The organism is Streptomyces pinistramenti (assembly GCF_020564935.1).
Classification (GTDB): domain Bacteria; phylum Actinomycetota; class Actinomycetes; order Streptomycetales; family Streptomycetaceae; genus Streptomyces; species Streptomyces pinistramenti.
In genome coordinates this window covers 172,220-287,562 of sequence record NZ_JAJCXB010000003.1, presented here as the reverse complement: position 1 = coordinate 287,562, position 115,343 = coordinate 172,220, and the positions used below count along the sequence as shown (strand labels likewise).

The window sequence follows — 115,343 nt, the reverse complement described above, 5'->3', positions numbered from 1 at the left end:
GCCTCCTTCACCCGCGCCGGGGAGCCCTGCGAGGCGTCGGCGGATTCGTTGCCCGCCGCGACGGCGAAGGTCACGCCGGAGGCGATGGCCTTCTTCACGGCCGCGTCGAGCGCCTCGTCGGCGCCGCCGCCGAGCGACATGTTGGCCACCGAGGGGCCCTTGTGGTTCTTGGTCACCCAGTCGATTCCGGCAACGACCTGCTCGGTGGTGCCGGAGCCCTGGTCGTCCAGTACGCGGACGGCCACGATCTTGGCCTTCTTGGCGACGCCGTACTTGGCACCGGCGATGGTCCCGGCGACGTGCGTGCCGTGGCCGTTGCCGTCGTTGGCATCGTTGTCGCCGTCCACGGCGTCGAAGCCGGAGGACGCACGGCCCCCGAAGTCCTTGTGCGAGATGCGCACGCCGGTGTCGATGACGTAGGCGGTGGCGCCCTCACCCGCGCTGTCCGGGTAGGTGTACTTCTTGTCGCCCTGGGTGTCCGTCTGGTCGATGCGGTCCAGGCCCCACGACGGGGGGTTGTCCTGGGTGGCGTCGATGTGGAACTTCTTGTTCTGCACGACCTTGTCGACGGCCGGGTCGGCGGCGAGGCGCTTGGCCTCGTCGGCGCTCAGGCCGGTGGCCGAGAAGCCGTCGAGGGCCGCGGTGTAGTTCCGCCTGACCTTGCCGCCGTACTTGGAGGCGAGGTCCTTGTGCTCGGCGGCGCCGACCGAGGCGCTGCTGACCGACTTCTTGAGCATGACGATGTAGCTGCCGTTCACGGCACCCTTGGCCTCGGCGCCGTAGATCTTGCCTTCGGCGGCGGGCGAGGCACCGGCGGTGACCGCGGTGACGGCGGCGATACCAGTGGCGGCGACCGCGGCGGTTATCGCCGTGACGAGCCGCTTCTTGCTGGAACGCTTGTGAGCCATTGCGAGGGTTCTCCTCGTTCGTGGTGTGGGGGGAAAGCGTTGCGCAACAGCCCGGTTCGACAGGAGCATCTGCACCGGACTGGTTCGAAACCATGTCGGATTGACGAGTTCAATTCAAGGTCAGCCGGGCCGTGTGAGATAAGCAACAACCCTGCATAAAGCCGAAATCGACCCTAAGCGGTCAATAAGGCCCGGGTAGTTGAATATTCAGGACTCAACTCCGTTTACATTGCGGCAATACACGGCAACAGAACGGGAATCCCCTCCCCCGACACCCTGTTGATGTGACAGGATCGCGCGCCGAAAGATGCGTGCCGTTCGTATGGAAAGCATTCCCCGGGCCGTCGACCCGTCACACCTGCCGCCTCCAGGGACCGTTCGTCCACCGGGCCCCGCATTCAGCGCTGATAGCGCGCCAGCACCAGATTCCCGTCATCGACGAGGCGCCCCCGCAGGGTCTTCTCGTCGATCCCGCCGCTGAAGTACTCCTGGAGGCCCGGCGTCGCGAGCTTGTCCTTCCATTCCGGATAGCCGCGGACGGACTGCGCGGGAGCGGGGCGCAGCGAGCCGGCGAGTGCCGTGCCGGTCGCCCGGTCGTGACGGGCGACCCGCAGCGCCGGGTCCGCGAGAGCCTTCTGACCCGTCGGCAGCAGCCAGTCCCCCAGGGCGAGCCGCACCATGTTGGGCGGGCTGAGGAGGAAGTCGATGAAGGCCATCGCCTCCTCCTTGTGCGGGCAGCGCTCGGCCACCGACAGAGTCTGCGGGCTGACCCCCTGGTCCGACGTGGTGCCCTTGGGCGCGGGCAGCACCGTCCAATCGAAGCCCCTGGGCGCCTGCTGGACGATCTGCTGACGGTACGAGAAGCCGAGCGGCACCATCGCGTACCGGCCCGCGAAGAAGCCGGGCAGGGTGTCCGAGCCGCCCATGCCGAGGGTGGAACGGGCCGCGCTGCGGTCGACGTTCACCTGGTCGTGGATGAGGCGCGGCACCACCTGGTCCGCGGCGTCGAAACGGATCTCCGTCCTGCCGTCGGGGCGGCGGTGGAAGACCCGGCCCCCGGTGGACAGCGCGAGGTCGAGGGTGACGGAGACCGGTTCCTTCAGCGGCCAGGCCACCCCGTACGTGCTGCCGCGGGTCAGCCGCCGGGCCGTCGCCGCGAACTCGTCCCACGTCCAGGGGTGTTCGGGTTCGGGAAGGCGCACTTTGGAGCGCCGCAGCAGGGCACGGTTGGCGATCAGCACCCGTGGCTCCTGGAGGAACGGGATGCCGTGGATCCGCCCGTCGAAGGTGCCGGCGGCCCAGCTCTGTCGCGGAATGTCGCGCCGGAGGCGGTCCGGCAGCAGCGGCGTGAGGTCGGCGAGGTCGCCGCCGTAGGCGAATTCCGCGAGGTCGTCGGACGCGTCATGGATGATGTCCGGCGCCTCCCCGCCCTCGAAGGAGGTCAGCAACTGGTCGTGGACGGTCGGCCAGGCGCCCTGGACGTACGCCACCTGGACGTCGGGGTGCCGGGCGTTCCACTCGGCGACCAGCCTCTTGTTCGTCCTGACCGAGTCCCGCTGCCAGGCGAGCGATTGGAAGCGCAGGGTGATCCGGCCGCCGCGCGCGGGCGGCGGCCCGCCGGAGCAGCCGGCCGACAGGGCCGCTGCGGGCAGCGCGGCGGCGGCCGCGAGCAGCCCTCTGCGGCCGATGCCGGGCCGGGACGCGGGCAGTTGCCTGCGCATCAGCCCTTCACCGCCCCGGCGAGCATCCCGCCCGTGATCCGCCGCTGGACGGCGGCGAAGAGGACCAGGCCGGGGAGGGTGGCGAGGAGCGCGGCGGCGGCGAGCGGGCCGAGGTCGGCGACGCCCTCCGACCCGAGGAAGTGGGTGAGCACCACGGGGAGGGTCTGTTTCCCGGGGGATTTGAGCAGGACCAGCGCGAAGAAGAACTCGTTCCACGCGGTGATGAAGGCGAACAGCGCCGTGGCGACGATGCCGGGGACGAGCAGCGGCGCGGTCACCGACACCAGCGTACGGAGCCGGCCCGCGCCGTCCACGGCCGCCGCCTCCTCCAGTTCGGGCGGCACCGCCCGGACGTATCCGGTGAGCATCCACAGGGCGAACGGCAGCGACCACACGACGTAGACCAGGATCAGGCCGCCCCGGGAGTCCACGAGTTGGAGGTTCTTGAGGATCAGGAACAACGGGATGATCACCAGCACCAGCGGGAACGCCTGGCTGATCACCACCCATCCCGTGGCGGCATGGGAGAAGCGGCTGCGGTGGCGCGCCAAGACGTACGCCGTCGGGGTCGCGAGCACCATCGCGAGCACTGCGGAAACCGCGGCGGCGAACAGGCTGTTGGCAGCGGCGGGCAGCAGCGGTTGCTCGTCGAAGGCGCTCCGGAAGTTCTCCAGGGTGGGCGCGTCCGGGATCCAGGTGGGATGGACCCGGGCCAGCTCGCGCGGTGGCTTGAAGGCGGTGGAGAGCAGCCACAGGAACGGGAAGGCGAGGAAGAGGAGGTAGGCCAGGAGCGCGGCATACTGCGCGACGCGGCCCGCTGTGCGCTGCGGGCGCCCCCGGGCCGCGGCACGGTGTCCGGTCGGCCGGCTCATGCGTCGTCCGCCCCCTTGAGCCGGCCCGCCAGATAGACGGCCAGCAGGACCGAGATCACCGCGACCATCGCAAGGCCCATCGCCGCGGCGTACCCGAACTGGCCGTAGCGGAACGCCTCTTCGTAGGCGAACAGCATCGGCAGCCGGGTGCGGCCGCCGGGGCCGCCGTCGGTCAGGACGTAGACCAGCGCGAACGAGTTGACGTTCCAGATGAAGTTGAGGGCGGTGACGGCGAGTGCGATGGGGCGGAGGACGGGCCAGGTGACCGTGCGGAAACGGCGCCAGGCGCCCGCGCCGTCCATCGCGACGGCCTCGTGCAGCTCCTGGGGGACGTTCTGCAGCCCGGCCAGCAGGGAGACCGTGGTCTGCGGCATCCCGGCCCAGACGCCGACGACGATGACCGCGGGCAGCGCGGTGGCCAGCCCGCTCAGCCAGTCCCGGCCGCCGGTGGCACCGGACAGCCCGAGGCCGCGCAGCGCTTCGTTGAGGAACCCTGCGTCCGGGTGGTACACCAGCCGCCACATGATGCCCACGACCACCTCGGGCATCGCCCACGGGATGATCGCCAGCGCGCGGGCCGGCCAGCGCATCCGCAGGTCGAGGTTGAGCAGCAGCGCGAGGCCGAGCGCCAGGAAGAACTGCGGGACGGTGACACCGACGGCCCACAGCAGCCCGATCCGGAACGAGTCCCAGAACAGCGTGTCGTGGAGGAGGTCGGAGAAATTGAGCAGCCCGGTCCACCGGGTGGAGCGGGTACGGCCCGACTGTGCGTCGGTGAACGCCAGCCCGATGCCGTAGAGCAGCGGGCCGACGCTCAGCACCAGGATGGGGAGCAGGGCGGGCAGCACGAGGAACCATGCGCCGTGATCCCTGCGGAGACCGGCGGTGCGGCCGGAGCCCGCTGCGGTGGACCGCCGTTGCGCGGTCGCGAGGGTCACAGCGGGGGCTCCTCGGTACGTGCCGCGGCCCGGCGGCCCCGGCGCCTCGGCCGCCGCCCCGGATCCGTCATCGGGCATGCCGCGCCGGATTCTCGGGCCGTCAGCACTGCTGCCGTCACGACTCCCCCTCCCGTTCCCCCGGGTGCCGCCGCCTGCCCGATCCCCCTCCGTGAGGACGGTGCGACCGCGCTCCTGCCGGCGTCCTGTCCGTTCACGTCCTGCTCGCTCGTGTTCTGCCCGTTCATGTGCTGCTCGCTCGTGTGCCGGGAGTCCCGGTGCGGGCCGGCGCAGCGCGTCTCCCTTCGGCGGGCGCGGTCGTCCGGAGGGGTTTCGGGGCAGGCGGCCGCCGTCATCGTCGTGAGGGGCGCACCCGCGGTCAAGCATCCGACCGGATTCCGTGAAGGATCTCCCCGCCTGGGCGGATTCCCGGACCTGCGAGACTGGTCGCGATCACGCACCGCAGGAGGCAGCACGATGACCCAACCGAGCCCCGGCGCCTTCACCGAGGCACGCGCCCGTGCCGTCCTGGCCGCCGCCGGACGACCGGAAGCCGCGGCGGACGCCCGGCTGCTCTCGCTGGGCGAGAACGCCGTCTTCGCGCTCGGCGACAGCGGCCCGGTCATCCGGGTGGGCCGCAGCGCCGAACTCCTGGAACGCGCCGAGCGTGAACTCGCCGTGGCCCGCTGGCTCGAAGACTCCGGGGTGCCCGCCGTCCGGGCCGCCGAGCCGGCGGCGCAGCTGGCCGACGGACATCCCGTGACGTACTGGCGGCGGCTGCCGGAGGCCGTCAGGCCCGCGGCCCCCGGCGACCTGGCCGCCCTGCTGCGGTCGGTGCACGCCCTGCCGGAACCGCCGTTCCGGCTGCCGCGCCGCGAACTGCTCGGCGGCGTCGAACGCGGGCTCCGGCTGGCGGGCGACGCGGTTTCCCCGCAGGACGCGGAGTATCTGCGCGGCCGCAGGGACGCGTTCGCCCTGGCCGCCGGCGCGCTGGAGCCGCACCTGGCCCGCGGCCCCATCCACGGCGACGCGCTCACCCGCAACGTCCATGTCGGCCCCGAAGGACCGGTCCTGGTCGACCTGGAGACCTTCTCCTCCGATCTGCGGGAGCACGACCTCGTCGTGATGGCGCTGAGCCGCGACCGCTACGGTCTGGCGGCCGAGGCGTACGACACCTTCGTCTCGGTCTACGGCTGGGACGTACGGGACTGGGAGGGCTGCGCGGTGCTGCGCGGCTCCCGGGAGACGGCGAGCTGCGCCTGGGTCTCCCAGCACGCGCCGGGCAACCCGGCCGCCCGCAAGGAGTTCACCCGCCGCATCGCCTCCCTGCGGGAGAAGGACGCGGCCGTGCGGTGGTATCCCTTCTGACCGGCGCTCGGTGGCGACGGCGCCGCCGGACCGCCCGGCCGAGAGGGATCCGGCTCGGCGCCCACGGCCCTGCCGCCGCTCCCCGGGCCGGATCAGCCGTGCGTCCTCTGGTACGGAATCAGCGGCCAGGCCGCCTCGACTATCGCCTCGGGATTGCCGGAGCGCCGCAGGTACGCCTGGAAGTCGGCGGCCTGTTCGGCGGCCGCGGTCTCCTGGAGGGAGTGCAGGGCGCGCGGTGAAGGCCCCGCGACGGCGGGGTACTTCTCGCCGATCCGGCGCGCGACTCCGGCCGCCGCCGCGGCGTCCGCGCCCGCTTCGTGTGCGGCGTTCAGCGGTACGCCGTAGTGCACGCAGAGCGCCTGGAGGGCGCGCTTGCCCTTGCGGAAGCGGTCGACGTGCTTGTCGAGGATCAGCGGGTCGATCACCGGCGCGGGGACGTGCCCAAGGCGTTCGGTCAGGGTGCGCAGGCCGTGCCGGCGGCATTCGCGGTCCAGCAGCGAGAGGTCGTACCGGGCGTTCATCACCACCAGCGGGATGTCGGCGCGCAGCGCGTCCGCGAGGGCTTCGGTGATCTCCTCTATCGCGGTCATCGGCGGCGCACCGTGTTCCTGGACGTACGCGGTCGACATGCCGTGAATGGCCGCCGCCTCGTCCGGTACCGGCACGCCGGGGTCGAGCAGCCAGGTCTGCCGGGCCGCCGCCCGGCCGCCGCCCTCAAGACGGATGAGCGCCGCCGTGACGATGCGGTCCCGCTCGACGTCGGTGCCTGTGGTCTCCAGGTCGAATCCGACCAATAGGTCCTGATGCCAGCTCATGGCGGCCTCCTTCGGTGATGCGTCCCCCGTTGCTCGCACACTCTCGCATGCAGCACTGACAACCGGTCCGGCGCCCGCCGCCCGCAGGCGGCCGCGACCAGGTCAGGAAACCGGCCGGGAGTCCGCCCACTCGCTCTCGAATTCCTCGCGGTAGGTCTCGAAAAGACCGGCCTCGCCGTCGCTGCCCTCCCGGCCCGCGGTCTGGCGGACCACCTCGCGCCCGCCGCCGCGCAGCACGAGGACCGGGGACTCCATGCCGCGGCTCCTGCGGAGGTAGGTCTGGACGACGGCCAGGCCGTCGGGCCCGTCGCCGTCGACGAGGTACGCGGTGAAGCGCGGGGTCTCGTCGAAGACCTGGATCTCGAAGGCGCCCGGGTCGCGCAGGCGGGCCCGCACGCGCCGCATGTGCAGGATGTTCATCTCGATGGAGCGGCTCATCTCGCCCTTCTTCAGCCCTATTTCGCGCTCGCGGCGGCGGACGGCGCTGCTGGCGGGGTTGAGGAAGAGCAGGCGGATGCGGCAGCCGGACTCGGCGAGCCTGACCAGGCGCCGCCCTGAGTAGTTCTGGACGAGGAGGTTCAGCCCTATCCCCACCGCGTCGAGCCGGCGTGCGCCCCCGAAGAGGTCCTCCGCGGGCAGCTGGCGCTGGAGCCGCACCCGGTCGGCGTGCACCCCGACGACGTCGGCGTAGCGGTCGCCCACCAGGTCTTCGACGGCGTCGATGGGCAGCCGGCCCGAACTGCGGGTGCCGATTCCGGAGCCGAGTATGTCCAGCAGCCGGGCGGACGCGCGCTCGGCCTGGGCGAGGACGGTCTCGGAGAGCGCACGGTTGCGGGAGACGATGTTGCGGGCGACCTCCAGCTCGTCGAGGGCCAGTTCGACCTCACGGCGGTCGTCGAAGTACGGCTCGAAGCAGGGCCAGTGCTGCACCATCAGCTCGCGCAGCTGCGGGAGGGTCAGGAAGCTGACGATGTTGTCGTCGGCCGGGTCGAGGAGGTAGCCCTTGCGGCGGCTGACCTCACGGACCGCCACCGCGCGCTGGACCCATTCCTGACCGGCGGGCCCGGCCGCGGCGATCACCCATTCGTCGCCGTGCACCGGCTCGTAGACGGGGCGCAGCACCGCGGCGACGACGGCCCGCAGCCGCTGCTCGACGAGATTCAGCCAGATGTAGGCGCGACCGGCCCGCCGGGCACGGGTGCGCACCTCGGTCCAGGCGTCGGCGCCCCAGTCCAGTTCCGCGCCGATCTCCAGGGGACGCGCCAGGGACACCGCGCCGGGCGGTGCGTCGACGGAGCCGCCCTCATGGCCCTCGTGACCCTCGTCACCAGGGGGCAACTCCAGCCCGCCGCTCACCTGCCACCGCCTTCCGAACCTCCGTGCCAACGATCAAGGCAGACTACTGCGGCACGGGAGGCGGTGCAGCAGGATGGGTCGAGTCGTCCACCAACTCCCCTTATTCTGACTGCCTCTTGTACCGGGCGGACACGGCGGGCGTGAGCGGATTCATATCGGTTTCACCCCGATGGCACCCCGATGGCACCGCGGTGCCGTCCCGGCCGGGCCGCGGGACGCCGGACCGGGAGCCGCGCCGCCGGCCGGTACCGCCGCTGGTCCGCGCGGTCGGCGGGCCGTCCCGGAGTCCGTGGACGTGCCACGCGATGGAGTGGTTTCGCGGTGCCGTCGTTGACCCGGCGCGGGGCACGGCGGTCGCGCGGCGGTCTGCGATTGGCCGGAGTAGTACTGGTGCCGTAGCCCTGTGTGCGGTAGGCGGTACCGCGCCTGTCACAGGAGGTGTACCCGCCTGCGGCGGGACGGCCGGTACGTCGGGAGCGACGGCCCCATATGACGCCTCATTTGCCCACCTTCCGGCGAAGATTGCGCGATATGCCGCCTTCGGGCAGCACGGTGGGGAAGGATTCCGATGCGGTCCGCGGACGCGTGTCGTGGAGTCACCGAAGCCCCCGACGAGAAGGTGGAAGAGTCTCGCATGCAGGTCTGGCCGGGACAGACGTATCCGCTGGGTGCCACGTATGACGGTGCCGGCACCAACTTCGCGGTGTTCTCCGAAGCCGCGAAGCGCATCGAACTGTGCCTGCTGCACGACGACGGTTCGGAGACCGCCGTCGAGCTGCGGGAGGCCGACGCCTTCGTGCGGCACGCCTACCTTCCCGGGGTGATGCCGGGGCAGCGCTACGGCTTCCGGGTGCACGGCCCGTACGAGCCGGCCCGCGGACACCGCTGCAACTCCGCGAAGCTGCTCCTGGACCCGTACGCGCGGGCGATGAGCGGCCGCACCGACTGGGACGAGGCGGTCTACGGCTACCACTTCGGGCAGCCCGAGACACGCAACGACCTGGACTCGGCGCCGCACACCATGGCCTCGGTGGTCGTCAACCCGTACTTCGACTGGGGCGACGACCGGCCGCCGCGCACCGCGTACCACGAGACGGTGCTGTACGAGGCACACGTGAAGGGCCTGACGATGCGCCACCCGGACCTCCCGGAGGAGCTGCGCGGCAGCTACGCGGCGCTGGCGCACCCTGCGGTCATCGGCCATCTGACGAAGCTGGGGATCACGGCGCTGGAGCTGATGCCGGTGCACCAGTTCGTCCAGGATCACCGGCTGGTGGACGCCGGGCTCACCAACTACTGGGGCTACAACACCATCGGGTTCTTCGCCCCGCACAACACCTACGCCTCCTGGGGCGACCGCGGGCAGCAGGTGCTGGAGTTCAAGACGGCGGTGCGGGCGCTGCACCGTGCCGGGATCGAGGTGATCCTCGACGTCGTCTACAACCACACGGCCGAGGGCAATCACCTGGGCCCGACGCTGTCCTTCCGGGGGCTGGACAACGCCTCGTACTACCGCCTTTCGGACGACCGGCGTCACTACACGGACACCACGGGCACCGGGAACTCCCTGCTGATGCGCAGCCCGCACGTCCTCCAGCTGGTGATGGACTCGCTGCGCTACTGGGTGCAGGAGATGCACGTCGACGGCTTCCGGTTCGACCTGGCGGCGACGCTGGCCCGGCAGTTCCACGAGGTGGACCGGCTGTCGTCGTTCTTCGACCTGGTGCACCAGGATCCGGTCGTCAGCCAGGTGAAGCTGATCGCGGAGCCGTGGGATGTCGGCGAGGGCGGCTATCAGGTGGGCAACTTCCCTCCGTTGTGGACGGAGTGGAACGGCAAGTACCGGGACACCGTGCGGGACCTGTGGCGGGGCGAGCCGCGCACGCTGGCCGAGTTCGCCTCCCGGCTGACCGGGTCGTCCGACCTCTACCAGGGCGACGGCCGGCGCCCGATCGCCTCGGTGAACTTCGTGACCTGCCACGACGGGTTCACGCTGCACGACCTGGTGGCGTACAACGACAAGCACAACGAGGACAACGGCGAGGACAACCGGGACGGCGAGCAGTTCAACAGGTCCTGGAACTGCGGCGCCGAGGGCCCGACCGACGATCCGGGCATCCGCGCGCTGCGGGCCCGCCAGACGCGGAACTTCATCGCGACGCTGATGCTGTCGCAGGGCGTGCCGATGCTCAGCCACGGCGACGAGTTCGGACGCACCCAGCGCGGCAACAACAACGCGTACTGCCAGGACAACGAGCTGTCGTGGGTGCAGTGGCCGTCGGAGGGCGACGGTGCTTCTGGGGCTGAGGGGAGTGAGGAGGACGACGGGAAGCGGGAGTTGGCGGCTTTTGTGCGGCAACTGGTGTGGCTGCGGCGCGACCATCCCGTCTTCCGGCGCCGGCGATTCCTCCAGGGGCGTCCGGTGGAGGGAACCCACGACGCGCTGTCCGACATCGCCTGGTTCACCGCGAGCGGCGAGGAGATGGGGCCGCGCGACTGGCAGTCGGTGCACGCCAAGTCCCTGATGGTGTTCCTCAACGGCAGCTCGATCTCGGAGCCTGGCCCCCGGGGCGAGCCGATCGCCGACGACTCGTTCCTGCTGCTGTTCAACGCCCATGCGCACGAGAAGGAGTTCACGGTCCCGGCGCACCACGGACGGCAGTGGCGGATCGTGGTCGACACCGCCAGGCCGCGGGCGACCGCCGACGGGGCGTGCGCCCGGGTCAAGGCCGGCGATCAGCTGGCGCTCAGCGGCCGGAGCCTGCTGGTGCTGCAGCGGCCTACCTGACACGCGGCGGACCGAACGCCTGGCCGGGGGCGGCCCCGTCGGCGCCGGTGCGGAGGGCGAGGACGAGGACCAGGACGGCCGCGCCGACCGCGACGGCGAAGGCGGCGGCCGGGCCGCAGCAGCCGGCCGATCAGCGGCCCCGCCGCGGTCTGCCCGGCCGCGAGCGCGCCGCCCACCAGGCCCGCCGTGGTCAGGCTGCCGCTCGTCCGGGACACCAGCAGCAGGCTGCCCGGCCGGCACATGGCGGTGGGCAGCCTGCCGAGGAAGGACACGGCGGGCAGCAGCGGCCCGCCCAGCGCGATCACCCGGCGGTAGGAGGCGGTGACGGCGGTCATCTCCCGACGCCATCCACGGGGCGCCGCCGGGCCCAGCGGCGGGACGGACGAAGGCGGGCGGCCGGGCGGCGCCTCGCGTCGGAGGAAGCAACAAGCCGTCAACGGGGTACGGGTGTTCCCATGACACGCCCACCGAGTCCGCCGCCGACCGCCACCTACCGGCTCCAGCTCCAGCCGGACGTCCCGTTCGCCGCCGCCGACCAGGCCGTCCCGCATCTCGCCGCGCTGGGCGTCTCCCACCTCCCTCTGTCGCCGGTCCTGGAAGCGGTGCCCGGCTCCGCGCACGGCTACGACGTGGTCGACCACGCAGCGGTACGGGCGGAGCTGGGCGGCGAGGAAGGGCTGCGGGCGCTGGCCGCCACCGCCGCTTCGCACGGCCTCGGGCTGATCGTCGACATCGTGCCCAACCACATGGCCGTCCCGGCTCCGCTGTCGCTCAACGGGCCGCTGTGGCAGGTACTGCGGGACGGCCCCACAGCGCCCGCCGCGCGCTGGTTCGACATCGACTGGGAGGCGCACGGCGGCCGGCTGCTGCTGCCGGTGCTCGGCGGGCGGCTCGCCGACGAACGGGCGCACCTCCGCGTCGACGACGGGCTGCTGCGCTACCGGGAGCACGCCTTTCCGCTGCGCCCGGGGACCGAACACCTCCCGCAGGACCGCCTCCTGGACGCCCAGTGGTACCGCCTCGCCTGGTGGCGGCTGGCCCGCAGTGAACTCAACTACCGCCGCTTCTTCACCATTTCGGAGCTGATCGGGCTGCGCGTCGAGGACCCGGAGGTGTTCCACGCGACGCACGGCACGGTCCTGCGGCTGCTGCGTGAGGGCGTCATCGACGGGCTGCGCGTCGACCACCCCGACGGTCTGGCCGATCCCGCCGCCTATCTGGCGCGGCTGCACACCGCCTCCGGCGGGCGCCGGACGGTGGTGGAGAAGATCCTCACCGGCGGCGAACGGCTGCCGGACGGCTGGGCCTGCGCCGGAACCACCGGCTACGACGCGCTGCGCCACCTCGACGGCCTCTTCGTCTGCCCCCAGGGCGCGGGCCGGCTGTTCGCGCACTACCGCGACCACGCCACCCCCCTGGCCGACGAGGGCGGCGACTGGGAGGAAACGGTACGCCGGGCCGCGTACGAGGTGGTCACGCACGAACTGGCCGCCGAGGTCGAACGGCTGGTGCGGACCGCCTCGCGCCTCGCCGCCGGCGGCGGCGACCACGCGCCGTGGGCGCTGCGCCAGGCCGTCCGCGAACTCCTGGTGCGGCTGCCCGTCTACCGCCCCTACCCGGCCGACGGGGCGGCCGCCGGGCGGAACGCCGCGCTGCTCGACGCGGCGGCACAGGGCGCGCGGGCCACGTTCCGGGTGGCCGACGAGGCGCGGTCGGTGGACCTGATCCGCGATCTGGCACTGGGCCTCGGCGAACCGCAACCGGACGGCACGGCGCACCTCGGGGGCGGGCCGGACGGCGCCTCGCCCGCCGGCTTCGCCGCCCGGTTCGCGCAGACCGCGTCGGCGCTGCACGCCAAGTCCGTGGAGGACACCGCGTTCTACCGCTATCCGGTGCTGCTGTCCGCCTGCGAGGTGGGCGGCGACCCCGGCGAACCGGCGCTCGGCCCCGACGCGTTCCACGCGTACTGCGCCCGGGTGCAGCGGGACTGGCCGGCGACCTCGACGGTGCTCTCCACCCACGACACCAAACGCAGCGCCGACGTCCGGGCCCGGATCGCGGTGCTGTCCGAGTGCCCCGACCGGTGGCGGGACCTGCTGTCCGAGGTCGGCGCGCAGCCCACCGACGGGCCCGGATCGCCGCCCGCCGACGGGCCGGACGCCAGGGTGTCGTGGCTCGCCTGGCAGACCGCCTTCGGTCTCGGCTCGCCGTCAGCGGACGGCCCGTCGGCCGGCACCGGGGGCGGGGACGCCGGGCGGCTGACCACGGCGCTCCTCAAGTCGGTGCGGGAAGCGGGACTGCGCACCTCCTGGACCGCACCGGATCCGGCCTACGAGGATGCCGTCGCCGAGTTCGTCCGCACCGGCCCGTGCGGGCCCACAGCCGTCCCGCTGCGGGCGCTGGACGACGAGCTGGCGCCGTTCACCCGCGCCAATGTGCTGGGTGCCGCGCTGCTGCACCTGACGATGCCCGGCGTTCCCGACCTCTACCAGGGCACCGAGCGGGAGTACGCCGCCCTCGTCGACCCGGACAACCGGGCTCCCGCACGCTTCGCGCCCGAGCTGCTCGACGCGCTGGACGACGGCGCGGCGCCGATCGGCCTCTCCGCCGAGAAGCTGCGGCTGACGTCGATGGCGCTGCGGCTGCGGCGCGCGCATCCGGAGTGGTTCGGCGCCGCCGGTGCGTACGAGCCGCTGCCCGCGCAGGGGCCCGCGGCCGCGCACTGTGTGGCGTTCTGCCGCGCCGGGCGGGTGGTGCCGGTCGCGACCCGGCTGTCGCTGCGCCTGGTGGAGACCGGCGGCTGGTGGGACACCTCTCTGGAGCTGCCGGGCGGCGGGCCGTGGCGGGAGCTGCTGACCGGCCGCGTGGTGGCGGGCGGCGACGCGGTGCGGCTGAGCGCCCTGTTGGGGGTGTGGCCGGTGGCCCTGTTCGTACCGGAGGGGGACGAGCCGGTTCCGGAGACGGGCGGGTGAGGCGCCGGGCGGCGGAAATCCGGTTGCGCCGCCCGCCGCCGCCCGGCGAGCATCGCCGGGTACCTGCCGTCACACCTCGGGAGCATCGTCATGCGCGAATTCCTCGGAGCTTCTCAGTGCCCTGACCTGACGACAGTTTTCGAGGACCCGACCACTCATGCACTCCAGGAAGACCACACCGTGCTGCGGTGACACTCCGGCCGCAGGATCCGCCGACCCCGTCCGCCACACCCTGAACATCGGGATTCTGGCGCACGTCGACGCGGGCAAGACCAGCCTCACCGAGCGGCTGCTCTTCGACACCGGCGTCCTCGCGCGCCTCGGCAGCGTCGACGCGGGCGACACCCGTACCGACACCGGCGAGCTGGAGCGGCGGCGCGGCATCACCATCCGTGCGGCCGTCGCCTCCTTCACCGTCGGCGACGTGCGGATCAACCTCATCGACACACCGGGCCACTCCGACTTCATCGCCGAGGTCGAACGCGCCCTGGGCGTGCTCGACGGCGCCGTCCTGGTGCTGTCCGCCGTCGAGGGTGTCCAGGCCGGCACCCGCGTCCTGATGCGGACCCTGCGGCGGCTGCAGCTGCCGACCCTGCTCTTCGTCAACAAGATCGACCGGGCGGGCGCGCGCGACGCGGAGCTGCTCGCCGACATCCGCCGCGCCCTCGTCCCGGTGCCGGTCCCGATGGCCGCCGTCGCCGGGGCCGGCACGGCGCAGGCCCGGGTGACGGCGTACACCCTGGACGATCCGGCGGCCCGCGACCGGCTCGCCGAGACCGTCGCGGAGGCCGACGACGCGCTGCTCGCCCGGCTCGTCGACGGGCCGCCGCCCGGCATCCGTGAGGTGCGGGCGGCGCTGGCCGCCAGGACCGCCGACGGCGGGGTGCACCCGGTGTACTTCGGTTCGGCGCTCGGCGGCCAGGGCGTCGGCGCGCTCATCGACGGCATGGCCCGGCTGATCCCGCCGGCCCCGGCGGGCGGCACGGGCCTGCCACGCGGCACGGTGTTCGCCGTCACGCAGCCGCCGCACGGCGAGCGGACCGCCCATGTGCGGCTCTACGACGGCGAGTTGCGGCCCCGCCAGCGGAGCGCCCTGCACCGCACGGGCCCGGACGGCACAAGCACCACTCTGACCGGCCGGATCACCGCCCTCGACGTCATCGGCGCACCGCCCGGCGCACGCGGCCCGCTCACACCGGGCAACATCGCGGTACTGCGCGGCCTGCCCGGGATCCGTACCGGCGACGTGCTGGGCCCCGCGGACACTCCCGATGCGGGCGGTCAACGGGTCGTACCGGGGCGGCTGTTCCCCGCACCGACGCTGGAAACCCTGGTCAGGGCCCGCCGTCCGGCCGACGCGGCGGCGCTGCGCGGCGCGCTGCTGGCGCTGGCCGACCAGAACCCGCTGCTCCAGGTCCGTGCCGCCGACGGCGGTGCGACCTCGCTGCTGCTGCACGGCGAGGTGCAGAAGGAGATCATCGCGGCCACGCTCCACGACGAGCACGGCATCGCCGCCGACTTCGCGCCGAGCCGGGTGGTGTGCACCGAACGGCCCGCCGGGAGCGGCGAGTCCTGCCACGAGATCGCCCGGCGCGAGCACGACGGCCCGTGGGCCACGGTCGGCCTGCGGGTCGAACCCGGCGCCCCGGGCTCAGGCCCCGTCTTCGCGTACGAGACGGAGCTGGGCGCGCTGCCGCACGCGTTCCACCAGGCCGTCGAGGAGAGCGCCCTGACGGGCCTGCGCCGCGGGCCGCACGGCTGGGCGGTGACCGACTGCCGGGTGGTGCTGACCCGTTCGGGATTCGTCGGCCCGCTGAGCTGCGCGGGCGACTTCCGTACGGCCACGGCGCAGGTGCTGCGCAGCGCGCTGCGCCGGGCGGGCACCCGGGTCCACGAGCCGTATCACGCGTTCGACGCGGAGGTGCCGGCCGATGCGCTCGCGGCGGTCTGCGCGCGGCTGGCGGCGCAGGGCGCGGACATCCGCGAGACGTCCGGCGGCCGGGACCGCTGGCTGGTGTCCGGGGTCCTGCCGGCCCGCCGGGTCCGGGTCTGTGAGGAGTTGCTGCCGGGGCTGACCCGGGGCGAGGGGCGGTGGAATTCGCACCCGTCGGGGGACCGGCCGCTGCCGACCGGGGTGTCCCTGCCGGGCGGGTTCGCCGGCGGCTGAGCGGGGGCCGCCGGGGGCGTCAGGGGCCGTTTCCGCGCTCCGTCAAGACGTAATCCACATGTCCGAAAGTGATGTGATCGCCGGGCCCCACCGGCACCTCGCCCACCACCCGGCGGCCGTTGACGCAGGTGCCGTTGGTGGAGCCGAGGTCGCGCAGCATCCAGCCCTTGCCCTCGCTGCGCAGTGCGGCGTGGGAGCGCGACACCGTCTCGTGGTTCAGCCGGAGGCCGACACCCGGCGCCCGGCCGATCGTCAGCGGGATGGGCCCCGGCGACGGGAGCATCAGCTTGGGCAGCCGCTCCGTGCGCCAGGCCCGGCGGATCCTGATGTGGAAGGCCGACATCCGGCCCACCATCCGCAGCACCGCACCCTGGGCCTTGCCGCGGCTCTCCAAGTCGGCCGTGGCCAGGGAGAGTTCGGAGCACGCCTGGGCGGTGAGGACCAGTTCGAGCCGCCGCAGAAAGGTGTCCTGGGACAGTCGTCCCTCCGCCGCGCCCTCGCGCAGCACGTGCAGCGCACGTTCCCGGTCCGCGTCCGACGGGCGCGCCGGCCGCGCGGGGAAATCGAGCGAAGTCATGACGGTGATTCTCCGGCGCGCACGAGCCGCTGTCCAGGCGAGGTACCCGTCCCGCGCGGACGCCGCACCCGGGGCACGCACCGGCACGACGCGAACGGGCGCGGGCCGACCGGCGCGTTGTCGGCCGCTCCCGCCACGTCGGCCCGGCGGGCGGCGCGTCGGCGTGTTTCCTTCGGGGCACCCGCGTCGCGCCGTACCTGTCGTCCGGCGCACCGGGCGCGGGCGACGACGAAGGAGTCAGCCGTGCTGTTCGAGGTGTGGGCGCCGGACGCCGCGCAGGTCACGCTCCGGTGGGCGGGCGCGCGCGCCGGGGAACGGGCACTGTCCCTGGCCCGCGACACCGCCCGCGAGGGCTGGTGGCACATCGAGGCGGCGGCCCGGCACGGCGACCGCTACGCCTACCGGATCGACGGCGGCCCGCCGCTCCCCGACCCGCGCGCGGCCCGGCTGCCGGAAGGACCCGGCGGCCCCGGCGCCGTCGTCGACCACACCCGCTTCGACTGGCAACAGCCCTGGCAGGGCCGCCCGCTCCCCGGCGCCGTCCTCTACGAACTGCACGTCGGCACGTGCACGCAGCAGGGCACCTTCGACGCCGCGGCCGCGCACCTGGCGCACCTCGCGGCCCTGGGCATCACCCACGTCTCCCTGATGCCGGTCTGCCCCTTCCCCGGCACCCACGGCTGGGGCTACGACGGGATCGCCCCCTGGGCGGTGCACGAACCGTACGGCGGTCCCGACGGGCTCAAGCGGTTCGTGGACGCGGCGCACGGCCACGGGCTCGGCGTCGTCCTCGACGTGGTGCACAACCACCTCGGCCCGTCGGGCAACTGCCTCCCGTCCTTCGGCCCGTACTTCACCGCGACGCATCACACACCGTGGGGCGCCGCGGTCAACCTCGACGCTCCCGGCTCCGACGAGGTGCGCCGGTACCTCGTCGGCAGTGCACTCGGCTGGCTGCGCGACTACCGCATCGACGGGCTCCGTCTGGACGCCGTGCACGCGCTGCGCGACACCCGCGCCCGGCACTTCCTCGCGGAGCTGTCCGCCGCGGTGGACGCGCTCGCCGGACACCTGCGGCGGCCGCTGTTCCTGATCGCCGAGTCCGATCTCAACGACCCGCGGACCTGCACGCCGCGCGCGGCCGGCGGCCACGGGCTGCACGCGCAGTGGAACGACGATGTCCACCACGCCCTGCACACCGCGCTGACCGACGAATCCCAGGGCTACTACGCCGACTTCGCGCGCGCCCCGCTCGCCGCCCTCGCCAAGACCCTGACCGGCGGCTTCTTCCACGACGGCAGCTATTCCCGCTTCCGGGGCCGGTCGCACGGCGCACCGCTGGACCGGCACCGCACCCCCGCGCACCGCCTGCTCGCCTACGCGCAGAGCCACGACCAGATCGGCAACCGGGCACACGGCGACCGGCTCGCCGCCACCGTGTCCCCCGGCCTGCTGGCCTGCGCGGCCGCGCTGGTGCTGTGCGGTCCTTTCACCCCGATGCTGTTCATGGGCGAGGAGTGGGGCGCGCGGACCCCGTGGCAGTACTTCACCGACCACACCGACCCGGAACTGGCCGAGGCCGTACGGGCCGGGCGGCGCCGGGAGTTCGCCGCCCACGGCCGGGGCGGGCACGGCGCTTCGGCGGACGGCCGGCCCGACCCGCAGGACCCGGCCACCCGCGAGCGCTGCGTCCTGGACCGGACCGAGGCCACCACCGCGCCGCACGACGCGCTGCTGTCCTGGCACCGCACGCTGATCGCGCTGCGGCACGAACTGCCCGCGCTGACCGACCCCGACCTGACCGCCACCCACGTCACGTACGACGAGCGGGCACGGTGGCTGCTGCTGCGCCGCGGCCCGGTCCTGGTGGCGGTGAACCTGTCCGGGGAGACCGCGGCGGTGCCGCTGGGCACACCGGATCCGCGCCCGCTGGCCGGCTGGCCCGCGCCCGGACACCCCGGCCCCGACGGCGTGCTGCGACTGCCCCCGGAGTCGGCCGTGATCCTGGCCTGAACCGGCCTCCACCGGCCGGAAGAGCCCCGCTCGCCCGACCGTCCACCCGGCTCCCCCGTGGTGGACACTACGTCCATGCCCCTGCGTATCTCCGACCTGCTGGCCCGGCCCGGCCTCGCCCTGTCCGCCGCCTACGACATCCCGGAGCCGCTGCGCGCGCGGACCATCGAGGCGGCGACCGTCTCGGATCTGCGGCAACCGGGCAAGTGGCTACAGGGCGGCGAACTGCTGATGTCCGTCGGCCTGTTGCTGCCGATGGAGCCCGCCGCCTGCCGGGCGTACGTCCAGGACGTCGCCGACGGCGGCGCGGCCTGCCTGGCGCTGGGGCTCGGCCAGGGGCTGCCGTTCCAGGAGGCGCCGCGCCCGCTGGTGGACGCCGCGCGTGCGGCCGGGCTGCCGCTGCTGACCGTGCCGGACGAGGTGCCGTTCATCGCGGTCACCAAGGCGGTCTTCGACGCGCGGGCCCACGAGCAGCGCGAGATGCTGGCGCGGGCGTTCGCCACCCAGCGCCGGCTGACCGCGGCGGCCGCAGGCGACGGGCTGCGGCCGATGCTCCAGGAGTGGACGGCGGCGACCGGTGTGGGGGCCGCGGTGCTCGACCCGCTGGGCCGGCTGCTCGCCTCGGGCGGCGGCCCCGGCACCGGGACGGACGGAGCGGCGCCGGACGAGGCCCGCGACCTGATCGAACGGGTCGCCGCCCGCGGGCTCCGCGGCAGCGCCGCCAGCACGGTCGCCGGCCGGCAGCTGGAGGTCCAGCCGCTCGGTGCCCGCACGCTGCGCGGCCTGCTGCTGCTCACCGGCCGCCCGGACGGCGCGGCCCGTTCGGTGGTGCCCGGCCTGGTCTCGCTGCTCTCGCTGGAGCTTGAGCGCCGTCATCTGCGCGACGAGCCGGAACGGCGCCGCAGGTCGGCGCTGCTGTCCGAGCTGCTGGCCGGCGAAGGGCCCGGCGCCGAGCGGGCCCGCGGCCTGCTGGCGTCGGTGGGCCTCGCCGCCGACCGGGTGCGCGGCATCGTGGTCGAGGCGCCGGGCGGTCCTGACGACGGGGCGCGGGAGGCGGCGGCGCAGGAGTTGGCCGCCGCGCTGGCGCTCGCGCTGCCCGGCGGTCTGGTCCGGGTGGCGGGCGGGGCGGTCGAGGCGGTGGCGGGCGAGGACCTGGGCATCCGCGAGGTGCTCGGCAGGTTCGCGCCGCACCGCCCGGCCGGTATCGGTCCTGCCACGGCGCCCGAGTCGGTCCGGGTGTCGCTGCGCCAGGCGGCGGGGCTGCTCGGCGTGAGCCGGGCGGCGGGCGAGCCGGCCGAGGCCCGGCAGAGCGAGACCAGCCGGCTGCTGCTCGGCCTGGGCGACCGGCACACCCTGCTCGGCTACACGGACAGCGTGCTGGGCCCGCTCGATCTCGCGGACAGCGGCGGGGAGTTGCTGGCGACCCTGGCGGCCTGGCTGGAGACCGGCGGCGCCTGGGACGCCACCAGCCGGCGGCTCGGCGTCCACCGGCACACCGTCCGCAACCGCCTGGACAAGGTCATGGCCCTCACCGGGCGGCGGCTCGACGACGCCGACGACCGCTTCGACCTGTGGCTCGCCCTCCGCATCCGCCGCGGCGGCACCCCGCCCGCGCGCGGCCCCGGCCAGGAACGTCCATGAGGCCGGGCCCCACTCCGCCGCCCCGCCACCCCGTCCACCTCTTTCGTCACCCCTCCCCCACCGTCTTTACTGCGAACGTGACTTACGAGATCCGCGCGACCGGCCCGCTGCCCACCATCGACCGGCCCCGGCCCGACCGGGCCGCCCGGGGCGGCAAACTGGTCGCCGTCAGCGACCTGCACGTCAGGTACACCGAGAACCGCGACATCGTCGAACAGCTGGCCCCGGAGTCGGACGAGGACTGGCTGCTGGTCGCCGGGGACGTCGGCGAGCACATCGACGACATCCGCTGGGCACTGACCCGGCTCAGCGAACGCTTCGCCAAGGTCGTCTGGGTTCCGGGCAACCACGAACTGTGGACGCCGAACAGCGACCCGGTACAGCTGCGCGGCGTCGCCCGCTACGAGCATCTGGTGGAGATCTGCCGCGAGTTGGGGGTGGTGAGCCCCGAAGACCCGTACCCGGTGTGGGAGGGCGAGGGCGGGCCCGCGGTCATCGCGCCGCTCTTCCTCCTCTACGACTACTCGTTCCGGCCGGCGGGCACGGACACCAAGGAAGCGGCGCTCGCCGTCGCCCACGACGCCGGAGTGGTATGCAGCGACGAGTACTTCCTGCACCCCGACCCGTACCCCACCCGCGACGCGTGGTGCCGGGCCCGGCTGGCGGCCACCGAAGCCCGGCTCGCCGGGATCCCCGAAGAGCTGCCCACCATCCTCGTCAACCACTTCCCGCTGGTACGCGAGCCGCTCCGGCCGCTGCGCTACCCGGAATTCTCCCTGTGGTGCGGCAGCGAGGCGACCGCCGACTGGCCCCGCCGCTTCCGTGCCGCGACCGTCGTCTACGGGCATCTGCACATCCCGCGGCTGCTGACCTGCGACGGCGTCCCGCACCAGGAAGTGTCGCTGGGCTACCCGCGGGAGTGGCGCGGGCGGGCGAAGGAGCCGGGCCGCCCGGTGCAGATCCTGCCGCCGGTGACCACCGGGGCGACGGCATGATCGACAAGCTGCTGCCCCCGCCGATCGCGGTGTCCGAGGCGTTCAACGACCGTCCGCTGTCCGACATGTTCCCCGAGGAACGGGCGGCGGTGGCCCGCGCGGTCCCCGTCCGCCAGCACGAGTTCGGCACCGTACGCGCCTGCGCCCGCGCCGCCCTGGCCGAGTTCGGCATCGCGCCCGCGCCCCTGCTGCCGGGCCCCGACCGGGCACCGCGCTGGCCCGACGGGCTGGTCGGCGCGATGACCCATTGCACCGGCTACCGCGCGGCCGCGGTCGCCCGCGCCACGGACTTCGCCTCCGTCGGACTGGACGCGGAACCCCACCAGCCGGTCAAGGACGCCGGAGTCGTCGACCTCGTCACGCTCCCCGAGGAACGCGAGCAGCTCTCCCGGCTGCGCGCCGCACAGCCCGACGTCCACTGGGACCGGCTGATCTTCAGCGCCAAGGAAAGCGTCTACAAGGCGTGGTACCCGCTCACCGGCCGCTGGCTGGACTTCGAACAGGCCCACCTCACCCTCGACCCGACGAACGCCACCTTCGCCGCCCGCCTCCTGGTGGAAGGCCCCCGGGTCGACGGCGCCCGGATCACCACCTTCCACGGCCGCTGGCTGGTCGCGTCGGGGCTCGTGGTCACGGCGATCACGGTGCCGCGCTGACGGGCCGGACGGGGACGCGGCGGGGCGCCGGCGGAGCGGTCCGCCGGCGCCCCGTACGCTCCCGCGCGGGCCGCGGCCCTCAGCCCCCGTCCGCCGCCAGCCGCAGCGAGATCGAGTTGATGCAGTACCGCTGGTCGGTGGGGGTCGGGTAGCCCTCGCCCTCGAAGACGTGGCCGAGGTGGGAGCCGCAGCGGGCGCAGCGGACCTCGGTGCGCAGCATGCCGTGTGAGCGGTCCTCGATGAGTTCCACGGCGTCGGTGTCCTTCGGGTCGTAGAAGGACGGCCAGCCGCAGTGGCTCGCGAACTTGGTGTCGGAGCGGAACAGTTCGGCGCCGCAGCCGCGGCAGGAGTAGACACCCGTGGTCTCGGTGTCGGTGTACTCACCGACGAAGGCGGGCTCGGTGCCGGCCCGGCGGAGCACCTGGTACTCCGCGGGGCTCAGCTCCGCGCGCCACTGTTCGTCGGGCTTGTCGATCTCGTACGGCATCTGGGGCCTCCTCAGCTCAGCTGCCCAGGCGGGACAGGATGGCGGGGCCGAGGTCGGTCACATCGCCCGCGCCCATGGTGAGAACAAGGTCACCGGGCTCGGCCATTCCTGCGATCACGTCCGGGATCGCGGCGCGGTCGCTCTCGGCGGTGACCTCGGCGCCCGCCGCACGGGCCGCGTCGATGATCAGGGCGCTGGTGACGCCGGGGACCGGGTCCTCGCGTGCCGGGTAGATGTCCAGGACCACGGAGGCGTCGGCGAGGGCGAGTGCCTGGCCCATTTCCGTGCCCAGCTCCTGGGTGCGGGAGAAGAGGTGGGGCTGGAAGACGACCAGGACGCGGGTGTCGGCAGCGGCGCCGCGGATGGCCTCCAGGTCGGCGGTCATCTCGGTGGGGTGGTGCGCGTAGGAGTCGATGACCTGGACGCCGGCCGCCTCGCCCTTGAGCTGGAGGCGGCGCTTGACTCCGGTGTAGGTGCCGAGCGCGGAGGCGAGGTTGTGCGGCGGCAGGCCCAGGGCGATGCCGGCGGCGAGCGCGGCGACGGCGTTGAGCGCGTAGTGCCTGCCGGGGACGGAGACGGTGAAGGTGAGGATCCGGCCGGTGACGAGGGAGACGCTGACGTCGCTGGTCAGGCCGCGCGGGTTGATCTTGAGGATGCGGACGTCGGCGTCCTGCGACTCGCCGTAGGTGACGACCTCGATGTCGTACCGGCCGGAGACCTTCTCGGTCAGCTCGCGGGCGCCGGGCTGGTCGGCGCAGACGACGAGGGTGCCGCCGGGCCGCACCCGGCCGATGAACGTCTCGAAGGACTCGTAGATCTCGTCCATCGAGGCGTAGTTGGCGTGGTGGTCCAGCTCGACGTTGAGGACGATGGCGACCTCGGGGGCGTACTTGTGGAAGCTGCGGTCGCTCTCGTCGGCCTCGGCCACGAAGATCTCGCCGCTGCCGTGTTCGGCGTTGGAGCCGGGGGTGTCGAGGTCGCCGCCGATGGCGTACGACGGCTTGAGGCCGAGCGAGGTCAGCGAGACGGCGAGCATGGACGTGGTCGTCGTCTTGCCGTGGGTGCCCGCGACAGCGATCGGGCGGCGGCCGTCCATCAGGGAGGCGAGCGCGTCGGAGCGGTGCACCACCGGGATGCCGCGTTCGCGGGCGGCGGCCAGCTCGGGGTTGTCGTCGCGGATCGCGGAGGAGACGACGACGCCGGTGGCGTCCTCGGCCAGATGCTCTGCGGCGTGGCCGATGTGGACCGTGGCGCCCAGCTCACGCAGGGCCTGGGCGGTCGCGGACTCCTTGGCGTCGCTGCCCGCCACCTTGGCGCCGCGCTGCGCGAGGATCTTGGCGATGCCCGACATGCCGGCTCCGCCGATGCCGATGAAGTGCGGCCGGTCCATCGAGGCTGGGATGGCGGATGCCATGGGTGGGTCTCCCTGATCGTCGCGAGCGGTCGTGCTGACGTTGATTCTCGCACCCCGCACCGTCAGCGCCGGATCAGACCTTGCGCGGTGCCCGCGGCGACCGCCGAGGTACGGGAGTCGACACCGAGCTTGGCGTAGATGTGCACGAGGTGGGACTTGACGGTGGCCTGGCTGAGGAAGAGCTTTTTGCTGATCTGCGCGTTGGACAGGCCGTCGGCGACGAGTTGCAGGACCTCGGTCTCGCGGCGGGTCAGGGCGGTGGCGGGCGCCCGCATCCGGTCCATCAGCCGCAGCGCGATGGTCGGCGCCAGCGCCGACTTGCCGGCCGCCGCGGTGCGGACGGCGGCCGCCAGTTCCTCGGGCGGTGCGTCCTTGAGGAGGTAGCCGGTCGCTCCGGCCTCGATCGCCGCGAGGATGTCCGCGTCGCTGTCGTACGTGGTCAGGACCAGGACGCGGGGCGCGCCTTCACGGGCGGTGATGGCGGCGGTGGCCTGGGAGCCGCGCATCTCGCCGCCGAACCGGAGGTCCATCAGGACCACGTCGATGCCGGGCCGCTCCGCGAGGGTGACGGCCGCTTCGGCGGTGGGGACGTCGGCGACGACCTCGAAGCCCGGTTCGGTCTCCAGCACGGCGCGCAGTCCGGCCCGTACGACGGGGTGGTCGTCGGCGAGCAGCAGCCGGATCGGGGCGGCGGCCGTCACGGGGCGGCCCCGCCCTGTGGCACCGCCGGGTCCGCCGGTGCGCAGGTCCGCTCCGGCACCGGCAGGGTGACGGCGACCGCGGTGCCCTCGCCGGGGGCGGACTCGACGGCGAGGGTGCCGTGCAGCGCGCGGGCGCGGGCGCGCATCGCGGCGAGGCCGAATCCGGCGCCGGTGGCCGCGGCGGAGCCGGCCGGCGGGACGTCGGACGGGGCGAATCCGGCGCCGTCGTCGACGACGTCCAGGGCGACCTCCGTGTCCATGTAGCTGAGCGTCAGCTCGGCGCGGCCGGCTCCGGCGTGCCGGACGGTGTTGGCGAGCGCCGACTGCGCGATGCGCAGCAGGGCGACCTCGTGCGGGGTCGGCAGTTCGGTGGGCATGCCGGAGACCTGGCAGTGCACGGCGAGGCCGGTGGAGCGCGCGGTGGTGGCGCACAGCCGTTCCAGCGCGGCCGGCAGCGATCCCGCCTCCAGGTCGGGCGGGCTCAGCTCGCGGACGAACCTGCGCGCCTCGGCGAGGTTGTCGACGGCGGTCGTACGGGCGTGCCGTACGTGCCCCAGGGCGGTGTCGGCCCGCTGTGGCAGGGCACGTTCGGCGGCCCGCAGCAGCAGCTGGATGCTGGACAGGCCCTGCGCGAGGGTGTCGTGGATCTCCCGGGCCAGCCGCTCGCGTTCGGCGAGCACTCCGGCGGCGTGTTCGGCGGCCGCCAGGTCGCTGCGGGCCGCGGTCAGCTCCTCGATGAGCCGGCGGCGCTGCTCGCTCTCCCGGTAGAGGGCCTGGTAGCCGAGGACGACGGCGACCGCGACCGCCGCGCCGAGCACAGGGCCGATGACCGTACCGACATTGAGGGTGTGGGTGTGCCGGGCGAATCCGGCGATGGCGACGGCGGTGGTCACGGCGACGGCCGGCAGCGCCCAGCGCGGCGGCAGCAGGTGCAGCTGCACGAAGAAGAGCGGGAAGGCCAGCCAGATGCCGTCCTGGGTGAGGGCCAGCAGCACCATCCACACGACGGCCACGACACCCAGCCAGAGGGCGGCGGCACCGGATGACGGACGGACGCGGGGCAGCGCGGGCCCGGCGGCGTAGCAGGCGAACAGCACGACGGCCGCGGCGGTGACGGCGACGGCGTGCGGGCCGTGCTCCGCCACCGCGCGGGCCGCGGCGAGCGCCAGCAGCGCGGCCACCATCAGATGGAGGCAGCCGCGCAGCACGCGCAGTACGGGGGTGAGGGAAAGGTCGGTCACGGCCTTTCCAGATTAAGTGCCGCCTCCGGGGGCGGCATCAATCGAAAGGTGGAGCGCGGGCGCCCCCTTTCGATTCCGGTGAAGCCCTCCCCGGCGCGATGCCCGCACCCCCTGCCGGGCGCGACGGTGGGGACCAGTCGCCGGGCGGTGGGTCCGGCAGCCGGAGGGAAGGAAGGCCGGACCTGTGTTCGTCGCCTGGAAAGACCTGAGATTCGCCAGGGGCCGGTTCGCCCTGATGGGCACCGTCATCGTGCTGATCACGGTGCTGGTCGGCCTGCTGTCGGGACTGACGGCCGGCCTGGGCCGGGAGAACACCTCGGCGATCACCTCGCTGCCCGCCGATCACCTGGTGTTCTCCGCGCCGGCCGACGGCGGCACGGTGTCCTTCGCCGACTCCCGGCTGTCCGGCAGGAGTGTGCGGGGCTGGTCGCAGGTGCCGGGAGTGGAGCGCGCCGAGCCGCTGGGCATCGCCACCGCCAAGGCGGAGGCGGGCAGCAGGACGGCTGCGGTGTCGGCGTTCGCCGTCGGGCCCGGCTCGCGGCTGGCGCCGGAGGCGGGCAGGATCGCCGACGGCCGGGCCGTGCTGTCGCAGCAGGCCGCCGACGACCTGGGGGTGCGGGCCGGGGATTCGGTCGGCGTGGGAGGCCGGACGGTGCGGGTGGCAGCGGTGTCCGGTGCCGCGATGTACAGCCATACGCCGGTGATCTGGACGTCGCTCGGTGACCGGCAGAAGCTACCCGGCGGCTCGGGCGGCGCGACCGTGCTCGCCCTGACCACCTCCGGGTCGCCCGACCTGGCTGCCGCCGACAAGCGGCTCGGCACCCGTACCGTCACCGCCGCCGCCTCGCTGGAGGGCATCGGTTCCTACAGCGCGGAGAACGGCTCGCTCCAGTTGATGCGCGGCTTCCTGTTCGCGATCTCGGCGCTGGTCATCGGGGCGTTCTTCACCGTCTGGACGATTCAGCGCAGCGGCGATGTGGCGGTGCTCAAGGCGCTGGGCGCCTCGACCGGCTATCTCCTGAAGGACGCGCTCGGCCAGGCCGTCGTCCTGCTGGTGCTCGGCACCGGCGTCGGCACCGCGCTCGCGGCCGGGTTCGGTGCCGCGGTCGGCGGGGCCGTGCCGTTCGTCCTGGATCCGTCGACCGTGCTGGTTCCCGCGCTGGTCATGATCGCGCTCGGTGCCGTGGGCGCCGCGCTCTCCATCCGCCGCATCACCTCCGTCGACCCGCTGACCGCCCTGGGAAGTGTCCGATGAGCCTCGAACTGACCGATGTCACCCTTACCTACCCCGACGGCGGGGCCCGCCTGACCGCCCTGGACAAGGTGTCGCTCACGGTGCCGGCCGGCACGCTGACCGCCGTGATCGGCCCGTCGGGCTCCGGCAAGTCCAGCCTGCTGGCCGTGGCGGCAACGCTGATCACGCCGGACAGCGGCCGGGTGGTGATCGCGGGCCGGGACACCGCGGGCCTCGACCGCGGCACCCTGACGGCGCTGCGCCGCACCACCATCGGGACCGTTTTCCAGCAGCCGAACCTGCTGCCGTCGCTGACCGCGGCCGAGCAGCTCCAGGTGATGGCACATCTGGACGGGCGCTCACCCCGAAAGGCCAGGGCGCGGGCGCTGGAGCTGCTGGCCTCCGTCGGCCTGGCCGATCAGGCGGGCAAGCGGCCGCACCAGCTGTCCGGCGGCCAGCGGCAGCGGATCAACATCGCGCGGGCGCTGATGAACGACCCGGCGGTGCTGCTGGTGGACGAGCCGACCAGCGCCCTGGACCACGAGCGCGGCGCCGCGGTGCTCGACCTGCTGACCACGCTCACCCACCGGCGCGCCACGGCGACGGTGCTGGTCACCCACGACCGCTCGCACCTGGACGCGGTGGACGCGGTCGCGGAGGTGACCGACGGGCGGCTCACGGGTGCGTAACGACAGGCCCCGGCTCAGCCTCCCGCGGTCTGGGCCGGGTCGTCGGGTGCGTGGGAGAACAGCTTGAGGACCGGTACGCCCACCTTGTGCCGGGCCCGCGAGGCCCAGTCGCGGTGGAAGAACTCCTCCACGAAGTGCGGGGTGGTCAGCACGATCACCTCGTCCGCACCCGTCTCCTCGACGGTGGACCGCAGCAGATCCAGCGGGTGGTGCTCGACGACCTGGCCGACGGCCTCGGCCCCGGTGTCCCGCAGCGCGGCCAGGGTATGGGCCAGCGCCTGCTCGGCCGGCACCTCCGCCCGGCTGCCGCCCGGCTCCTCCCCCTCGCGTACGGCGTCGTCGAACTCGCCGAGTGCGACGTCGTCGATCGCCCGCAGCAGGATGTCCTGCGCACCGCGCGGCTGCATGAGGACGACGAAGGAGACCTGATCGTCGCCGTGCAGGGTGGTCACGAAGTCCACATCGGCGGGCGTCAGAGGCTTCTCGATCATCAATACGCTCGTGATCACGACGGGCGCCCTTCTTCTCTTCTTCCGGGTCACCGCATGGCACGGCACCCCACAGAAACCATCCTGCCCCGTCGCCACCGGGGCCTGTGACATCCAGTTTGCCCAAAGGAAGCGAAGCGGAACGGGTAATTCCGCTGATTGTCAGCTTCGACGGTAATGGGTGAACAGGAACCCGGCCTCTTCCAGTACGGACACCAGACCGAATCGCTCGGGCACCGGGACGGCGGGACCGCTCATGATCCGCGGCGCGTCCCCCACCGCAACGACCGGCGCCAGTGAAAGGCACATCTCGTCCAGCGCACCGGCCGCGGCGAACTGCCCCAGCAGCGCGGGGCCGCCCTCGGTGAGCAGCCGACGGTACCCCCTCCCGGCCAGCACCCCGGCCACCCGGGCGGGATCGACGCCGAGCCCCTCGCCGGCGAACAGCACCCCGGCCCCGGCCTCCCGCGCCGCCGCCACCCTGCCTGCGGGCGCACCGGCCCCGGTCAGCACGAGCGTCGGCACCAACGGCCCGGTGAACAGCGGCAGCGTGAAGTCCAGGCCGAGCCCGGCGGTCACGATCACGATGGCGGGGGCCGGAGCCTGCCCCGCGGCCGCCCGCCGCGCGGCGAACGCCTCCCGGGCGCGGGCCGGTCTGTACCCCTCCTGACGAACCGTTTCCGCGCCCACCACGACCGCATCCGCCAACCCCCGCAGCACACCGAAGATCCGCATGTCGGCGGCCCCGGACAGCGGCTGCGAGCGGCCGTCGTGATGAGCCGCGCCGTCCAGCGACGCCACCATGTTCGCGCGCAGCCACCCGGTACGCCCGGCCCGCACCGGATCGTCGGCCGCCGGATACGCGTAGGAGTCCGCGAGTTCGTCGAGCGTCCACTCACGGTCGGTGTTCGCGGCGTCCCCGGGCGGGACGGCCGGGTCGGGAAGCGGGTACAGGCGTCGCATAGGCGGCAGTGTGACATGTCTCGCCCTGCACACCAGGCCATACCGCCCAGCGACTAGGCTGGAGCGTTGTGTCGTCACCCCAGCCCTCGTCGTCCTCTTCCGCCCCGTCCGCTCCGATAGCCGAGCCGCCGGACGGCGGGAGCACGGCCGCGCCCGTCGCGCTGAGTTCCCGCGCCCCGCAGGTCCCGGCGGACCGGCTCGTCGCCGAGATGGTGCCGCCGCCGCGCTTCCAGGGCGCCCGCTTCGACACCTACATCCCCGACACCAAACAGCCCAGCCAGTCCGAGGCCGTCCAGGTGCTCAGCACGTTCGCGGCGGGCATCGGCGGCTCCGCGGACGCGGGCAGCGCCAAGCGCCGCTGGTTCGCCAAGAAGCCGGCCACGCCGAAGGGCCCGCGCGGCGTCTACCTCGACGGCGGCTACGGCGTCGGCAAGACCCACCTGCTGGCCTCCCTGTGGCACGCCACCGACGCACCGCCCGAGCGCAAGGCGTTCGGCACCTTCGTCGAGCTGACCAACCTCGTCGGCGCGCTCGGCTTCCAGCAGACCGTCCGCACCCTCGGCGAGCACCGCCTGCTGTGCATCGACGAGTTCGAGCTGGACGACCCGGGCGACACGGTGCTGGTCTCCAGCCTGCTGTCCCGGCTGGTGGAAGCCGGTGTGGCGCTCGCCGCCACCTCCAACACGCTGCCCGGCAAGCTCGGCGAGGGCCGGTTCGCCGCCGCCGACTTCCTGCGCGAGATCCAGGGCCTGAGCGCGCACTTCCGGCCGCTGCGCATCGACGGCGACGACTACCGCCACCGCGGCCTGCCCCAGGCCCCCGCCCCGTACGACGACGAGACCGTCACGCGTACCGCCCACCGCACCCCGGGCGCCTCGCTCGACGACTTCCCCTCCCTCCTGGAACACCTGTCCCAGGTGCACCCCAGCCGCTACGGCGCGATGTGCGACGGCATCCGGGCGGTCTGCCTCACCGATGTCCAGGCCGTGCCCGACCAGTCCACCGCGCTGCGCCTGGTGGTACTCGCCGACCGGCTCTACGACCGCGAGGTGCCGGTCCTGACCTCGGGCAAGGCGTTCGACGAGCTGTTCAGCGACGAGATGCTGCGCGGCGGCTACCGCAAGAAGTACTTCCGCGCGATCTCCCGGCTGACGGCGCTGGCGCGCGACGCGGGCCCGTTGGTCGCGCCGTAGCGGACGGCCGTCCGCCGCTTCGGGCACCCGGATGAGGCGCCCGGCCCGCCTGGTTCCCGGCGGCCGGGGCACGTGGTACACACATGCGCATCACGTCACCTGTCCGCCAGCAGGGAGTTGCCCATGTCCGCGACACGACGTCAGATCCTCACCAGAACCGGCGCGCTGGGCGTCGGCATCGCCTTCACCGGAAGCTTCTCGGAGCTCTTCGCCGGGACCGCGACCGCCCGCGGCATGGGCCGGCACGGCTACGGACCGCTGGTGCCCGACCCCGACGGCCTGCTCGACCTGCCCGCGGGCTTCCGCTACACCGTGCTCTCGCGCGAGGGCGACCCGCTGGTCTCCGGTGGGGGCAAGGTGCCCAGCAACTGCGACGGCATGGCCGCATTTCCCGGCCCGCCCTCCGCCCGCGGCCGCACCCACCTGGTACGCAACCACGAGAACCGCACCGGCTCCCGCTCCCCGGTGCCGGCCGTCCCCGGCCTGACCTACGACCCGGGCGCCGAGGGCGGCTGTACGGCACTGGAGCTGGACGCGGACAACTCCGTACGCTCCGAACGGGTCGCCATCGCCGGTACGTCCACCAACTGTGCGGGCGGCCACACCCCGTGGAACACCTGGCTGACCTGCGAAGAGACCGAACACCTGGCCGGCGAGGAGAACTACACCAAGGACCACGGCTTCATCTTCGAGGTCGATCCCTACGATCCGCGCCGGACCGGCGCCGTGCCGCTCACCGCGATGGGCCGCTTCCAGCACGAAGCAATCGCGGTGGACCCGGGCACCGGCGCGGTCTACGAGACCGAGGACGCCTTCGAGAAGCCGTTCGGGCTCTTCTACCGCTTCCTGCCCGACAGGCCGCGCGGCGGCCGCGGTTCGCTGCGGGCCGGCGGCCGCCTCCAGGCCCTGCGGGTGCCCGGCGTCCCCGACCTCTCCACGATCCAGCAGCCCGGCACCGTCCTCGACCACCTGACCTGGGTGGACGTCCCCGACCCACTGGCCCGCCGAACCCCCGTCCGTTTCCAGGACTTCGGGCCGCGTGGCATCACCCACGCCCAGAAGCTGGAGGGCTGCTACTGGGGCGGCAGCTGCGTCTACTTCGTCTCCAGCTTCGCGCACAGCGAGGAGGGCTCGGCCGCCGACCACTACGGCCAGGTGTGGAAGTACGAGCCGAAGCAGCGCCGGCTCACGCTGGTCGTCGTCTTCGGCCCGGACAGCGACCTCCAGCTCCCCGGCGAGTCCCCCGACAACATCTGCCTCGCGCCCGGCGGCGGCCTGATGGTGTGTGAGGACGGCGGCGGTGCCCAGCACGTCTTCGGGCTGACCCGGCGCGGCCGGGTCTACGCGATGGCCCGCGGCCGACAGAACATCGGCACCCCGGAGAAACCGGCATGGGGCGAGTTCGCCGGCGTCACCTTCTCCCCCGACTACCGCAGCATGTACGTCAATTGCTACACACCGGGCACCACGTTCGCGGTCACCGGGCCCTGGTCACACTGAACCGGTTCCTGGCTGCCGGGACGGACGGAACCGGGCCGGGGCAGGAGGCTAGCCGGAGCAGGCCGAGCGCGCGGCCTCCTGCCATGCGCAGACCGGGCAGAACACGATGCCGGGGCAGGTCTCGGGGTACTCGGTGGGCTCGCCGCACCGGACGCAGTCGGCGAGCGGCACCGTGGCGGGCGCGCCCTGCTCGGGGTGCGAGGTACCGGCCGTCCCCATCCCGCCGGTCCGTCCCCTGCCGGCGCCCGCGCCCGTTTCCGTGCTCATCGGTGCCGCACCGTCCGTCCGCCGCTCGCGCTCGCACATACGCCCGAGCCTACGCCCGTGGCCCGGCGGGGCACCGGCACGGGCCTCGGCGCAGCGTCAGCCGCGGCGGGCGCTGAGGGCACAGGCCGCCGCGACGGCGGCGGCCGCTATCAGGAGGGTGGCGGCCAGGGGCAGCCACGGGACGGTGACCGTGCCGTGCGCGGAGCCGGTGACCAGGCCGCTCACGGCGGCGTTGGCCGGGGAGGCGCCCAGGACGAGCAGCAGCAGGGCTGCGGCCAGCCCGGCCGGGACCGCGGATGCGGTGCCGCGCAGCACCGGCCGGTTGCACAGGGCACCGACGGCCGTGCCCAGCAGCACGCAGGCCAGGGCCGTCAGCAGCCCGGCGAGGGTCGCGGGCAGGACGGGCACGGCGACCCGGTGGTCGGAGGAGTGCGGATCGGAGAGCAGCGCGACGAACGCCGCACCGGCGAGGGCGAGCAGCCCGGCTGCGAGGGTGGCGGTCAGTACGGCGGCGAGGTGCACCCGGCCGGGCCCGGCCGCGGCCGCGGCACAGTGCCGGGCGGCCGACGGCTCGTTGGTGAGACAGATCCGGGTCAGCCAGACCGTGAGGGGCAGCAGCGGAGCCGCGGCCCAGCCGTAGGCGTCGAGGATCGGGCCGCCGGTCTGCACGCCGATGGCCAGGAACGCGAGGTAGCAGATGGTCGGCGGCAGCCAGCGGTGCGAACCGGCCAGCAGGGCCGCCTGATAGCGCAGGAGTGCGGTCATGACAGCGGCACTTCCTCGGAGTGACCGCTCCCGGCACTGCCCGGCGGGCCGCTCCGGAGGCCGTCGGCAGGCGGTGGGAAGCCTTCCGGGTGGGCGGCAGGCGGGGCGCCTACGGAGTGGGCTGCGGACGTGACCGAGCGGATGTGCCAGGGCGGGCGCGCGGTGAGCAGCGCCCGCAGCAGGGCGTCGGAGTGGGCGGCGGCGACGGTCAGCCGGACCGTGCCGTCCGGGCCCGCTGCGATACGGGGTCTGCCGGGCAGCTCCGCACCGGGGACGCCGGGCGGTCCTGCGGGCCGCCCGGGACCGCCTTCGGCCTCGACGGTCAGCTGCGGGTCCGTCGCGTTCCCGGAGTCCGGCGCGGGCCCTTCCGCCTCGGCCCGCAGCCCTCCGTCCACCACGCGGTAGCGGGCATCGGCCGCGCCCGCCAGGCGGCGCGGGTCGTGGTCGACGAAGACGACCGTGCCGCCGTCGGCCACGCGCTCGGCGACCGCGCGGTCGAGGACCTCACGGGCGGCGGCGTCCAGGCCCGTCCACGCCTCGTCGAGTACCAGCAGTCCGGGCGCGGCGAGCAGCGCCTGGGCGACCGCGACCTTCTGGCTGGTGCCCTTCGACAGGTCGGAGAGCGGCGTCTTCGCGTGCCCGGCCGCGCCGAACCGCTCCAGCCACTCGGCGGCGCCGCGAGCGGCGGCCGGACCGCTCAGGCCGTGCACCCGGCCGAGGTGGGTGAGGTAGCCGACGGCGGTGAACGGCATCGCCGCCGGGAAGCGTTCGGGCACGTACGCGGTGCGCGGGCGGCCGGTGATCCGCCCGGTGGTGGGCCGGTCGATGCCGGCGCACAGGCGCAACAGGGTGGATTTTCCACTGCCGTTGGTGCCTTCGACGCGCAGCAGTGCCTGCCCGGGAAGGTCGAGCCGTATGTCCCGCAGCACCCATGGGCCGCGTACGCCGTACCGCCTGCCGACTCCGTCCAGCCTCATGAGATCCCCCCGAAATCCCGTCTTCCGCACCTGTCAACGCGGGCCGCCGCCGCTGGGTTCCCGCCGGCCGTACCCGGTTTCAGGGCCTGCGCGCCGGCTCGTCGCCCGGCCCGCAGGCCCTGGTGTCACGGCTGGCAGACTGGGTGGGTGACCAGCACCGAGACCATCGGCCCCGACCCCGCCGAGCCCACCGGATCCACCGCGCCGGACGCCCCCGGCAGCAGCCCGTTCCACCACGAGGAGACCGACCGGGACGCCGCGCCGCAGTTCGTCCTGCCGCTCGTCGCCCGCATCGAACGGGCCGAACCCCCGGCGCGTACGGACGCGTTGGAGACGGCCGCGCGGGCGGTACTGGTGCTGCTGTCCGACGAGCGGGCCACCGGCGAAGGCGACTGGGCCGCGGCCGTACGGGACTGGCAGGACGCCAGGATCCGCAAGGTGGTGCGGCGGGCACGCGGCGCGGAGTGGCGTCGCGCACAGGCGCTGCCCGGCATCACCGTCACCGGGGAGCGCGCCGAGGTACGCGTCTATCCTCCGGTGCCGCTGGACGGCTGGCCGAAGGACCTGGCCCGGCTCCAGGTCTCGGGCACCGATCTGGACGACCCGGAGCCGCCGGCCGCGCCCGCCGACGGGGCGCCGGTGCTGTGGTGCAATCCGGAGCTGGAGATGTCGGCGGGCAAGACCATGGCCCAGGCCGGGCACGGCGCGCAGCTGGCCTGGTGGGAGCTGTCCGGGCCGGAGCGCGCGGCCTGGCGCACGGCCGGTTTCCCGCTGGCCGTGCGGACCGCGGCACCGGACGCCTGGGAAGAGCTGACCCGCAGCGGGCTGCCGATGGTGCGGGACGCCGGTTTCACCGAAATTCCGCCGGGCACGGCCACTGTCATCGCGGATCACCCCGCCCTTCGCACGTGAGGACCGGCGCCGCCCGCGCTCTTCCGTGCCTGAGTTTCCGCGGGAGTCGGTGAGGTCGGGCTGAGTTGTGCCGTGGAGGGGTTCGTCGTGCCGGTCCTCCACCGCGCGTACGGCGGCCGCAGGACGGAGGCACCGGCGACGGCCGCGCCGCCGACGTCGCGATGGCCGGCCGAAAGTGTCGCGGACACGGTCCTGTGCCGCTGAACCGCGCCGGTCGGGGACCGGCCGCCGCCGCGCCATTCCGGGGGCGTGAACGGGAGTGGTACATGAGCGGATATGGGGCCCGTGGGAAGGCCGTGGCGCCCGGCCCGTACCGTACGGCTCATGCTGACCTCTCTCCTCGGCTTCACGGTGGTGGCCGGGTTGCTGACGATCTCGCCCGGCCCCGATTTCGCGGTGGTCCTGCGGACGGCGCTCGGTTCCGGGCGGCGCGCCGCGCTGTGCAGCGCGCTGGGCATCGCCGCGGGCTGCTTCGTCTGGGGACTGGCCGGTGCGGTCGGCCTGACGGCGATGCTGTCCGCGTCCCGGCTGGCGTACGACGTCCTGCGGGCGGCCGGCGCGCTGTATCTGATGTGGCTGGGCTTCCGGGCGCTGCGCAGCGCCCGGCGGATGCGGCCGTCCCCGGGGGCGGCGGAGCGGACCGCCGGCACCGGGCGGCCGGGCGCGGCAGCGGCCCACGGGGACGACGTCACAGGAGCGGAGCAGGGCGACACGGCCGGGCCTCCGGAGACGCCGTGGCGCGCGTTCCGTACCGGGCTGCTCACCAATGTGCTCAATCCCAAGGTCGGGGTCGTCTACATGTCGCTGCTGCCCCAGTTCATCCCGCACGGTGCCCCGGTCGTGACGACGACCCTGCTGCTGGTGGCCGTGCACGCCGCGCTGGGCGTCCTGTGGCTGGGCGCCGTCGCGCTGGCCGTCCACCGGGCGCGTGCCGTTCTCCAGCGTCCCCGGGTGCGGCAGCGGCTGGATCAGGCCACCGGCAGTGTGCTGCTCGCGCTGGGTGCCGCCGTCGGGTGGGAAGCGGCACGCTGAGCCGGTGGCCGCGGCGTACCGGTGCCCCGCCCCACGCTGCGCACCAACGCCGCACGTAGAAGCTCAAATTCAGCTCTGAAACCCGCGTGTACAGGATTCGGCACGGCGTACCGGGGCGAGGAACACCGCAGGGCACGGAGTGGGGAGGGGGACGCATGGAGCGCCTCGGTACAGGTATCGGCTGGCGGCCGGAAATCGCCGCGGAGATCGCGGGGTTGCCCGGGGTGGACTGGGTGGAGGTGGTGGCCGAGAATCTCTGTCCCGGTCATCTCCCGCCCGCCCTTGAGGAGTTGCGCGGCCGGGGCATGACGGTCGTCCCGCACGGCGTCTCGCTGGGTCTCGGCGGCGCGGAGCGGCCCGACCCCGGCCGGCTGGCGGCGCTCGCCGAGCGCGCGGTCGCCCTGGACGCGCCGCTGGTCACCGAGCACATCGCGTTCGTGCGCGCGGGCGGCCCGCCGACCGGGTCGCCGCCTCTGGAGGCGGGGCACCTGCTGCCGGTGCCGCGCACCCGGGACGCCCTCGACGTGCTGTGCGAGAACGTCCGGATCGCCCAGGACGCGCTGCCGGTGCCGCTGGCCCTGGAGAACATCGCGGCGCTCGTCAACTGGCCGGCCGAGGAGATGACGGAGGGCCAGTTCCTCACCGGGCTCGTCGAACGCACCGGCGTGCGGCTGCTCATCGACGTCGCCAATCTGCACACCAACCATGTCAACCGCGGCGAGGACCCGGCCGTGGCGCTGGACGGGATGCCGCTGGAGGCCCTCGCGTATGTGCATGTCGCGGGCGGGGTGGAGCGCGACGGCGTGTGGCACGACAGTCACGCGCACCCGGTGACCCGGCCGGTGCTGGACGTGCTGGCCGCGCTCTGCGCCAGAGCCACGCCGCCCGGTGTGCTGCTGGAGCGCGACGAGGACTTCCCCGAGGCCGGGGAGCTGGCCGGCGAACTCGGGGCGATACGCGCCGTGGTGGAGGAGGCCCGTGGTGCCGAAGCGGCCTGAGACGGCGAACGGGCCCGGTACGGGGCAGGACGGGGCGGTGCCGGAGCGGCCCGCCATCGCAGACGCCACAGGCGTCGGCGCCGCGAGCACGGACGCGGCCCGGCAGCGGCTGGCGCTCGCGCAGACGGCGCTGCTGTCGGCCCTGGTGGCCGGGGCGCCCGCCCCGGAGGGCTTCGACCGCGAACGGCTGCGGGTGCAGAGCCGGGCGCTGGCGGCCAAGCGGGCCTCGGTGATCGCGAAGGTCGCACCCGAGCTGCCCGGCATTCTCGGCGCCGGCTACCGGTCCGCGTTCCTCGCGTACGCGCAGGGCCGCCCGCTGACCGGCGGCCACCGGCGGGACGCGCTCGACTTCGCCGCCCGTCTACTGGCCCAGGACCTCCCGGCCGACCCCGCGGCGCGGCGGCAGCTGGCCCAGTGGTGGCAGGACCGCGCGGGTCCGAGGCCGCCCCGCTCCGGCCCGGTGTCCCGACTCGTGCGGGCCGCGCGGCTCGCCTTCCGGCGGAGGTGACCGCGGTGTCCTACACCTCCTGGGTGTACCTGGCGACGGGCCTTTCCTCGCTGCTGCTCATCGTCGGCACGCTCCGCGCGCGCCGGCCGAAACGGAAAATCCGGCTCGTGGACGCGCCGACCCATGACGTGGCGGAGATCGCGTTCCTCGGCGGCGGTCCGGCACGGGTGGTGGACGCCGCCGTCGCCGCGCTGCACGAGGACGGCCGGATCGCGGTCGGCGGGCCCGGCGTGGTGACCGTACGCGAGGCGACGGCCAGGGACGCCGTCGAGGCGGCGGTGCTGGACGCGATCGGGCGGACTCCCGGCGGCTCGCTGGTCGCGGTACGGGCGCGGGCGATGGCGAGCCCCGCCGTCCAGGAGGTCGGCGACCGGCTGGCGGACCGCGGGCTGCTCCGGCATCCGCAACGCGGCCGGATCTGGCGGCGGTGGGCCCGGCTCCAGGTGCCGGCCTGCGTCGTGCTGCTCCTGGTCACCGTGCTGCTGACGCTGACCGGCGACATCGGGGACCACGCGGACGAGGTGCCCACCGTCGTCGTCATCGTCCCCGCCATGATCCTCGGGATCGTCATCGGCACGGCCTGCAGGTCGCAACCCCGTCGGCTCACCGTTCCCGGCGCCCTCGCGCTGCGCGCCTCGCAGGCCGTCCACGGCCCCGGAGCCCTGGGCCGCGGGGACGTTCTGCCGGCGGCGCTGCTGGTGGCGGTGGGCGGCGCGGCCCTGGTGGGCGACGAGATGCTCCGCCGGCACCTGACGGACGCGCAGCTCACGATGGCCACCGCCGCACCCGGCGGCTTCTCCGGCGCCTCCACCGGGTCCTCGTCGGGTGACAGCGGTGGCTGGACCCCGCCGGGTGACGTGTCGGGTACCGCCTGGTGCGCGGGCTCCGACGGCGGTTCGGGGTGCGGGAGTTCGGGCTGCGGCGGCGGCTCGTCCTGCGGGAGCAGCGGGGGCGGGGGCCACTCCGGGGGCGGGAGCCATTCGTCGTGCGGCGGAGGATCTTCGTGTGGAGGTTCTTCGTGTGGCGGCGGGTCCTCATGCGGCGGCGGGTCCTCGTGTGGCAGTGGTGGCTCCAGCTGTGGCAGCTGAGTCCGCGCCGGGCGGGGGCACACGCCAACGCCCGGCCCGCCAGGCGGTTTTCCGCACAGGGAGAAATGGCGTGGCGGCACGGGCTCCGTTCCCGTAGAACCTCCGCCATGTGGCTCCTCTTCCTCACCATCGCCGTGACCGCCGCCGTCGTCTCCTGCGTCCGGGTGTGCCGGGCCGCCGCCGTCCCCCTGCCCGGTGACGCCGCGTCAAAGGCGCCCAGCCCCCGCGAGCCGGACGGGCCGACCCTGTACGAGACGGCATTCCTGGCCGGCGGGCCCGACCGGGTCGCCGACGTCACGCTGGTGTCGATGGCACGGCAGCGCCGGCTGCTGCTCGCCCCCACCGGCTGGGCCACCGTCGTCGACCCGGTCGGCCGGGACGCCGTCGAATGCGCCGTGCTCGCCGCCATAGGACCGGGCGGGCAGCACCGGATACCCGCGGTGCGCGAGGGGCTCGCCAGGACCCCCACGCTCCGCTCCCTGGCGGACGAACTGGTCGCCACCGGCCTCACACCGTCGGCAGCCGGCCGCACCGGCGTCGGCACCGCGGTCCGCCAGGTCCGGGCCGCCACCCTGCTGATCCTGCTGGCGGCCGCCGCGGCCCTGTGGTCGGGCCCCCAGGACCGCGACACCGGGCTGCTGCTCGCGTGGTTCGCGCTACCCCTGATCCTGACGACGGGCACCTGGGCGATGGCGCGCGGCGAGGCCCGCCCCGCCGCGCGCTGGGCGACCACCGCGGGCGAACACCTGCTGCGCCGGGCCGCCGCACGCGTCACGCCCGCCGGCTGCGGGCAGCGCGCAGGGGCCCGCGACGCCCTCACCGCGCTCGCCCTGCACGGCCCCCGCACGCTGGCCGACCCCGCGCTGCGGGCCGCGCTCCACTCTTCCGGGGCATAGCAGCCGACACCGGCGCCCGGTGCTTTACTTCGGCAACCACCACCCCAACTATCCCTTTTGTATGCACGGCATGCGGCCGAACGAGGACGGCCGCACGCCGTACGCCACGCACCATACGAAGGGACGGCTCGTGAGAGCACTCGCGTTGTACGGGACCATCGGGTCGCTGGTTTTGAGCGCCCTCGCCACCGCCCCCGCGGACGGCGCCACCGGGGCATCGGCCGCGCCGCCCGCCCCCGTTCCGCACCCCATCTCCTTCGGCCGCTGCGCCCCCGTGGAACATCTGCCGTCGACCGTCGAATGCGGCACCCTCACCGTCCCTCTCGACTACGCGCGCCCCGAGGGCAAAAAGATCAAGCTCACGGTCAGCCGGATCCGCGCCACCGCGCCCAAGGAGCGGCAGGGCGCGCTGGTCTTCAACCCCGGCGGGCCCGGCGGCTCCAGCATGGATTTCCCGCTCTACGGCTCGCTGTCCAAGTGGCGCAGGACCGCCCGCGCCTACGACTTCGTCGGCTACGCGCCGCGCGGCGTCGGACGGTCGGCGCCGCTGTCGTGCCAGGACCCGGAGAAGTTCGCGAAGGCGCCGTCGGACAGCCAGGTGCATCCCACCGAGGCGTTCAAGCGGCACAAGACCGCGCAGGCCAAGGCATACGCACAGGGCTGCGCCCGGCGTGCGGGGGCCGACCTGCCCTTCTACGACTCCGTGAACAACGCCCGCGACCTGGACATGCTGCGGGCCGGCCTCGGCGAGCGGAAGCTGACGTACATGGGGGCGTCGTACGGCACCTACTTCGGGGCCATCTACGCCACCCTCTTCCCCGGCCACGTCCGTCGGATGATCTTCGACAGCATCGTCGACCCCGATCCCCGGCAGATCTGGTACCGCAACAACCTCGACCAGAACGTCGCCTTCGAAGGCCGCTGGAACGACTGGCGCAGCTGGGTCGCCAAGCACCACGGCGTCTACCACCTCGGTACGACGGCGCAGGCCGTCCAGCGCGCCTACGACAAGGTGGCCCAGCAGGTCCGCAAGCATCCGGCGGGCGGCCGGGTCGGGCCCGCCCAGTTGCAGGAGTCATTCCTCAACGTCGGCTACAACGACGCCTATTGGCCGGCGCGCGCCGAGGCACTGGCGGAGTACGTACGGGGCAATCCGAAGCCGCTGGTCACCCAGGCGGGGCCGCGCCCGGAGGACGCGGCCGACGCGGAGAACAGCAACGCCGTCTACACCACCGTCGAGTGCAACGACGCCGCCTGGCCGCACGACCTGAGCACCTGGGACCGGGACAACACGGACGTCTCGCGCAGGGCACCGTTCGCGACCTGGGACAACGCCTGGATGAACCTGCCGTGCGCGTTCTGGCCCGAACCGAAGGAATCGGCGGCCGACGGTCTGTCGGCCGCGGTCCGCAAGGCAGCGGGCGGCGCGTCGAAGAACCCGGGCGGCGACGAGATCGCCGAGGCCGCGCGCCAGGTGGCGGCCGTCCACGCGGACGGCGCGCTGCACGGGCGGCACGGTCCGGTCGACATCCGTACGGCGCCCGGCGCGCTGCCTCCGGTGCTGCTGATGGCCGCCGAGCGGGACGGGGCGACGCCGTATCCGGGCGCGCTGGAACTCCAACGCAGGCTGCCCGGCTCCTCGTTGGTCACCGAGCGGGGCTCCGGCACGCACGGCATCGCGCTCGGCGCCAACGCCTGCGTGAACACGTACACCGAGGCGTACCTGCTGCACGGGCGGATGCCCTCGCACCGGGTGTACTGCGGTCCGCGGGCCGAGCCGCGGCCGGACGCGCCGTCCCACAGGTCCCGGCAGGCACAGAAGCCGCACGTGGTGGCCCACCCGTAAGGCATGTGACGACACTGCGGGCCGCCCTTCCCCGGGCGGCCCGCAGCGCTGTCCGGGTCAGGCCAGTCCTGCGACCAGCTCGGCGACCGGCTTGCGGCGGCCCGTGTAGAACGGAACCTCTTCACGGACGTGGCGACGCGCCTCGGAGCCGCGCAGATGCCGCATCAGGTCGACGATGCGGTACAGCTCGTCGGCCTCGAACGCCAGGATCCACTCGTAGTCGCCGAGCGAGAACGAGGGCACGGTGTTGGCCCGGACATCGGGGAAGCCGCGCGCCATCTTGCCGTGGTCGGCGAGCATCTTGCGGCGGTCCTCGTCGGGGAGCAGGTACCAGTCGTAGGAGCGCACGAACGGGTAGACGCTCACGTAGTCGCGGGCCTTCTCGTCGGCGAGGAACGCCGGGATGTGCGACTTGTTGAACTCGGCGGGGCGGTGCAGCGCCATGTTCGACCACACCGGATCGAGGGCGCGGCCGAGGCGGGTGCGACGGAAGAGGTTGAACGCCTCCTGGAGCGCGTCGGAGCTCTCCGAGTGCCACCAGATCATGACGTCGGCGTCGGCGCGCAGGCCGGACACGTCGTAGGTGCCGCGCACCACGACGTCCTTGGCGGCGAGCTGCTCGAACAGCTCATCGACCTCGCCGGCGAAGCCGCTGCGGTCCTCCGGCAGGACCTCACGCAGCCGGAAGACCGACCACAGGGTGTAGCGGATCGTCTCGTTGAGGTCCTTCGCCTTCTTGCCGGCGTTCGGGGCCTTCTCCGGGCTGGTCTGTTCTGGGGTGGAAGCGTCTGTCATACCGACCATTCTCACTCGCCCCCGGACGAACCCGGCGCCAGGGTGCCCAGTACCTCGTCGGCGGCCCGGCGGGCCGAGCCGACACAGGCCGGAATGCCGACGCCGTCGTAGACCGCGCCGCACACCCGCAGGACGCCCGGCAGCGCGCCGACCGCCGCCCGGATCCGCGCGACCCGCTCCACATGGCCGACGGTGTACTGCGGCAACCCGCCGTCCCAGCGGGTGACGGTGGACGCCACGGGCCGCGCGGCGAGGCCCACCGCCTCGCCGAGATCGCCGAGCGAAAGATCCACCAGCTCGGCGTCCTCGCGCTTGAGATCGGCGTCGTCACCGAACCGCCCGACGGAGGTGCGCAGCACGAACAGCTCGGGGTCGGCGTCCGCGATCCAGCCCCACTTGTGGCTCGCGAACGTCGACGCCTTGATCCGGCGGCCGTCGACCGGCGGGACGAGGAAGCCGCTGCCCGCGGGCACCCGGCCCAGGTCGGCGCGGCGGAAGGCCATGGTGATCAGGGCCATCGAGGCGTAGTCGACGGTGGCCAGTTCGGTGGCGGCGGCCGGGCAGTCCGGTCCGATGAGGCGCGCCGCGTCGCCCGCGGGCGCGGCCATGATCACCGCGTCGGCCGCGAGGACACGGTCGCCGACGCGGGCCTCCCAGCCCTCCTCGCCGGTCCACCGCAGGCCCTGGACGCGGGTGTGGAGCAGGATCTCCCCGCCGGACGCGCGGACCGCGTCGGCGACGGCGCCGGGCAGCGTCCCGATGCCGCCGTCGATGCCCATGAAGACCGGGCCGCCGGGCGGCGACGCGGCGGCGGTGCGGGCCTGGAGGGCGCGGACGCCGTCGAGCAGGGACCGCTGGGAGCGGGCGGCCTCGAAGAGCTGGGGGACGGCGGCGCGCATCGAGATGCGGTAGGCGTCACCGGCGTAGACCCCGCCGAGCAGCGGTTCCACCAGCCGGTCGACGACCTCACGGCCGAGCCGGGCGGCGACGTACGCGCCGACCGCGACGTCCTCGCCCGCTTCGGTGCGTTCAAGCGTCGCGTCCCGGCCGATGCGGTCGAGCCCTTCCGGGGAGAGCACCCCGGAGGCCGCCAGCGGGCCGAGGTCACCAGGGACGCCCATGACATGCCCCTTGGGCATCGGGCGGAGCGCGCCGCGGGTCCACAGGGAGGCCGACGCGGTGGTGGGCGGCGAAAGCCGGTCGCCGAGTCCCACCGCGCGGGCGAGCGCCACCGCTTCCGGCCGCCTGGCCAGCATCGATTCGGCACCCAGGTCGACCGGGACGCCGGCGATCTCCCCGGCGCGCAGCTTGCCGCCGAGCCGGCTCGATGCCTCCAGGACGGTGACCTTGGCGCCGCCTTCGAGCAGGCGGTGCGCCGCCGCGAGCCCGGAGATGCCGCCTCCGATGACGATCACGTGCCCGGTGCTGCCGGCCGCCCGGCCCGTACTGGTGTGCGCTGCGCTCATGCCCCCACTCTCTCAGAGTCCGCCCGGCGCCCTGTCCGGGGCCGCTCCGGAGCCCCCGGGCTTCGCTCCCGGCGCCGCCGAACGGACAGTCCCCGCAGGCCACTTGGCCTCGGGCGGCCCGCTCTGCCGTGCGTCCGGAAGGTGGCCGGTGGCCCCGTTGACACCGGACGGTGCCGGGCAAAGACTCGGTGCGGGCGACGACGATCTTTCTGCCGCCCGCCCACCGCCGAGCCCGGAGCGCGCCCACCGCGCGAGGACAGCGAGGACGTCATCCGATGACCGACCACCGCGTACGGGATGTCTACATCGTCGATGCCGTACGGACCCCCGTCGGCAAGTACGGCGGCGGGCTGGCCGGGCTCCGGCCCGACGACCTCGCCGCGCACGTGCTCAAGGCGCTGGTGGGCCGCACCCCCGCGCTGGATCCGGCGCGGATCGACGACGTCTGTTTCGGCGACGCGAACGGCGCGGGTGAGGACAACCGCAACGTCGCGCGGATGGCCGTGCTGCTGGCCGGCCTGCCGGTCACGGTGCCCGGCGTGACCGTCAACCGGCTGTGCGGCTCGGGCCTGGAAGCGGTCGTCCAGATGGCCCGTGCCCTCGCGCTCGGCGACGCGCACCTCGCGGTGGCGGGCGGCGTCGAGTCGATGAGCCGCGCACCGTACGTCCTGCGCAAGCCCGAAAGCGCCTTTCCCGCGGGCCATCAGGAGCTGTCCTCCACGACCCTGGGCTGGCGGATGGTCAATCCGCGGATGCGGCCCGAGTGGACGGTCTCGCTCGGCGAAGGCGCCGAACTGATCGCCGACCGGCACGGCATCACCCGCGAACAGCAGGACGTGTTCGCGCTGGCCAGCCACCAGAAAGCGGTGCGCGCCTGGCAGGAGGGCGCCTACGACACGGAGGTCGTGCCGCTGCCCGAGGCGTCACTGGAGCGGGACGAGTCGCTCCGCGAGGGATCCTCGCTGGAGTCGCTGTCCAAGCTGAAGCCGGTGTTCCGTACGGCCGGCGGCACGGTCACCGCGGGCAACTCCTCGCCGCTCAGCGATGGCGCGGCCGCCCTGCTGCTGGCCGACGAGGAGGGGCTGCGGGCCACAGGGCGCGAACCGCTGGCCCGGATCCGGGCGAGCGCGGTGACCGGCGTGGAGCCGCAGCTGTTCGGGCTCGGCCCGGTGGAGGCGGTGCGCCGGGCCCTCGACCGGTCGGGGCGTGGCTTCGGCGAGGTGGTGGCCTTCGAGCTGAACGAGGCGTTCGCGGCCCAGGCGCTGGGCTGCATCGGCCAGTGGCCTGACCTCGACCCTACGGTGGTCAATCCGCGCGGCGGCGCCCTCGCGATCGGCCACCCGCTGGGCGCGTCCGGTGCCCGGCTGGCCGGCTCGGTGGCCCACCAACTCGCCGCGCTGGGCTCGGGAACGGGCCTGGCGGCACTGTGCATCGGCGTGGGGCAGGGGCTGGCGCTCGTACTGGAACGGTAGGAGGCGGCAAGGGACGGGCTCCGCGTCCCCGTTGCGGGGCCCGCACCGGCCGGCCGCGCACCGTAGCCTGGCGACGTGGTGCGGGCCCGGCACGGCCACGGCGCCGGGGCTCCCCGGCCGGCCGCCGGACACCGCGGTACACGGCGAACCCGGCGAAAGGGCACAGGACATGGCGGCTGCGGAGCGAATGGTGGTGGTCGGCGGCGACGCGGCCGGAATGGCGGCCGCCTCGCAGGCCCGGCGCCTGAAGGAACCCGGCGAACTGGCCATCACCGCCTTCGAACGCGGCCATTTCACCTCGTACTCGGCCTGCGGCATCCCGTACTGGGTGGGCGGCGAGGTCGAAGGGCCGGCCGGCCTGATCGCCCGTACGCCCGAGGAGCACCGCGCCCGCGCCATCGATCTGCGGATGCGCACCGAGGTCACCGAACTCGACCTGGACCGCGGCCGGGTGCGCGCCCGCACGCTGGACGGCGGCGGCGAGTCCTGGACCGGCTTCGACAAACTGGTGCTCGCCACCGGGGCCCGCCCGCTGCGGCCCCGCCTGCCGGGCATGGACGCACGGGGCGTGCACGGCGTGCAGACCCTGGACGACGGCCGCGCGTTGCTGGACACGCTCACCTCGGCCACCGGCCGGCGCGCCGTGGTCGTCGGCGCCGGGTACATCGGCGTCGAGATGGCCGAGGCGCTGATCCACCGCGGGTACGAGGTGACGGTCCTGGACCGCGGCGAGCAGCCGATGTCCACCCTCGATCCGGACATGGGCGCGCTTGTGCACACGGCGATGTGCGCGATGGGCATCGAAACGGTACGCGGCGCGCACGTCACCGAGGTGCTGACGGACGCGGACGGGCGGGCCCGCGCGGTGGCCACCGAGGACGCCGAGTACCCGGCGGACGTGGTCGTGCTGGGCCTGGGGGTGGAGCCCGAGACGACGCTGGCCGCCGCGGCAGGACTGCCGCTCGGCGAATTCGGCGGGCTGCTCACCGACCTGTCCATGCGGGTACGCGGCCAGGAGCACATCTGGGCGGGCGGCGACTGCGTCGAGGTCTGGGACCTGGTGTCGGGCCGCACCCGCCACATCGCGCTGGGCACCCACGCCAACAAGCACGGCCAGGTCATCGGCGCCAACGTGGGCGGCGGCTACGCCACCTTCCCCGGTGTCGTGGGCACCGCCGTCAGCAAGGTCTGCGATCTGGAAATCGCCCGCACCGGACTGCTCGAACGCCAGGCGCAGGCGGCCGGGCTCCAGTTCGTCACCGCGACGATCGAGTCGACCGACAAGGCGGGCTACTACCCGGGGGCCCGCCCGATGCACGTGAAGATGCTCGCCGAACACCGCACGGGACGGCTGCTCGGCGTGCAGATCGTCGGCCACGAGGGCGCGGGCAAGCGGGTGGACATCGCGGCCGTCGCGCTGACCGCCCGGATGACGGTAGAGCAGATGACCGCGCTCGACCTCGGCTACGCACCGCCGTTCTCGCCGGTCTGGGATCCGGTACTGGTGGCGGCCAGGAAGGCCACGGCGGCGGTACGGGCCGCCGGGGCCTGACGGGTCAGCGCGCGGTCTGCGTGTGGACGTACTCGACGAGGCGGGTCAGCGCCTCCGGGTCGGTGGCGGGCAGCACACCGTGGCCGAGGTTGAAGATGTGCCCCTCCAGGCCCGCCGCCGCGTCCAGGACCTCGCGGGCCTTGGCCTCGACCGCCTCGCGCGGCGCGAACAGCACGGCCGGGTCGATGTTGCCCTGGAGCGCCTTGCCGGGACCGACCCGGCGGGCCGCCTCGTCCATCGGCACCCGCCAGTCGACGCCGACGACGTCCGCGCCCGCCTCGCCCATCAGGCCCAGGAGTTCGCCGGTGCCCACGCCGAAGTGGATGCGCGGCACGCCGTGGTGCGCGACCGCGTCGAAGACCTTGGCGGACGCGGGCATGACCGAGCGGCGGTAGTCGGCGGGGGACAGCGCGCCGGCCCAGGAGTCGAAGAGCTGGACGGCGCTCGCCCCGGCCTCGATCTGCACGGTGAGAAAGGCGGAGGTGATGCCGGCGAGGCGGTCGAGCAGGTCGGCCCACAGCTGCGGGTCACCGTACATGAGCGCCTTGGTGTGCTCGTGGTTGCGGGAAGGACCGCCCTCGATGAGGTAGCTGGCGAGCGTGAACGGCGCACCGGCGAAGCCGATCAGCGGCGTGGCGCCCAGTTCACCGACGAGCGCCCGGACGGCCTCGGTGACGTACGCGACGTCGTCGGGCTCCAGCGGACGCAGCTGCTCCAGGTCGGCGCGGCTGCGGATCGGCTTCTCGACGACCGGGCCGACGCCGGGCTTGATGTCGAGGTCGATGCCGATGGCCTTGAGCGGGACCACGATGTCGCTGAAGTAGATGGCGGCGTCGACGCCGTGCCGGCGGACCGGCTGGAGGGTGATCTCGGTGACGAGCTCGGGCCGCGTGCAGGAGTCGAGCATCGCGATGCCCTCGCGGACCTTGTGGTACTCGGGGAGCGAGCGCCCCGCCTGGCGCATGAACCACACGGGCGTGTGCGGCACCGGTTCGCGCCTGCACGCCTTGAGGAAAGCCGAGTCGTACGTACCGGTCTGCTGCTGGCCCGCGGGGCGGTGGTTGGCGCTCACGCCCCAAATCTTCGCATGCACGGAACGACACCTCCGAATGGGCGACGCGCGCACCGGGTGTCCTCCCCATATGCGGGCCGGGTTCCGCCTAATCTTCCGGGCATGGCTGCGGCTCACGAACACCTCGCGGACAGCGCGGACGAAACCCCGATCCCCTTCCGTCAGGCGGTCGAGTCGCTCCGCGCGGCACGACTGCGGCCCGAGATCGAGATCGACCCGACACCAGCACCGAAACGGCTCGCCCCGTTCGCGTACGCGCTGGAGGCGGCGGTCGTCGAACGGGGCTCGGGTGCCGATGGGGAGGACACCGATCTGGCGGACGGCAGGCTGGTGCTGCTTCACAACCCGGCCGGCCACGAGGCGTGGGCCGGCACCTTCCGGGTGGTGACCCTGGCGCGTGCCGAACTGGAGCCGGAGATGGGCACCGATCCGCTGCTGCCCGAGGTCTCCTGGTCCTGGCTGACGGGCGCGCTCGACGCGCGCTCGGTGCGGTACGGCGAGCCCAGCGGCACGGTGACGCGGGCCGGTTCGCACTACTTCGGCGGGCTCGCCTCACGCGAGCCCGCCACCCAGATCGAGATCCGCGCCTCGTGGACGCCTGCGGAGGGACCGGGCGGCGTGCCGGATCTGGCGGCGCACCTGGCCGCGTGGTGCGACCTGCTGTGCCAGGTCGCCGGGCTGCCACCGGTCCCACTCGAAGCGGCGCCGCGCGGCGGCGTGGTCCCGCTGCCACAGCGCCGCGGCCCACAGCCACGCTGAGTACCGACGGGCCTCAAGGGCGTCGCACCGAACCGGTGCGGCGCCCTTTCGTCATGCGTACGCCTCTGATCACCTCGGTGCTCACGTATGATCGATCACGCATCCGATTTGCCCGAATTGCACCCAACTAAATCGTGATCAAAGTCTAAAGTCCCGCCGTATTGCTGCCGAAGAGGTCAGTGACCCTTCCATCACGGAACATTCCGGCTCGCCCCCTGTAGCCGGTCTTCTTCCGCCCTCGCCACTCCCCCCAGGAGGCCCGGTGTCTGTTCTCCTCGAGCAACCTTCGAGCCTGGTCGCCTACCGCCCGAACAAGCCGACGGCCATGGTCGTCGTGGCCGACCCTCGCGTCCGCTCCACCGTCACCCGCCATCTGTGGGCGCTCGGAGTGCGTGACGTGATCGAGGCGTCGTCCATCGCGGAGGCCCGTCCCCGCGTCGGTAACCCACGCGACATCTGCGTTGCCGACGTCCATCTTCCCGACGGCTCCGGCCTCACCCTGCTGTCCGAGACCCGGGCCGCCGGCTGGCCCAACGGCCTGGCGCTGTCGGCGGCCGACGACATCGGCGCGGTACGCAACGCCCTCGCCGGCGGCGTCAAGGGCTACGTCGTCACCGGCACCCGCACCAACCTCGGACTGCCGGGACGTCCCGGCGCCGCACCCATCGGCGCCCATGCCGCCCGTATGCAGCGCCGCCCGCCGGGCGCCCCGGGTCACCCCGGCGGCTACCGCGAGCTGTCGGGCCGTGAGGTCGAGGTGCTGCGGCTGGTGGCGGAGGGCCAGTCCAACAAGGCCATCGGCGTCTCGATGGGCCTGTCCGCCCTGACCGTCAAGAGCCACCTCGCCCGCATCGCCCGCAAGCTCGGCACCGGTGACCGGGCGGGAATGGTGGCCGTCGCCCTGCGCACCGGAATCATCCACTGACCCGTCACACGACCGCATCGCCCGTCGAGGGAACGTTCCCTCGACGGGCGATGCGCATACACAGATACCCTTGACTGGTGACCGACGCCCAAAAGACCGCAGCAGACACGACACTGCGAGCAGCCGGAGACTCGCCTCCGGATTCCCGACCGGCGCCGGAACCCCTGTTGGAGCCCCGCGAGGGCATCCCTCCGGTGACCGAGACCGACGATGCGCTCGCCGAGGTCGTCGCCGCCTTCGCGGCCGGCCGCGGCCCCGTGGCCGTGGACGCCGAACGCGCCTCCGGCTACCGCTACGGCCAGCGCGCCTACCTCGTCCAGCTGCGCCGCGAGGGCGCCGGCAGCGTGCTCATCGACCCGGTCGGCTGCCCCGACCTCTCGGCCCTCGGCGAGGCCATCGCCGACGCCGAATGGGTCCTGCACGCCGCCACCCAGGACCTGCCCTGTCTGCGCGACATAGGGATGGTCCCGACCCGGCTGTTCGACACCGAGCTGGCCGGCCGGCTGGCCGGTTTCGCCCGGGTCGGCCTGGGCGCGATGGTCGAGAACGTCCTCGGATACGCGCTGGAGAAGGGGCACTCGGCCGTCGACTGGTCCACCCGCCCGCTGCCCGACCCCTGGCTCCGCTACGCCGCGCTCGACGTCGAGCTGCTGGTGGACCTGCGGGACGCCCTGGAGGAGGAGCTGGCGGAGCAGGGGAAGCTGGAGTGGGCCAGGCAGGAGTTCGCGGCCATCGCCGCCGCGCCGCCCGCGCCGCCCCGCAAGGACCCCTGGCGCCGCACCTCCGGCATGCACAAGGTGCGCAGACGCCGCCAGATGGCCGTCGTACGGGAACTGTGGACGGCACGCGACCAGGTTGCCCAGAAGCGCGACGTGTCGCCCGGCAAGGTGCTCGGCGACGGCGCGATCGTGGAGGCGGCGCTGAATCTTCCGCCGAACACGCACGCCCTGGCCGCGCTGCCCGGCTTCGGGCACCGTATGGGCCGCCGTCAGCTGGAGCAGTGGCAGGCCGCCGTCGATCGCGCCAGGGCACTGCCGGACAGCGAACTGCCGCAGCCGGGAGCGCCGCTCAACGGACCGCCGCCGCCCCGCTCCTGGGCCGACAAGGACCCGGTGGCCGCAGCCCGGCTCTCGGCGGCCCGTACCGCCGTGACGGCGCTGGCCGAGTCGCTGAATCTCCCTCAGGAGAACCTCATCACGCCCGACACGGTGCGCCGGCTGTGCTGGGAGCCGCCCGCCGAGCCCACCGATGAGGCGGTCGCCGCGGTCCTCGCGGGTCACGGCGCCCGTGCCTGGCAGATCGAGCAGGTCACGCCGGTCCTCACGACGGCGCTTGAAGCCAACGGCGACTGACACGCGAGGCACCCCGACGGTCCCCTTCCGGGGCGCCGGGGTGCGTGCGTGTGGCGTCGTCAGTCCTAGCCGACGTGTTCGCGCAGGATCTTCTTGTCCGCGGCGTCGATGCCGAAGGTCGTCTTCTTCCAGTCCTTGCTGCTCACGACATCGACGGACCATGCCGCCGCCCCGCCGCCGCCTGCGCTGGGACTCGCGCTGCCGGGGCTGGAGCTCGCACTGGAGCTGGAGCTCGGGCTCGCGCTGCCGCCGCTTTCGCCCTTCCCCAACTTGATGCCGGTGACGGTTCCCTTCTTCTTCGCCGTCGCGGTCTGCGCCGCCTGCTGCGCCGTGACGGTGGCCTTGCCCAGCCGCTCGGCCAGTTTGCTCTTGTCCTCCTTGCTCTGGCCCGACTTGACGCTCGGCTTGTCCGCCTTGCCGGTGACCGCGTCGACGTGGACCTGGTGGACGGTGCCGTCGGACGTGGCCGCGTCCACGTCCCAGGTGGGTGTCTTGCCGTGGTGGTCCTCCAGGTCGGCGGAGACCGCCTTCGCGTGCGGTACGGCCGCCAGGGCCGAGGTCAGCGCCTTGTCGTAGGTCACCTTGGCCTTGGAGATCAGGGCCTTGCGTTCGGTCTGGTCCTTGGTGAGGGAACCGCTCTTCGAGGGGTTCGCGGAGCCGCTCGGCGAGGCGGCGGCCGCTTCCTCGGCCGCCGGACTGCCGGGACCGCTCTTCACGTTGCCCGCGCCCTTGCCCGTCCCGCTCCCGCAGCCCGCGAGCAGCGCGCCTGCGGTGGCGACGGCGCACACCAGGCCGATCGCACGGGGCCCTACCGGATGCATACTGCGTGTCACCACGCGAGTGCTCTTGGTATCCATATGGGCACTTTAAGCGGGTATGGGTCGGATCACACCTTTACCCGGACGGCGCCCGCCGGGTGTGACGTTCGCCGCTCCGGGCGAGGGGGCTGTGCAGCTTGGTTACCCGTAAGTAGCATGAGGGGTGTGACGCGTCCCCCGGGGCGCCCCGCAGCAGTGCCATCCCGCACCTGGAGGAGAGCCAACGTGCCTCGTACCGCTAGGGACGTCGTCTTCGTCGACGGCGTCCGCACCCCGTTCGGCAAGGCGGGCCCGAAGGGCATCTATCACGAGACCCGCGCCGACGACATGGTCGTCAAGTGCATCCGGGAGCTGCTGCGCCGCAACCCGGATCTGGATCCGGCCACGATCGACGAGGTCGCCCTCGCGGCGACCACCCAGATCGGCGACCAGGGCCTGACCCTGGGCCGTACGGCCGGCATCCTGGCGGGCCTGCCGCAGTCCGTGCCCGGCTTCTCGATCGACCGCATGTGCGCCGGCGCGATGACCGCCGTGACGAGCATCGCGGGCGGCGTCTCCTTCGGCGCGTACGACATCGCGGTGGCCGGCGGCGTCGAGCACATGGGCCGCCACCCCATGGGTGAGGGTGTCGACCCCAACCCGCGCTTCGTGTCGGAGAAGCTGGTCGACCAGTCCGCCCTGTTCATGGGCATGACGGCGGAAAACCTGCACGACCGACTGCCGCACCTGACCAAGCAGCGCGCCGACGAGTACGCGGTACGCAGCCAGGAGAAGGCCGCGAAGGCGTACGCCAACGGGCAGATCCAGGCCGACCTGGTGCCGATCTCCGTGCGGCGCACCAACGCGGAGGCCGGGGAGACCGGTTGGGGTCTGGCCACCGCCGACGAGCCGATGCGTCCGGGGACGACCCTGGAGAACCTCGCCGGACTCAAGACCCCGTTCCGTCCGCACGGCCGGGTGACCGCGGGCAACGCCGCCGGGCTCAACGACGGCGCGACCGCCTCGCTGATCGCCGCCGAGGACGTGGCGCGCGAGCTGGGCCTGCCGGTCAAGATGCGCCTGGTGGACTTCGCGTTCGCGGGTGTGGAGCCGGAGGTCATGGGCATCGGCCCGGTCCCGGCGACCGAAAAGGCGCTGGCCAAGGCCGGCCTGACGATCGATGACATCGGCCTGTTCGAGATCAACGAAGCCTTCGCGGTGCAGGTGCTCTCGCTCCTGGACCACTACGGCATCGCGGACGACGACCCGCGCGTCAACCAGTACGGCGGCGCCATCGCGTTCGGCCACCCGCTCGCCTCCTCCGGCGTGCGCCTGATGACGCAGCTGGCCCGGCAGTTCGAGGAGCAGCCGCACGTCCGCTACGGCATCACCACCATGTGCGTCGGCTTCGGCATGGGCGGAACGGTCATCTGGGAGAACCCGCACTTCGAGGGGAACAAGTGAGTACTACCGCTGAGCTGTTGAAGGGTGCGGCAGAGCTGTTCCCCGACGAGGTTGTGACCGCGGCGCACGTACGCCACATCGACCTGCCCCAGGGCGCGGGGAAGTTCGCGCTCATCACGCTGGACAACGGCCTGGACCACACCAAGCCGACCACCTTCGGGCCGCAGTCGCTGGCGAACCTCAACACTGCCGTCGACCAGGTGGAGAAGGAGGCCGCGGCCGGCGACATCGTCGGTGTCGGCATCACCGGCAAGCCGTTCATCTTCGCGGTCGGCGCCGACCTCAAGGGCGTCGAGCTGCTGAAGCGGCACGAGGACGCGCTGGCCATCGGCAAGGGCGGCCACGACGTCTTCAAGCGGCTTTCGGGCCTGGCCGTGCCGACCTTCGCGTACTACAACGGCGCGGCGATGGGCGGTGGCGTCGAGGTCGGGCTGCACTGCACCTACCGCACCGTCTCCAAGGCGCTGCCGGCGTTCTCGCTGCCCGAGGTCTTCCTCGGTCTCGTACCGGGGTGGGGCGGCTGTGTGCTGCTGCCGAACCTGATCGGCGCGGACCGCGCGGTCTCCGTCGTCATCGAGAACTCGCTCAACCAGAACAAGCAGCTCAAGGGCGCCCAGGTCCACGAACTCGGCATCGCCGACGCCCTCTTCGAAGGCGCGGACTTCCTGGAGCAGTCGCTGATCTGGACCGCTTCGGTGCTGAAGGGCGACACCGAGGTCGTACGGGCCGAGATCGACCGCGGTGCGGCCTGGGACGAGGCCGTGGCACGCGGCAAGGCCATCGCCGACGGCAAGGTGCACGGCGCGGCCCCCGCCGCCTACCGCGCGCTGGAGATCATCGCCGCTGCCAGGAACGGCGACCTCCAGCAGGGCTTCGACGCCGAGGACCAGGCGCTGGCCGACCTGATCATGGGCGGCGAACTGCGCAGCGGCATCTACGCGTTCAACCTGGTGCAGAAGCGCGCCAAGCGGCCGGCCGGTGCCCCGGACAAGAAGCTGGCCCGTCCCGTCACCAAGGTGGGTGTCGTCGGCGCCGGCCTGATGGCCTCGCAGCTTGCGCTGCTCTTCGCCCGTCGCCTGGAGGTGCCGGTCGTCCTCACGGACATCGACCAGGCCCGGGTCGACAAGGGCGTCGAGTACGTGCACGGCGAGATCGACAAGCTGCTGCTCAAGGGCCGGGTCAACCAGGACAAGGCGAACCGCCTCAAGGGCCTGGTCTCCGGTCACCTCGACAAGGCGGCCGCGTTCGGCGACGCGGACTTCGTCATCGAGGCCGTCTTCGAGGAGATGGGCGTCAAGCAGAAGGTGTTCGCCGAGGTCGAGGCGGTCGTGCCGGAGCACGCCGTCCTCGCCACCAACACCTCGTCGCTCTCGGTCACCGAGATGGCGTCGAAGCTGAAGAACCCCGAGCGGGTCGTGGGCTTCCACTTCTTCAACCCGGTCGCGATCCTGCCGCTCCTGGAGATCGTGCGCGCGGAGAAGACCGATGACGCGTCGCTGGCCACCGCCTTCTCCGTCGCCAAGTCGCTGAAGAAGACGGCCGTGCTGGTGAAGGACGCCCCGGCGTTCGTCGTCAACCGCGTCCTGACCCGCTTCATGGGCGAGATCCAGAACGTCATCGACGAGGGCACCCCGGTCACCGTCGCCGAGAAGGCGGTCGAGCCGCTCGGCCTGCCGATGTCGCCGCTGGTGCTGCTGGAGCTGGTCGGCCCGGCGATCGGACTGCACGTCTCGGAGACGCTGAACGGCGCCTTCCCCGACCGCTTCAAGGTCTCGCCGAACCTCGCCGCCGTGGTCAAGGCCGGCAAGCGCGGCTTCTACGTCCACTCCGCCGAGAATCCGGCCGAGCCGGAGCTGGACCCCGAGGTCGCCGCGCTCCTGGAGCAGGGCGACACCGTCCTGACCGAGGAGCAGGTCCGTGACCGCGTCCTGGACGCCGTCGCGCAGGAGATCGGCCTGATGCTGGACGAGGGTGTCGTCGCCGAGGCGCAGGACATCGACCTGTGCCTGATCACCGGCGCCGGCTGGCCCTTCCACCTGGGCGGCATCACGCCGTACCTGGACCGCGAGGGCGTCTCGGAGCGGGTGACGGGCAAGAAGTTCCTGGCTCCCGGTGTGGCGAGCGTGCCTGCGTAGGCGGGCGCCTCTGGAGTGATCTCTGTACGTACACAGCGCGGGCCGGCTCGGGTGAGCCGGTCCGCGCGTGCGGGTGCGGGGGGTCTGCGGGCGGGGCTTCGCCGTCCGTCACCCGTGGCACGCTGGGGCCATGGATTCCTTGGTGATCGTCGATGCCGCGAACGTCGTCGGCTCGGTGCCGGACGGCTGGTGGCGGGACCGGCGTGGTGCGGCGGAGCGGCTGCGGGACGCGCTGGCCGGCTATGCGTCGGGCGGGGTGCCGGGGTTCGTCGAGCCGCCGTTGGAGATCGTGCTCGTGGTGGAGGGCGCGGCCCGTGCGGTGGCCTCGGTCGACGGGGTGCGGGTGGTGTCCGCGCCGGGCAGCGGGGACGACCGGATGGTGGAGCTGGTGGGCGATGAGGGCGCGGGACGGGACTGTCTGGTGGTGACCGCTGACCGGGAGCTGCGGGCCCGCGTCGAGGCGCTGGGCGCCCGGGTGGCGGGCCCCCGCGCGGTCCGCGGCGCACGGGGCGGGAGCGTGTAGGAACGTCCCGTGGCGGCCCGGCGGCGGGCCTCAGTCCTTGCCCGCGGCCTTGTTGCGCAGGCCGAGCCGGCTGTGCGCGTGCCCGTACACGAAGTAGACGGCGAAGCCGATGACCATCCACACGGCGAACCGCAGCCAGGTCTCGGCGGGCAGGTTGAGCATCAGCCACAGCGAGGCGAGCACGGACAGCGTGGGGACCAGCGGGACGAGCGGGGTGCGGAAGGACCGCGGCAGGTCGGGGCGGGAGCGGCGGAGCAGGACGACGCCGATGGCGACCACGACGAAGGCGAACAGGGTGCCGATGTTGACCAGTTCGGCGAGTACGTCGATCGAGGTGAAGCCGGCGACCACCGCGACGACGACGCCCAGCAGGACGGTCGACCGGTAGGGCGTGCCGAAGCGCGGGTGCACGCGGGAGAAGAACTGCGGCAGCAGCCCGTCGCGGCTCATCGCGAAGAACACCCGGCTCTGGCCCAGCAGCAGGATCATGCAGACCGAGGTGAGGCCGACCGCGGCGCCGAAGCTGATGACGCCGGCGTAGAAGGGGTGGCCGACGGATTTGAAGGCGTCGGCGAGCGGGGCGTCGGTCGACAGCTGACTGTACTTCTGCATGCCGGTGACGACGATGGACACCGCGACGTAGAGGACGGTGCAGATGGCGAGCGAGCCGAGGATGCCGCGCGGCACGTCGCGCTGCGGACTGCGGGTCTCCTCGGCCGCGGTGGCGACGATGTCGAAGCCGATGAAGGCGAAGAAGACGACGGCGGCCGCGGCGAAGATGCCCATCACGCCGAAGTTGGACGGGGTGAAGCCGAAGATCAGCTGGGAGAGCGGGGCGGCGTATCCGCTCTCGCCCACGTGGGCCTGGGTGGGCGGCAGGAACGGCCGGTAGTTGGCGCCGCTGATGAAGAAGGCGCCGGCGATGACGACGAGCAGGACGACGGTCACCTTGATGCCGACGATCACCGAGGTCACCCGCGAGGAGAGCTTCATGCCGAGGACGAGGATGACGGTCAGGGCCAGGACGAGGATGCAGGCGAGCAGGTCGAAGCCGAAGGTGCCGCCCTGGGTGCCGGAGAGCTTCGCCGGCAGGTGCCAGCCGGCGGTGTCCAGCAGCGACCGCATATAGCCGGACCAGCCGACGGCGACCACCGCGCAGCCCAGCGCCAGTTCGAGGATCAGATCCCAGCCGATGATCCAGGCGGGCAGCTCACCGAGCGAGGCGTAGGAGAAGGTGTAGGCGGAGCCGGCGACCGGCACCGTGGAGGCGAACTCCGCGTAGCACAGGGCCGCCAGGGCGCAGACCACACCGGCCGCGACGAAGGACAGGGCGACGGCGGGGCCCGCCTGTTCCTTGGCGATCTTTCCGGTGAGAACGAAAATGCCGGTGCCGATGACGACACCGACACCGAAGACGGTCAGATCGAGCGCGGACAGGGATTTCTTGAGCGCGTGTTCCGGATCTTCGGTGTCCTGGATGGACTGTTCGACCGTTTTTGTGCGGAACATGCCGCGGTCGCGGCGCGTGCCGTTGCCTGTGCCCTGCTGTCTGCTCATGGGCGAACCTCCACCTGGACGACCGTCAGCACTCTCCCGAACTGACCGAGTCTCCGTAATGCACAGCGGTCGTCAGGGGCGGCGGGCCTCCGGGCGGCGGGGATTCACCCGATGGAACGCGTGGGCGGACAAGCCGATGGGCCGGTCGGAGCACCCGAACAGGTGACCGGCCGGCCCATGAGCTGCGGCTGCGGGGTCAGTCGCCGGCGACCTCGGCCGGGCGCGGGGTGCCCGCGGCTTCCTCCGCGGCGCCGGCGTCCTCGTAACGGCCGTCGATCCTGGCGACGAGGCCGGTGACCTGGCGGGCGATGTCCGGAGCGGTGAGCCCGATCTCGGCCATGACCTCCTTGCGCGAGGCGTGGTCGAGGAAGCGCTCGGGGATGCCGAAGTCGCGCAGCGGGACGTCCACCCCGGCGTCCCGCAGCGCCTGCGCCACGGCCGAACCGACGCCGCCGGTGCGGATGTTGTCCTCGACGGTGACCACGACGCGGTGCTTGGCGGCGAGGCCCGGCAGCGCGGCGTCGACCGGCTTGACCCAGCGCGGGTCGACCACGGTCGTCGAGATGCCCTGCTTGTCGAGGAGGCCGGCGATCTCCAGACACATGGGGGCCAGCGCGCCGACCGACACCAGCAGGACGTCAGGACGCTTGACCGAGGCGGCGGGCTCACGCAGCACGTCCATGCCGCCGACCCGTCCGACCGCCTCGACGGCCGGGCCGACCGCGCCCTTGGAGTACCGCACGACGGTCGGGGCGTCGTCCACGTCGACGGCCTCGCGCAGCTGGGCGCGTACCTGGTCGGCGTCGCGCGGCGCGGCGATCCGCAGGCCGGGGACGACCTGGAGGAGCGACATGTCCCACATGCCGTTGTGCGAGGCGCCGTCGGTGCCGGTGACGCCGGAGCGGTCCAGGACGAAGGTGACCCCGCACTTGTGCAGGGCGACGTCCATCAGGACCTGGTCGAAGGCGCGGTTGAGGAACGTCGCGTACAGGGCGAAGACGGGGTGCAGCCCGCCGGTGGCCAGGCCGGCCGCGGAGACCGCGCCGTGCTGCTCGGCGATGCCGACGTCGTAGACCCGGCCGGGGAACGCCTCGGCGAACTTCTGGAGGCCGACCGGCTGGAGCATGGCCGCGGTGATCGCCACGATGTCGTCGCGCTCGTGGCCGAGCTTGACCATTTCCTCGCCGAAGACGGACGTCCAGTCGGCGCCGGACGCGGCGACCGGGAGGCCGGTGTCGGGGTGGATGACGCCGATGCCGTGGAAGCGGTCCGCCTCGTCCTGCTCGGCGGGCTCGTAGCCGCGGCCCTTCTCCGTGAGGCAGTGCACGATGACCGGGCCGCCGAAGCGCTTGGCGCGCTGCAGCGCGGACTCCAGGGCCTCCAGGTCGTGGCCGTCGATCGGGCCGACGTACTTCAGGCCGAGGTCCTCGAACATGCCCTGCGGCGCGATGAAGTCCTTCAGGCCCTTCTTGGCGCCGTGCAGCGTCTCGTAGAGCGGCTTGCCGAGTACCGGCGTGCGCTCCAGGAGGTCCTTGCCGCGGGCCAGGAAACGCTCGTAGCCGTCGGTGGTGCGCAGGGTGGCGAGGTGGTCGGCGAGGCCGCCGATGGTGGGCGCGTAGGAGCGCTCGTTGTCGTTGACGACGATGACGAGCGGGCGGTCCTTGGCCACGGCGATGTTGTTCAGCGCCTCCCAGGCCATGCCGCCGGTCAGCGCGCCGTCGCCGATCACCGCGACGACGTGGTCGTCCTTGCCGCGCACCTGGTTCGCCTTGGCGAGGCCGTCGGCCCAGCCGAGGACCGTCGATGCGTGGCTGTTCTCGATGACGTCGTGCTCGGACTCGGCGCGCGAGGGGTAGCCGGACAGGCCGCCCTTGGTGCGCAGTCCCGCGAAGTCCTGGCGTCCGGTGAGCAGCTTGTGGACGTAGGACTGGTGGCCGGTGTCGAAGAGGACCCGGTCCTTCGGGGAGTGGAAGACGCGGTGCAGGGCGATGGTCAGCTCGACCACACCGAGGTTCGGCCCGAGGTGTCCGCCGGTCTTGGAGACCGCGTCGACGAGGAAGCCGCGGACCTCGTCTGCGAGCTGTACGAGCTGTTCCGGGGTGAGCCGGTCCAGGTCGCGTGGCCCTCCGATACGGGTCAGCAACTCCCGCCCGTCTCCAGCGACCGACCCGGCCTGGCGCGCTTCGCGCGGCACCTTCTGCACTGTGCCTCCTTGCTGTCGAGCTTCGAACTGGTCGAGGTTGCCGATCAGCCGAGTCTAATGTTCCGTCGGCTACGGCGGTCCCCGGGCCTTGCGATGTATGTCACTCGGGTGACCCGCCGGATCCGGCCAGGCCCCGGACACGGACCGGCCCCCACCGGAACGTGCCTGGTGGGGGCCGGGATGACGGCCCGCGCGCGCTGCGGGTGCCCGGATGCGCTCCGTCAGACGAACGACTGCCCGCGCTTCACGTGCGCCCCGCGGTCTTCTGCGTCCGCCGCGACACCGAGTCGATGACGACGGCGGCGAGCAGCACCGCGCCGGTGATCATGTACTGGATCTCGCTGGCCATGCCGAGCAGGTTCAGGCCCTGCTGGATCGACTGGATGACGAGCATGCCCAGCAGCGCGGACCAGATCTTGCCGCGGCCGCCGAAGAGGCTGGTGCCGCCGATGACCGCGGCGGCGATGACGTTCATCAGGGTGTTGCCTGAGCCGAGGTTCTTGGTGGCGCCGCCGGAGAGACTGGCGATGAACAGTCCGCCGAAGGCGGCCAGCATGCCGGAGATCGCGAACACCGTGATGCGGATCTTGTTGACGTTGATGCCCGCCCTGCGCGCCGCCTCCGCGTTGCCGCCGACCGCGAAGATCTGCCGCCCGTAGGTCGTGCGGCGCACCACGAAGTCGGCGATGACCAGCACGGCCAGGAAGAGGACCAGGGCCAGCGGCAGGCCGCGGGCGCCGGCCGGCTCGTTGAGGACGTAGGCGACGGCGAAGGCGAGTACCGCGACCACGGCGGTGCGCAGCAGGATCTCGCTGAGCGGCCGGGACGGCAGGGCCGCCGCCCTGCGGCGCTTGGCGTCCAGGAGGAGCGAGGCGGCGTAGGCGAGTACCGCGATCAGGGCCAGCCCGTAGGCGGCGGCCTTGTCCTCGAAGTAGTAGCCGGTGAGGCTCTCGACGATGCTGCCGCTGGGGGTGTTGATGGAGCCTTCCTTGCCCATCATCCAGATCTGCAGGCCGCTCCAGCCGAGGAAGCCGGCGAGGGTGACGACGAAGGCGGGGACGCCGACCTTGGCGAAGAAGAAGCCGTGGAGCGTGCCGATGGCGGCGCCGGCGACGACGGCGATGAGGACGGCGAGCCAGTCGTTGACGCCGTGGGTGACGCTCAGCACGGCCCAGACGGCCGCGCCGACGCCGGCCACCGAGCCGACGGAGAGGTCGATCTCGCCGAGCAGCAGGACGAAGACGATGCCGACGGCCATGATGCCGAGGCCGGAGGTGTAGACGCCGATGTTGGCGAGGCTGTCGGCGGACAGGAAGCTGCTGTTCTTGAGCTGGAAGACGACGGCGATGACGAGCAGGCCGATGACGACCGGGAGGGAGCCCAGTTCGCCGCCGCGTACCCGGCGCTTGAAGTCGCCCACGTAGCCGGCGAAGCCCTGTTCGCGGACGAGCAGGCGGGGGTCGACGGCGGCGGGCGTGGCCGCGGGCGCGGCGTCGGTGTCCGAGGCCGCGCCCGTCTCTTCGGCGGGCCGCTTGGTGAGGTCGCTCATCGCGGGTCCTCCTTCTTCACCTGGTCCGTGCGGGCCTTGCGGCGGGTGACGGCGTTGTCCGATGCGCCGGTGATGGCGGCGATGATCTCTTCGTGGGAGGTGCCCTCGACGTCGAAGACACCGTTGTTGCGGCCCAGTCGGAGCACCGCGACCCGGTCGGCGACGGCCTGGACGTCGGCCATGTTGTGGCTGATGAGGATGACACCGAGGTTCCGCTCGCGCAGCCGCTCGACGAGGTCGAGCACCTGGGCGGTCTGCTCGACGCCGAGGGCCGCGGTCGGCTCGTCGAGGATGACGACCTTCGGCTCGCCGATCAGCGCACGGGCGATGGCGACGACCTGGCGCTGGCCGCCGGAGAGCGAGGCGACGGGGATCCGGACGCTGGGGATCCGGATGGACAGGGTGTCCAGCAGTTCCTTGGCGCGCTTCTCCATCGCGATCTCGTCCAGGACACCGGCGGTGCGGATCTCGCTGCCGAGGTAGAGGTTGGCGACGACATCGAGGTTGTCGCAGAGCGCGAGGTCCTGGTACACGGTGGCGACACCCAGCTCCTGGGCGTCGTGCGGCTTCGTGACGCGGACCGGCCTGCCCTCCCACTCGATGGTGCCTTCGTCGACCGGGTGGACCCCCGAAATGGTCTTGACGAGGGTGGACTTGCCGGCGCCGTTGTCGCCGACCAGGGCGACCACCTCACCGGGGTGGATCTCCAGCGTGACGTCCGTGAGCGCCTGGACGGCGCCGAACCGCTTGGAGATTTTGCGCAACGCCAGCACAGGCGCAGCGGACACGTGAATCATCTCCTTCACCGCCTTCACACCGGCGGGGATGGTGGTGCAGGGAGCACAGGGCTTCGCGAGGTACGGCCCGGCCCGGCGCGCGGGCGGGTCCGGTGCGGCGGGGCGGCCGCGGGAGGCGCGGCGGCCCCGCCCGACGGGCTACTTGATGCCGGCCGCCTCGCAGGCCGCCTTCACGTCCGCGGTGCAGATCTGGCTCGCCTTGTAGACCTTGTCCTTGATGATCGTGTCCTTGACGTTGTCCTTGGTCACGACCTGCGCGTCATACAGCTTCGCCGGGATGCCCTTGACGTCGCCGCTGAGGCTGTCGACCTTGATGGGTGTCAGGGAGTCGGTCTTCTCGCCCTTGAGCAGCTTGACGGCGATCTCGGCGGTGGAGTCGGCCTGCGGCTTGATCTGCTTGTAGATCGTGAACGCCTGCTCGCCCTTCAACACCCGCTGGAGACCCGCCAGTTCGGAGTCCTGGCCGCCGACCGGGACCTTGACGCCCTGCTGCCTGAGCGCGGTGATGACGCCGCCCGCCTCGCCGTCGTTGGCGGCGTAGACGCCCTGGAAGCCGTCCTTGCCGAGCGAGTCGATGGCCGCGCTCATCTTCTTGTTGGCCTCGTCCGGCGACCAGTCGGGGATGTCCTGCTCGTAGACGATCTTCTTGACCTGCTTGTCGAGGACGGTGTGGGCGCCCTTCTTGAAGAACGGCGCATTGGCGTCGGTCGGCGAGCCGTTGATCATGACCACGTTGCTGTTCTTGGCGTCACTGCCGAGCGCCTTGACCAGTGCCTGGCCCTGGAGGCGGCCGATCTTCTCGTTGTCGTAGGACACGTAGGCGGAGATCTCGCCCTCGGCCAGCCGGTCGTACGCGACGACCTTGACGCCCTTCTTGGCGGCCTGGTTGACCCACGACTTGGTGGCCTTGTAGTCGACCGGGTCCAGGATGATCACCTTGATGCCCTGGGTGATCAGCGCGTCGAACTGCTTCTTCTGGGTCTCGGTCTCCTGCGCCGCGTTGTTGTACTTGACCTTGCAGTCGCTGCACAGCTCATGGATCTTCGCCTCCATGAGGGGCCGGTCGAAGGTTTCGTAACGGGTGGTCTTGTTCTCCGGCAGCAGCAGACCGATGGTCTTGCTGTCCCCGCCGGCGGCCTTGCCATCGTCACCGGCCTTGCCGCAGGCGGCCACCGAGAGGGCCAGCGATACGGCAGCGGTACCTATGAGGGCGCGACGCGTCCAGACATTCATTGAGCTTGCCTCCCTGACGTGGCCGCGTCGTTGCGGCCGAGGTGGCTGGAAGTCAACTCGGCCGCCAGCGCACCGTCAAGGAGTAAATCCTTAACGAGATGACAACGGTGCCATGCGTTAGGTGCCTGAAGTCAGCCACCTCATGCGATGGCAGCGCTCTCGACGCCCTGCGCGCCGTCGAGGAGGGTCGAATCGCCCATCTCGTTCAGCACCAGCGCGAGCGCGCCCAGCACCTCGGCCCGGCCGCCGAGCGTGCCGGGGACCAGCCCCAACTGCCGTGCCGCGCTGGGGATCGCGTACCGCGACACGGATTCCCTGATCGGCCCGAGCACCAGCTCGCCGGCCTCGGCCAGATCCCCGCCGAGCACCACTCGGCTCGGGTTGAGCAGATTGCACAGGTTCGCCACGCCGCTTCCGATATGGCGTCCGACGTCCCCGATGACCCGCCGGCAGCCCGGATCGCCCTCACGGGCCAGCTGGACGACACGGGCCATGGTGAGATCCGGGCCGTGGCTCGGCTGGAGCAGCGGCAGCACGTAGCGGGCCGCGGTGAACGTCTCCAGGCAGCCGCGGTTGCCGCAGCGGCAGACGGGACCGGCCTCGTCCAGCGTGATGTGCCCGATCTCGCCCGCCGTGCCGCCGGGCCCGCGGTAGATCTGCCCGCTGATCACCAGGCCCGCGCCGACACCGCTGGCGACCTTGATGTACGCGAGGTCGGCGGCGCCCCGGCCGCTGCCCCACACCAGCTCGCCCAGCGCGCCGAGGTTGGCGTCGTTGTCGACGTAGACGGGGGCCCCGAGGCGGCCGGACAGCTCGTCGGTGGGGTTCGTGCCGGACCAGCCGGGCAGGATCGCGGTGGAGCCGAGCGTGCCCGACTCCACGTCGATCGGACCCGGCACACCGAGGCCGACGCCGATGACCTTGCCCGCCGGGATCCCGGTCGCCTCGACCAGCCTGCTGACCAGCCGTTCCGCCCGGTCGAAGCCCTCCGCCGCGGAGGCGTCCACATCGATCGGCTCGGCCTGCTCGGCCAGGACCTGGTGGGCGAGGTTCCCGACGGCGACCCGCAGGTGGGAGTGGCCGAAATCGACCCCGACGACGATGCCGGCGTCGCCGGACAGGGAGACGCTTCGCGCCCGCCGTCCCCCCGCGGAGGTGGGGGTCACCTCGACGGTCCCGCCGTCCTTCAACTCACGAACGATATTGGAAACGGTGGCCGCGGACAGCCCCGTGCTCCGGGCGATCTCCGCCTGCGTGAGTGAGCCCGCCATACGCACCGCGCGTACGACCCGCTCCAGATTGGCCCGGTGCAGCGAGGACTGCGACCCCGGAGTCTCCATCGACTCATCCACTCCCGCCTTGGGACGGGCGGCACGACGACCGCCCGCCGGGCCGGGCCACAACAGCGTGGTCCCGGCTTGTCTCCAACATGTGAATCTAAGATGACGCGCCCCGGTCGCCTCCCGTCAAGTCCTTGAGCAGCTACGGGCCGAGCCGCCACGGCCCGGTCCCGGCGCCCCGGGAGCGGAGGGAGCCCCGGCCGGGCGGGTCCGGCCGGGGGTGGCGGGCCGCCGGCGCCGGCTACTTGAGCGCGCCGGCGGTGAGTCCCGCGACCACCTGCCGCTGGAAGATGATGTACGCGGCGAGCACCGGCAGCATCGCGATGGTGAGCCCCGCGAAGAGGCCCGACCAGTCGCCCTTGTAGCCCTGGCTGACCGCGAGGGCCACCAGCCCCTGGGTGAGCATCTTCTTGTGCGGATCGCCGACGTTGAGCACCGTCGGCAGCAGGTACTGGTTCCACTGCCCGAGGAAATTGAAGATGCCGACGCTGATCAGGCCCGGCTTGGCCATCGGCAGCATGACCTGGAAGAAGATGCGGGTGTGCGAGGCGCCGTCGATGAGGGCGGCCTCGGCCACCGAGGTCGGCAGCGTTTTGAAGAAGCCGCTGAGGAAGAAGACCGTGAACGGCAGTGAATACGCGATGTAGACGAGGATCAGGCCGTGGTAAGTGTCCAGCAATGCCATGTTCTTCATGACGAAGAACAGCGGAACCAGCGCCAGGATGACCGGGAATCCCATGCCGCCGACGAAGAGGAAGTAGAGGAAACGGTTCCCCGGGAAGTCGAAGCGGGCCAGCACATACGCCGCCATCGCCCCCAGCAGCATCGTCCCGATGAGCGAACCGCCCACCACGATCAGCGAGTTGAGGAAATACTGGCCCATGTTCGCCTTGTCCCAGGCGCGCGACCAGTTGTCGAAGTGCAGAACGGACGGCAGTCCCCAGGGTGAACCGAAGATTTCGGTGTCGTCCTTGAAGGAGCTGACCACGGCCCACAGCAGCGGCATGGCCACCAACAGGCCCCAGATCACCAGGACCCCGTGCGAGAAGACGTTCAGGACACCGCCTTCACTGCTCTTTGTGTCCGGCCGGCCCGCCGCCCCGTTCGCCGGGCCGCCCCTTCCCGCGTCCGCCGGCTTCGCCTTCGTTACATCAGAATTCGTCACGCCAGGATTCGTCACGCCAGGATTCGTCGTGTCCGAATCCGTCGCATCCGGACGGCCCGCGGGGCCGGTCTGCGCACTCATCAGAACTCCAGTCGCTCGCGTCGTCCCAGCCGCATGACGATGGCCGAGAAGATGAGGGTCACGATCAGCAGGGAAACGCCGATGGCGGTCGCGTATCCGGCCTGACCGTCGCGGAAGGTCTTCTGGTACACGTACAGCGGAAGGACCTCTGTCGAATAGTCGGGGCCTCCGGGCCCTACGCTCATGATCTGCACGAAAGCGAAGGCCGAGACGTCCAGGGCGAGAATTCCCATATAGATCCAGCCGGTCTGCACGGTGTCCCACAGCAGCGGCAGGGTGATCCGGAAGAACGTGTTGATGCGGTTGGCGCCATCCAGCAGCGCCGCCTCGTAGAAGTCTTTCGGGATGGAACTCATACCGGCCGAGAAGAGCACGACGTAGAAGCCGACATTCGCCCACACCATCGCGGCCATGACGCACCACAGGGCGATCTGGGGATCGCCCAGCCAGTCGGGCTGCACCTGGCCGAGGCCGATCGCCTTGAAGAGTGCGTTGAGCGCCCCGCTCTCCGGGTTGTACGCGAACTGGAAGAGCAACGCGACGATCGGGACCGACAGTACCTGCGGGAAGAAGTAGACGATTTTATAGGTGCCCGAGCCGCGCACACCGCCGATGACCGCCTTCTTCCGCCGCCGGCCGCCGACATTGAGCATGAAGGCGAAGAAGAGGCCGAGCGAGAGCGTCACCACCGGCAGCAGCAGCAACAGCGTCACGCTGTTGCCCACGGCGGACCAGAAAACGCTGTCCTTGAGGAGCCGTGCGTAGTTGTCGAACCCGACCATCTTCATGTCCGAGCTGAGCCCGGTCCAGTCCGTGAGGGAGTAGTAGATGGCCTGGACGAACGGCGAGATCACGAAAACCGCGTAAATCGCCAGCGGGACGGCCAGGAACCCCGCGATGAAACGGTATTTACCGTGCTGCATGACCACCGATCCCGTTCTCTGGCTGCGGATGCTGCCACTGGTGACGCATCGAACTCACCGGTCAGCGCTTGTACTTCGTGACGCTGGAATCCGCACGGGTGTCGTCGGCATACTTCTGGATCTTCTTGATCGCCTCGTCGGGTGTCATACGGCCCGCCATCATCTCGCCGATGGCGCCGACCCCGATCTTCTCCTTCTGGAGGGCCACGTACCAGTCCTGCATCCGCGGATTGACGATATTCCCGCCGGCTTTCTTCAGCACCTGCTGTGCCGAGGCCAGGCCGGGCGGCAAGGTGATTCCCTCGGTGCCGCCGTCGAGCGACGTCAGCGAGGAGACCTGCTCGATGAAATTCTGCGAGGACTTCTTGCCGAGCATGATGCGCAGCAGCTCCATGCCGCCCTCGGAGTTGCGCCCCTTCTTGGGCACGATGTACGGCTCGCCGCCGGACGCCCAGAGGGTGCCGTACGGCATCTTGTCGGAGCTGGAGAGGCTGGACGGGGGGCCGACCGCGAGCTGGAAATTCGGGTCCTTGGCGATCTGCTTGGCCGACTCGTTCTCGACCCAGGAGCCGTTGGGGATGAACAGCGCCTTGCCCTCGGCCCAGGCATTTTGCGACTGGAGGTGGTCGAGTCCGGGCGAGCCCTTGAGGACATAGCCCTTCTGGTACAGCTCGTAATAGGCGTTGAAGGCGTCCTTGACCGCCGGGTCGTGCCAGGCGTTCGGCTCCAGATTGTCGATCCGCCGCAGCACTTCGGCGCCGCCGATCTTGGCGATGAACGGATAGAGGCTGAAGGGGAAGTAGTACGGGTACTTGCCCGGGTACGTCCAGCCGGCGATGCCCCGCTTCTTCGCCTTCGCGCACAGGGCGAGCATGTCGTCCCAGGTCTCCGGGTATTCCGCGTCCAGCTTCTGCAGATTCCCCTTGGAATACCACACGCCGTAGACGGTGTAGGCGTAGTAGAGGACCCAGGTCTCCTTGCCGCCGAACTGGCCCATTTCGAGGACGCCGGGGCGCAGCGTGTCTCTGACCTTCTTGCTCGGGTCGTCGATGGACGGGGCGTCGAACAGCGGCGTGAGATCGGTGAGCTGGTCCTTGCTCACCAACGTGCCGAAGTCCATCTGTTCGGCACCGGAGTTGTCGACGAGGTCCGGCGGGTTTCCGCCGTTGAACCGGGGTTGCAGCGTCGACTGGATCTTCTGGGTCGAGGAGAGCTTGACCTTCCCTTCGGCCTTCGGGAATGCCTTGGTGTACTCGCCCTGTGCAGCCTTCGCGTACTTGTCACCGAATCCGCCGTCGAAGATGACGACATCGAGGCCGGCGGATTCGTTGACGGCGAGCGGATTCTTGGCGGACTTGGTTCCCTTTTCGACCTTGTCGCCGCCTCCTCCGCCCGCTCCGGCACATGCTGTCAGAACGCTCATGGCCGGAATGGCGACAATTCCGAGGGCCGCAGCTCGCTTGACCAGATCGCGGCGGTTGAATTCCGAGGTGGATCCCATGCGCAAGTCCTCGCCTTCTGCTGGACTCAGGCGGTACCGGAACTCCCGGTACCGCAGGTCATCAGATGGAGCTGAGTTGTACGGGATGTGCACCGGGCACGCTAGAGATATGCGGGGAAATCATCCGATCCCCGCATTTCCCCCCGGGTCCGCGGGCCTGTGGTCACGGCCGGTCGGACGCCGACAGGTATAGTCCACTTCCGGTCGACCGGCAAGATCGAATGCACGGTTCGGCAGTGTCTTTCCCGAGTTGAGACCTCATCGGCCGGCGCGCCTTCCGCGGCGGCCGTATCGCAGGATCGCTCCGCACTCTTGACACCAAAGATCCCACGCACGTTACTTATCTCTGCGTTATCCAACTGACAACGATGTCAACACCGTTGAGAGGGCTCGCGTGCGGCTCAGACACCGGCACACCCCCCTGCGGACGATAGCCAGGCCCGCCGCCCTCGCGGCCGCCGCGCTGCTCGTCCTCACCGCGTACGGCCCGGCCGCCCAGGCCGCGCCGCCCCCGAAGCCCCCTGGCGCGGCGGCCTTCAGCTCCTCCTTCGAGCCCGGCCAGCCGCTGCCCGACTGGAACGACACCCCCGAGACCGGTCCCGACGGGCACCCCAAGGCCGCCGGCGTCACCCCGCAGGGCGGCGCCGCGACACCGGGAATGACCACCCGTACCGGCACAGGACCCGCCGACTCCCCCACCGCCAAGGCGGGCGCGGGCTTCTCCGGCCGCCATGCGCTGCACTATGCCGGCACCCACGCCGCCGCCGGCCACGGCTACGCGTACAACAAGGTCTTCGACGTCAACACCCCGGTCACCGCGGCCACTTCGCTCTCCTACAAGATCTTCCCGGAGATGGCGAAGACCGACCTGGACTACCCCGCGACCCACATCGCCGTCGACCTGGCCTTCACCGACGGCAGCTACCTCAGCGAGCTGCACGCCGTCGACCAGCACGGCACCCCGCTGACGCCGCAGGGCCAGGCCGCCGCCAAGATGCTCTACGTCAACCAGTGGAACGACCGCACCTCGCGGATCGGCGCGGTGGCCGCGGGCAAGGTCATCGACCGGATCCTGGTCGCCTACGACGCGCCCGCCGCCCCGAAGACCGCCCCGGCCTTCAGCGGCTGGGTCGACGACCTCACGATCGGCCCGAAGCCCCAGGACAAACCGCTCGCCCATCTCTCCGACTACGCGAAGACCACCCGCGGCACCCTCTCCAGCGGCAGCTTCTCGCGCGGCAACACCTTCCCCGCCACCGCCGTCCCCAATGGCTTCAACTTCTGGACGCCGGTGACCGACGCGGGCTCGTCCGACTGGCTCTACGAGTACGCGAAAAAGAACAACGCCGACAACCTCCCCACCCTCCAGGCGTTCAGCGCCAGCCACGAGCCCAGCCCCTGGATGGGCGACCGGCAGACCTTCCAGGTGATGCCGTCGACGGCCCACGGCGTCCCGGACGCCTCCCGCACCGCCCGCGCGCTGCCCTTCCACCATGAGAGAGAGACCGCGAAGCCGCACTACTACGGCGTGACCTTCGACAACGGCCTCAAGACGGAGATCACCCCGACCGACCACGCCGCGATGATGCGCTTCACCTTCCCCGGCGACGACGCGAACCTGATCTTCGACAACGTCAGCAACAAGGGCGGGCTCACCCTGGACCCCGCGCACGGGACCGTCAGCGGCTTCTCGGACGTCAAGAGCGGCCTGTCGACCGGCGCCACCCGGCTCTTCGTCTACGGCGTCTTCGACGCGCCGGTCACCCGGGGCGGCCGGCTCGACGGGGGCGGGGGCAAGGACGTCACCGGCTACCTGCGCTTCAAGCCCGGCGCCGACCGCACCGTCACCCTGCGCATCGCCACCTCCCTGATCGGCACCGACCAGGCGAAGGCCAACCTCTCCCGCGAGATACCGGCCGGCACGTCCTTCGCGCGGACCGAGCACCGGGCCCAGGCGCAGTGGGACGACATCCTGGGCCGCATCGAGGTCGAGGGCGCCAGCCGCGACCAGCTCACCACGCTCTACTCCAACCTCTACCGCCTCTACCTCTACCCCAACTCCGGCTCGGAACAGGTCGGTTCGCGCACCCGCTACGCCAGCCCGTTCTCCCCCCAGGTCGGCGAGGACACCCCGACCCGCACCGGCTCGAAGATCGTCGACGGCTCGATCCACGTCAACAACGGCTTCTGGGACACCTACCGGACGACCTGGCCGGCCTATTCCCTCCTCACCCCGAAACGGGCGGGCGAGATGGTGGACGGATTCGTCCAGCAGTACAAGGACGGCGGCTGGATATCCCGCTGGTCGTCGCCGGGCTATGCGGACCTGATGACCGGAACGAGTTCCGATGTGGCCTTCGCCGACGCCTATGTGAAGGGCGTGAAATTCGACGCCGAGGCCGCCTACGAAGCAGCCGTCAAGAATGCCACCGTCGCCCCGCCGTCCCCCGGTGTCGGCCGCAAGGGCATGAGCACATCGCCCTTCCTCGGCTACACCAGCACCGACACCCGGGAAGGCGCTTCCTGGGCGCTTGAGGGCTACCTCAACGACTTCGGCATCTCCCGTATGGGCAAGGCCCTCCACGCGAAGACGCACAAGGCCCGCTACAAGGAGGAGTCCGACTATTTCCTGGGCCGCGCCCAGAATTACGTCAAGCTCTTCGACAAGGGCACCGGCTTCTTCCAGGGCAAGGACGCCAAGGGCAACTGGCGGCTGCCGCCGGGGAAGTTCGACCCGCGGGTCTGGGGCAACGACTACACCGAGACCAACGCCTGGACGTACGCCTTCACCGCGCCGCAGGACACCCGCGGGCTGGCCAACCTCTACGGCGGCAGGGCCGGTCTGGCGAAGAAGCTGGACACCTATTTCGCCACCCCGGAAACCGCGTCGAAGGAATTCGCCGGTTCCTACGGCGACGTCATCCACGAGATGACCGAGGCCCGGGACACCCGGATGGGCATGTACGGGCACAGCAACCAGCCCTCGCACCACATCGCGTACACCTATGACGCCGCGGGACAGCCCTGGAAAACGCAGGACAAGGTCCGCGAAGTGCTGTCCCGGCTCTATGTCGGCAGCGAGATCGGGCAGGGATATCCGGGCGACGAGGACAACGGTGAGATGTCCGCGTGGTACGTCTTCAGCGCGCTCGGCTTCTATCCGCTGGTGATGGGCCAGGGCGAATACGCGGTGGGCTCCCCGCTGTTCACCAAGGCCACCGTCCATCTGGAAAACGGCCGCGACCTCGTCGTCAACGCGCCCCGCAACAGCGCACGGAATATCTACGTCCAGAATCTGCGGGTCAACGGAAAGCCGTGGAATTCCACCGCGCTGCCGCACGAGCTGCTGGCCCGCGGCGGCACCCTGGACTTCGCGATGGGCGCCCGCCCGTCGTCCTGGGGCACCGGCAAGGACGCGGCCCCCACGTCGATCACCCGCGACGACAAGGTGCCCTCGCCACCCGCCGACGTGACGGACCCGGCCGCCGGACCGCTCTTCGACAACACCTCCGGCACCTCGGCACCGTTCACCCGGACCCCGGTCGACCTGGCGAAGCCGGCCGAGGTCACCTCGTACACCCTCACCTCGGCGGATCGCGCCAAGGCGCCCAAGGGCTGGACGCTGGAGGGTTCCGCCGACGGCAGCCACTGGAAGCCGCTCGACCACCGCTCGGGCGAGTCCTTCCGCTGGGACCACCAGACCCGCGTCTTCGCCGTCGGCACACCGGGCAGCTACCGGCACTACCGCCTGGTGCCGGAAGGGCCGGGCAGCTCTCTGGCGGAGATCGAGCTGCTGGCGTAGTCCGGGCCGCGCACCCGTACATGCGCGAAGGGCCGCACCCCGTATCGACGGAGTGCGGCCCTTCAGGTGCTCAGGGCACTCAGCTGTTGATCAGCGACCGCAGCACGTACTGCAGGATGCCGCCGTTGCGGTAGTAGTCCGCCTCGCCGGGGGTGTCGATGCGCAGCTTGGCGTCGAACTCGACGTCGCCCGCGGTGACCTTGACGGTCTCGGGGATGCCGCCGTCGTTCAGGCCGGTGACGCCGGTGACCGAGAAGGTCTCCTCGCCGGTCAGGCCGAGCGACTCGGCGGTGGCGCCCTCGGGGAACTGGAGCGGGAGGACGCCCATGCCGATGAGGTTCGAGCGGTGGATGCGCTCGTAGGACTCGGCGATGACGGCCTTGACGCCGAGGAGCGCGGTGCCCTTGGCGGCCCAGTCGCGGGACGAGCCGGAGCCGTACTCCTTGCCGGCCAGGATGACCAGCGGGGTGCCGGCGGCCTGGTAGTTCTGCGAGGCGTCGTAGATGAAGGAGACCGGGCCGCCCTCGACGGTGAAGTCGCGGGTGAAGCCGCCCTCGGTGCCCGGCGCGATCTGGTTGCGCAGGCGGATGTTGGCGAAGGTGCCGCGGATCATGACTTCGTGGTTGCCGCGGCGCGAGCCGTAGGAGTTGAAGTCGCGACGCTCGACGCCGTGCTCGGTGAGGTACTTGCCGGCCGGGGTGTCGGCCTTGATCGCACCGGCCGGGGAGATGTGGTCGGTGGTGACCGAGTCGCCGAGCTTGGCGAGCACGCGGGCGCCCTCGATGTCCTCGACCGGGGTCGTCTCCATCGTCATGCCCTCGAAGTACGGGGGCTTGCGGACGTAGGTGGACTCGGCGTCCCACTCGAAGGTGTTGCCGGTCGGGATCGGCAGCGCCTGCCACTGGGCGTCACCGGCGAAGACGTCCTGGTAGGAGGAGGAGAACATGTCCTGGCCGATGGCGGAGGCGACAACCTCGTTGACCTCGGCCTCGGTGGGCCAGATGTCCTGGAGGTAGACGGGCTTGCCGTCCTGGTCGATGCCGAGGGCGTCCTTGGTGATGTTCACCTTCATCGAGCCGGCGAGGGCGTACGCGACGACCAGCGGCGGGGATGCCAGGTAGTTCATCTTGACGTCGGGGTTGATCCGGCCCTCGAAGTTGCGGTTGCCGGAGAGCACCGAAGTGACGGCCAGGTCGTGCTCGTTGACGGCCTTGGAGACCTCCTCCGGCAGCGGGCCCGAGTTGCCGATGCAGGTGGTGCAGCCGTAGCCGACGAGGTTGAAGCCGACCTTGTCGAGGTACGGGGTCAGGCCCGCACGGTCGAAGTAGTCGGTGACGACCTTGGAGCCCGGGGCGAGGGTGGTCTTGACCCACGGCTTGCGGGTCAGGCCCTTCTCGACCGCCTTCTTGGCCACCAGCGCGGCGGCGACCATGACATACGGGTTCGAGGTGTTGGTGCAGGAGGTGATCGCGGCGACGGTGACGGCGCCGTGGTCGATCTCGTACGTCGAGCCGTCGGGGGCGGTGACGGTGGTCGGACGGGTCGGCACGCCGTTGTGGGCGGCCGGGGCGTCGGACGCCGGGAAGGACTCCTTGCCCGACTCCTCGTCCTCGGAGACGTAGTTGCGGACGTCCTGGGCGAACTGCTCAGCAGCGTCTGCGAGGACGATGCGGTCCTGCGGGCGCTTCGGGCCTGCGATCGACGGCACGACCGTCGAGAGGTCCAGCTCCAGCTTCTCGGAGAAGTCGGGCTCGGCGGCCGGGTCGAGCCAGAGGCCCTGCTCCTTGGCGTACGCCTCGACGAGGGCGACCTGCTGCTCGCTGCGGCCGGTCAGCTTGAGGTAGTTCAGGGTCTCGTCGTCGATCGGGAAGATCGCGGCGGTGGAGCCGAACTCCGGCGACATGTTGCCGATGGTGGCGCGGTTGGCGAGCGAGGTGGCGGCGACGCCCTCACCGTAGAACTCGACGAACTTGCCGACGACGCCGTGCTTGCGCAGCATCTCGGTGATCGTGAGGACCAGGTCGGTGGCGGTGGTGCCGGGGGTCAGCTCGCCGGTCAGCTTGAAGCCGACGACGCGCGGGATGAGCATCGAGACCGGCTGGCCGAGCATCGCGGCCTCGGCCTCGATGCCGCCGACGCCCCAGCCCAGCACGCCGAGGCCGTTGACCATGGTGGTGTGCGAGTCGGTGCCGACGAGGGTGTCGGGGTACGCCTGGCCGTTGCGGATCATGACCGTACGGGCCAGGTGCTCGATGTTGACCTGGTGGACGATGCCGGTGCCCGGGGGGACGACCTTGAACTCGTCGAAGGCGGTCTGGCCCCAGCGCAGGAACTGGTAGCGCTCGCGGTTGCGGCCGTACTCCAGCTCGACGTTCTGGGCGAACGCCTCGTTGGTGCCGAACTTGTCGGCGATGACGGAGTGGTCGATGACCAGCTCGGCCGGGGCGAGCGGGTTGATCTTCGCCGCGTCGCCGCCCAGCTCCTTGACGGCCTCGCGCATGGTGGCGAGGTCCACGACGCAGGGCACGCCGGTGAAGTCCTGCATGATCACGCGGGCCGGGGTGAACTGGATCTCCTGGCTCGGCTGGGCCTGCGAGTCCCAGCTGCCGATCGCCCGGATGTGGTCGGCGGTGATGTTCGCGCCGTCCTCGGTACGGAGCAGGTTCTCCAGCAGCACCTTCAGGCTGTACGGCAGGCGGGCGGAGCCCTCGACCTTGTCCAGCTTGAAGATCTCGTACGACTCGTCACCCACGCGCAGCGTGCTGCGGGCGTCGAAGCTGTTCGCCGACACGACAGTCTCCTTCATGCATGAATTCGCGCGTACCACCGCACTGGTGGCCCGGTGGCGACGGTCGTCGCACGGGTCCGTTGCAGGTCCTTGCCGATCCGCTAAGGTATCCCTAAGTTAGGTATGCCTCACTAGCGCGGCAGCGGTACGCCTCTCGGCAGATATCTCGATGTCGAGATAACTCTAATACATCGCCGCGGCGGGGTCATGCCCTGGCGGAGCTGTCCCGTCTCGCTCAATCGAGTCGCTTCTCAACGAACCGAGTCGTTCGTCCTTCTGTCTCAGCGAACCGAAGTCGCGCGGCTGAGTTGCTCTGAGGGTGCTGGATGGCTGTACCGGCTGGGGTGGATCTCGCGAGGCCGTCCCTAGCCGGGGCCTCAGTCGCCATGGGCGACCGGCTCGGGGTCCGCGTCGAGCGCATCGAGCACTGCGTCGCCGTTCGCTCTCGCCCATTCGGTCAGCATGTGGATCGGATCGATCAGCGTCGCCCCGAGCGGGGTGAGCTCGTACTCGACGCGGGGCGGTACCTCGGCGTAGGCGTGGCGGCGGATGAGTCCGTGCGCCTGGAGTCGTCGGAGCGTCTGGGTGAGCATCTTGCGGGAGATGCCGCCGATCAGCTCGATCAGCTCGCCATGGCGCACCGGGCCCTTGCTGAGGCCGTAGAGCACGACCACCGTCCACTTGTCGGCGATCAGCTCGACCGCCAGACGCGCTGGACAGTCGGCGAGAAAGGGATCACCGGGACCGAAACCGCTCATGTCGCCCAAGGTACCTGCGCCGAAGGTACCTGCTGGTTCCTATCAAATTCATAGCCTGGGTTCTCTCCCCTTCCCAAGCCAGGAGAGTCATGCGAGTCATCACCCAGCAGATGCTCGGCGGTCCCGAGGTGCTCACCATCGTGGACGCGCCCGAGCCCCAGCCGCTCCCGACCGAGGTTCTCGTCCGCGTCAAGGCGATCGGGCTGAACCCGCTGGAGGCGCTCCTGCGCGCCGGCGAGTTCCCCCCGCTGCTCGGCCGGCCGCCGTTCATCCTCGGCTGGGACATCAGCGGCGTGGTCGAGGAGGGGTCTCTGACGTATAGGTTCAGGCCCGGCGACGAGGTGTTCGGGATGCCGCTGTTCCCGCGGGCGGCGAGCGCGTACGCCGAGGTCGTGTCGGCGCCGGCGTTGCACCTGGCACGCAAGCCTGCGTCGCTCTCGCACGTCGAGGCCTCCGCGCTGCCGGTCGTCGGGCTGACGGCGTGGCAGGGCCTCGTCGACCTCGGCGGCGTGACCGAGGGCGACCGCGTCCTGGTCCACGGCGGTGGTGGCGGGGTCGGCCACGTCGCCATCCAGATCGCGAAAGCGCTCGGCGCGCACGTGATCGCGACCGCCAGCGGGAGCAAGCAGAAGTTCGTCGAGGGGTTCGGCGCCGACGAGGTGATCGACTACACGGCGGTCGACTTCACCGAGGCGGTCCGCGACATCGACGTCGTGCTCGACACGATCGGCGGCGACACCGTCGAGCGGTCGCTCGAAGTGCTCCGACCGGGCGGTCACCTGGTGACGGCGGTCGCCGAGGGGGATTCGGAGCTGGTCGCCAAGTACGAGGCGGCCGGCATGCGCTTCAGCGGCATCGCGGTCGACCCCGATCCGGTCGCTCTGCGAGGTCTCGTCGAACTCGTCGAACAGGGCAGACTCCGGGTCCACGTGCAGGAGACGTTCCCGTTCGAGCGCGTCGCCGACGCGCACCGGCTGCTCGACGGCGGTCACCTCCAGGGCAAGCTCGTCCTCACCGTCTGAGCCCGTCGAGGGGCCTCGCGTGAGCCGAGGCCCCACTGAGATGTCCTCTGAGTCCCCACGGGCCGGCTCCGGCCTTTCGTCTCAACGAACCGAGTCGACCTGTCTCATCCAACTCAGTCCATGCAGGTCACCGTCATACGGACGACTGGCTTCGTTGCGACAGGACACGGAACGTGCCGCAACGAGACCGCCCCAGGCCCCGCCCGATCGTTGTCACCGCACGAAGGCGCCCACTGGGTTCGGGGCCCGGCCTGCGGGACACGAGCGACGGGGACGACGCGATCATGACCATCGAACGGACCGATCCGCCCCTGACGGGCAGCGAGCGCGAGATGCTGCGCGCCACCCTCGACCACCACCGGGCCACGCTCGCCATGAAGTGCGAGGGCCTGAGCGACGAGGAGCTGCGCCGGCAGTCCAGCCGGCCGTCGACGCTGTCCCTGCTCGGCCTGGTGCGGCATATGGCGGAGGTGGAACGGGCCTGGTTCCGCCGAGCCGTCGCCGCCCAGGACGTCCCGCTCGTCTGGTCACCGGACGGCGACTACCAGGTGGCCTACGACGCGCGGACGGCCGACCGGAAGGAGGCGTTCGACGCGTGGCACACGGAGGTCGGGCACGCCCGCCGGATCGAGCGGGCCGCGGACTCGCTTGACCTGGTGGTGCATCAGCCCCGCTGGGGCAAGGACGTGTCGCTCCGTATGGTGATGCTGCATCTGATCCACGAGTACGCCCGGCACAACGGCCACGCCGACCTGCCGCGCGAGGCCATCGACGGGGCGACCGGCGCCTGACCTGCGCGCCGCGGCCCGTACGGCGGCGGCTTTCCGACACCCCGCACGCGTGCGACGACCGAGGAGAGGTGCCCCCCCGTGGGAGAGAACAAGCGGCGCATGCTGGCCGGCGACTGGTACGTGTCCGACGATCCCGAGCTGGGCGCCGACACCGAACGCCGGATCGCGCTGTGCGGCGCATACAACGCGCCCGGCGCCACCACATCCGCCGAGCGGGCCGGAATCCTGAAGCAGCTGCTCGGCGCGGTCGGCGAAGGCGTGCGGATCCGGCCGCCGTTCCACTGCGACTTCGGCTACCACATCCGCATCGGCGCCGGGACATTCGTGAATTTCGGCGCGGTCTTCCTGGACGCCGCGCCCGTCACGATCGGCGCCGACGTCCAGATCGGGCCGTACGTCCAGCTGCTGACGCCGCAGCACGAGCTGGACACCGAACGGCGCCGGGCCGGCTGGGAGAAGGGCGAGCCGGTGGCCATCGGGGACAACGTCTGGCTCGGCGGCGGGGTCATTGTCTGTCCCGGAGTGACGATCGGCGCGAACACGGTGGTCGGCGCGGGGGCGGTGGTCACCCGTGATCTGCCGGCCGGGGTGCTGGCGGTCGGCAATCCCGCGCGGGTGATCCGCACGCTGGACGGCGACGAGGACCGGGCGGCCGCGGTGTCCGGGGAGCGCTGAGGCAAGGGGCGGGCCGAACGCACTGGCAGGGAAAGGCGCACTGCGGACCGCCCGCGTCTCAGTTCCCCGCGAGTCCCAGTCCCGTCCGCACCACACCGACGATCTCGTCGTCGGACAGGCCGAGCCTGCGGGCCTCGGCGATCAGGCGCTCGGCCGCCTCGCCGAGACGGGCGCGGCCGGGGGACACGGCGTCGGTGACCACCGCGCCGCGGCCGCGGCGGAGTTCGATCAGCCCCTCCTCCTTGAGGCGCTGGTAGCCGCGCAGCACGGTGTGGACGTTGACGCCGAGGGACGCGGCCAGTTCACGGCCCGCGGGCAGCCGCTCCCCCGCGTGCAGGGAACCGTCGGCGATGGCGCCGCGGACCGCGGCGGCGATCTGGTCACCGAGCGCAACGGCGGAGCTGGGATCGACCCGGAACAGCACCTCAGTCTCCTCGCGAGGGGCGGGCGCGGTCCAGGTAGGTGTTGAACAGCGCGGCAGCGGTCGCCGCGTCATCGACCGTCACCACGAATTCCCTGCCGCTGTGCAGCCGCAGGACGAGTCCCTCACCCGAACGGAGCACCAGGCCGCTGCGGTTGTGCCGGACCCGATAGCCCCAGCCGCCGAACTCGGTGGCGATGTGCACGTTCCTGCTGGTGGCCTCGGCGACCCGGTCGAAAGGGACGCGCCGGAAAGCGTACGGCAGCAGGGCCGGCGCCAGCGCCAGACCGCGCCGGTCCACGGTCACCCGCACCGACGTCACGGCACCGACCGCGGCCCCCGACGCCAGCAGCACCCCGCCGGTGAACCAGTCCGCCGTGATGCCGAGGAACAGGCCCCCGCAGACGGTCAGGAGGCCCACGGCGGACAGCAGCGGGGAGCCGACGGTGCGGGTCCAGCCGGCGCGCTCGCCGGCGCCGAGGGCGAGGCGGGGCGCGGCACCCGGACGCGGCGGCTGCGGCCGTGGCTCCGGGCCCGCCAGCAGCCAGCCCAGCGCGCCCGCCGCCACGCCGGCCGCGAGCACGGCGGCCAGCTCCCACAGGGGCAGCCGGGCGGATTCCGCCCGGTCGGCATGGGCGTTGGCCAGCAGCGTCAGGGAGGTGGGCAGGGCGACCGTGGCGGCGATGCCCCAGCCCGTGCCGATGACCCAGCGGGCCGCAGGAGCGGGGCGTTTGCGGCCGACGAACACCGCGCTGCCCGCGCCGAGGAGGACGAGGATGAGGAGCGTGCCCGTCAGGAAGCCCTGGACGGAAGTGAAGCCGTCGGCCTTGCCCCGGATGTCGAAATGGGTGGCGAGCGGATCGGTGAGCCGGTCGGCAACCTTGTGATGGATGCCGGCGACGACGGCCATCGCAGCGAGGAAGGGAAACAGGGCTGTCGCGACCCGCAGGGAGCCGGTCACAGGGCGCGTGAAGGGAGCGGCAGTTTTCATGGAGACCTCCAGTTATTCGCATAGTAGTAGAACAACTGGCAATTACAAGGCCATCTCATATCTGAGATACGGTCACTTCATGGCAGACGACTACCTCGTACGCATCGGCAGGCTCATCCGCGACGCCCGGCAGCACCGGGGCTGGACTCAGACACATCTGGCCGAGGCGCTCGGCACCAGCCAGAGCGCGGTCAATCGCATCGAGCGAGGCAACCAGAACATCAGCCTTGAGATGATTGCCCGGATCGGCGAGGCGCTGGACAGCGAAATCGTGTCGCTCGGCTATGCGGGCCCGATGCATCTGCGCGTGGTCGGCGGCCGCCGGCTCTCCGGCAGCATCGCGGTCAAGACGAGCAAGAACGCCTGTGTCGCGCTGCTCTGCGCCACGCTGCTGAACGCCGGCCGGACCACGCTGCGCCGGGTGGCCCGGATCGAGGAGGTCTACCGCATCCTCGAAGTGCTGAGCAGCATCGGCGTCCGCACCCGCTGGATCAACGACGGCAACGACCTGGAGATCGTGCCGCCGGCCCGGCTGAACCTCGATGCGATGGACACCGAAGCGGCCCGCCGCACCCGCAGCGTCATCATGTTCCTCGGCCCGCTGCTGCACCGCGTCGACCACTTCAAGCTGCCGTACGCGGGCGGTTGCGACCTCGGCACCCGGACCGTCACCCCGCACATGACGGCGCTGCGCCACTTCGGCCTGGAGATCACCGCGACCGACGGCACCTACCTCGCGGAGGTCGACCGCACCGTCACCCCGCGGCGCGCGATCGTACTGACCGAACGCGGCGACACGGTGACCGAGAACGCGCTGCTCGCCGCCGCCCGGCACAACGGCGTCACCGTCATCCGCAACGCCTCCTCCAACTACATGGTCCAGGACCTGTGCTTCTTCCTGGAGGAGCTGGGCGTCAAGGTCGAAGGCGTCGGCACCACCACGCTCACCGTCCACGGTGTCGAACGGATCGACCGCGACGTGGACTACGCGCCGTCGGAAGACCCGGTCGAGGCGATGAGCCTGCTGGCGGCCGCCGTGGTCACCGAGTCGGAACTGACCATCCGCCGTGTCCCGGTGGAGTTCCTGGAGATCGAGCTGGCCGTCCTGGAGGAGATGGGCCTCGACCACGAGCGCAGCCCGGAGTACGCCGCCGACAACGGCCGCACCCGGCTGATCGACCTGACGGTCCGCCCCTCCAAGCTCCAGGCGCCCCTGGACAAGATCCACCCGATGCCCTTCCCCGGGCTGAACATCGACAACGTCCCGTTCTTCGCGGCCATCGCAGCCGCCGCCGAGGGCCAGACGCTGATCCACGACTGGGTCTACGACAACCGCGCCATCTACCTGACCGACCTCAACCGGCTGGGCGCGCAGGTCAAACTCCTGGACCCGCACCGCGTCCTGGTCGACGGCTCGACCCGCTGGCGCTCGGCCGAGATGATGTGCCCGCCCGCGCTGCGCCCGGCCGTCGTCGTCCTCCTCGCCATGATGGCCGCCGAGGGCACGTCCGTCCTGCGCAACGTCTATGTCATCAACCGGGGTTACGAGGACCTGGCGGAGCGGCTCAACTCGATCGGCGCGCAGATCGAGACGTTCCGGGACATCTGACCTTAAGTCCGGCGTCACGCCCCGTCCGAGCCACGGCAACACGCATCGGACGGGGTGCCGGGCCGACCCGTACGCCGGCTCCCGGACACGGCGCCCCGCAGACGACGTACCTGCCGGGGGCCGTCACCGAGGGACGGTCTTCCCATGCCGCCACAAACGCACGGTGCAGGATCTCCGGGGTCACCAGGGGATCCGCACTCCGGACGTACGCCACCAACTCCGCTCCGGCCCCGGAATCGACGGCGAAAACGGCGGCTTGCGTGCTGCCGGAGATCTGCCGCAGGACTTCGGTGGCCCTGTCCACATCAACCCAGCACTGGTCGATGAGCTTCCAGGATTCGCCCCGTTCGGGCCCGGCCACGCCGATGATGTCCGGGACTTCCGCGCACGGCACCTCGCGACCGACCCCGTGATGAGGAGCGACTCCAGGCCGTGCAGCAACTGCGTGATCTCCGCGGTGGACAGGAATGCGGTGTCCGCCATGATGCGGAACACGTCCTCGCCGCCCGCCGCGTCCGGGCCCGCGTCCAGAAAGAACTTGGCGTTCTGCCGCTGCCAACCGCCGTCGGGATACACGGTGGTTCGCTCGGCGAGTTCGCGGAGCTCCGTGCAGGAAAGTTCCTCGTCGGATGAAAGGGAGCTGAAGTACCGGCGGTCGTTGATGAATGCTTCGAAGAGATCGGTGCAGACACCGCGTTCATGGTTCCGGCGGGCCACGTGCCGGTACAGCTCGACGGGATCGCACTGCGCATGTATGACGGCGGCCACGGCCGTCTTCCCGACATGCCGGATAACGTCTTCGAGGCTGCGTTCTCCCACCGGTATCGCAATGAGGGAGTTCCCCAGCGCGATACCCAGCATGTCCTTGAGATCCGCGGAGAAGCGGTTGTTGCTCACCGTCTTGAGAAGGACGTTGCTGTTTCCGGTGACCGCACTCAGCATTGCCGCGGTCGCCGCCGCCAGGACGGTGGGGTCGGTGACACGGTAGCGGGCCGCAAGGATGTCCAGCGACTCCGAGACCGCCTCCGACTTCATGGAGACATTCACGTACCGCGGCTGGTCGGGTTTCCGAGGGGATAGGTGAACAGGCGTGCAGGTGCCGCCTGCAATGCGGTTTCCCAGTACCCGAGCGTGCTCTCGGACTTCCGTATCCCACCCCGCGTCGCCTCGTACACGGCCCGGTCCAGCGGCTGGTACGCCGCACAGACGGGGGCTCCTCGCCCGCCGCCAGAACGCGATGAAGTTCCGCCCCGAGAATTCTCGCGCCGACCGCATCGATGGTGAGGTGGGAGAGGACGAACAGGACCCGGTCCGGCGCCCCGTCGACCTCGGCCACCGCAGCCCTCGTAGGCCATTCATCAGGGAAGGTGAAGGGAATATCGTGCCGGGTGTCGAGCCATTCTTTCGCCGTCGCATCGGCATCGGCCGAGCGGGTCGACAGGATGTCGACCGACAGGGCCCCCTCCGCGGTCACCTCCTGCATCGGTTCCCCGGCAGCAGAGACGACGAAGCGTGTCCGCGACGCCTCATGGCGCCGCACGAGAGCGCGTAAGGCATCCAGCACGTCCTTCGTGGAGTGCCCTTCCGGGATCCTGAACTCCAAAGCCACGTTGTAGAAGTGATCGTCCGGCTTGAGTCATTGCGTGTCGTTCCACAGCAGGCGCTGCGGCCCACGCCAGACGCCGGGTATCGCGAAGGCAGCCGGAAAAGCGGATCTCTGCTGTCCGGGAAGATTGCACCGAGGTCTCCTTGTCGCGCGATCTCCCAAGTCTTGTGGGCTATGACCGGTCGCTGTATTTGTGCAGATTCCCGATGTCGGAGTCGCACGGCCAACTGCAGAAACTTATCTCCTGGAAGAACGGGGTACCGTCGTCGGCCCGGTAGGGCGAGCGGGGGTGATTGAGATGGACGATCGGATCCGCGTGGCGGTCCAGGGCCCCATAGCGGTCCACTCGCCATTCGAAGTCCTGGTCTTCCCCGCCCCACCCTTCGAATCTCTCGTCCATGCCGCCTATGCGGCGGAAAAGCCCGTTGCGCAGCCAGATGCAGCCGCCGGGCGGGCGGCGCATGTATACCCCGCGCATCGGCTCGTGGTTCACCGACGAACCGTGCTCAAGGCTGCGCGCATGTATCGCCGCCTCGCTGCTCTTCTCGTCCAGAAAGAGCATGTCCTGGAACGGCCAGTGTGCCTGCGTACCCGGAACGTCGAATCGTTCCAAGGCCCGTTCCACGAAGTCGTCGTCCACCAGGATGTCGGCGTCGAGAACACAGATGGCTTCCGCTTCGGCCGCGCCTTGGACCACACCGACATTCGTCGCCCACGCCTTGCTGAACCGGCCGGCGGCAGGGGCAAAGATATAGGTGTCGCAGGCGGGTGCGACCACACTCCTCCACAGTGGTTCACTGTCGGCTTCCACGACGACGGTCCGATACCGGTGGCGTGCGCAGGTCTGTAGGTTCAGGGCGCTCAGAACGGCCAGGAGGTTCCGTATTCGGGCCGACTGCGGATCGCGCCCGCGGAACGGGATGACGATGGCGGCTTCGAAAGGCCCTTCCGTCGGCTGCCGGGTATGCCGAATTCCCTTCAGTTCGTCCAGCGCCGCGCCCTTTCCGGCCGCTTGCCAGCCGGAGCCGACGTGAACTCTGAGTCTCGACACACGTTCCGCGGCCCAGACCGCTTCGGCCAGCCGGTCCGGCAGGGAATTCGGCTCGGCGGCCAGGGCGTCTTTGACGCAGTTTTGCAGGTGATGGTGGTACGCACCGTTTTCGGGATGCGCCAGCAGTTGAACGGTGGCCCGGCTCAGCGGCGTGTCCTCCGCACTCAGCAGGGATTCGACCACCGCACGGTGCGCGGATTCGGACCAGTTCCAGTAGTCCGGCGCAGTCGTCTGCGCGAACAGATCAACAGAGAGCACTACGCTACTGGCCACCGCGGCAGCGAAATCGTCCCGGTCACGCGCGATCGGGTACGTCCGGCCAAGGTCTTGATACGACGTCACGGTGCGACTCCCAGTTCTCCGGAAAAGAGGCTGCCCAGGTGCGAAACCTGAAAGGAAAGTCGTGAATCCACTGGGCCGCATACCTTCAGCGCGGTGGCGGGTGCCCGCGCTCAGGGAAGGCGCCCTCGCGTTCACGCGTTGTTGACCGCGCGGTCGGGTACGAGTTCCGCGGCGATCGGCCAGGGCACGTCGGCCAGATCGGGCAGGACCAGGTCCGCGCCGGCCAGAGCATTGGCCGGCTGGGTAGTGGTCAGGCCGACGCAGAAGGCCCCCGCGCGCTTGGCCGCAAGAATTCCGGCCGGGGCGTCCTCGAACACCACAGCCTGTCCGGGTGCCGCGCGCAGGGCCGAGCAGGCGGCCAGATAGCCTTCCGGATCGGGTTTTCCGCGGGTGACGTCGTCAGCGGTGATGAGGACGTCCAGCAGCGGTAGCGCTCCCATGGCCGCCAGTTCTCCCTCCGCGTATCCGCGCGGCCCCGACGTCACCACCCCGAGTGCCACGCCGTGCCGGCGCAGCCGGAGCAGCAGCTCCCTTGCGCCGGACACGGGAGCGACCGCCGGCATATCGGGAAGGGCCGTGTACGCCATCGCCTCCGCGCACAGTTCCTCGACGGTGTGCCCCGGGAAAGAGGCAAGGTGCTCGGCGACGGCCTCCTTTGCAGGGCGGCCCGCGAAGGCCCGTAATACGGCGTCGTCATGGGGAACACCATGACAGCGGAAAAGACGGGCCCAAGCTTCGCGGCTGCGGGGCTCGGTGTCGATCAAGGTGCCGTCCAAATCGAAGAGTACCGCCGTATGCATTGATGAGTTACCTCTTCTGGTGATGGGCTCATCGGCTGCCCCGATATCGCGCAGTGGGGCGTGCTGGACGCTTTTCCCCGCGCCTTCGCCTGCCTCTTCCGCCCGGCCGTCATCGCTGTGGCGGAGCAGTTCCCGGAAGGCTCGATTACCGCGGCCGCCGGTGCCCGCGGTAAAGCGACCGGCTGTGGTGCTGGACAGCCCGCCCCACCGTCACGATTCCTCCGGGCACCGGTGTAACCCGCCGTCGGAACGTTCATCGCCGTTCTGCCGGTCAGGCACCGGCATGATTTTTTCCTGGCGCCTCACCGGTTCCTTCTTGCCCACCCGTTGCACTTCCAAAACAAGGCGATCTCAACCCGACCATGGAAATAATGGCACCTTTTGCCCACTTTTGTGCAGCCTGGAATTGAAGGTGGCGTAGCCACGGCGGGACACCGGCACACCCTCAACTGACGCCCCCCTCTTCACGCTCTTCCCGCAGGTCTCTTGACATCACAAAGCGGTTGCGGAGATCGTGATCCAGTGGACTTAGACGTCACAGCACCGGTCGGATACGGCGACACCTGCGCACTTCCCCGTTGCGAAGCCTCTGGGGGGCGGTGGTGATACTTACCGGACCGGAGATCACCCAGTCGGCCATGGACGGACGAATACAGATTTCGCCGTTCAGTGAAGAGCAAATCAACCCCAACAGCTACAACGTTCGGCTGGGCGACTCACTACTGGTCTACACGGACGAAGTCGTCGATGCCTACGCGGACAACCCCACCCGCATGCTCAAAGTGCCGGAAGAGGGATTCGTTCTCCAGCCCGGCCAGTTGTATCTCGGCCATACCATGGAACTTGTCGGTTCCGACACGTACGTGCCGCTGCTCTTCGGGCGCTCGTCGATCGGCCGGCTCGGTCTTTTCGTGGAGATCACTGCACCCATCGGGGATATCGGATTCCACGGGCAGTGGACCCTCATGCTCTCCTCGGTGCGCCCGTTACGCGTCTACCCGTCGATGAAGATCGGGCAGATCATGTTCTTCGTCTCCAAGGGGGAAATCGACCTCTACACAGGGAAATACCAGGCGGCCGCGGGCCCCCAGGAGTCAAGGTATTGGCGAGACCGGGTGACGACCGCATGATTCTCACTCGCCAGGCCATCGGCAAAGCCGTCACCGAGGGCGACATCGTCATCGACCCGTTCGATCCCGAAAGGCTCTCACCGAACGCCTACGACTGGCGGCTGGGTGACCGCATCCGTATCTGTGACGGCGCACTCGACGCCGCGAGGGCCACCTCCTATCAGGAGATCCCCCTGGGCCCCGGCGGCTATGTACTGGAGCCGGGAAGGCTCTATCTGGGGGTCACCCACGAGCGAACGAAGTCGGAACGCTTCGCCCAACTGATCAACGGGGACAGGACAGTTGGCGGGCTGGGAATCTGGGTGCACATCTCGGCACCGCTCGGACACGTCGGTCACGCGATTCGCTGGACCCTGGAGATCCGAGTGGCACAGCCGGTCCGTATCTATCCGTACATGACCTTCGGGAAGATCGTTTTCCTGGACACCTTTGGTGAAAAGGTCAGTTACCAAATCCTGGGCAGCAAGTACACCAGTACCGGCGGTATGGACATCTCCCGGCTGCACGAGGAGCTTTCCTGACTCCGCCGGACACCCATCACCCGGCACCCGGCACCCGGCACCCGCAGAACCAGCGTCATCACACCTCCGGGCGGTACAAAGAGCTGCGATGAACGTTCTGACCGGCCTGGACCTTCCCTGGGACAGCCCCGGCGGGAGCGTCGAATTGCTCAAGGACCTCCATCCGACTCCTGACGGGCCGCTGTCCGCCCGGACCTTCATGCTGGCCCCCGAGGACACGCCGGTACCGACCGGCGCCGGGGTTACCGGCTCTCCTGGATGTGCCGGGAAAGCAGCTGAGCGGAGCCGGCTTCCGGGCGTACGTGGAGCGGCTGACCGAGGCGGTCACGCGCCGCTTCCCGGACGATGAGCAGGACGTCATTCATCTCCAGCACCTGGCGTTCGGCGCCACTCCGGCGCTCCGGCGCGGATACCCGAAACGGCCGCGCATCGCTCTCGTGCACGGGACGGACCTGCTCTTCGCGGCGCGGTACCCGACGTAGGCCGAAGCGCTGCGGGAGGCTGCGGAGGCGGCCCGGGTCATCGTGGTGCCCACCATGGCGATGGCCGACCTCCTGAGGGCGTTCGCCGGCACCGACACGCGCCGGATCGTCCACATCCCCTGGGGAATCCCCGACCGGCTGCTGACCCGGCCGCCTCGGCGGAGCACCCGGTCCTGTGGGGAACTCCGGGTGTTGTACACCGGCCGGCTGACTGCGGAGAAGGGGACTGCCGGGTTGGCCACGCTGCTCGCGGAGGTCGAGGGCGTCCGGCTGCGCATGGCGGCGCCCCGGCGCGAGTACGCCGAACTCGCGGCGCTGCGGGACCTTTCCGCGGTGCACTACCTGGGGTGGCCGAGCCGGCCCGAGTTGTGGCGAGTCTTCGCCGAGCAGGACGTTCTGGTGGTGCCTTCCGCCAAGTCGGAAGCGTTCGGGCTCGTCGCCGTGGAGGCTCCGATGCCGCGGTCGAGTCGCTGAGCGGGCTGCTGCCCGACGTGGAGGACGAACTGGGCACGGACCATGAACACGGATAGTCGGTCCGCCATCAACTGGCCCGCTGGTACGGAATCCGCGGCGACACCGGCCAGGCCGTGTCGATCCTGGAGCCGCTCGTGGTGGATCAGCGGCCGGTGCTCGTCAGCGACGATTACCGCACCCTGGCCTCCCCGGGTCTGCTGAGCCGCTACTCGCGGTGACCGCCGGGCGGAACCGGCCGCCCGGCAGCCGTCACCGGCCGGTGGTGTCCTCCTCCAGGACCCGCTGGGCCACGGCAAACGCGGAGTTGGCCGCCGGTACACCGCAGTAGACGGCGGTCTGCAGCAGCACTGCGCCGATCTCCTCCGGCGTCAGGCCGTTGCGCCGCGCCGCCCGGATGTGCAGGGCCAGTTCGTCGCGGTGGCCCCCGGCCACCAGCGCCGTCATGGTGATCAGGCTGCGCTCTCGGCGGGAGAGCGTGTCGTCGGTCCAGACTTCGCCCCACGCGTAGCGGGAGATGAAGTGTAATCAGTGCACTGACTTTCACTTCAGTTCCGCCATGCTGACAGTCAACGATTCCACCGTCAACAACTTCGGTGAAGCCAACGGTAATTGACCTGGTGACGCCAGGAGAACCGGTGATGCGGCGGGCGGGACGAGGCATCAGGTGATTCCCTCAGCACACCAACAAAACATCCGGAGCGGGCCACAGTCACCGCACACCCGCCACCCGGCCGAATCCGGGCCGTGCCGCTTACCCCTGCTGCCACGACGACCGCCCCAGACATGCACAACGGGGGGCCGGGGATGATACCCCGGCCCCCGTCAACGTCCCTGAAACTCAGCCCGAGTTCTGCTGGCGGTAGCGGACCCACGTCACAGGCCCGGGTCATCGCCACGAAGACGTCGAAGGCCCGCGCGACCTCCCCCGGCTACTTGCTGCGCGCTCACCAGGTCGGACTGCGCCTCGTCCCCGGCGTCCGCCGTACCGTGCCGAGCCGTGCCTGCCGTAATGCCCCGGCCATCGCCAACGGCAGCCATCAGGGCCCCGGCTCCCCCATCCCGCACCGCAAACGGCGAGGTCAGCCGCATCTGATCCCGGAGCCGGAGGCCGAGAACAGGGTCCACCGCCAGGCCCGGCACCGCTCGCCTGCACGACCTCGCACCGGCCGGGTGCGCAGCCTGCGCGGGCCGTCTCGCTCAGCTCGACGTCAAGTGCACGCAAGCGATCTCCTGCCCCCGAGCCTGCGCGAAGCAACTACTGCGCCCGGTCACGACGAAGCCGCACTTCTTCAGTACGCGAAGGGAACCGGCGTTGTCAGCAGGGGCCTCGGCGTGCAGCGGGCGGGCGCTCTCCAGCTCGATCAGCTCGGCGAGCGCCTGGGGCGCTGCCCCGACCCCGGTGAGACCGCGCCACGACATAGGTGACCTCCCGCTCGAAGGGCGAACCGAACGCCGCGGCATGTCCTGCTACTACGCCGTCGGCGGGAACGGTACGCAGGAGCACTGCCGGGTCGGACCGCACCTTGGCCCAGTGCTGGTCGAAGTGGCCGCGGTCGTGGTGATACTTCCTGGTCACCGCCGCCATCCGCTGCAGTTCGGGATCCGCCAACTGCTCCCAGAAGACCGGCAGGTATCCAGCGCTGCTGCCGGACGCGGTGGAGGAGATCCTGCGCTACGCGCATCCCGACCAGATGGCTGTCCGACGCTTCCCGACCGAGGACATCGTCATCGGCGGCACCAGGATCCCTACGGGCGACACCGTGATGCGGTGCATCGCCACCGCTCACCGCGACGGGCAGCGCTAGCCCGAGCCGGACCGCTTCGACATCCACCGCACGGACAAGGCCCACCCGGCACTGGGATACGGCGTCCGCTACTGCCTTGGAGCTCCACTCGCCCGGCTGCAGATCCAGACGGCACTGGGCACCCTGCTGCGACGCTCCCCCGGCTCGCCCTCGCCGTACCGGCGGACCAGCTCCGTCGGCAGCCGAGCTTTCGCAGTCACGCGCTCAAGTAACCCCCCATCGCAGCCGGCTGAGAGCTCTCCCGTAACGGCTGGTCGCGGCAGCGGTGATCGCAGGACGCTTCGGATGCCAAAGAGCCGCCGGCAGGCGGGACTTGAGAGCCGATGCACCCCGGCACGGGCGGCCCGCCGGCGGTACGGCGCTCCGCGGTTCCCCTGCCGCGCTCACGCCGCAGCAGGCGTGAGGACGACGAACTCGGCGCCGGCCGGGTCGGCGCATACGGCGAGGCGGCCTATACCTTCGGCATCCTCGGGGCCCATGCGCAGGGTGCCGCCGTGGGACGTGAGGGCGGCGATGGTCGCATCGCAGTCGGCGGAGCCGAACACCGGGTGCCAGTACGCCTGTCCGTCGGTGTGGGTCAGCGAGGTGGCCGGTATCTCCATGATGCCGCCGTGCATCCGCTCCTCGCCGCCGCCACGGGGTATCAGCAGGGTGTACGTGCCACCGCCACCGGGCAGCGGCACGTCCCGGGTGGTCCAGCCGAACACCGTGCCGTAGAAGCGCTGCGCGGCGGCCGATTCGGGGGTGAACAGCTCGATCCAGCCCAGGCTGCCCGCCCCGTCCGCCACCTCGAATCCGGGGTAGGCCGCGGGCTCCCAGACGGCAAATTTCCCGCCCTGCGGGTCGGTGAGCTGGGCGTGCCTGCCGTCGTTCCTGCCGACCGCGACGGGTGCGCTTCGGACCGTGCCGCCGGCCTGTTCGACGGACCTGGCCGTGGAGTCCGCGTCGGCGGTGTGGAAGTAGACGGTCCAGGCCGGCCGGTCACCGTCCTCGGCGAGCGGGCCGATCGCGCCGACGATCTTTTCGTCGAGGCGGCAGACGGTGTAGCCGCCGGGAGGCTGGTCGCCGAACGGCTCGGTGCGCCAGCCGAACACCTTGCCGTAGAAGGCCGCCGCGGCCGCGACGTCGGGGGCGCTCAGGTCGAGCCAGCAGGGCGAGCCGGGGATGAAATCGGTAGTGATCATGGCCATTCCCTTCACGGAACCCCTCTGGAATCAGCCTGACACCCCCCACTGACAATCGCCCGTCGGCTCCACGCCCGCACGCCCCGCACTCGTCGCGGGCAGGCACCGCTTCGCGTTCGGTGTCCGCGCCGCCGCTTGCTAGCCTGACGCGCACTCGTCAAGTGACCGCGGTGTGCCACGCGCGCACCGTTCGTCACCGCAGGGCTTCACCACCAGATCGTCATCATCGGGGGATATCGACGTGAACCGTCGTCATGTTCGTGCAGTTGCCGTGGCCGGGTTCGTGATCGTCACACTGACCGGCGCCCGCCATTCGCACGGCGGGGGCTGCGGCCACCACGACTCCAACAGCAGCACCAGCGGCGGCTACCGCAGCTCGGGAAGCACCACCGGCAGCGGAACCAGCGGCAGTTCGCCGACGGCCGCCGCGACCACCTCACCGGAGTCGGACATCTCCGTCAGCGACTGCAAGGTCGACGTCGCGGGCGGCAAGCTGAGCGCCAGGATCCGGGTGACCAACGGCAATTCCGTGAGCGCGGCGACCTACAACGGCACGGTGGAGTTCACCGATCAGACCGGGTCCGCCTTCGGCTCCGCGCCGATCTCACAGCTCCGCGTCCCCGCGCACGAGACCCGTTCGACGCAGGTCTCGGGCACCTTCATCACCGGCGGCAGCAACCAGCCGCAGTCGGGCCGGTGCAAGCTCGGCCAGGCCTGGAAGGCGAACATGTGAGGGCCGGCCGACCGAATTCCCTGTGATGCCGCCGCCATGCGCGGAGCCCCGGCCCGCCCTCTCCCCTCCTCATGGAGGGCCGGCCAGGGCCCGCGCGGCGGTCTCCGCCCGCAGGGTCAACTGCGGGCGGCGGGCGCCCGGTCCGACCGGGAATCCGCTGCCGTGCCGCACCGCGGACGGCGTGCGGAGGTGCGGCACAGCCGCCTCTCGGTACGGCAGCGGATCCGGATCCCCCGGGACGTCCCTCATCTGCCCGCCCCCCGACGGGCCCCCTCCTGCACCCGCCCCCTGCGGGTGCTTCCCCCGGGGCCACCCCCCTCCGGCAGCCCCTCTTTCTTTCCCCACGGCGTCGGCACCCCCCGGTACCGCCGCCAGGCAGGCGCCCCCCGGCGCCGATGCCCCGTCAGGGCCCGGAAGCACGCTTCCGGCAGCCCCTCAGGTCCTGTGCCGCCCTCAGCGACGGCGCCGCTGCGCCGCCACCCCGGCGGTCTGCCGCGGGCGGCAGGCGGCGATGACCGACACCACGTCCTTGAACGAGCTGCACATCCGGGTACCGGCGACCGCGGCCAACTCGCCGAAGGTACCGGCGCCGTAGGTGACGGCGACCGCCTCCATCCGCGCGGTCACCGCCATCCGCATGTCCCCCACGGTGTCGCCCACGTACGCGCTCTCCCCGGCGGCGACGCCCAGCCGGCCGGCGGCCCGCAGCACCATCTCCGGGTGCGGCTTGCCGCGCCGCACCATGTCCTGCCCGATGACCGGGCCGACCAGCTCGCGGATGCCCATGACATCCAGGAGCGACTCGGCGCCGCGGGTGGTCTTGGACGTGGCGACGGCCAGTTCGACGCCGTGGGCACGCAGCGCGGACAGCCCGGCCGTTACACCCGGGAACAGCAACTGCGGGCCCTGGCAGAGGACGTCGTAGGCGAACAGTTCACGGTAGCGGCCGATGGCGGCGAGCACCCGGCCGTCGTCCTCGGGCTTGCCGAGCAGCCGTCCGAACGCCTGCCCCGGCGGCTTGCCGACGGCCGCGGCAGCCTGCCGCGGGGTCACCGGGCAGCCCTGCTCCGCCGCCACCTTGACGAGCAGTTTGCTGATCGCCGGACGCGTATTGGCCAAGGTGCCGTCCAGATCGAAGACGGCCGCCTTGATGGTCTCGCTGCCGGCGCCCCGTGCGCCTCTCACAGGACGTTCGCCGACTTCCGCTGATACGCGCATGGCTGGAGACCTTTCCGGATTCCGATGGGTGCAGTGGCTGGAGAGCGGAGCGCACCCGGCTGGTTCGGGCGGCCCGTGGTCGACGACAGCTGACGGCAGAGGCGGTCTCTCCGTGGCGCAGCGCTGTCCAAAGGCGGTGCGCGACCGTCGTGGCGGCTGCAACGGAAGGGGAACATCCCGTTTACCGCCTTCGCAGATTTAAAAACCGCCTGCGCTGTTTGTCAATGCACCCCCTCCTCAGCAGGCGTTCTCCCGCACCCGACCCGCCAGTAGGCCCTCCGACGGGTGCGTCCCACGCATCGACGGTAGGCCGAACGGGCAGGCGATCGAACAGTATGCGACGCGACGCATCACTTACCAGCCAATCCCAAGAGCCATACAGAACCGCATGGTTGGTTTTCTCTGTAGACTGCACACAGCTTGCCCAGCCGTACTAGAGACGGGACGGACACCGTGCCCACGCAGCATCGCGCCATCCAGAGCCGCCAGGCGCTCATCCGCTCGGCCGCAGAGACCTTTCTGGAGAAGGGAGTGCCCGCGGCCGGCATGGTCGAAATCAGCCGGCGGGCCCGGCTGAGCAAGGGCGCGCTCTACTTCCACTTCACGTCGAAGGACGACCTGACCCTCGCGGTGCGCGACTCCGCCGTCGCCACGCTGCAGCAGGTCGAGGAGGGCTTCATCCGGTCACCGCTGCCGCTCGGCGCCGCGGTACGGGAGTTCGCCGCCGACCTCTTCCGCCGGGTGGGATCCGACGCCGTGCTGCGCGCCGGGCTGCGGCTGCGTCCCGAGACGGCGCCGGGGCTCGACATCACCGCCCTGGAGCGGCGCTGGTACGCGCTCTTCCTCGACAAGGCGATGACCGGCGGGGTGGCCGGGGCTTCGCGTTCGGAAACCGAACCGCGGCGCACAGCACAGCTGTTGACCTCGGTCGTGGTGGGCCTGCTGCATCTCGGCTGCGAGGACCAGGCATGGTGGGACGAGGCGGCGCTGGCCGACGTATGGTCGCTGCTGCCGGCCGCCCCCGCCGGCATCCCGGCCCCGGCCGGCGCACCGGCCGGCGGCTGACCGTACCGGCGGTGGCCCGTACGGACCGTCCGGCGGGCCGCGCAGGAACGCGGCCGCCCCACGAGAGCATGCGGAGGACCATCGGTGGTCACACAGGAACGCGCGTTACGCACGCGGCGAGCCGTCCTCACGGCCGCGGCCGAGGTCATCAAGGCGCGCGGGTACGCCGCCGCGACGATGGCGGAGATCATCCGGCGCGCCGGGGTCACCAAGGGGGCGCTGTATTTCCACTTCACCTCCAAGCACGCGCTGGCACGCGCGGTGATCGAGGAACAGACCGAACCGTTCCTCCTGAAGGTCACCGCGTCCCGCTTACAGGACGCCATCGACTTCACCCACCAAGTGGCGCTGGCGCTGCGGGACGACGCGTTGTTACAGGCCGGTGCCCGTATCGCGGTGGAGACGACGTTCAGCGACGAACCGCTGGTGCCGTATCAGGCGTGGACCGACATCCTCACGGGGATGTTCGTCGGCGCCAAGGAGAACGGCGAGCTGCTGCCCGGCGTCTCGCCCGAGGCGGCGGCCGAGCTGCTGGTCGCCGCGTACATGGGCGTCCAGCTGCTTTCGCAGGCGGAGACCGACCGCGACGACCTGCCGGAGCGGGTCACGCAGCTGTGGCGGCACGCGCTGCCGGGGCTCGCCACGGCGGACGGGCTGAGTCATCTGGAGCCGCGGGGCCGCCCGTTGGAGATCGTCGCCTGAGTTCCCGCGCCGTGCGTGGGGCGCAAAGGGGGCGGCCCGCCGCCCCGCTCACGCCTCCCGCGCCGCCACCGGCTCCTCCGCCGGCTCGTCCACCGGCTGTTCCGCGGCCTTCAGGCGTGAGTGGCGCCGTCCGTAGCCTGCGTAGATCAGCGCCCCGACGACCAGGAAGCCGGCGAACTGGAGCCACGTCGCGGGGCCGGTTCCGTAGATGAGGTAGAGGCAGAAGCCGATGCCGAGGACCGGGCTGAGCGGGAAGAGCGGCACCCGGAAGCGGCGCGGCAGGTCGGGGCGGGTACGGCGGAGCACCATCACGCTGATGTTGACCACGGCCATGATCGCCAGCGTGCCGATGGTCGTGAGGTTCATCACCACGTCCAGCGGGACGACGGCCGCCGGGACGGCGAAGACGACCGCCACGATCCAGGTGTTGGCGACGGGGGTGGACGTACGGGGCGAGATCCGCTCGAAGACCCGCGGGATCAGGCCGTCCCGCGACATCGACATCAGGATCCGGGTCTGCCCGTACATGACGGCGAGGACGACGGAGGCGATGGCGACGACGGCGCCGAAGGCGATCACGCCGCCGCCGAAGGCCGAATCGGTGACCCGGTTGACGATCAGCGAGAGGGCGGCGGGCCGGTCGGCGACCTGGTCGGAGGAGAGCGCGCCGATGGCGCTGACCGCGACCAGGCAGTACAGGACGGTGACCACGCCGATGCAGATCATGATCGCGACGGGGATGTTGCGGCGCGGGTTCTTGACCTCTTCGCCGGCCGTGGTGATCGCGTCGAAGCCGATGTACGAGAAGAAGGCGACCGAGGCGCCGGAGGTGATGCCGGCGACGCCTTCGGGGGCGAAGGGGGCGAGGTTGCCGTCGCGGAACGCGGTGAGGGCGATCACGCAGAACAGGATCAGGATCCCGATCTTCAGCACGGCCATGGCGGCGGTGGCGCGGGCGCTCTCGCGGACGCCGCGGACCAGCAGCAGCGCGGCGAGCAGCAGGACGACCACGGCCGGGATGTTGACGATGCCGCCGTCACCGGGCGGGCTGGAGAGCGCGGCGGGCAGTTCCCAGCCGATCAGGCTGCCCAGGAGTTCGTTGAGGTACTGGCCCCAGCCGACGGCGACCGCCGACACCGAGACGCCGTATTCGAGCAGCAGACACCAGCCGACGAGGAAGGCGGTGCGCTCGCCGAGGGTGGCGTACGCGTAGGAGTACGAGCTGCCCGACACCGGTATCGCGCCGCCGAGTTCCGCGAACGAGAAGGCGGTGAAGACGCAGGTGAGGGCGGCGAGGCCGAAGGAGACGATGACGGCGGGGCCGGCCTCGGCGACGGTGTCGGAGAGGCCGACGAAGATGCCGGTGCCGACGATGGCGCCGATGCCGAAACAGACGAGCTGGAAGAGGCCCATGCTGCGCTTGAGGCCGTGGCCCGCGAGGTCGGCGCCGGATTCGGCGACGAGGACGTCGGGCGACTTGATCCGCAGCCCGGACGGGCCGGCGAGAGGTGCGCGTGGCCCCTTTTCGGTGCGGTGGCGGGACAGGGGCGGACGCATGGGGTGGATCTCTTCTCTGGTGGTGCGGGCGTGCGGCGGGGGTGGGCCGCACGCGGTTCGGGGTCCGGACCGGTGGGCCCGAACCCCGTGAGCGGGTCGATGGTAACCGCTTGGGCTGCATGATCGCCCATTTGTACGTATGAGTATGCGTACGCCCCCGGGAGGCCGCGGGTCACCGGGCCGCGTTCACGGCGTCCGCCGGGCGGGAAAGCCGTGGCCGCGGGCGGCGAGCACCACGATCAGCACCGGGGCGAGGAGCACGAGGACGCTCCAGGGGAAGGAGGCGGCGCCGAGCACGCCGAGGAGGATGCCGCCGAGGACCCCGCCGCCGGCCATCGCCACGTTCCACAGCGTGACGAGCATGGCCTGGGCCGCGTCCGCCGACTCCCCCGCCGCGTCGCCCGCGGCCGTCTGCAGCAGCGTGGGGGCGCCGCCCCAGCCCAGGCCCCACAGCACCACCGCGAGGTACACCGCGGCGGGACTGCCGGACGCCACCGCCAGCAGCCCGGCCGCCGCCGCGAACAGCAGCGTGGCGGCCACGGCCAGGGTCCGCAGCCGGCGGTGGAGGTGCGCGCCGGTGAACCAGATGCTCACCAGCGAGGCGGCGCCGAAGACCAGCAGGACGCGATCGGCGGCATCCCCCATGCCGAGGCGCTGGAGGAAGGTGGCGATGAAGGTGTAGAGGACGGTGTGGGCCAGGACGAAGACCAGGGTGACGAAGAGGACCGGCGCGACGCCGGGGATGCGCGCGGTCCGCAGCACCGGGATCCGGCCACCCCGCGGCTGCCCGGGGAAGTCCGGGACCGCGGCGGCGATCCAGCCGAGCAGGACGACGGTGAGCGCGGTCATGACGAGGAAGGCGGCCTGCCAGCCGAGCGCCGTGCCGAGGAAGGTTCCGGCGGGCACGCCGAGCGACAGGGCGAGGGGAATGCCCGCCATGGCTATCGCGAGGGCCTTGCCCTGGAGGTGGACGGGCGCCATCCGGCGGGCGTATCCGGCCAGCAGTGCCCAGGCCAGACCCGCCGCCACCCCGGCGGCGAACCGTGCGGCCATGGTCAGGAGGTAGTCGGACGAGAGGGCGGTGACGGTGTTGGCCACGCCGAATCCGGCCATCGCGGCGAGCAGCAGGTGCTTGCGCCGCCGGCCTGCGGTGGCCGCGGTGAGCGGGATGGCGGTGAGGGCGGTGCCCAGGGCGTAGAGGGTCACGGTCTGGCCGGCGGCGGACTCGCTGACGCCCAGACCTGCGCTCATCGCCGGGAGCAGGCCGGCGGGCAGCGTCTCGGTCAGGCTGGTGAGGAAGACCGCGGCGGACAGCGCGAGGAGCGCCAACAGCGGGAGTTTCCGGCCTTGTTGGGGTTCGGTGACGACGGGGGAAGCGGTGTGTTGCGTGAGATCGTTCGGCATACGCGTATGCTCGAACCTTCACATTGATGTGAAGGTCAACGCGAGCGAACGTGAGGGCGGTCACATGCGCATCGGAGAACTGTCGGAACGCACCGGCACACCCCGGCGGCTGCTGCGCTACTACGAGGAGCAGGGGCTGATCGTCGCCGACCGCACCCCGAACGGCTACCGCACGTACGACACGGCGTCCGTCGGCCGCGTCGTGCAGATCAGAGGTCTGCTCGACGCCGGGCTGCCCACCCGGCTCATCAAGCAGATCCTCCCCTGCCTCGACAAGCCGCAGGTCATCCACTTCTCCGACGCGACACCGGAGATGCTCGCCACGCTGGAGTGCGAACTGGACCGGATGACCAGCCGCATCCAGTGCCTGACCCGCAACCGGGACGCCATCGGCGCCTACCTGGACGCGGTGCGCGACAACCACCGCCCGCAGGCCGCCGTCGGCTAACGGGCCGCACCCCGGTCCGCCATCGTGGCGACCAGCACCGCCTTGATGGTGTGCATACGGTTCTCCGCCTCGTCGAAGACGACGGAGTGGGCGGACTCGAAGACCTCGTCGGTGACTTCGAGTGAGGTCAGGCCGTGCCGCTCGTGGATCTCCCGGCCGACCGCGGTCCCCAGGTCGTGGTAGGCGGGCAGGCAGTGCAGGAACTTCACGTCCGGCTTGCCCGTGGCACGCAGCACGTCCATGGTCACGGCGTACGGGGCGAGCAGCCCGATCCGCTCGTCCCAGACCTCCTTGGGCTCGCCCATCGAGACCCACACGTCGGTGGTGACGAAGTCGGCGCCGCGCACCCCCTCGGTGACATCCTCGGTGAGGGTGATCCGCGCGCCGCTCGCCTCGGCCAGCGCGCGGGCGCGGGTGACGACCGCCTCGTCGGGCCACAGCTGCCGCGGCGCCGCGATCCGGACGTCCATGCCGAGGAGCGCGCCCGTGACGAGGTAGGAGTTGCCCATGTTGTTGCGGGCGTCGCCGAGGTAGGCGAGGGCGGTGTCGGTCAGCGGGCGGCCGTTGCCGTGCTCGACCATGGTCAGCACGTCGGCCAGCATCTGGGTGGGGTGCCAGTCGTCGGTGAGCCCGTTGAAGACGGGGACACCGGCGTACGCGGCCAGTTCCTCGACGTCCGACTGCCGGCTGCCGCGGAACTCGATGCCGTCGAACATCCGGCCCAGGACGCGGGCGGTGTCCTTGACCGACTCCTTGTGCCCGATCTGCGAGCCGGACGGGTCGAGGTAGGTGGTCGACGCGCCCTGGTCGGCGGCCGCGACCTCGAAGGAGCAGCGGGTGCGGGTCGAGGTCTTCTCGAAGATCAGGGCGATGTTGCGGCCCCGCAGGCGCGCGATTTCGGTACCGGCGCGCTTGGCGGCCTTCAGCTCGGCCGCCAGGTCGATCAGTCGGCGGAATTCCTCGGCGCTGAAGTCCAGCTCCTTGAGGAAGTGGCGGCCGGTGAGGTCTATCGCCATGGGTGGGCTCCTGGTTCGCGGCGTTCGGGGAATCGGATCCTGGAACTATATACGAACATACGCATCTCTATTCAGAGGGTTCGCGTGCCCGCACCGACGGTACGGTCCGCTCCGCCGCTCCGCAGGCCCCGCGGCCGCCTCACGACGCGCCCGGCACGGCGTCCCGCACCACCGGACAGCTCATACAGCGCGGGCCGCCCCGACCCCGCCCCAGCTCACTGCCCGGGATCGTGATCACCTCGATGCCCCGCTTGCGCAGAAACGTGTTCGTGGTGACGTTCCGCTCGTACGCCACCACCACGCCCGGCTCCACCGCCAGCACGTTGCAGCCGTCGTCCCACTGCTCCCGCTCCGCCGCGTGCACGTCCTGCGTGGCGGTCAGCACGCGGATGTCGTCCAGGCCCAGGGCGGCCGCTATGGCCCGGTGCATGTGCTCCGGCGGGTGATCGGTGACCTTGAGGTCCTGCTCGCCCGAGCCCGGTTCGATGGTGTACGAGCGCAGCATGCCGAGACCGGCGTACTGCGTGAACGTATCGCCGTCGATCATCGTCATGACCGTGTCCAGGTGCATGAAGGCACGGCGCTTGGGCATGTCGAGCGCCACGATGGTGCGCGCCGACCCGGCGGCGAACAGCCCGCGCGCCAGCATCTCGACGGCCTGCGGCGTGGTCCGTTCGCTCATCCCGATCAGCACCGCGCCGCTGCCGAGCACCAGCACGTCGCCGCCCTCGATCGTCGACGGGTAGTCCGCCTGCCCCTCCGACCAGACGTGGAAGTCCTCGTTCCGGAACAGCGGGTGGTGCCGGTAGATCGCCTCGTAGTGCACCGTCTCGCGCTGCCGGGCCGGCCAGCGCATGGCGTTGATCGACACCCCGTCGTAGACCCAGGCGGAGGTGTCCCGCGTGAAGAGGTGGTTGGGCAGCGGCCCCAGCAGGAAGTCGTCCAGATCCATCACGTGGAAGCGGACCGACGTGGGCTCCGGGTACCGCTCCAGGAACTCCCGCTTGGTCATGCCGCCGACCAGCGCCTCGACCAGCTCGGGCACCGGCAGCTCGTCGAACGCCGCCCGCAGGTGGTCGGTGGCCAGCGGGCCGTACTCCTTCTCGTCGAAGACCCGGTCCAGGACGAGCGCCCGCGCCGCCGGGATCTCCAGGCTCTCGGTGAGCAGGTCCCCGAAGAGGTGGACGTCCACCCCACGGTCCCGGAGCACATCGGCGAATCCGTCGTGCTCCGCCCGTGCCCTGCGTACCCACAGCACGTCGTCGAAGAGCAGTGCGTCCTTGTTCGTCGGCGTCAGCCGCTTCAGCTCCAGATCGGGGCGGTGCAGGATGACGCGGCGCAGCCGCCCGGCCTCGGAGTCGACATGGAATCCCATCTCCCCATCTTGGCCTTTCCCGCCCTTCGGCGAACGTCGTCGGACGATGTCGGCAACCCGCCAGGCGGAAAAGCACCCCCGGACGCCCCCGGCGGGCACGGCACCCGATGCGTGCCGTACCCGCCGGACGCCGGACCCTACAACCGCGGATCCACCGGCTCCGATTCCAGCGCGAGCACGGCGAACACCGCTTCGTGCACCCGCCACAGGGGCTCGCCCTCCGCCAGCCGGTCCAGCGCCTCCAGACCGAGCGCGTACTCGCGCAGCGCCAGGGAACGCTTGTGGCCCAGGTGGCGGGCGCGGAGCCGCCGCAGGTTCTCCGGGCGGGTGTACTCGGGCCCGTAGATGATCCGCAGGTACTCGCGGCCGCGGCACTTGATGCCCGGCTGCACGAGGCGGCCGTCGGCACCCCGCAACCGCGCCTGCACGGGCTTGACGACCATGCCCTCGCCGCCGTCGGCGGTCAGCCCGAGCCACCAGTCGGTACCGGCAGCGACGGACGCCGCGTCCTCGGTGTCGACGAGGAGCCTGCGGGTGGCGGTGAGCAGTCCGGGGCCGCCATCGGGGGCTGCGCCACCGTCCGCCGCGGCCAGCCGGTCGATCAGCGCGAGCTGTGCGGTGTGCGGGACGTCCGCGAGGCTGCGGCCCTGGACGGCGAGGATCTGGAACGGGGCCAGCCGGATGCCGGACAGGCCCGCGGTCCCGGGCGGCGCCCCGTCCGGCGCCGCACCGTCCACCCGCCAGCAGTACCTGCGGTAGGCCGCGGTGAAGGCCGCCGCGTCCGCCGCACGCTCCCGCTGGCGCGCGAGCAGCCCCGCCACGTCGACCCCCCGGCCGGCCGCCGCTTCCAGGGCACCGAGCGCACCCGGGAACACCCCCGCAGAGGCCGCGCCCACCGCCGCGTACTGCTTGCGCAGCAGCCCGGTGGCCTTGAGCGACCACGGCATCAGTTCGGCGTCCAGCAGCAGCCAGTCGGTGTCCAGTTCCGCCCAGAGCCCGGCCTTCTCCGCCGCGTCGCGGACCCTGCCGATGAGGGCCGCCGTGGTGCGCGGGTCGTCGAAGAACGGCCGTCCGGTGCGGGTGTGGAGCGCCCCCGACAGGCCCTCGGGCACGCCGAACCGCTCGTGGGCGGTTCCTCCTTCCCGGCAGACGAGTGCCACCGCGCGCGAGCCCATGTGCTTCTCCTCGCACACCACTTCGCGTACGCCGTCGGCGCGGTAGGCGGCGAACGCCTCGGCCGGGTGCTCCAGGTAGCCCTCCTCCTTCGACGTGGCGCAGGGCGCCATGGTCGGCGGGAGGTAGGACAGCAGCCGCGGGTCCACCGCGAAGCGGCTCATCACCTCCAGCGCGGCCGCGGCGTTCTCCTCCTTGACCGCGAGCCGGCCCATGTGGCGGGTCTCCACGACGCGCCGGCCGACCACGTCGCCGAGGTCGAGCGGGCGGCCGTCCGCGCCGCCCGGCGCCTCGCCGGCCAACGGCTTCACCGGCTCGTACCAGACGCGTTCCGCCGGTACGTCGACCAGCTCGCGCTCCGGCCAGCGCAGGGCGGTCATCGCGCCGCCGAAGACGCAACCGGTGTCCAGGCAGAGGGTGTTGTTGAGCCAGTCGGCGCGCGGCACGGGGGTGTGGCCGTAGACGACGGCCGCGCGGCCGCGGTACTCCTCCGCCCACGGGTAGCGCACCGGCAGGCCGAACTCGTCGGTCTCCCCTGTCGTGTCGCCGTACAGGGCGAACGACCGCACCCGGCCCGACGTCCGGCCGTGGTACTTCTCCGGCAGCCCCGCGTGGCAGACCACGAGAGCGCCGCCGTCCAGGACGTAATGGCTGACCAGGCCCTGGACGAACGCCGCGGCCTCGGAACGGAGGGCGTCGTCCTCCTTGTCGAGCTGCTCGATGGTCTCGGCGAGGCCGTGCGTGGGCCTGACGGTACGGCCCTTGAGGTAACGGCCGAGCTTGTTCTCGTGGTTCCCGGGCACGCACAGCGCGTGGCCGGCCGCCGTCATGCCCATCACCAGGCGCAGTACACCGGGGCTGTCGGGGCCACGGTCGACGAGGTCGCCGACGAAGACGGCGGTACGGCCCTCGGGGTGGACGGCGTCCACGGCGCGGCCCGAGGTGTCGCGGGCGAGGGCGTAGCCGAGCTTGGTGAGCAGGCTCTCCAGCTCGGAACGGCAGCCGTGGATGTCACCGATGATGTCGAAGGGGCCGGTGAGGTGCCGCAGGTCGTTGAAGCGCCGCTCGGTGACGACCTGGGCGGCCGCGGCCTCCTCCGGACCACGCAGCACGTGCACCTTGCGGAAACCCTCGCGCTCCAAGTGCCGCAGGGAGCGGCGCAGTTCGCGCTGGTGCCGCTGGATGACGCGGCGCGGCAGACCGGCCCGGTCGGACCGGGCGGCGTTGCGTTCGGCGCAGAGCGCTTCGGGCATGTCCAGCACGACGGCGACCGGCAGCACATCGTGCTCACGGGCGAGCTTGACCAGCTGCGCGCGGGCGGCGGACTGCACGTTGGTGGCGTCCACGACCGTGAGACGGCCGGCGGCGAGCCGCTTGCCGGCGATGTAGTGCAGTACGTCGAACGCGTCGGAGCTGGCCGTCTGGTCGTTCTCGTCATCGCTGACGAGCCCGCGGCAGGCATCGGACGAGAGGACTTCGGTGGGCCGGAAGTTGCGCGCAGCGAAGGTCGATTTGCCGGATCCGGTCGCGCCGATCAGCACGACGAGCGAGAGATCCGGAACGGGCAGCGCCCGCCGCGAGCCGACCGCGGCGCCCTCGTCGTCGGGCCGCTGCCGGGTACGGTCCGTGTCACTCATGCCGCGCCCTCCTCTGTCCGTACGTGGTCGTTCCGATCGATTTTCCGGCGGGCCCGACCGGCTTGACCGCTTCGGGCGGCCCGGTCCGCGCCGTCGCCCCGGTCGGTGCCACCGGCCCGCCCGGCCGTGCCGGTGCGCCCCTCTCCCTCATCCGTGCGGGTGAAGCAGGCGAGCTGGGTCGGCGGCCCCACCTCGGGGTCGTCGGGGCCCACCGGCCGGAAGCCGACGGCATAACCGTGCCGCTCGGCGGCTTCGGACGCCCACCGCCGGAACTCGTCCCTGGTCCACTCGAAGCGGTGGTCGGCATGGCGCACCTGACCGGCAGGCAGCGTCTCCCAGCGCACGTTGTACTCCGCGTTCGGCGTCGTCACCACGACCGCACGAGGCCGGGCGGCGCCGAACACCGCGTACTCCAGCGCCGGAAGGCGCTCCGGGTCGACATGCTCGACGACCTCGCTCAGCACCGCCGCGTCGTACCCCTTGAGCCGCGCGTCGGTGTACGCGAGCGACCCCTGCACGAGCCGAACCCGCGCCGACTGCCGCTCGGACATCCGGTCCGGATGCAGCCTGCGCCGGGCCTCGTGCAGCGCCCGCATCGACACATCCATCCCGACGATCTCGGTGAACCGCCCGTCCTTGAGCAGCTCACCGGTCAACTGGCCCTGCCCGCAGCCGAGATCGAGCACCCGCGCGGCCTGCTCCTCGCGCAGCACCGCGAGAATCGCCTCCCGCCGCCGGACGGCGAGCGGCACCGGCTTCTCGTCCGTGTCGGCCTCTTCGTCCACCGCGTTGTCGATGTCCTCGGCGTCCGCGTCGTCCGCCACGGCCAGCCGCTCCAGCGCCGTACGGGTCAGCGAGCGGCGCCGGGCCAGATACCGGTCGGCGATCACCCGCTGTTCGGGGTGGCTCTCCAGCCAGCCCTCCCCGGCCCGCAGCAACTTGTCGACTTCATCGTCCGACACCCAGTAGTGCTTGGCGTCGTCCAGCACCGGCAGCAGCACATACAGATGCCGCAGCGCCCCGGCGAGGGTCAGCTCGCCTTCGAGCACCAGCCGGACATAACGCGATGCGCCCCACTCCGGGAACGTCTCGTCCAGCGGCAGCGGTTCGGCCACCACCGACCACCCCAGCGGCCCGAACAGGGCGCGCACCAGCTCCGCCCCGCCACGGGCCGGGAGCACCGGCACCTCGATGCGCAGCGCCATCGCCCGGCCGGTCAGCTCGGGGCGCGCCGCGCACTCCCCCTTCATGGCGGTGCCGAAGACGCTCCGCAGCGCCACGGCCAGCAGCGAGGACGCCGCGTACGGCCGGTCGTTGACGTACTGCCCGAGCGCCGAATCCGGAACGCCGCCACGGCTCTTGCCCCGGCGCACCATCGCGACCGCGTCGACCTCCAACAGGAGCGCGGCGGTGCAGCGTTGGGCATCCGCCTCGGGGTAGAAGACGTGCGCGGTGCCGTACGACGTCGAGAACTGCTGCGCCTTGCCGGGATGTTTGTGCAGGAGATACCCGAGGTCGGTCGCGGGACGGTCGGCGCTGCCGGTGGTACTTATCGTCAGGAACACCCGTCTGATCATTACCGCAATCGCACGACTCGCCCAGCGGATTTCTCTTCCGCGCTCCCCCTTACACGGCCTTCCGGCGACGCCACCCGACGCGAGGGCCGGGCGGCAGGCCGGACGACGGGCCGAAGCGTCAGCTCAGCTGCGACTGCACCTGTGCGGAGATCAGCTCCAGGTGGTCCAGGTCGTCGAGGTCGAGCACCTGGAGGTAGACCCGCGAGGCGCCGATCGCGGCGTAGCGGCCGATCTTGTCGACGACCTCGGCGGGCGAGCCGGCGAGACCGTTGGCCTTCAGCTCGTCCACCTCCCGCCCGATGACCGCGGCCCGGCGCGCCACTTCCGCGTCGTTCTTGCCGACGCAGGCGACGAGGGCACTGGAGTACACCAGGTCGTCTCCCTTGCGCCCGGCGGTCTCGGCGGCCGCCCGCACCCGCCCGAACTGCCGCTCACTGTCCTCCAGCGAGGCGAAGGGGATGTTGAACTCGTCGGCGTAGAGCGCGGCCAGCCTCGGCGTACGCGTCGCGCCGTGGCCGCCGATCAGCACCGGCAGCTTGCCCTGGGCGGGCTTGGGCAGCGCGGGCGACTTCTCCAGCTGGTAGTGGGTGCCGCGATAGGAGAACTCCTGGCCGACCTCGGTGGCCCACATGCCGGTGACGATCGCCAGCTGCTCTTCCAGCCGGGCGAACTTCTCCTTCGGGAACGGAATGCCGTACGCCTTGTGCTCCTCCTCGAACCAGCCCGCCCCGAGGCCCAGCTCGACGCGGCCGCCGGACATCTGGTCGACCTGGGCCACCTGGATGGCCAGCACACCGGGCAGCCGGAACGTACCGGCCGTCATGAGGGTGCCGAGGCGGATGCGCCGGGTCTCGCGGGCCAGGCCCGCCAGCGTGATCCAGGCGTCCGTCGGACCGGGCAGGCCATCGGCGTTGCCCATCGGCAGATAGTGGTCGGACCGGAAGAAGGCGTCGAAGCCGAGGTCCTCGGTTGCCTTGGCGACGGTAAGAAGCGTGTCGTAGGAAGCCCCCTGCTGAGGCTCCGTGAAGATGCGTAGATCCATGCCCTCCATCCTGCCCGCTCCACGCCCACAACACCGCTACGGCGTGTCGCCACGGGCGGGCCGGACGGGGCACCCACGGGGCAGGGTGCGGCGGGATGGGCTTGCGGGGTGGCTCGTGACGAGAAATGTGCTGCGCTGAACTGCCCGACAGTGAGCGGGAGTTCGTCCGACCGCCGTCAGCGCAGGCCGACTTGTGGGAGGGCGGTGTTGGTCGACACGTCAGCCTGGATGCGGGAATTTCCCGGAACGGAATTCCGGGGAGTCTCGCCCTGTACGCATATACCGAACCTCCGAGCGCTGGCGCTTCGACGGGTTGGAAATCCGGCTGGGCCTCTCTCTCCCCCCCGCCCCGCCCACCCCAACTCCAACCCCCTCCCCACATCCCGGTTGAGGGAGCAAGAAGACACACGCCTTTTCGCAATTCGATTCGCGATTCCGAAGAACGGGACGGCGCCTTACTCCGGTAATAGACATCACCTCGGTCGAACGCATCACGATGGCCAGCCCCCGAGCCGAGCCCTCCGTCACAGAGGGCGACATGCGGGCAGCTGCCCTCAGACGCCGTCGATCAGGAACTCCACCCCAGCCGACGTCACTACCGAGCCCCGGACCAACGTGACAAACCATGACAGCGAGCGAGGCACTGTCGGCACCGAAAGACCGACGAAGAGCCGCGCCGACGATGGCGGCGAAGGGGCGCTGCGGCGTCAACAGCGCGCCAAACGCTGCGGGGGCCGAATCCACGAAGGGGCGCCATGTTGACGGTTTCGATGTCGAAGGTGAGAGCGACGACGGTGTCGCATTCGAATGCGGAGGCGAGGGCGGTAACCGTGGCAGGGGACGCCTCGACGCTGGTGCACGTAACGCCCGCCCCACCCGGCCCGCGGCACTGCGGGCAGCGGGGAAACGGACGGCAGACGGCAGGTGGCGCTGGGCCTGCGTCCCGCCGAGCTGTCCGATCCGGTTCAGGCGAGGTTCCGGTCCCGCACCTCAAGCTTTTCCAGTATCCCGGTGATGCGGTCGCTCGACTCGTCCGCCGTGTCCATCGCTTCCACGCAGGTCCAGTACATCCCCTCCTCGTCCGCCGAACACACCACGTTCACCAGCGCCTCGCACACCTCTCGCAGCAGTCCCCGCAGGCCGGTCAAGGCACCCCGAACGTCACGCACTTCGGTCAGCTGAGCCGCCCGCAGCCCGCCCGTTCTCGGTGCCGGGCGCAGCAGTCCCCCGCTGAACCGCCCGCCCGCATCGCCCAACCCGCGTGCCCTGGACCGCACTTCGTACGGCCCGAATATCGCGAGATGACTTCCGACCGCCTCGGCCAGGGCCTGCGCCTGCCAAGCCTCGACGATCACTTCATGCACCGTGCTCGCCTCTGCCAGACCGCGCCGACTGGCCGCGATGATCCGCACCGCGTCCATGCGCGTCCCTCCCTTCGTCGTCACTCAGCATCACCCCACACTCTTTCCACTACCCAGAGTGAGGGTGAACAGCCAAAAACACCAGGGGAATTCGCAAATCTGTGGACAACCAAGGCGATGTGGAAAGATCCGTGACTCCGGAGAGTGACATATGCCGTGCGGTCGCCGCTTGCCTCACTTGCGTCACACAGCCCACTCGCATCCCGTCAGTCGTCCGCCGATGACACCGGTCACCGGCGTCCCAGCCCTCACGGCCCTCCATGCCGTTCCCGGCAGACGACTCTCGACCCGCGGCTGACCGGCAACGATGCACGGAGGGCCGGAGCCGCATGCGGTCGAAACGAACGAAGTACGAGGCCAAGGGAGAGCCCGAGGCCGAGGAGAGCGGGCCGCGGGCAGGGTCGAGGCCGAGGACGAAGAGGCGGGAGAACATCGAAAATCCGCCCCGCCCCTCAGCCGCCCCTCCATTCCCCCGTCCCCCATCCCCCTCCCCGTCTACTCTCCCTCTCCCCCGCCCTCTCCCTCACTCCCCCGCGGCCGGTCCGGGCGGGCGGAGCGGACTGCCGGGAAGCGCGACTCGTTGCGTTCGATCTTGGCGGCGAGCGCCGCGAGGGCGTCGATACCCAGGACCTCGCAGAACTGCAGCAGATACGCCAGCACGTCGGCGACCTCGTCCTCGACCCGACCGGCGGAGGTCGGCTCGGCCATCACCTTCGCCGATTCATCCGGCGTCAACCACTGGAAGATCTCGACGAGTTCCGCCGCCTCCACGCTGAGCGCCGCCGCCAGGTTCTTGGGGTTGTGGTACTGCTGCCAGTCCCGGGCGGCCGCGAACTCGGCCAGTCGCCGTTGCAGGGCATGAAGATCCTCACTCATGCCCCCATCCTCACTCATGCCCCCAGGCGAAGCACCTGGACATCGGGCAGCCCCTCGGCGACCGCCGGATCGCGCACGGTGCCGAGCAGCCGGACATGGCCACGCCGCGCCATCCGCACGGCCAGCGACACCAGTTCGCCCGCCTGCCGGTCGTCCATGCACCGGTCCATGCCGTCCGCGACGACGGTCATCTGCTGGAACGCCGACGGGATCTCCCCGACCGGGTCCATGTCCAGTACGCCGGGGCCGGTGAGCAGCACCAGGGCGAGGCCGAGATAGCGCAGTTCTCCGTCGCCGAGCTGGTCGACGGGCATCATGCCCCACGTGCCGCGGTCGAGTACGGCCTGGAGGCCGGACGAGGCGCGAGGAGCGGGTACGAGGGCCCGCCCGCGGCCCGGTGCACCCGTGGTGCCTGTGGTGTCCGTCCTGCCCCGTGCCTGCCCGGCCGTACCGTCCGCCGTGCCCGCCGCGGCTTTCTGCGCCCGTTCCCCGTCGGCCTGCCTCGGCACGGCGTGCAGTCCGTCGACCGGCCCCGCGCACGCGGCCCGTACGGCGGCGACCAGGACGGCGTGCCGTCGGGTGCACTCCTTGCTCGTCCGTTCCAGCACCGCGGGGAGGTTGTCGCAGGACGGCCGCAACCGGCCCTCCTCGGCCCGGTGCGCGTCGCCGCCCCGGCAGCTCGCCGTGTCGGCCCGCGTCCGGCCACGTCCTCCCTGAGACGCCCCGGCTTCCGTACCCACCCGCCCGCGGGGGACGGCAACGGCCTCCGGCACCGGGTCCGCCCCGCGCATCGACTCCGGCCGCGGATCGCAACGGAACACCGACCGCAGGGCGACGACGACCTGTTCGGCGGCGGCGAGCACCTGCCGCTGGCCGGCCGTCTTGCCCGCGACGCGCAGCGGCAGCAGCGCGGTGCCCAAGCGGTCGTCGGGCAGCGGCGCGCGCGTCACAGGTGTGGCGCCGGCCGTGTACCAGGCGGCCTGCACGGCGTTGCGGTCCGGGTCCGTCAGCGCGGTGGTGAGCAGGGTTTCGCCGCCGCCGGTCAACCGCTCGCCGACGATGCGGAGTTCGGGTTCCGCCTGGATGGCGAGGTCGAGGCGGACCGGGCCGGCGGGGCCTTCGACGGTGCAGCCGATCCGGAATCCGCGGCGGCCCTGTCCGTCGGGGCGCGCGCCGGCCGGTACACACGCCGTGGCGCCGCCCGGCACCGCCTCCACCGCCTGCCCCAGCCGCTCTCCGCCGCCGAGCCTGGCGAGGATTTCGTACGCTTGGAGGGCGCTGGACTTGCCGCTGCCGCTCGGTCCCGCCAGCAGGGTCAGCGGCCCCATCGGCAGGATGACGCCACGGTGGTTCTTGAAGGCGGACAGCCGTAACTCGGCGACCGCGGGACGTGCACTGTCGATTTGCATACCGGGGACGCTATGCAGCGGCCCCAACCGTCCGGCCCACAGAACCGTTCCGCCCCAGGGGCTTCCTACGATCGGGGGACGCCGCCCGCTGCCGGTTCCGCGACTTCGGTGCCTAGGGGTGCGAGCAGGAAGACGTTGGTGTCGACGCGGTGCATGCCGCTGCCCAGTCCGAAGACGACTCCGCTGGAGAAGTCCAGGATGCGCTTGGCGACATCGGTGTCGGCGCTGCTGAGGTCCAGCAGTACCGGGATCTGTGCCATCAGGTACTCGGCGACCTCGCGTGCGTCGGCGAAGGTCTGGACACGGATGACGACGAAGCGTCGCACTTCCTGTGCCGGGCCCTCGTCGGGGAGGGCGCGGTGGTCGGGCCAGGACGGCCACTCACTGCTGCTGCGAAGTGGGACGACCTCGGCGAGCCCTTCCCACTGCTCATCGGTGGCATCGGGGCCGTTCACCGAATCACCTCACTCGGGGGAGCACTGCCTGTCTGCGGTGTCTGCATCGAACAATTCTAGGGATAAACATACAAACTTTGCCGGACGTGACACACACCGCGTCACATCCCCACCCCATCCTGCACCATGGGCCCTGACCGGTCCCGACAGCCTCGGCAGATATCCTGCGTCGAGCTGGTGTGTGCCCATTCATCCCCCGCGAGAAGGAGGTCCGTTTCCTCATGAGTTCCGAGACTCCGGGCCGACGCCAGCGCGGCCTGCGCGGCCTGCGGAAACCCGCGAAAAAGCGGCCGCCGGAGCCGCCGCCCGCCAACATCGAGGAGCCCGCGGACGCGCCAGGACCACCGCCGGAATCCAGCAGCGTCATCAGCGCCGCCCTTTATCGCGACGGCCACCGCGTCAGCACCCACGACACGCTCGCCGGCACCTTCCGGCAGCTGCGCGCCACCCCCGATTCGCTCGCCTGGATCGGGCTGCACCGCCCTACGCACGACGAACTCCTCACCCTTGCAACGGAATTCGATCTCCATCAGCTCGCCGTCGAAGACGCCCTGGAAGCGCATCAGCGGCCCAAACTGGAGCGGTACGGCAGCACCCTGTTCGTCGTGCTGCGCGCCGCGCGCTATCTGGACGACCCGGAGGAGGTCGACTTCGGCGAGCTGCACCTGTTCGTCGGCCCGGATTTCGTCATCACCGTGCGGCACGGTGGCGCCCCCGACCTCTCGGCCGTACGCCGCCGCATGGAAGGCGCCCCGGAACTTCTCCAGCACGGCCCCGAAGCGGTCCTGTACGCGATCCTCGACGCCGTCGTCGACGGTTACGCGCCGGTCGTCGCCGGCGTCCAGAACGATATCGACGAGATCGAGACCGAGGTCTTCGGCGGCGACCCGAAGGTTTCCCGCCGCATCTACGAACTCTCCCGCGAATTGGTGGAGTTCCAGCGCGCGACCCGGCCGCTGAACGGCATGCTGGAGGGCCTGACGGCGGGATTCGAGAAATACGGTATCGACGAGGAACTGCGCCGCTATCTGCGCGACGTGGCCGATCACGCCCTGCACATCACCGAACGCGTGGATGGTTTCCGGCAGGCGCTGCAGGACATCCTCACCGTCAACGCGACGCTGGTGAACCAGCAGCAGAACGCCGAGATGCGGGCCCTGGCCGAGGCCGGCTTCGAACAGAACGAGGAAATCAAGAAGATTTCGTCGTGGGCGGCGATTCTGTTCGCGCCGACGTTGGTGGGAACGATCTACGGGATGAACTTCGTGCGGATGCCGGAGTTGCGCTGGGCACTCGGATACCCCTTCGCAATCATCCTCATGGCGATCGTATGTACCAGTTTGTACGTCATCTTCAAGCGACGAGGCTGGCTCTGAGCAGTCAGGCAGGGAAGGTTCGCCCTGCGGGCCGGAGGCCACGGCCCAGGGCGCCGCGAACGCTCTTCCGGCCCGCTGGGGAGAATCTGGGGAGAATGGAGCGCGCCCTACTCCCACGATCGCAGGCGCTGAGCCCCCGCCCACCCGTCTCGTCGTGCGGAGCGGCAGAGTTATACGGAAGCAGCCCCCGCTGAGTGATTGAGCAGCGCGTCGATGGCGACACGCCCCTTACCGCCGGCCTCGGGCATGAAGTGGGCGTAGTGGTCCAGGGCGATCGTGGGGCTGGAGTGGCCGAGCCGGCGCGCCCGCGTGACCACGGACTCGCCCGCTTCGAGGATGATGGACACGTAGGTGCGCCGCAGTACGTGGAAACCGTTCCAGCGGGAGGCTTTCCAAGCCTCGCTCTTCTCCCGCAGGGGGATGACACCGACGGCGGCGAGGGCCGGCTTCCAGAATTCGACGTTGAAGATGTTCGCGCGAATGGCGTTGCCATATGTCGTGGTCAGGATGAGAGGGAATCACCTCCTCTCGCGTTCGGGTTCCGGTCCCCCAAGGCAGCTCGACCTCAACAGCGGGGTACTCCATGAAGTAGGCGGCCAGCTCGGAGGCGACCGACCGCGGCATATCGACCATGCGCGTCTTCCCTCCCTTCGGCAGGGTGAAGTGCAGGCGCTCTCCGATGAGTTGCACCTGCCGCCGCACTCGCAAGACCCCTCGCGTGAAGTCGATGTCCTCCGGTGACAGACCGAAAACCTCGCCCTGCCGCAGCCCGCAACCCAGTGCGAGCACGACGGAGATCCGGTATCGCGGGCGGATCTCGTCCCTCATACACTGCGCGGTCTGCAGCGCCCACGCCTCACGCTCACCGTCAGGCGCCTTGGGCCAGCGCACCGACTTGGCGCGCATCGGATTGCGCGCCAGAACCGATCGTGAAGGGCAGTCTCGAAAATATTCGAGAGCGTCGTGAGGATTTGCCAGGCGTCACGCGGCGAGCACTCGCCTTCGAGATCGGCGATGTATCCACGTAGCCGTGCGGCAGTGATGTCCAGCAGGGGCAGTCCGCCGAGTTGAGGCAGGATATGGGGCCGCACGCGCTCATCAATGCGTCTGATCGCGCCCGGTGCGCCCCGGACTCCCGTCTGCCAGAAGCGGGCCACATAGTCGGCCAGCGCGATGGATCCATCCCGAGGACCGACGAACTCACCGCGTTCACTGTCGGTGCTCGTCCTGCGCAGCCAAGCCTTGGCATCTTCCAGCGTTTCGAACGGCCTGTCCCGAGCCCCCGGGGGTTCCGGAAACTCGGTAGCGAGATCCCTTGCCGTAGCGAACGGTGCGCTCTCGCTTACCAATAGCTGGGTCTTTCTTCTCTGATCCAGCGATCTTCTATGTATCCAGCAAAATCTACCTCTGGGATGACGGGTGGAAACGCGGCGAGGGCCGTGGCCGCGGTCTGGTCCGGAACGGCGGGCGGCCCCTTGGAGGCATCGACATCGGTTCCTCCCCGCGACCGCACGACACGCCGGCGGCCAGCAGGGGCTGCCCTCCCGACAACATGCGGATCCCCGACGGGAGTTGAGCAAAAGAGTCCCCTGCTATGGTGCGCCGATGTCATCGATCAAGCAGTTCCAAGTCACCTTCGACTGCGCAGAACCTGCGCGCCTCGCCAGTTTTTGGTGCGAGGTGTTGGGGTACGTCGTACCGCCGGTCCCGAAGGAGTTCGCCACTTGGGAGGACTACCATCGCTCGCTGCCGCCTGAGGACCAGGTCACCTACTTCGCGTGCAGTGATCCCTCGGGTGCGGGCCCGCGCGTGCTCTTCCAGCGCGTTCCCGAAGGGAAGGTCGTCAAGAACCGGGTGCATCTCGACGTGCGGGCCGGCACCGGACTCGTGGGTGAAGAGCGCCTCGCTACGCTGGAGGCCGAATGCGCACGACTGGTCGAGCTCGGTGCGGTACACGTGCGAACGCTGCTTGCCGATGACGACAACGAGTCGTGCATCCTGATGCAGGACATCGAGGGCAACGAGTTCTGTCTCGACTGAACATCCTCCGCGACGGCGAGATCGGGGGGCCGTCTCCCTCGGGCCTCTCGTCAAGGTGGTCTCGTGTGGGGCGGAAGTCACCCTGTGAGGGCGAGGTTGTGACATCCCCAGCCGGCTCGACGACTTGACTCTGACACCGGTGTCAGACTTTAGCGTCCATGGCATGGCATCTGAACAGGCATTCCGCCAGCCGCACCGCTACCGGCTCGACACTGACGTACGAGGCAGCGGACCCGCGCTGCTCCTCGCACACGGCGCGGGCGGCGGCATCGAGGGAAACTTCGGTCTCGTTCTCGACGATCTGGCACGGGACCACACGGTGATCGGCCCGTCCTACCCCGGCGTGGGCCGCACGCTCCTCCCTGAGGCGCCGCTCGACCTCGACGCCCTCGCCGACGCCCTTGCAGCCGCGGCCGTTGAGTACGGGCACGAACGATTCGTCGTGATCGGCGAATCGCTGGGCAGCGCCGTGGCGATCCGGGCCGCGACCCGGCACCCCGAACGCGTCACGGCCCTCGTACTGACCGCAGGATTCGCCGTCGCCGACCCTGCGCTCGGCGGTGCAGCGCAGCTCATCGCCGCCCTCGGTAAGGCCGGCGAGTGGCGGGCCGTGGCCCGGCTCGCGGCGCTCGCCTGTCTCTCGGAGCGCCGGCTCACCGCGATGTCCCCGGAGGAGGTAGAGGCGACTGTCGAAGGCGTGCTGACCGGGATGCCCTCCGGGACGCCGGCCCATTTCGAACTGATCACGCGTCTGGACGTCCGCGACGAACTCGACCAGGTGCGCGTGCCCACGCTGGTGGCGGTGCCGACCGGCGCCCGGCTTGTGCTGCCCGACAGCTCGCGCCGTATCACCGCGGGAATTGCCAGGGCCACACTCGTCGAAATCCCCGGCGCCGGCCACATCCTGGACGCGGCGGACCGCGCGGTGTGGTTGGGGCACGTACGGCGGTTCCTCGCCGGCCTGGTCCGGTGAGGCGCGGTGCCGGTCTCGCCGCCCTCGCCCTGACCACGTTCGTCGTCGTCACGGCCAAGTTGCGGCCGGTCAGGGCGGGCCTGGGCGTATCCGAGTCACCCGTCGGGCTGCTCGTCATGGTCTGCGCGTTCACCTGCTGCGGGGCGTCGACACCCGCCGGCGGCAGATGAACCGGCAGCTAACCGTCCAGGAGTCGCGGCACAAGCTCGCCCGGGACATCTGCCACGGCAGGCGCGGCCGGAACACACAGGTGTACCGGACGGGGCATGAGGACCAACTCGGCGCGCTCGGCCTGCTCCTGAATGCCGCCGTGCTCTCGACGACTCGCTATCTCACCGCGGTCGACGGGGTGAGGCGGCCGGTCAGGGTGTCGCGGCGGCCATGAGCTCCTCCGCTCGGACGAAGCCGTAGCCGCGTTCGAGCAGGCCCTCGATCATCGCGGGCAGCGCCTCCGCGGTCTGTGAACGGTCCCCGCCGCCGTCGTGCAGCAGGATCATGGAACCCGGCGCGGTCCGTTCCAGGACGAGGCGGGTGATGGTCGGGGCGCCGGGCAGCGCCCAGTCCAGCGGTTCGACGTCCCAGAGCGCCACCGGGTTGTCACCCTCGGCGAGCCAGGACAGGACCTCCGGTGTGCGGGAGCCGTACGGCGGCCGGAACATCCGGGGGCCGTCGGTGCCCAGGGCCTTCCCTATGGCCTCGTCGGTGCGTTCGAGCTGCGCTCGCAGCTCGCCCCGGGTGAGGTCGGGCAGGAAGGGGTGGGACCAGGTGTGGTTGGCGACCTGGTGGCCGGCGTCGGCCATCCGGGCCAGTTCCTCGTGGTGGGCGAGGGCGTGCAGGCCGACGCAGAAGAAGGTCGCGGGCACGCCGTAGCGGTCCAGAACATCCAGAATCCGGCCGGTGTACGGGGGGTTGGGGCCGTCGTCGAAGGTCAGCGCGACCACCGGTCGCTCGCGTGAGCCGTGGCTCAGGCAGCGGCCGGCCCGGCTCAGGGCCTCGGTGGCGTCGGCGCTCTCGGCGATGCCTGCGTCGAGTTGGTCGGAACGCCCCGTCAGGGTGCCGGTCTCGATGTGCAGGTGGGCCAGGGCGGCCAGGTCGCGGACCGCGGCCAGGGCCAGTTGGTCGGCCGGCACCGAGCCGAACGCGGGCCGGCCCGGCAGGACCCAGGGATCGGCCCGGTACATCCGCAGGCCCGCGCTCATCAGTCCGCCGTCGAGCATCCCGTTGGTGCTCTCGATGACGTTCACGAGGTGCTCGCCCACCGCCGTGTAGGCGCGCTGACGGCCCAGCAGGTACGCGGTGACCTCTGCCACCTGGCCTGCGGGAAAGTGAACGGTCGGCTCGACCAGGACACCGTCCTGGTCGAGGACCGAGACCTCGAAGCCGGTGGCGGTCCAGGAGATTCCGGAGTAGCGCATGCAGTCCTTCCCCCGTCGGGTGCGGCCGGAAGCGACCCCTCCAGTCAGGAAGGTTTCCTCACAGAAACCAGAGTCTCTCCGCCGGTCCCCCGACTGTCAACCAACCTCCGCTCAGGGGGGATTGGTGGCTTGCCGGCCTCGGGGACGCCCGGCGGGATCGGCGGCGCGGTCAGCAGGCCAGCCGTCGCCGCACGGGTTCCAGCAGGGACAACTCGACCGGCCGCGCGACCCATGGCCGGTGGAGCCGGTCTCCCTCCGCGCGAGGCACCAGGTGAACGTGCAGGTGGAACACGTCCTGCCAACCGGACGGCCGATTGGCCTGAAACAGTGTGAGCCCGGCCGGATCGAGCACCTCGCGGATACGCGCCGCCATCATGTGGACGGTGCGCATCACGGCCATGGCGTCGTCCTCGTCGATCTCCCACAGGTCCGCGGCGTGCCGTCTGGGGATCACCAGCGTGTGGCCATCGGTGACCGCGGTGATGTCGAGAAACGCCATGGTCCGGGCATCCTCGTAGACGACCGCCGCCGCGAG

Annotated in this window: 96 protein-coding genes and 5 pseudogenes (2 of these 101 running past the window's edge); 45 read left to right on the top strand and 56 right to left on the bottom strand. The window is 71.3% G+C overall.

The features are described 5' to 3' along the window. From LIU39_RS04225 to LIU39_RS04210, 4 genes are all read right to left on the bottom strand, one after another. A protein-coding gene (locus LIU39_RS04225) for a S8 family peptidase (protein WP_227044677.1) crosses the window boundary here: on the bottom strand, positions 1-908 show its 5' portion. It extends 313 nt beyond the left edge of the window; the window shows 908 of its 1,221 coding nt (coding positions 1-908); the start codon lies at positions 906-908; its stop codon lies off the left edge, out of view. Positions 909-1,306: 398 nt separating this feature from the next. Next, positions 1,307-2,629, bottom strand: coding sequence for an ABC transporter substrate-binding protein (locus LIU39_RS04220; RefSeq protein WP_227044673.1), 1,323 nt, complete (start codon positions 2,627-2,629; stop codon positions 1,307-1,309). Beyond that, positions 2,629-3,501, bottom strand: coding sequence for a carbohydrate ABC transporter permease (locus tag LIU39_RS04215; protein WP_227044671.1), 873 nt, complete (start codon positions 3,499-3,501; stop codon positions 2,629-2,631). Before LIU39_RS04215 ends, LIU39_RS04220 begins: the two co-directional genes overlap by 1 nt. Then, complete coding sequence (locus tag LIU39_RS04210; RefSeq protein WP_227044669.1) at positions 3,498-4,439, bottom strand: carbohydrate ABC transporter permease; 942 nt, start codon at positions 4,437-4,439, stop codon at positions 3,498-3,500. Before LIU39_RS04210 ends, LIU39_RS04215 begins: the two co-directional genes overlap by 4 nt. Positions 4,440-4,913: 474 nt before the next feature. On the opposite strand from LIU39_RS04210, the gene LIU39_RS04205 reads away from it, so the two are divergent. After that, positions 4,914-5,804 carry an aminoglycoside phosphotransferase family protein gene (locus LIU39_RS04205; protein WP_227044668.1) on the top strand — a complete coding sequence of 297 codons (891 nt, stop codon included), beginning with the start codon at positions 4,914-4,916 and terminating at the stop codon, positions 5,802-5,804. A 92-nt stretch (positions 5,805-5,896) separates the two neighbouring features. On the opposite strand, the gene LIU39_RS04200 is transcribed toward LIU39_RS04205, so the two are convergent. Next, on the bottom strand, positions 5,897-6,619 hold the full coding sequence (locus LIU39_RS04200) for an exonuclease domain-containing protein (RefSeq protein ID WP_227044666.1): 723 nt from the start codon (positions 6,617-6,619) through the stop codon (positions 5,897-5,899). Positions 6,620-6,721: 102 nt separating this feature from the next. After that, entirely contained in the window at positions 6,722-7,975 is a 1,254-nt protein-coding gene (locus LIU39_RS04195) for a DUF5919 domain-containing protein (protein WP_227044664.1), read from the bottom strand. Positions 7,976-8,609: 634 nt separating this feature from the next. Here LIU39_RS04195 and glgX point away from each other — a divergent pair. Then, positions 8,610-10,763 carry a glycogen debranching protein GlgX gene (gene glgX / locus LIU39_RS04190; RefSeq protein ID WP_227044663.1) on the top strand — a complete coding sequence of 718 codons (2,154 nt, stop codon included), beginning with the start codon at positions 8,610-8,612 and terminating at the stop codon, positions 10,761-10,763. A 101-nt stretch (positions 10,764-10,864) separates the two neighbouring features. On the opposite strand, the pseudogene LIU39_RS04185 reads toward glgX, so the two are convergent. Beyond that, positions 10,865-11,098 (bottom strand): annotated as a pseudogene (locus tag LIU39_RS04185) (MFS transporter); the annotation flags it as partial. A 120-nt stretch (positions 11,099-11,218) separates the two neighbouring features. On the opposite strand from LIU39_RS04185, the gene treY reads away from it, so the two are divergent. Continuing rightward, positions 11,219-13,735: a malto-oligosyltrehalose synthase gene (treY, locus tag LIU39_RS04180; protein WP_227044660.1), complete on the top strand. Its 2,517-nt coding sequence runs from the start codon at positions 11,219-11,221 to the stop codon at positions 13,733-13,735. 157 nt (positions 13,736-13,892) lie between these two features. Further along, on the top strand, positions 13,893-15,902 hold the full coding sequence (gene otr(A), locus LIU39_RS04175; protein ID WP_227044658.1) for a tetracycline resistance ribosomal protection protein Otr(A): 2,010 nt from the start codon (positions 13,893-13,895) through the stop codon (positions 15,900-15,902). 19 nt (positions 15,903-15,921) lie between these two features. Here otr(A) and LIU39_RS04170 read toward each other — a convergent pair whose 3' ends face one another. Continuing rightward, a complete protein-coding gene (locus LIU39_RS04170) occupies positions 15,922-16,479 on the bottom strand; it encodes an FHA domain-containing protein (RefSeq protein WP_227044656.1) in 558 nt (185 codons plus the stop codon). Positions 16,480-16,722: 243 nt separating this feature from the next. On the opposite strand from LIU39_RS04170, the gene treZ reads away from it, so the two are divergent. From treZ to LIU39_RS04150, 4 genes are all read left to right on the top strand, one after another. Continuing rightward, a complete protein-coding gene (gene treZ / locus LIU39_RS04165; protein WP_227044655.1) occupies positions 16,723-18,492 on the top strand; it encodes a malto-oligosyltrehalose trehalohydrolase in 1,770 nt (589 codons plus the stop codon). A gap of 75 nt (positions 18,493-18,567) precedes the next feature. Further along, entirely contained in the window at positions 18,568-20,133 is a 1,566-nt protein-coding gene (locus LIU39_RS04160) for a PucR family transcriptional regulator (protein WP_227044654.1), read from the top strand. Between the two features lie 77 nt (positions 20,134-20,210). Next, on the top strand, positions 20,211-21,128 hold the full coding sequence (locus LIU39_RS04155; RefSeq protein WP_372463803.1) for a metallophosphoesterase family protein: 918 nt from the start codon (positions 20,211-20,213) through the stop codon (positions 21,126-21,128). Then, complete coding sequence (locus tag LIU39_RS04150) at positions 21,125-21,784, top strand: 4'-phosphopantetheinyl transferase family protein (RefSeq protein ID WP_227044652.1); 660 nt, start codon at positions 21,125-21,127, stop codon at positions 21,782-21,784. The genes LIU39_RS04155 and LIU39_RS04150 overlap by 4 nt, the downstream gene beginning before the upstream one ends. Before the next feature lie 79 nt (positions 21,785-21,863). On the opposite strand, the gene msrB is transcribed toward LIU39_RS04150, so the two are convergent. From msrB to LIU39_RS04130, 4 genes are all read right to left on the bottom strand, one after another. Further along, the gene (gene msrB / locus LIU39_RS04145) at positions 21,864-22,271 is read right to left on the bottom strand and encodes a peptide-methionine (R)-S-oxide reductase MsrB (RefSeq protein WP_227044648.1); all 408 of its coding nucleotides are present in this window, start codon (positions 22,269-22,271) and stop codon (positions 21,864-21,866) included. 16 nt (positions 22,272-22,287) lie between these two features. Further along, a complete protein-coding gene (gene murC, locus LIU39_RS04140) occupies positions 22,288-23,685 on the bottom strand; it encodes a UDP-N-acetylmuramate--L-alanine ligase (RefSeq protein WP_227044646.1) in 1,398 nt (465 codons plus the stop codon). 62 nt (positions 23,686-23,747) lie between these two features. Further along, the gene (locus tag LIU39_RS04135; protein ID WP_227044645.1) at positions 23,748-24,386 is read right to left on the bottom strand and encodes a response regulator; all 639 of its coding nucleotides are present in this window, start codon (positions 24,384-24,386) and stop codon (positions 23,748-23,750) included. Beyond that, on the bottom strand, positions 24,383-25,570 hold the full coding sequence (locus tag LIU39_RS04130; RefSeq protein ID WP_227044791.1) for a sensor histidine kinase: 1,188 nt from the start codon (positions 25,568-25,570) through the stop codon (positions 24,383-24,385). The genes LIU39_RS04135 and LIU39_RS04130 overlap by 4 nt, the downstream gene beginning before the upstream one ends. Positions 25,571-25,811: 241 nt before the next feature. Here LIU39_RS04130 and LIU39_RS04125 point away from each other — a divergent pair, with 241 nt between their 5' ends. Both LIU39_RS04125 and LIU39_RS04120 read left to right on the top strand, forming a co-directional pair. Then, positions 25,812-26,882: an ABC transporter permease gene (locus LIU39_RS04125; RefSeq protein WP_227044642.1), complete on the top strand. Its 1,071-nt coding sequence runs from the start codon at positions 25,812-25,814 to the stop codon at positions 26,880-26,882. Further along, positions 26,879-27,550, top strand: coding sequence for an ABC transporter ATP-binding protein (locus tag LIU39_RS04120; RefSeq protein ID WP_227044640.1), 672 nt, complete (start codon positions 26,879-26,881; stop codon positions 27,548-27,550). The genes LIU39_RS04125 and LIU39_RS04120 overlap by 4 nt, the downstream gene beginning before the upstream one ends. 14 nt (positions 27,551-27,564) lie before the next feature. On the opposite strand, the gene LIU39_RS04115 is transcribed toward LIU39_RS04120, so the two are convergent. Together LIU39_RS04115 and LIU39_RS04110 are read right to left on the bottom strand one after the other, a co-directional pair. Continuing rightward, on the bottom strand, positions 27,565-28,041 hold the full coding sequence (locus tag LIU39_RS04115; protein ID WP_227044788.1) for an indole-3-glycerol phosphate synthase: 477 nt from the start codon (positions 28,039-28,041) through the stop codon (positions 27,565-27,567). 159 nt (positions 28,042-28,200) lie between these two features. Further along, entirely contained in the window at positions 28,201-29,001 is an 801-nt protein-coding gene (locus tag LIU39_RS04110) for a dihydrofolate reductase family protein (RefSeq protein WP_227044639.1), read from the bottom strand. A gap of 68 nt (positions 29,002-29,069) precedes the next feature. Here LIU39_RS04110 and zapE point away from each other — a divergent pair, with 68 nt between their 5' ends. Next, positions 29,070-30,194 (top strand): cell division protein ZapE, encoded by a 1,125-nt coding sequence (gene zapE, locus LIU39_RS04105; protein ID WP_372463801.1) that lies wholly within the window; start codon positions 29,070-29,072, stop codon positions 30,192-30,194. A gap of 123 nt (positions 30,195-30,317) precedes the next feature. Beyond that, positions 30,318-31,694 (top strand): alkaline phosphatase PhoX, encoded by a 1,377-nt coding sequence (locus LIU39_RS04100; protein ID WP_227044637.1) that lies wholly within the window; start codon positions 30,318-30,320, stop codon positions 31,692-31,694. A gap of 48 nt (positions 31,695-31,742) precedes the next feature. Here the strand turns inward: LIU39_RS04100 and LIU39_RS04095 are convergent, their stop codons facing one another. From LIU39_RS04095 to LIU39_RS04085, 3 genes are all read right to left on the bottom strand, one after another. Next, positions 31,743-31,961, bottom strand: a complete 219-nt coding sequence (locus LIU39_RS04095; protein WP_227044805.1) for a hypothetical protein — start codon at positions 31,959-31,961, stop codon at positions 31,743-31,745. Between the two features lie 96 nt (positions 31,962-32,057). Further along, positions 32,058-32,726 carry an ABC transporter gene (locus tag LIU39_RS04090; RefSeq protein ID WP_227044636.1) on the bottom strand — a complete coding sequence of 223 codons (669 nt, stop codon included), beginning with the start codon at positions 32,724-32,726 and terminating at the stop codon, positions 32,058-32,060. Beyond that, positions 32,723-33,703 (bottom strand): ABC transporter ATP-binding protein, encoded by a 981-nt coding sequence (locus tag LIU39_RS04085; RefSeq protein WP_227044634.1) that lies wholly within the window; start codon positions 33,701-33,703, stop codon positions 32,723-32,725. The genes LIU39_RS04090 and LIU39_RS04085 overlap by 4 nt, the downstream gene beginning before the upstream one ends. A 165-nt stretch (positions 33,704-33,868) precedes the next feature. On the opposite strand from LIU39_RS04085, the gene LIU39_RS04080 reads away from it, so the two are divergent. The 6 genes and pseudogenes from LIU39_RS04080 to LIU39_RS04050 all read left to right on the top strand — a co-directional run bounded on the left by LIU39_RS04080 (position 33,869) and on the right by LIU39_RS04050 (position 40,983). After that, positions 33,869-34,615, top strand: coding sequence for an aminoacyl-tRNA hydrolase (locus LIU39_RS04080; protein ID WP_227044784.1), 747 nt, complete (start codon positions 33,869-33,871; stop codon positions 34,613-34,615). A gap of 324 nt (positions 34,616-34,939) precedes the next feature. Next, the gene (locus LIU39_RS04075) at positions 34,940-35,647 is read left to right on the top strand and encodes a LysE family translocator (protein WP_227044632.1); all 708 of its coding nucleotides are present in this window, start codon (positions 34,940-34,942) and stop codon (positions 35,645-35,647) included. 155 nt (positions 35,648-35,802) lie between these two features. Further along, positions 35,803-37,153 (top strand): annotated as a pseudogene (locus LIU39_RS35480) (MbnB/TglH/ChrH family RiPP precursor modification enzyme). Between the two features lie 5 nt (positions 37,154-37,158). Then, a complete protein-coding gene (locus tag LIU39_RS04060) occupies positions 37,159-38,241 on the top strand; it encodes a TIGR04222 domain-containing membrane protein (protein ID WP_227044624.1) in 1,083 nt (360 codons plus the stop codon). A gap of 107 nt (positions 38,242-38,348) precedes the next feature. Beyond that, positions 38,349-39,137, top strand: a complete 789-nt coding sequence (locus tag LIU39_RS04055; RefSeq protein WP_227044622.1) for a TIGR04222 domain-containing membrane protein — start codon at positions 38,349-38,351, stop codon at positions 39,135-39,137. 130 nt (positions 39,138-39,267) lie between these two features. Further along, complete coding sequence (locus LIU39_RS04050) at positions 39,268-40,983, top strand: alpha/beta hydrolase (protein ID WP_227044620.1); 1,716 nt, start codon at positions 39,268-39,270, stop codon at positions 40,981-40,983. Positions 40,984-41,040: 57 nt separating this feature from the next. On the opposite strand, the gene hemQ is transcribed toward LIU39_RS04050, so the two are convergent. Both hemQ and hemG read right to left on the bottom strand, forming a co-directional pair. Then, a complete protein-coding gene (hemQ, locus tag LIU39_RS04045) occupies positions 41,041-41,778 on the bottom strand; it encodes a hydrogen peroxide-dependent heme synthase (RefSeq protein WP_372463800.1) in 738 nt (245 codons plus the stop codon). 11 nt (positions 41,779-41,789) lie between these two features. Further along, positions 41,790-43,244 carry a protoporphyrinogen oxidase gene (gene hemG / locus LIU39_RS04040; RefSeq protein WP_227044615.1) on the bottom strand — a complete coding sequence of 485 codons (1,455 nt, stop codon included), beginning with the start codon at positions 43,242-43,244 and terminating at the stop codon, positions 41,790-41,792. Positions 43,245-43,519: 275 nt separating this feature from the next. Here hemG and LIU39_RS04035 point away from each other — a divergent pair, with 275 nt between their 5' ends. Together LIU39_RS04035 and LIU39_RS04030 are read left to right on the top strand one after the other, a co-directional pair. After that, entirely contained in the window at positions 43,520-44,716 is a 1,197-nt protein-coding gene (locus LIU39_RS04035) for a thiolase family protein (protein ID WP_227044613.1), read from the top strand. A gap of 169 nt (positions 44,717-44,885) precedes the next feature. Next, a complete protein-coding gene (locus LIU39_RS04030) occupies positions 44,886-46,268 on the top strand; it encodes an FAD-dependent oxidoreductase (RefSeq protein WP_227044611.1) in 1,383 nt (460 codons plus the stop codon). Positions 46,269-46,272: 4 nt separating this feature from the next. On the opposite strand, the gene hemE is transcribed toward LIU39_RS04030, so the two are convergent. After that, positions 46,273-47,340: a uroporphyrinogen decarboxylase gene (gene hemE, locus LIU39_RS04025; protein WP_227044609.1), complete on the bottom strand. Its 1,068-nt coding sequence runs from the start codon at positions 47,338-47,340 to the stop codon at positions 46,273-46,275. Positions 47,341-47,442: 102 nt separating this feature from the next. Between hemE and LIU39_RS04020 the strand changes: the two genes are divergently transcribed. The 3 genes from LIU39_RS04020 (at position 47,443) to LIU39_RS04010 (ending at position 50,376) form a co-directional block, all read left to right on the top strand. Next, positions 47,443-48,099 carry a DUF3000 domain-containing protein gene (locus LIU39_RS04020; RefSeq protein ID WP_227044607.1) on the top strand — a complete coding sequence of 219 codons (657 nt, stop codon included), beginning with the start codon at positions 47,443-47,445 and terminating at the stop codon, positions 48,097-48,099. Between the two features lie 262 nt (positions 48,100-48,361). Then, positions 48,362-49,024 (top strand): response regulator transcription factor, encoded by a 663-nt coding sequence (locus tag LIU39_RS04015; protein WP_030279967.1) that lies wholly within the window; start codon positions 48,362-48,364, stop codon positions 49,022-49,024. Between the two features lie 77 nt (positions 49,025-49,101). After that, positions 49,102-50,376, top strand: a complete 1,275-nt coding sequence (locus LIU39_RS04010) for a ribonuclease D (RefSeq protein ID WP_227044603.1) — start codon at positions 49,102-49,104, stop codon at positions 50,374-50,376. A gap of 65 nt (positions 50,377-50,441) precedes the next feature. Here the strand turns inward: LIU39_RS04010 and LIU39_RS04005 are convergent, their stop codons facing one another. After that, positions 50,442-51,233 (bottom strand): PepSY domain-containing protein, encoded by a 792-nt coding sequence (locus tag LIU39_RS04005; RefSeq protein ID WP_227044601.1) that lies wholly within the window; start codon positions 51,231-51,233, stop codon positions 50,442-50,444. A gap of 186 nt (positions 51,234-51,419) precedes the next feature. Between LIU39_RS04005 and LIU39_RS04000 the strand changes: the two genes are divergently transcribed. The 3 genes from LIU39_RS04000 (at position 51,420) to LIU39_RS03990 (ending at position 55,295) form a co-directional block, all read left to right on the top strand. Next, positions 51,420-52,637 carry a thiolase family protein gene (locus tag LIU39_RS04000; RefSeq protein ID WP_227044599.1) on the top strand — a complete coding sequence of 406 codons (1,218 nt, stop codon included), beginning with the start codon at positions 51,420-51,422 and terminating at the stop codon, positions 52,635-52,637. Further along, positions 52,634-54,772, top strand: coding sequence for a 3-hydroxyacyl-CoA dehydrogenase NAD-binding domain-containing protein (locus LIU39_RS03995; RefSeq protein ID WP_227044596.1), 2,139 nt, complete (start codon positions 52,634-52,636; stop codon positions 54,770-54,772). The genes LIU39_RS04000 and LIU39_RS03995 overlap by 4 nt, the downstream gene beginning before the upstream one ends. Positions 54,773-54,902: 130 nt before the next feature. Continuing rightward, entirely contained in the window at positions 54,903-55,295 is a 393-nt protein-coding gene (locus LIU39_RS03990; RefSeq protein ID WP_227044594.1) for an NYN domain-containing protein, read from the top strand. A 30-nt stretch (positions 55,296-55,325) separates the two neighbouring features. Here the strand turns inward: LIU39_RS03990 and LIU39_RS03985 are convergent, their stop codons facing one another. The 9 genes from LIU39_RS03985 to ngcE form a co-directional block, all read right to left on the bottom strand. Continuing rightward, the gene (locus LIU39_RS03985; protein ID WP_227044592.1) at positions 55,326-56,852 is read right to left on the bottom strand and encodes an amino acid permease; all 1,527 of its coding nucleotides are present in this window, start codon (positions 56,850-56,852) and stop codon (positions 55,326-55,328) included. A gap of 196 nt (positions 56,853-57,048) precedes the next feature. Continuing rightward, positions 57,049-59,055 (bottom strand): 1-deoxy-D-xylulose-5-phosphate synthase, encoded by a 2,007-nt coding sequence (gene dxs, locus LIU39_RS03980; RefSeq protein WP_227044590.1) that lies wholly within the window; start codon positions 59,053-59,055, stop codon positions 57,049-57,051. Between the two features lie 244 nt (positions 59,056-59,299). Beyond that, positions 59,300-60,604, bottom strand: a complete 1,305-nt coding sequence (locus tag LIU39_RS03975) for a sugar ABC transporter permease (RefSeq protein ID WP_227044588.1) — start codon at positions 60,602-60,604, stop codon at positions 59,300-59,302. Continuing rightward, positions 60,601-61,401: an ATP-binding cassette domain-containing protein gene (locus tag LIU39_RS03970; RefSeq protein WP_227044586.1), complete on the bottom strand. Its 801-nt coding sequence runs from the start codon at positions 61,399-61,401 to the stop codon at positions 60,601-60,603. Before LIU39_RS03970 ends, LIU39_RS03975 begins: the two co-directional genes overlap by 4 nt. Before the next feature lie 138 nt (positions 61,402-61,539). Beyond that, positions 61,540-62,634, bottom strand: coding sequence for a sugar ABC transporter substrate-binding protein (locus tag LIU39_RS03965; RefSeq protein ID WP_227044585.1), 1,095 nt, complete (start codon positions 62,632-62,634; stop codon positions 61,540-61,542). 140 nt (positions 62,635-62,774) lie between these two features. Continuing rightward, a complete protein-coding gene (locus tag LIU39_RS03960) occupies positions 62,775-63,974 on the bottom strand; it encodes an ROK family transcriptional regulator (protein WP_227044583.1) in 1,200 nt (399 codons plus the stop codon). Between the two features lie 241 nt (positions 63,975-64,215). After that, a complete protein-coding gene (locus LIU39_RS03955; RefSeq protein ID WP_227044581.1) occupies positions 64,216-65,139 on the bottom strand; it encodes a carbohydrate ABC transporter permease in 924 nt (307 codons plus the stop codon). Between the two features lie 80 nt (positions 65,140-65,219). Beyond that, positions 65,220-66,143, bottom strand: a complete 924-nt coding sequence (locus LIU39_RS03950; RefSeq protein WP_227044579.1) for a carbohydrate ABC transporter permease — start codon at positions 66,141-66,143, stop codon at positions 65,220-65,222. Positions 66,144-66,204: 61 nt separating this feature from the next. After that, a complete protein-coding gene (ngcE, locus tag LIU39_RS03945) occupies positions 66,205-67,644 on the bottom strand; it encodes an N-acetylglucosamine/diacetylchitobiose ABC transporter substrate-binding protein (RefSeq protein WP_227044577.1) in 1,440 nt (479 codons plus the stop codon). A 394-nt stretch (positions 67,645-68,038) separates the two neighbouring features. Here ngcE and LIU39_RS03940 point away from each other — a divergent pair, with 394 nt between their 5' ends. Then, positions 68,039-71,446, top strand: coding sequence for a GH92 family glycosyl hydrolase (locus LIU39_RS03940; protein ID WP_227044575.1), 3,408 nt, complete (start codon positions 68,039-68,041; stop codon positions 71,444-71,446). Positions 71,447-71,525: 79 nt separating this feature from the next. Here LIU39_RS03940 and acnA read toward each other — a convergent pair whose 3' ends face one another. Together acnA and LIU39_RS03930 are read right to left on the bottom strand one after the other, a co-directional pair. Then, positions 71,526-74,237 (bottom strand): aconitate hydratase AcnA, encoded by a 2,712-nt coding sequence (acnA, locus tag LIU39_RS03935; protein ID WP_308409339.1) that lies wholly within the window; start codon positions 74,235-74,237, stop codon positions 71,526-71,528. Between the two features lie 374 nt (positions 74,238-74,611). Further along, the gene (locus LIU39_RS03930) at positions 74,612-74,992 is read right to left on the bottom strand and encodes a winged helix-turn-helix transcriptional regulator (RefSeq protein WP_227044571.1); all 381 of its coding nucleotides are present in this window, start codon (positions 74,990-74,992) and stop codon (positions 74,612-74,614) included. A gap of 89 nt (positions 74,993-75,081) precedes the next feature. Between LIU39_RS03930 and LIU39_RS03925 the strand changes: the two genes are divergently transcribed. From LIU39_RS03925 to LIU39_RS03915, 3 genes are all read left to right on the top strand, one after another. Beyond that, positions 75,082-76,014 carry an NADP-dependent oxidoreductase gene (locus LIU39_RS03925; protein WP_227044569.1) on the top strand — a complete coding sequence of 311 codons (933 nt, stop codon included), beginning with the start codon at positions 75,082-75,084 and terminating at the stop codon, positions 76,012-76,014. A 284-nt stretch (positions 76,015-76,298) separates the two neighbouring features. Continuing rightward, positions 76,299-76,805, top strand: coding sequence for a DinB family protein (locus LIU39_RS03920; protein ID WP_227044567.1), 507 nt, complete (start codon positions 76,299-76,301; stop codon positions 76,803-76,805). A gap of 78 nt (positions 76,806-76,883) precedes the next feature. After that, entirely contained in the window at positions 76,884-77,480 is a 597-nt protein-coding gene (locus tag LIU39_RS03915; protein WP_227044565.1) for a sugar O-acetyltransferase, read from the top strand. A gap of 58 nt (positions 77,481-77,538) precedes the next feature. On the opposite strand, the gene LIU39_RS03910 is transcribed toward LIU39_RS03915, so the two are convergent. Then, complete coding sequence (locus LIU39_RS03910; protein ID WP_227044563.1) at positions 77,539-77,904, bottom strand: GntR family transcriptional regulator; 366 nt, start codon at positions 77,902-77,904, stop codon at positions 77,539-77,541. 1 nt (position 77,905) lies between these two features. Further along, the gene (locus LIU39_RS03905) at positions 77,906-78,892 is read right to left on the bottom strand and encodes an SdpI family protein (RefSeq protein WP_227044561.1); all 987 of its coding nucleotides are present in this window, start codon (positions 78,890-78,892) and stop codon (positions 77,906-77,908) included. Between the two features lie 79 nt (positions 78,893-78,971). On the opposite strand from LIU39_RS03905, the gene LIU39_RS03900 reads away from it, so the two are divergent. Continuing rightward, positions 78,972-80,501 (top strand): helix-turn-helix domain-containing protein, encoded by a 1,530-nt coding sequence (locus LIU39_RS03900; protein ID WP_227044559.1) that lies wholly within the window; start codon positions 78,972-78,974, stop codon positions 80,499-80,501. Positions 80,502-80,681: 180 nt separating this feature from the next. Here LIU39_RS03900 and LIU39_RS03895 read toward each other — a convergent pair whose 3' ends face one another. The 4 genes and pseudogenes from LIU39_RS03895 to LIU39_RS03880 form a co-directional block, all read right to left on the bottom strand. Continuing rightward, positions 80,682-81,536: a condensation domain-containing protein gene (locus tag LIU39_RS03895; protein ID WP_227044557.1), complete on the bottom strand. Its 855-nt coding sequence runs from the start codon at positions 81,534-81,536 to the stop codon at positions 80,682-80,684. 184 nt (positions 81,537-81,720) lie between these two features. Next, a pseudogene (locus LIU39_RS35475) lies at positions 81,721-82,122 on the bottom strand (condensation domain-containing protein); the annotation flags it as partial. A gap of 157 nt (positions 82,123-82,279) precedes the next feature. Then, complete coding sequence (locus tag LIU39_RS35180) at positions 82,280-83,500, bottom strand: glycosyltransferase family 2 protein (protein ID WP_227044555.1); 1,221 nt, start codon at positions 83,498-83,500, stop codon at positions 82,280-82,282. Between the two features lie 131 nt (positions 83,501-83,631). Continuing rightward, positions 83,632-84,300, bottom strand: coding sequence for an HAD family hydrolase (locus LIU39_RS03880; protein ID WP_227044554.1), 669 nt, complete (start codon positions 84,298-84,300; stop codon positions 83,632-83,634). Positions 84,301-84,902: 602 nt separating this feature from the next. Here LIU39_RS03880 and dcd point away from each other — a divergent pair. The 4 genes from dcd (at position 84,903) to LIU39_RS03860 (ending at position 86,907) form a co-directional block, all read left to right on the top strand. Further along, positions 84,903-85,430, top strand: a complete 528-nt coding sequence (gene dcd, locus LIU39_RS03875; protein ID WP_227044783.1) for a dCTP deaminase — start codon at positions 84,903-84,905, stop codon at positions 85,428-85,430. Further along, on the top strand, positions 85,427-85,951 hold the full coding sequence (locus tag LIU39_RS03870; protein WP_227044552.1) for a dCTP deaminase: 525 nt from the start codon (positions 85,427-85,429) through the stop codon (positions 85,949-85,951). The genes dcd and LIU39_RS03870 overlap by 4 nt, the downstream gene beginning before the upstream one ends. Positions 85,952-86,211: 260 nt before the next feature. Continuing rightward, a complete protein-coding gene (locus LIU39_RS03865) occupies positions 86,212-86,433 on the top strand; it encodes a hypothetical protein (protein WP_227044550.1) in 222 nt (73 codons plus the stop codon). 54 nt (positions 86,434-86,487) lie between these two features. After that, positions 86,488-86,907 (top strand): glycosyltransferase, encoded by a 420-nt coding sequence (locus LIU39_RS03860; RefSeq protein ID WP_227044547.1) that lies wholly within the window; start codon positions 86,488-86,490, stop codon positions 86,905-86,907. A gap of 249 nt (positions 86,908-87,156) precedes the next feature. Here the strand turns inward: LIU39_RS03860 and LIU39_RS03855 are convergent. Together LIU39_RS03855 and LIU39_RS35175 are read right to left on the bottom strand one after the other, a co-directional pair. Next, positions 87,157-87,426 (bottom strand): annotated as a pseudogene (locus tag LIU39_RS03855) (carboxymuconolactone decarboxylase family protein); the annotation flags it as partial. 678 nt (positions 87,427-88,104) lie between these two features. Next, on the bottom strand, positions 88,105-88,326 hold the full coding sequence (locus LIU39_RS35175) for a GNAT family N-acetyltransferase (RefSeq protein WP_308409342.1): 222 nt from the start codon (positions 88,324-88,326) through the stop codon (positions 88,105-88,107). Positions 88,327-88,598: 272 nt separating this feature from the next. Between LIU39_RS35175 and LIU39_RS03840 the strand changes: the two genes are divergently transcribed. Next, positions 88,599-88,712: a cytochrome P450 gene (locus LIU39_RS03840; RefSeq protein WP_264482339.1), complete on the top strand. Its 114-nt coding sequence runs from the start codon at positions 88,599-88,601 to the stop codon at positions 88,710-88,712. Between the two features lie 383 nt (positions 88,713-89,095). Here LIU39_RS03840 and LIU39_RS03835 read toward each other — a convergent pair whose 3' ends face one another. Beyond that, positions 89,096-89,896 (bottom strand): VOC family protein, encoded by an 801-nt coding sequence (locus tag LIU39_RS03835; protein ID WP_227044541.1) that lies wholly within the window; start codon positions 89,894-89,896, stop codon positions 89,096-89,098. Positions 89,897-90,137: 241 nt separating this feature from the next. On the opposite strand from LIU39_RS03835, the gene LIU39_RS03830 reads away from it, so the two are divergent. Then, a complete protein-coding gene (locus LIU39_RS03830) occupies positions 90,138-90,629 on the top strand; it encodes a hypothetical protein (protein ID WP_227044539.1) in 492 nt (163 codons plus the stop codon). Between the two features lie 453 nt (positions 90,630-91,082). Here LIU39_RS03830 and LIU39_RS03825 read toward each other — a convergent pair whose 3' ends face one another. Next, positions 91,083-91,847, bottom strand: coding sequence for an HAD family hydrolase (locus tag LIU39_RS03825; RefSeq protein WP_227044537.1), 765 nt, complete (start codon positions 91,845-91,847; stop codon positions 91,083-91,085). Positions 91,848-92,300: 453 nt separating this feature from the next. Here LIU39_RS03825 and LIU39_RS03820 point away from each other — a divergent pair, with 453 nt between their 5' ends. Both LIU39_RS03820 and LIU39_RS03815 read left to right on the top strand, forming a co-directional pair. After that, positions 92,301-92,912 carry a TetR family transcriptional regulator gene (locus LIU39_RS03820; RefSeq protein ID WP_227044536.1) on the top strand — a complete coding sequence of 204 codons (612 nt, stop codon included), beginning with the start codon at positions 92,301-92,303 and terminating at the stop codon, positions 92,910-92,912. A gap of 84 nt (positions 92,913-92,996) precedes the next feature. After that, on the top strand, positions 92,997-93,614 hold the full coding sequence (locus tag LIU39_RS03815) for a ScbR family autoregulator-binding transcription factor (protein WP_227044534.1): 618 nt from the start codon (positions 92,997-92,999) through the stop codon (positions 93,612-93,614). A 48-nt stretch (positions 93,615-93,662) separates the two neighbouring features. On the opposite strand, the gene LIU39_RS03810 is transcribed toward LIU39_RS03815, so the two are convergent. Both LIU39_RS03810 and LIU39_RS03805 read right to left on the bottom strand, forming a co-directional pair. Next, entirely contained in the window at positions 93,663-95,171 is a 1,509-nt protein-coding gene (locus LIU39_RS03810; protein WP_227044531.1) for an amino acid permease, read from the bottom strand. A 186-nt stretch (positions 95,172-95,357) separates the two neighbouring features. After that, positions 95,358-96,575 (bottom strand): MFS transporter, encoded by a 1,218-nt coding sequence (locus LIU39_RS03805; RefSeq protein WP_227044528.1) that lies wholly within the window; start codon positions 96,573-96,575, stop codon positions 95,358-95,360. Positions 96,576-96,639: 64 nt separating this feature from the next. Here LIU39_RS03805 and LIU39_RS03800 point away from each other — a divergent pair, with 64 nt between their 5' ends. After that, a complete protein-coding gene (locus tag LIU39_RS03800) occupies positions 96,640-97,023 on the top strand; it encodes a MerR family transcriptional regulator (protein WP_227044526.1) in 384 nt (127 codons plus the stop codon). Here the strand turns inward: LIU39_RS03800 and argF are convergent. The 9 genes from argF to LIU39_RS03755 all read right to left on the bottom strand — a co-directional run bounded on the left by argF (position 97,020) and on the right by LIU39_RS03755 (position 109,004). Beyond that, on the bottom strand, positions 97,020-98,039 hold the full coding sequence (gene argF, locus LIU39_RS03795; RefSeq protein ID WP_227044525.1) for an ornithine carbamoyltransferase: 1,020 nt from the start codon (positions 98,037-98,039) through the stop codon (positions 97,020-97,022). The two genes, LIU39_RS03800 and argF, sit on opposite strands and share 4 nt — an antisense overlap. Before the next feature lie 139 nt (positions 98,040-98,178). Then, positions 98,179-99,414: an arginine deiminase gene (locus LIU39_RS03790; protein WP_227044523.1), complete on the bottom strand. Its 1,236-nt coding sequence runs from the start codon at positions 99,412-99,414 to the stop codon at positions 98,179-98,181. Between the two features lie 137 nt (positions 99,415-99,551). Continuing rightward, entirely contained in the window at positions 99,552-102,224 is a 2,673-nt protein-coding gene (locus tag LIU39_RS03785) for a polynucleotide kinase-phosphatase (protein ID WP_227044521.1), read from the bottom strand. Beyond that, positions 102,221-103,789, bottom strand: coding sequence for a 3' terminal RNA ribose 2'-O-methyltransferase Hen1 (locus tag LIU39_RS03780; protein WP_227044781.1), 1,569 nt, complete (start codon positions 103,787-103,789; stop codon positions 102,221-102,223). The genes LIU39_RS03785 and LIU39_RS03780 overlap by 4 nt, the downstream gene beginning before the upstream one ends. Before the next feature lie 130 nt (positions 103,790-103,919). Next, on the bottom strand, positions 103,920-104,843 hold the full coding sequence (locus LIU39_RS03775; protein ID WP_227044519.1) for an LLM class F420-dependent oxidoreductase: 924 nt from the start codon (positions 104,841-104,843) through the stop codon (positions 103,920-103,922). Positions 104,844-105,808: 965 nt separating this feature from the next. Then, on the bottom strand, positions 105,809-106,264 hold the full coding sequence (locus tag LIU39_RS03770) for a DUF6099 family protein (protein WP_227044517.1): 456 nt from the start codon (positions 106,262-106,264) through the stop codon (positions 105,809-105,811). A gap of 495 nt (positions 106,265-106,759) precedes the next feature. Continuing rightward, positions 106,760-107,140: a nucleotide pyrophosphohydrolase gene (locus tag LIU39_RS03765; RefSeq protein WP_227044514.1), complete on the bottom strand. Its 381-nt coding sequence runs from the start codon at positions 107,138-107,140 to the stop codon at positions 106,760-106,762. A gap of 14 nt (positions 107,141-107,154) precedes the next feature. Next, entirely contained in the window at positions 107,155-108,549 is a 1,395-nt protein-coding gene (locus LIU39_RS03760; RefSeq protein WP_227044512.1) for an AAA family ATPase, read from the bottom strand. Between the two features lie 65 nt (positions 108,550-108,614). Continuing rightward, entirely contained in the window at positions 108,615-109,004 is a 390-nt protein-coding gene (locus LIU39_RS03755; protein WP_227044511.1) for a cell division protein SepF, read from the bottom strand. A 221-nt stretch (positions 109,005-109,225) separates the two neighbouring features. Between LIU39_RS03755 and LIU39_RS03750 the strand changes: the two genes are divergently transcribed. After that, the gene (locus tag LIU39_RS03750) at positions 109,226-110,380 is read left to right on the top strand and encodes a magnesium and cobalt transport protein CorA (RefSeq protein WP_227044509.1); all 1,155 of its coding nucleotides are present in this window, start codon (positions 109,226-109,228) and stop codon (positions 110,378-110,380) included. 170 nt (positions 110,381-110,550) lie between these two features. On the opposite strand, the gene LIU39_RS03745 is transcribed toward LIU39_RS03750, so the two are convergent. After that, positions 110,551-110,727: a site-specific integrase gene (locus tag LIU39_RS03745; RefSeq protein WP_227044507.1), complete on the bottom strand. Its 177-nt coding sequence runs from the start codon at positions 110,725-110,727 to the stop codon at positions 110,551-110,553. Between the two features lie 1,258 nt (positions 110,728-111,985). Here LIU39_RS03745 and LIU39_RS03740 point away from each other — a divergent pair. From LIU39_RS03740 to LIU39_RS03725, 4 genes and pseudogenes are all read left to right on the top strand, one after another. Further along, positions 111,986-112,420: a VOC family protein gene (locus tag LIU39_RS03740; protein ID WP_227044505.1), complete on the top strand. Its 435-nt coding sequence runs from the start codon at positions 111,986-111,988 to the stop codon at positions 112,418-112,420. Positions 112,421-112,583: 163 nt separating this feature from the next. Further along, complete coding sequence (locus LIU39_RS03735; RefSeq protein WP_227044504.1) at positions 112,584-113,393, top strand: alpha/beta fold hydrolase; 810 nt, start codon at positions 112,584-112,586, stop codon at positions 113,391-113,393. Then, positions 113,390-113,563 carry a hypothetical protein gene (locus LIU39_RS03730; protein ID WP_227044803.1) on the top strand — a complete coding sequence of 58 codons (174 nt, stop codon included), beginning with the start codon at positions 113,390-113,392 and terminating at the stop codon, positions 113,561-113,563. The genes LIU39_RS03735 and LIU39_RS03730 overlap by 4 nt, the downstream gene beginning before the upstream one ends. Continuing rightward, positions 113,521-113,733 (top strand): annotated as a pseudogene (locus LIU39_RS03725) (Tn3 family transposase); the annotation flags it as partial. The gene LIU39_RS03730 and the pseudogene LIU39_RS03725, both read left to right, overlap by 43 nt. Positions 113,734-113,755: 22 nt before the next feature. Here LIU39_RS03725 and LIU39_RS03720 read toward each other — a convergent pair. Beyond that, entirely contained in the window at positions 113,756-114,808 is a 1,053-nt protein-coding gene (locus tag LIU39_RS03720; RefSeq protein WP_227044502.1) for a polysaccharide deacetylase family protein, read from the bottom strand. A 169-nt stretch (positions 114,809-114,977) separates the two neighbouring features. Further along, positions 114,978-115,343 carry the 3' portion of an HIT family protein gene (locus tag LIU39_RS03715; protein ID WP_227044500.1) on the bottom strand. Its footprint extends 99 nt past the window's final position, so the window shows 366 of its 465 coding nt (coding positions 100-465); the start codon falls outside the window, past its right edge; the stop codon is at positions 114,978-114,980.

What these genes read in the sequence shown, in the direction of transcription:
- LIU39_RS04220 (WP_227044673.1), bottom strand. Translation starts at nt 2,629, where the DNA reads ATGCGCAGGCAACTGCCCGCGTCCCGGCCCGGCATCGGCCGCAGAGGG.
- LIU39_RS04215 (WP_227044671.1), bottom strand. Translation starts at nt 3,501, where the DNA reads ATGAGCCGGCCGACCGGACACCGTGCCGCGGCCCGGGGGCGCCCGCAG.
- LIU39_RS04205 (WP_227044668.1), top strand. Translation starts at nt 4,914, where the DNA reads ATGACCCAACCGAGCCCCGGCGCCTTCACCGAGGCACGCGCCCGTGCC.
- LIU39_RS04200 (WP_227044666.1), bottom strand. Translation starts at nt 6,619, where the DNA reads ATGAGCTGGCATCAGGACCTATTGGTCGGATTCGACCTGGAGACCACA.
- glgX (WP_227044663.1), top strand. Translation starts at nt 8,610, where the DNA reads ATGCAGGTCTGGCCGGGACAGACGTATCCGCTGGGTGCCACGTATGAC.
- treY (WP_227044660.1), top strand. Translation starts at nt 11,219, where the DNA reads ATGACACGCCCACCGAGTCCGCCGCCGACCGCCACCTACCGGCTCCAG.
- LIU39_RS04170 (WP_227044656.1), bottom strand. Translation starts at nt 16,479, where the DNA reads ATGACTTCGCTCGATTTCCCCGCGCGGCCGGCGCGCCCGTCGGACGCG.
- LIU39_RS04160 (WP_227044654.1), top strand. Translation starts at nt 18,568, where the DNA reads ATGCCCCTGCGTATCTCCGACCTGCTGGCCCGGCCCGGCCTCGCCCTG.
- LIU39_RS04150 (WP_227044652.1), top strand. Translation starts at nt 21,125, where the DNA reads ATGATCGACAAGCTGCTGCCCCCGCCGATCGCGGTGTCCGAGGCGTTC.
- msrB (WP_227044648.1), bottom strand. Translation starts at nt 22,271, where the DNA reads ATGCCGTACGAGATCGACAAGCCCGACGAACAGTGGCGCGCGGAGCTG.
- murC (WP_227044646.1), bottom strand. Translation starts at nt 23,685, where the DNA reads ATGGCATCCGCCATCCCAGCCTCGATGGACCGGCCGCACTTCATCGGC.
- LIU39_RS04130 (WP_227044791.1), bottom strand. Translation starts at nt 25,570, where the DNA reads ATGGTGGCCGCGCTGCTGGCGCTCGCCGCGGCCCGCGCGGTGGCGGAG.
- LIU39_RS04120 (WP_227044640.1), top strand. Translation starts at nt 26,879, where the DNA reads ATGAGCCTCGAACTGACCGATGTCACCCTTACCTACCCCGACGGCGGG.
- LIU39_RS04115 (WP_227044788.1), bottom strand. Translation starts at nt 28,041, where the DNA reads ATGATCGAGAAGCCTCTGACGCCCGCCGATGTGGACTTCGTGACCACC.
- LIU39_RS04110 (WP_227044639.1), bottom strand. Translation starts at nt 29,001, where the DNA reads ATGCGACGCCTGTACCCGCTTCCCGACCCGGCCGTCCCGCCCGGGGAC.
- LIU39_RS04100 (WP_227044637.1), top strand. Translation starts at nt 30,318, where the DNA reads ATGTCCGCGACACGACGTCAGATCCTCACCAGAACCGGCGCGCTGGGC.
- LIU39_RS04095 (WP_227044805.1), bottom strand. Translation starts at nt 31,961, where the DNA reads ATGAGCACGGAAACGGGCGCGGGCGCCGGCAGGGGACGGACCGGCGGG.
- LIU39_RS04090 (WP_227044636.1), bottom strand. Translation starts at nt 32,726, where the DNA reads ATGACCGCACTCCTGCGCTATCAGGCGGCCCTGCTGGCCGGTTCGCAC.
- LIU39_RS04085 (WP_227044634.1), bottom strand. Translation starts at nt 33,703, where the DNA reads ATGAGGCTGGACGGAGTCGGCAGGCGGTACGGCGTACGCGGCCCATGG.
- LIU39_RS04075 (WP_227044632.1), top strand. Translation starts at nt 34,940, where the DNA reads ATGCTGACCTCTCTCCTCGGCTTCACGGTGGTGGCCGGGTTGCTGACG.
- LIU39_RS04055 (WP_227044622.1), top strand. Translation starts at nt 38,349, where the DNA reads ATGTGGCTCCTCTTCCTCACCATCGCCGTGACCGCCGCCGTCGTCTCC.
- hemQ (WP_372463800.1), bottom strand. Translation starts at nt 41,778, where the DNA reads ATGACAGACGCTTCCACCCCAGAACAGACCAGCCCGGAGAAGGCCCCG.
- hemG (WP_227044615.1), bottom strand. Translation starts at nt 43,244, where the DNA reads ATGAGCGCAGCGCACACCAGTACGGGCCGGGCGGCCGGCAGCACCGGG.
- LIU39_RS04035 (WP_227044613.1), top strand. Translation starts at nt 43,520, where the DNA reads ATGACCGACCACCGCGTACGGGATGTCTACATCGTCGATGCCGTACGG.
- LIU39_RS04030 (WP_227044611.1), top strand. Translation starts at nt 44,886, where the DNA reads ATGGCGGCTGCGGAGCGAATGGTGGTGGTCGGCGGCGACGCGGCCGGA.
- LIU39_RS04020 (WP_227044607.1), top strand. Translation starts at nt 47,443, where the DNA reads ATGGCTGCGGCTCACGAACACCTCGCGGACAGCGCGGACGAAACCCCG.
- LIU39_RS04005 (WP_227044601.1), bottom strand. Translation starts at nt 51,233, where the DNA reads ATGGATACCAAGAGCACTCGCGTGGTGACACGCAGTATGCATCCGGTA.
- LIU39_RS03990 (WP_227044594.1), top strand. Translation starts at nt 54,903, where the DNA reads ATGGATTCCTTGGTGATCGTCGATGCCGCGAACGTCGTCGGCTCGGTG.
- LIU39_RS03985 (WP_227044592.1), bottom strand. Translation starts at nt 56,852, where the DNA reads ATGAGCAGACAGCAGGGCACAGGCAACGGCACGCGCCGCGACCGCGGC.
- LIU39_RS03975 (WP_227044588.1), bottom strand. Translation starts at nt 60,604, where the DNA reads ATGAGCGACCTCACCAAGCGGCCCGCCGAAGAGACGGGCGCGGCCTCG.
- LIU39_RS03970 (WP_227044586.1), bottom strand. Translation starts at nt 61,401, where the DNA reads ATGATTCACGTGTCCGCTGCGCCTGTGCTGGCGTTGCGCAAAATCTCC.
- LIU39_RS03965 (WP_227044585.1), bottom strand. Translation starts at nt 62,634, where the DNA reads ATGAATGTCTGGACGCGTCGCGCCCTCATAGGTACCGCTGCCGTATCG.
- LIU39_RS03960 (WP_227044583.1), bottom strand. Translation starts at nt 63,974, where the DNA reads ATGGAGACTCCGGGGTCGCAGTCCTCGCTGCACCGGGCCAATCTGGAG.
- LIU39_RS03950 (WP_227044579.1), bottom strand. Translation starts at nt 66,143, where the DNA reads ATGCAGCACGGTAAATACCGTTTCATCGCGGGGTTCCTGGCCGTCCCG.
- ngcE (WP_227044577.1), bottom strand. Translation starts at nt 67,644, where the DNA reads ATGGGATCCACCTCGGAATTCAACCGCCGCGATCTGGTCAAGCGAGCT.
- LIU39_RS03930 (WP_227044571.1), bottom strand. Translation starts at nt 74,992, where the DNA reads ATGAGCGGTTTCGGTCCCGGTGATCCCTTTCTCGCCGACTGTCCAGCG.
- LIU39_RS03925 (WP_227044569.1), top strand. Translation starts at nt 75,082, where the DNA reads ATGCGAGTCATCACCCAGCAGATGCTCGGCGGTCCCGAGGTGCTCACC.
- LIU39_RS03920 (WP_227044567.1), top strand. Translation starts at nt 76,299, where the DNA reads ATGACCATCGAACGGACCGATCCGCCCCTGACGGGCAGCGAGCGCGAG.
- LIU39_RS03905 (WP_227044561.1), bottom strand. Translation starts at nt 78,892, where the DNA reads ATGAAAACTGCCGCTCCCTTCACGCGCCCTGTGACCGGCTCCCTGCGG.
- LIU39_RS03900 (WP_227044559.1), top strand. Translation starts at nt 78,972, where the DNA reads ATGGCAGACGACTACCTCGTACGCATCGGCAGGCTCATCCGCGACGCC.
- LIU39_RS03895 (WP_227044557.1), bottom strand. Translation starts at nt 81,536, where the DNA reads ATGAAGTCGGAGGCGGTCTCGGAGTCGCTGGACATCCTTGCGGCCCGC.
- LIU39_RS03880 (WP_227044554.1), bottom strand. Translation starts at nt 84,300, where the DNA reads ATGCATACGGCGGTACTCTTCGATTTGGACGGCACCTTGATCGACACC.
- LIU39_RS03870 (WP_227044552.1), top strand. Translation starts at nt 85,427, where the DNA reads ATGATTCTCACTCGCCAGGCCATCGGCAAAGCCGTCACCGAGGGCGAC.
- LIU39_RS03860 (WP_227044547.1), top strand. Translation starts at nt 86,488, where the DNA reads ATGGCGATGGCCGACCTCCTGAGGGCGTTCGCCGGCACCGACACGCGC.
- LIU39_RS35175 (WP_308409342.1), bottom strand. Translation starts at nt 88,326, where the DNA reads ATGTCGTGGCGCGGTCTCACCGGGGTCGGGGCAGCGCCCCAGGCGCTC.
- LIU39_RS03840 (WP_264482339.1), top strand. Translation starts at nt 88,599, where the DNA reads ATGGCTGTCCGACGCTTCCCGACCGAGGACATCGTCATCGGCGGCACC.
- LIU39_RS03835 (WP_227044541.1), bottom strand. Translation starts at nt 89,896, where the DNA reads ATGATCACTACCGATTTCATCCCCGGCTCGCCCTGCTGGCTCGACCTG.
- LIU39_RS03825 (WP_227044537.1), bottom strand. Translation starts at nt 91,847, where the DNA reads ATGCGCGTATCAGCGGAAGTCGGCGAACGTCCTGTGAGAGGCGCACGG.
- LIU39_RS03810 (WP_227044531.1), bottom strand. Translation starts at nt 95,171, where the DNA reads ATGCGTCCGCCCCTGTCCCGCCACCGCACCGAAAAGGGGCCACGCGCA.
- LIU39_RS03805 (WP_227044528.1), bottom strand. Translation starts at nt 96,575, where the DNA reads ATGCCGAACGATCTCACGCAACACACCGCTTCCCCCGTCGTCACCGAA.
- LIU39_RS03800 (WP_227044526.1), top strand. Translation starts at nt 96,640, where the DNA reads ATGCGCATCGGAGAACTGTCGGAACGCACCGGCACACCCCGGCGGCTG.
- argF (WP_227044525.1), bottom strand. Translation starts at nt 98,039, where the DNA reads ATGGCGATAGACCTCACCGGCCGCCACTTCCTCAAGGAGCTGGACTTC.
- LIU39_RS03790 (WP_227044523.1), bottom strand. Translation starts at nt 99,414, where the DNA reads ATGGGATTCCATGTCGACTCCGAGGCCGGGCGGCTGCGCCGCGTCATC.
- LIU39_RS03785 (WP_227044521.1), bottom strand. Translation starts at nt 102,224, where the DNA reads ATGAGTGACACGGACCGTACCCGGCAGCGGCCCGACGACGAGGGCGCC.
- LIU39_RS03775 (WP_227044519.1), bottom strand. Translation starts at nt 104,843, where the DNA reads ATGGATCTACGCATCTTCACGGAGCCTCAGCAGGGGGCTTCCTACGAC.
- LIU39_RS03770 (WP_227044517.1), bottom strand. Translation starts at nt 106,264, where the DNA reads ATGGACGCGGTGCGGATCATCGCGGCCAGTCGGCGCGGTCTGGCAGAG.
- LIU39_RS03765 (WP_227044514.1), bottom strand. Translation starts at nt 107,140, where the DNA reads ATGAGTGAGGATCTTCATGCCCTGCAACGGCGACTGGCCGAGTTCGCG.
- LIU39_RS03760 (WP_227044512.1), bottom strand. Translation starts at nt 108,549, where the DNA reads ATGCAAATCGACAGTGCACGTCCCGCGGTCGCCGAGTTACGGCTGTCC.
- LIU39_RS03750 (WP_227044509.1), top strand. Translation starts at nt 109,226, where the DNA reads ATGAGTTCCGAGACTCCGGGCCGACGCCAGCGCGGCCTGCGCGGCCTG.
- LIU39_RS03740 (WP_227044505.1), top strand. Translation starts at nt 111,986, where the DNA reads ATGTCATCGATCAAGCAGTTCCAAGTCACCTTCGACTGCGCAGAACCT.
- LIU39_RS03735 (WP_227044504.1), top strand. Translation starts at nt 112,584, where the DNA reads ATGGCATCTGAACAGGCATTCCGCCAGCCGCACCGCTACCGGCTCGAC.
- LIU39_RS03720 (WP_227044502.1), bottom strand. Translation starts at nt 114,808, where the DNA reads ATGCGCTACTCCGGAATCTCCTGGACCGCCACCGGCTTCGAGGTCTCG.